General features: G+C 70.0%; 106 protein-coding genes, 3 tRNA genes and 1 pseudogene (1 of these 110 only partly in view). 57 read left to right on the top strand and 53 right to left on the bottom strand.

Going from position 1 to position 114,783, the window contains the following annotated elements:
* Together KK087_RS06585 and KK087_RS06580 are read left to right on the top strand one after the other, a co-directional pair.
* Positions 1–888, top strand: partial view of a hypothetical protein gene (locus tag KK087_RS06585; RefSeq protein ID WP_214564597.1) — the 3' portion only. The gene continues 822 nt to the left of window position 1, outside the view; only the last 888 of its 1,710 coding nucleotides appear in the window; its start codon lies beyond the left edge, outside the window; its stop codon occupies positions 886–888.
* An 837-nt stretch (positions 889–1,725) separates the two neighbouring features.
* Positions 1,726–2,523, top strand: a complete 798-nt coding sequence (locus tag KK087_RS06580) for a DUF5067 domain-containing protein (protein WP_214564596.1) — start codon at positions 1,726–1,728, stop codon at positions 2,521–2,523.
* 757 nt (positions 2,524–3,280) lie between these two features.
* Here the strand turns inward: KK087_RS06580 and KK087_RS06575 are convergent.
* Positions 3,281–4,408: a substrate-binding domain-containing protein gene (locus tag KK087_RS06575; protein ID WP_214564595.1), complete on the bottom strand. Its 1,128-nt coding sequence runs from the start codon at positions 4,406–4,408 to the stop codon at positions 3,281–3,283.
* 115 nt (positions 4,409–4,523) lie between these two features.
* Between KK087_RS06575 and KK087_RS06570 the strand changes: the two genes are divergently transcribed.
* Entirely contained in the window at positions 4,524–5,831 is a 1,308-nt protein-coding gene (locus tag KK087_RS06570) for an MFS transporter (RefSeq protein ID WP_214564594.1), read from the top strand.
* Positions 5,832–5,843: 12 nt separating this feature from the next.
* Here KK087_RS06570 and KK087_RS17860 read toward each other — a convergent pair whose 3' ends face one another.
* The 6 genes from KK087_RS17860 to KK087_RS06540 form a co-directional block, all read right to left on the bottom strand.
* Complete coding sequence (locus KK087_RS17860; RefSeq protein WP_214564593.1) at positions 5,844–7,367, bottom strand: helix-turn-helix domain-containing protein; 1,524 nt, start codon at positions 7,365–7,367, stop codon at positions 5,844–5,846.
* Positions 7,364–8,458 carry a DUF917 domain-containing protein gene (locus tag KK087_RS06560; protein ID WP_084740633.1) on the bottom strand — a complete coding sequence of 365 codons (1,095 nt, stop codon included), beginning with the start codon at positions 8,456–8,458 and terminating at the stop codon, positions 7,364–7,366. Before KK087_RS06560 ends, KK087_RS17860 begins: the two co-directional genes overlap by 4 nt.
* A gap of 91 nt (positions 8,459–8,549) precedes the next feature.
* Complete coding sequence (locus tag KK087_RS06555; RefSeq protein WP_214564592.1) at positions 8,550–9,674, bottom strand: S-methyl thiohydantoin desulfurase family protein; 1,125 nt, start codon at positions 9,672–9,674, stop codon at positions 8,550–8,552.
* Positions 9,671–10,870 (bottom strand): S-methyl thiohydantoin desulfurase family protein, encoded by a 1,200-nt coding sequence (locus KK087_RS06550; protein WP_250900885.1) that lies wholly within the window; start codon positions 10,868–10,870, stop codon positions 9,671–9,673. The genes KK087_RS06555 and KK087_RS06550 overlap by 4 nt, the downstream gene beginning before the upstream one ends.
* Positions 10,867–12,423, bottom strand: coding sequence for a hydantoinase/oxoprolinase N-terminal domain-containing protein (locus KK087_RS06545; protein ID WP_111028775.1), 1,557 nt, complete (start codon positions 12,421–12,423; stop codon positions 10,867–10,869). Before KK087_RS06545 ends, KK087_RS06550 begins: the two co-directional genes overlap by 4 nt.
* Before the next feature lie 163 nt (positions 12,424–12,586).
* Positions 12,587–13,975 (bottom strand): purine-cytosine permease family protein, encoded by a 1,389-nt coding sequence (locus KK087_RS06540; RefSeq protein WP_214564591.1) that lies wholly within the window; start codon positions 13,973–13,975, stop codon positions 12,587–12,589.
* A gap of 174 nt (positions 13,976–14,149) precedes the next feature.
* Here KK087_RS06540 and nucS point away from each other — a divergent pair, with 174 nt between their 5' ends.
* The 11 genes and pseudogenes from nucS to KK087_RS17325 form a co-directional block, all read left to right on the top strand.
* Positions 14,150–14,845 carry an endonuclease NucS gene (gene nucS, locus KK087_RS06535; protein ID WP_017887754.1) on the top strand — a complete coding sequence of 232 codons (696 nt, stop codon included), beginning with the start codon at positions 14,150–14,152 and terminating at the stop codon, positions 14,843–14,845.
* Between the two features lie 236 nt (positions 14,846–15,081).
* Complete coding sequence (locus KK087_RS06530; RefSeq protein WP_148053811.1) at positions 15,082–15,312, top strand: hypothetical protein; 231 nt, start codon at positions 15,082–15,084, stop codon at positions 15,310–15,312.
* A gap of 11 nt (positions 15,313–15,323) precedes the next feature.
* Positions 15,324–15,536, top strand: coding sequence for a hypothetical protein (locus KK087_RS06525; RefSeq protein WP_214529198.1), 213 nt, complete (start codon positions 15,324–15,326; stop codon positions 15,534–15,536).
* A gap of 159 nt (positions 15,537–15,695) precedes the next feature.
* The gene (locus tag KK087_RS17855) at positions 15,696–17,609 is read left to right on the top strand and encodes an alpha/beta fold hydrolase (RefSeq protein ID WP_214564590.1); all 1,914 of its coding nucleotides are present in this window, start codon (positions 15,696–15,698) and stop codon (positions 17,607–17,609) included.
* Complete coding sequence (locus tag KK087_RS06515; protein ID WP_214564589.1) at positions 17,609–18,205, top strand: DUF5819 family protein; 597 nt, start codon at positions 17,609–17,611, stop codon at positions 18,203–18,205. Before KK087_RS17855 ends, KK087_RS06515 begins: the two co-directional genes overlap by 1 nt.
* A complete protein-coding gene (locus tag KK087_RS06510) occupies positions 18,202–18,996 on the top strand; it encodes a class I SAM-dependent methyltransferase (protein WP_214543770.1) in 795 nt (264 codons plus the stop codon). Before KK087_RS06515 ends, KK087_RS06510 begins: the two co-directional genes overlap by 4 nt.
* On the top strand, positions 18,993–19,931 hold the full coding sequence (locus KK087_RS06505) for an ABC transporter ATP-binding protein (RefSeq protein WP_214529202.1): 939 nt from the start codon (positions 18,993–18,995) through the stop codon (positions 19,929–19,931). Before KK087_RS06510 ends, KK087_RS06505 begins: the two co-directional genes overlap by 4 nt.
* Positions 19,921–21,117 (top strand): ABC transporter permease, encoded by a 1,197-nt coding sequence (locus tag KK087_RS06500; RefSeq protein ID WP_214564588.1) that lies wholly within the window; start codon positions 19,921–19,923, stop codon positions 21,115–21,117. The genes KK087_RS06505 and KK087_RS06500 overlap by 11 nt, the downstream gene beginning before the upstream one ends.
* A 280-nt stretch (positions 21,118–21,397) precedes the next feature.
* Positions 21,398–22,072, top strand: a complete 675-nt coding sequence (locus KK087_RS06495; protein WP_111092074.1) for an HAD hydrolase-like protein — start codon at positions 21,398–21,400, stop codon at positions 22,070–22,072.
* Complete coding sequence (locus KK087_RS06490; protein ID WP_214564587.1) at positions 22,069–23,346, top strand: MFS transporter; 1,278 nt, start codon at positions 22,069–22,071, stop codon at positions 23,344–23,346. The genes KK087_RS06495 and KK087_RS06490 overlap by 4 nt, the downstream gene beginning before the upstream one ends.
* A 314-nt stretch (positions 23,347–23,660) precedes the next feature.
* Positions 23,661–24,206: pseudogene (locus KK087_RS17325) on the top strand (ArnT family glycosyltransferase); the annotation flags it as partial.
* Positions 24,207–25,559: 1,353 nt separating this feature from the next.
* Here the strand turns inward: KK087_RS17325 and KK087_RS06485 are convergent.
* Together KK087_RS06485 and KK087_RS06480 are read right to left on the bottom strand one after the other, a co-directional pair.
* Positions 25,560–26,393: an SDR family oxidoreductase gene (locus tag KK087_RS06485; RefSeq protein ID WP_214564586.1), complete on the bottom strand. Its 834-nt coding sequence runs from the start codon at positions 26,391–26,393 to the stop codon at positions 25,560–25,562.
* A gap of 103 nt (positions 26,394–26,496) precedes the next feature.
* Complete coding sequence (locus KK087_RS06480) at positions 26,497–27,138, bottom strand: nucleoside/nucleotide kinase family protein (protein WP_214564585.1); 642 nt, start codon at positions 27,136–27,138, stop codon at positions 26,497–26,499.
* 54 nt (positions 27,139–27,192) lie between these two features.
* Here KK087_RS06480 and KK087_RS06475 point away from each other — a divergent pair, with 54 nt between their 5' ends.
* Positions 27,193–27,561: a VOC family protein gene (locus tag KK087_RS06475; protein WP_214564584.1), complete on the top strand. Its 369-nt coding sequence runs from the start codon at positions 27,193–27,195 to the stop codon at positions 27,559–27,561.
* A gap of 201 nt (positions 27,562–27,762) precedes the next feature.
* Here the strand turns inward: KK087_RS06475 and KK087_RS06470 are convergent, their stop codons facing one another.
* The 4 genes from KK087_RS06470 to KK087_RS06455 all read right to left on the bottom strand — a co-directional run bounded on the left by KK087_RS06470 (position 27,763) and on the right by KK087_RS06455 (position 31,106).
* Positions 27,763–28,203 (bottom strand): NUDIX hydrolase, encoded by a 441-nt coding sequence (locus KK087_RS06470; protein ID WP_214564583.1) that lies wholly within the window; start codon positions 28,201–28,203, stop codon positions 27,763–27,765.
* A 475-nt stretch (positions 28,204–28,678) separates the two neighbouring features.
* Positions 28,679–29,269 (bottom strand): TetR/AcrR family transcriptional regulator, encoded by a 591-nt coding sequence (locus KK087_RS06465; protein ID WP_214564582.1) that lies wholly within the window; start codon positions 29,267–29,269, stop codon positions 28,679–28,681.
* Between the two features lie 87 nt (positions 29,270–29,356).
* Positions 29,357–30,679, bottom strand: a complete 1,323-nt coding sequence (locus tag KK087_RS06460; protein WP_250900884.1) for a carboxylesterase family protein — start codon at positions 30,677–30,679, stop codon at positions 29,357–29,359.
* A 115-nt stretch (positions 30,680–30,794) separates the two neighbouring features.
* On the bottom strand, positions 30,795–31,106 hold the full coding sequence (locus KK087_RS06455; RefSeq protein WP_071404437.1) for a hypothetical protein: 312 nt from the start codon (positions 31,104–31,106) through the stop codon (positions 30,795–30,797).
* A gap of 151 nt (positions 31,107–31,257) precedes the next feature.
* Between KK087_RS06455 and KK087_RS06450 the strand changes: the two genes are divergently transcribed.
* Positions 31,258–31,773, top strand: a complete 516-nt coding sequence (locus KK087_RS06450; protein ID WP_214564580.1) for a MarR family winged helix-turn-helix transcriptional regulator — start codon at positions 31,258–31,260, stop codon at positions 31,771–31,773.
* Positions 31,774–31,938: 165 nt separating this feature from the next.
* Here KK087_RS06450 and KK087_RS06445 read toward each other — a convergent pair whose 3' ends face one another.
* A complete protein-coding gene (locus tag KK087_RS06445; RefSeq protein WP_214564579.1) occupies positions 31,939–33,237 on the bottom strand; it encodes an MFS transporter in 1,299 nt (432 codons plus the stop codon).
* Between the two features lie 215 nt (positions 33,238–33,452).
* On the opposite strand from KK087_RS06445, the gene KK087_RS06440 reads away from it, so the two are divergent.
* The 3 genes from KK087_RS06440 (at position 33,453) to KK087_RS06430 (ending at position 36,775) form a co-directional block, all read left to right on the top strand.
* Positions 33,453–34,253 carry a sugar phosphate isomerase/epimerase family protein gene (locus KK087_RS06440; RefSeq protein ID WP_214564578.1) on the top strand — a complete coding sequence of 267 codons (801 nt, stop codon included), beginning with the start codon at positions 33,453–33,455 and terminating at the stop codon, positions 34,251–34,253.
* A complete protein-coding gene (locus KK087_RS06435; protein ID WP_214564577.1) occupies positions 34,250–35,365 on the top strand; it encodes a Gfo/Idh/MocA family protein in 1,116 nt (371 codons plus the stop codon). Before KK087_RS06440 ends, KK087_RS06435 begins: the two co-directional genes overlap by 4 nt.
* 201 nt (positions 35,366–35,566) lie before the next feature.
* On the top strand, positions 35,567–36,775 hold the full coding sequence (locus KK087_RS06430; RefSeq protein ID WP_214564576.1) for a carboxylate-amine ligase: 1,209 nt from the start codon (positions 35,567–35,569) through the stop codon (positions 36,773–36,775).
* Here the strand turns inward: KK087_RS06430 and KK087_RS06425 are convergent.
* Positions 36,756–37,031 (bottom strand): hypothetical protein, encoded by a 276-nt coding sequence (locus tag KK087_RS06425; protein ID WP_214564575.1) that lies wholly within the window; start codon positions 37,029–37,031, stop codon positions 36,756–36,758. The two genes, KK087_RS06430 and KK087_RS06425, sit on opposite strands and share 20 nt — an antisense overlap.
* Before the next feature lie 135 nt (positions 37,032–37,166).
* Here KK087_RS06425 and ctaD point away from each other — a divergent pair, with 135 nt between their 5' ends.
* Complete coding sequence (gene ctaD, locus KK087_RS06420; protein ID WP_214564574.1) at positions 37,167–38,930, top strand: aa3-type cytochrome oxidase subunit I; 1,764 nt, start codon at positions 37,167–37,169, stop codon at positions 38,928–38,930.
* Positions 38,931–39,048: 118 nt separating this feature from the next.
* On the opposite strand, the gene glgX is transcribed toward ctaD, so the two are convergent.
* From glgX to KK087_RS06400, 4 genes are all read right to left on the bottom strand, one after another.
* Positions 39,049–41,067, bottom strand: a complete 2,019-nt coding sequence (glgX, locus tag KK087_RS06415; RefSeq protein ID WP_214564573.1) for a glycogen debranching protein GlgX — start codon at positions 41,065–41,067, stop codon at positions 39,049–39,051.
* Positions 41,068–41,126: 59 nt separating this feature from the next.
* Positions 41,127–41,741: a TetR/AcrR family transcriptional regulator gene (locus KK087_RS06410; RefSeq protein WP_214543779.1), complete on the bottom strand. Its 615-nt coding sequence runs from the start codon at positions 41,739–41,741 to the stop codon at positions 41,127–41,129.
* Positions 41,742–41,861: 120 nt separating this feature from the next.
* Positions 41,862–42,398, bottom strand: a complete 537-nt coding sequence (locus KK087_RS06405; RefSeq protein WP_214529217.1) for a MarR family winged helix-turn-helix transcriptional regulator — start codon at positions 42,396–42,398, stop codon at positions 41,862–41,864.
* 18 nt (positions 42,399–42,416) lie between these two features.
* Positions 42,417–42,599, bottom strand: coding sequence for a hypothetical protein (locus tag KK087_RS06400; RefSeq protein WP_214564572.1), 183 nt, complete (start codon positions 42,597–42,599; stop codon positions 42,417–42,419).
* 226 nt (positions 42,600–42,825) lie between these two features.
* Between KK087_RS06400 and KK087_RS06395 the strand changes: the two genes are divergently transcribed.
* Together KK087_RS06395 and KK087_RS06390 are read left to right on the top strand one after the other, a co-directional pair.
* Complete coding sequence (locus KK087_RS06395) at positions 42,826–43,269, top strand: Hsp20/alpha crystallin family protein (RefSeq protein WP_214529219.1); 444 nt, start codon at positions 42,826–42,828, stop codon at positions 43,267–43,269.
* Positions 43,270–43,280: 11 nt separating this feature from the next.
* Positions 43,281–43,607, top strand: a complete 327-nt coding sequence (locus KK087_RS06390; protein WP_214529220.1) for a hypothetical protein — start codon at positions 43,281–43,283, stop codon at positions 43,605–43,607.
* 82 nt (positions 43,608–43,689) lie between these two features.
* Here the strand turns inward: KK087_RS06390 and KK087_RS06385 are convergent, their stop codons facing one another.
* Positions 43,690–44,571 carry a manganese catalase gene (locus tag KK087_RS06385; protein WP_214564571.1) on the bottom strand — a complete coding sequence of 294 codons (882 nt, stop codon included), beginning with the start codon at positions 44,569–44,571 and terminating at the stop codon, positions 43,690–43,692.
* A gap of 320 nt (positions 44,572–44,891) precedes the next feature.
* Here KK087_RS06385 and KK087_RS06380 point away from each other — a divergent pair, with 320 nt between their 5' ends.
* Both KK087_RS06380 and KK087_RS06375 read left to right on the top strand, forming a co-directional pair.
* Positions 44,892–46,103: a sensor histidine kinase gene (locus KK087_RS06380; protein ID WP_307858373.1), complete on the top strand. Its 1,212-nt coding sequence runs from the start codon at positions 44,892–44,894 to the stop codon at positions 46,101–46,103.
* Entirely contained in the window at positions 46,100–46,771 is a 672-nt protein-coding gene (locus KK087_RS06375; RefSeq protein WP_214564570.1) for a response regulator, read from the top strand. The genes KK087_RS06380 and KK087_RS06375 overlap by 4 nt, the downstream gene beginning before the upstream one ends.
* Positions 46,772–46,780: 9 nt before the next feature.
* Here KK087_RS06375 and KK087_RS06370 read toward each other — a convergent pair whose 3' ends face one another.
* From KK087_RS06370 to KK087_RS06315, 13 genes are all read right to left on the bottom strand, one after another.
* The gene (locus KK087_RS06370) at positions 46,781–47,557 is read right to left on the bottom strand and encodes a triose-phosphate isomerase family protein (RefSeq protein ID WP_214564569.1); all 777 of its coding nucleotides are present in this window, start codon (positions 47,555–47,557) and stop codon (positions 46,781–46,783) included.
* Positions 47,554–49,260, bottom strand: a complete 1,707-nt coding sequence (locus KK087_RS06365; RefSeq protein WP_214564568.1) for a dihydroxyacetone kinase family protein — start codon at positions 49,258–49,260, stop codon at positions 47,554–47,556. The genes KK087_RS06370 and KK087_RS06365 overlap by 4 nt, the downstream gene beginning before the upstream one ends.
* Positions 49,257–50,648: an MFS transporter gene (locus KK087_RS06360; RefSeq protein WP_214564567.1), complete on the bottom strand. Its 1,392-nt coding sequence runs from the start codon at positions 50,646–50,648 to the stop codon at positions 49,257–49,259. Before KK087_RS06360 ends, KK087_RS06365 begins: the two co-directional genes overlap by 4 nt.
* A gap of 120 nt (positions 50,649–50,768) precedes the next feature.
* Complete coding sequence (locus KK087_RS06355) at positions 50,769–51,554, bottom strand: SDR family NAD(P)-dependent oxidoreductase (RefSeq protein WP_214564566.1); 786 nt, start codon at positions 51,552–51,554, stop codon at positions 50,769–50,771.
* Positions 51,555–51,570: 16 nt separating this feature from the next.
* Positions 51,571–52,524, bottom strand: a complete 954-nt coding sequence (locus KK087_RS06350) for a 3-hydroxyacyl-CoA dehydrogenase family protein (protein WP_214564565.1) — start codon at positions 52,522–52,524, stop codon at positions 51,571–51,573.
* Positions 52,521–53,543 (bottom strand): sugar phosphate isomerase/epimerase family protein, encoded by a 1,023-nt coding sequence (locus KK087_RS06345; protein WP_214564564.1) that lies wholly within the window; start codon positions 53,541–53,543, stop codon positions 52,521–52,523. The genes KK087_RS06350 and KK087_RS06345 overlap by 4 nt, the downstream gene beginning before the upstream one ends.
* 93 nt (positions 53,544–53,636) lie before the next feature.
* Positions 53,637–54,353, bottom strand: a complete 717-nt coding sequence (locus KK087_RS06340) for a GntR family transcriptional regulator (protein ID WP_214564563.1) — start codon at positions 54,351–54,353, stop codon at positions 53,637–53,639.
* Between the two features lie 588 nt (positions 54,354–54,941).
* Positions 54,942–55,385, bottom strand: a complete 444-nt coding sequence (locus KK087_RS06335) for a hypothetical protein (RefSeq protein ID WP_214564562.1) — start codon at positions 55,383–55,385, stop codon at positions 54,942–54,944.
* Positions 55,386–55,513: 128 nt separating this feature from the next.
* Positions 55,514–55,642: a hypothetical protein gene (locus KK087_RS17620; protein WP_284732947.1), complete on the bottom strand. Its 129-nt coding sequence runs from the start codon at positions 55,640–55,642 to the stop codon at positions 55,514–55,516.
* Positions 55,643–56,132: 490 nt separating this feature from the next.
* Positions 56,133–57,041, bottom strand: a complete 909-nt coding sequence (locus KK087_RS06330) for a GNAT family N-acetyltransferase (protein WP_214564561.1) — start codon at positions 57,039–57,041, stop codon at positions 56,133–56,135.
* A 58-nt stretch (positions 57,042–57,099) separates the two neighbouring features.
* Positions 57,100–59,667, bottom strand: coding sequence for a carboxylate--amine ligase/circularly permuted type 2 ATP-grasp protein (locus tag KK087_RS06325; RefSeq protein ID WP_214564560.1), 2,568 nt, complete (start codon positions 59,665–59,667; stop codon positions 57,100–57,102).
* 151 nt (positions 59,668–59,818) lie between these two features.
* Positions 59,819–59,980, bottom strand: coding sequence for a hypothetical protein (locus KK087_RS06320; RefSeq protein WP_198657199.1), 162 nt, complete (start codon positions 59,978–59,980; stop codon positions 59,819–59,821).
* Between the two features lie 36 nt (positions 59,981–60,016).
* Positions 60,017–60,697 (bottom strand): NUDIX domain-containing protein, encoded by a 681-nt coding sequence (locus KK087_RS06315; protein ID WP_214543798.1) that lies wholly within the window; start codon positions 60,695–60,697, stop codon positions 60,017–60,019.
* Positions 60,698–60,789: 92 nt separating this feature from the next.
* Here KK087_RS06315 and KK087_RS06310 point away from each other — a divergent pair, with 92 nt between their 5' ends.
* The gene (locus KK087_RS06310) at positions 60,790–61,269 is read left to right on the top strand and encodes a hypothetical protein (RefSeq protein WP_214564559.1); all 480 of its coding nucleotides are present in this window, start codon (positions 60,790–60,792) and stop codon (positions 61,267–61,269) included.
* Between the two features lie 78 nt (positions 61,270–61,347).
* Here KK087_RS06310 and KK087_RS06305 read toward each other — a convergent pair.
* Positions 61,348–61,434, bottom strand: a tRNA-Leu gene (locus KK087_RS06305).
* Between the two features lie 86 nt (positions 61,435–61,520).
* On the opposite strand from KK087_RS06305, the gene KK087_RS06300 reads away from it, so the two are divergent.
* The 7 genes from KK087_RS06300 to pknB all read left to right on the top strand — a co-directional run bounded on the left by KK087_RS06300 (position 61,521) and on the right by pknB (position 70,717).
* A complete protein-coding gene (locus KK087_RS06300; RefSeq protein WP_214529238.1) occupies positions 61,521–62,201 on the top strand; it encodes an FHA domain-containing protein in 681 nt (226 codons plus the stop codon).
* Positions 62,198–62,749 carry an FHA domain-containing protein FhaB/FipA gene (locus KK087_RS06295; RefSeq protein WP_214529239.1) on the top strand — a complete coding sequence of 184 codons (552 nt, stop codon included), beginning with the start codon at positions 62,198–62,200 and terminating at the stop codon, positions 62,747–62,749. The genes KK087_RS06300 and KK087_RS06295 overlap by 4 nt, the downstream gene beginning before the upstream one ends.
* Positions 62,750–62,755: 6 nt before the next feature.
* Positions 62,756–64,114 carry a Stp1/IreP family PP2C-type Ser/Thr phosphatase gene (locus KK087_RS06290; RefSeq protein ID WP_214529240.1) on the top strand — a complete coding sequence of 453 codons (1,359 nt, stop codon included), beginning with the start codon at positions 62,756–62,758 and terminating at the stop codon, positions 64,112–64,114.
* Positions 64,111–65,556, top strand: a complete 1,446-nt coding sequence (locus KK087_RS06285; RefSeq protein WP_214529241.1) for an FtsW/RodA/SpoVE family cell cycle protein — start codon at positions 64,111–64,113, stop codon at positions 65,554–65,556. The genes KK087_RS06290 and KK087_RS06285 overlap by 4 nt, the downstream gene beginning before the upstream one ends.
* Positions 65,553–67,007 carry a peptidoglycan D,D-transpeptidase FtsI family protein gene (locus KK087_RS06280; protein ID WP_214529242.1) on the top strand — a complete coding sequence of 485 codons (1,455 nt, stop codon included), beginning with the start codon at positions 65,553–65,555 and terminating at the stop codon, positions 67,005–67,007. Before KK087_RS06285 ends, KK087_RS06280 begins: the two co-directional genes overlap by 4 nt.
* Positions 67,004–68,785, top strand: coding sequence for a protein kinase domain-containing protein (locus tag KK087_RS06275; protein WP_214564558.1), 1,782 nt, complete (start codon positions 67,004–67,006; stop codon positions 68,783–68,785). The genes KK087_RS06280 and KK087_RS06275 overlap by 4 nt, the downstream gene beginning before the upstream one ends.
* Before the next feature lie 114 nt (positions 68,786–68,899).
* Positions 68,900–70,717: a Stk1 family PASTA domain-containing Ser/Thr kinase gene (gene pknB / locus KK087_RS06270; protein ID WP_307860005.1), complete on the top strand. Its 1,818-nt coding sequence runs from the start codon at positions 68,900–68,902 to the stop codon at positions 70,715–70,717.
* A gap of 175 nt (positions 70,718–70,892) precedes the next feature.
* Here pknB and KK087_RS06265 read toward each other — a convergent pair whose 3' ends face one another.
* Entirely contained in the window at positions 70,893–71,537 is a 645-nt protein-coding gene (locus KK087_RS06265; protein ID WP_214529244.1) for an anthranilate synthase component II, read from the bottom strand.
* Positions 71,538–71,618: 81 nt separating this feature from the next.
* Between KK087_RS06265 and KK087_RS06260 the strand changes: the two genes are divergently transcribed.
* Positions 71,619–71,873 carry a cell division protein CrgA gene (locus KK087_RS06260; protein WP_214529245.1) on the top strand — a complete coding sequence of 85 codons (255 nt, stop codon included), beginning with the start codon at positions 71,619–71,621 and terminating at the stop codon, positions 71,871–71,873.
* Positions 71,874–72,212: 339 nt separating this feature from the next.
* Here the strand turns inward: KK087_RS06260 and KK087_RS06255 are convergent, their stop codons facing one another.
* Positions 72,213–73,085 (bottom strand): rhomboid family intramembrane serine protease, encoded by an 873-nt coding sequence (locus KK087_RS06255; protein WP_214529246.1) that lies wholly within the window; start codon positions 73,083–73,085, stop codon positions 72,213–72,215.
* Positions 73,086–73,092: 7 nt separating this feature from the next.
* A complete protein-coding gene (locus KK087_RS06250) occupies positions 73,093–73,632 on the bottom strand; it encodes a peptidylprolyl isomerase (RefSeq protein WP_194631454.1) in 540 nt (179 codons plus the stop codon).
* Positions 73,633–73,747: 115 nt separating this feature from the next.
* On the opposite strand from KK087_RS06250, the gene KK087_RS06245 reads away from it, so the two are divergent.
* Positions 73,748–74,323, top strand: coding sequence for a hypothetical protein (locus KK087_RS06245; RefSeq protein ID WP_051597033.1), 576 nt, complete (start codon positions 73,748–73,750; stop codon positions 74,321–74,323).
* A 450-nt stretch (positions 74,324–74,773) separates the two neighbouring features.
* Here KK087_RS06245 and KK087_RS06240 read toward each other — a convergent pair.
* The 10 genes from KK087_RS06240 to dnaA all read right to left on the bottom strand — a co-directional run bounded on the left by KK087_RS06240 (position 74,774) and on the right by dnaA (position 86,181).
* Positions 74,774–74,846 (bottom strand) — tRNA-Ala (locus tag KK087_RS06240).
* A 56-nt stretch (positions 74,847–74,902) separates the two neighbouring features.
* Positions 74,903–74,979 (bottom strand) — tRNA-Ile (locus KK087_RS06235).
* Positions 74,980–75,054: 75 nt separating this feature from the next.
* On the bottom strand, positions 75,055–75,462 hold the full coding sequence (locus tag KK087_RS06230; RefSeq protein WP_027466922.1) for a DUF3566 domain-containing protein: 408 nt from the start codon (positions 75,460–75,462) through the stop codon (positions 75,055–75,057).
* A complete protein-coding gene (gene gyrA, locus KK087_RS06225; protein WP_214529247.1) occupies positions 75,455–78,112 on the bottom strand; it encodes a DNA gyrase subunit A in 2,658 nt (885 codons plus the stop codon). The genes KK087_RS06230 and gyrA overlap by 8 nt, the downstream gene beginning before the upstream one ends.
* A 114-nt stretch (positions 78,113–78,226) precedes the next feature.
* The gene (gene gyrB, locus KK087_RS06220; protein ID WP_214529248.1) at positions 78,227–80,230 is read right to left on the bottom strand and encodes a DNA topoisomerase (ATP-hydrolyzing) subunit B; all 2,004 of its coding nucleotides are present in this window, start codon (positions 80,228–80,230) and stop codon (positions 78,227–78,229) included.
* A gap of 133 nt (positions 80,231–80,363) precedes the next feature.
* The gene (locus tag KK087_RS06215; RefSeq protein ID WP_214529249.1) at positions 80,364–80,864 is read right to left on the bottom strand and encodes a DciA family protein; all 501 of its coding nucleotides are present in this window, start codon (positions 80,862–80,864) and stop codon (positions 80,364–80,366) included.
* The gene (recF, locus tag KK087_RS06210; protein ID WP_214564557.1) at positions 80,864–82,183 is read right to left on the bottom strand and encodes a DNA replication/repair protein RecF; all 1,320 of its coding nucleotides are present in this window, start codon (positions 82,181–82,183) and stop codon (positions 80,864–80,866) included. The genes KK087_RS06215 and recF overlap by 1 nt, the downstream gene beginning before the upstream one ends.
* A 31-nt stretch (positions 82,184–82,214) precedes the next feature.
* The gene (gene gnd, locus KK087_RS06205) at positions 82,215–83,102 is read right to left on the bottom strand and encodes a phosphogluconate dehydrogenase (NAD(+)-dependent, decarboxylating) (protein WP_214529251.1); all 888 of its coding nucleotides are present in this window, start codon (positions 83,100–83,102) and stop codon (positions 82,215–82,217) included.
* Between the two features lie 71 nt (positions 83,103–83,173).
* On the bottom strand, positions 83,174–84,319 hold the full coding sequence (dnaN, locus tag KK087_RS06200; protein WP_214529252.1) for a DNA polymerase III subunit beta: 1,146 nt from the start codon (positions 84,317–84,319) through the stop codon (positions 83,174–83,176).
* A 407-nt stretch (positions 84,320–84,726) separates the two neighbouring features.
* Positions 84,727–86,181: a chromosomal replication initiator protein DnaA gene (gene dnaA / locus KK087_RS06195; protein ID WP_214529336.1), complete on the bottom strand. Its 1,455-nt coding sequence runs from the start codon at positions 86,179–86,181 to the stop codon at positions 84,727–84,729.
* Between the two features lie 514 nt (positions 86,182–86,695).
* Here dnaA and rpmH point away from each other — a divergent pair.
* From rpmH to KK087_RS17320, 9 genes are all read left to right on the top strand, one after another.
* Positions 86,696–86,833 (top strand): 50S ribosomal protein L34, encoded by a 138-nt coding sequence (gene rpmH, locus KK087_RS06190; RefSeq protein WP_022889115.1) that lies wholly within the window; start codon positions 86,696–86,698, stop codon positions 86,831–86,833.
* A 47-nt stretch (positions 86,834–86,880) separates the two neighbouring features.
* Entirely contained in the window at positions 86,881–87,231 is a 351-nt protein-coding gene (gene rnpA, locus KK087_RS06185; protein ID WP_214529253.1) for a ribonuclease P protein component, read from the top strand.
* Positions 87,228–87,608, top strand: a complete 381-nt coding sequence (gene yidD / locus KK087_RS06180) for a membrane protein insertion efficiency factor YidD (protein ID WP_214564556.1) — start codon at positions 87,228–87,230, stop codon at positions 87,606–87,608. Before rnpA ends, yidD begins: the two co-directional genes overlap by 4 nt.
* 8 nt (positions 87,609–87,616) lie before the next feature.
* A complete protein-coding gene (yidC, locus tag KK087_RS06175; RefSeq protein ID WP_214564555.1) occupies positions 87,617–88,585 on the top strand; it encodes a membrane protein insertase YidC in 969 nt (322 codons plus the stop codon).
* Complete coding sequence (locus KK087_RS06170; RefSeq protein WP_439647689.1) at positions 88,586–89,101, top strand: Jag family protein; 516 nt, start codon at positions 88,586–88,588, stop codon at positions 89,099–89,101.
* On the top strand, positions 89,098–89,757 hold the full coding sequence (rsmG, locus tag KK087_RS06165) for a 16S rRNA (guanine(527)-N(7))-methyltransferase RsmG (RefSeq protein WP_214564554.1): 660 nt from the start codon (positions 89,098–89,100) through the stop codon (positions 89,755–89,757). The genes KK087_RS06170 and rsmG overlap by 4 nt, the downstream gene beginning before the upstream one ends.
* Positions 89,758–89,838: 81 nt before the next feature.
* Positions 89,839–90,732: a ParA family protein gene (locus tag KK087_RS06160; RefSeq protein ID WP_284730976.1), complete on the top strand. Its 894-nt coding sequence runs from the start codon at positions 89,839–89,841 to the stop codon at positions 90,730–90,732.
* Positions 90,732–91,700, top strand: a complete 969-nt coding sequence (locus KK087_RS06155) for a ParB/RepB/Spo0J family partition protein (RefSeq protein WP_214529258.1) — start codon at positions 90,732–90,734, stop codon at positions 91,698–91,700. Before KK087_RS06160 ends, KK087_RS06155 begins: the two co-directional genes overlap by 1 nt.
* 442 nt (positions 91,701–92,142) lie before the next feature.
* Positions 92,143–92,382, top strand: coding sequence for an RES domain-containing protein (locus tag KK087_RS17320; protein WP_367575435.1), 240 nt, complete (start codon positions 92,143–92,145; stop codon positions 92,380–92,382).
* A 90-nt stretch (positions 92,383–92,472) separates the two neighbouring features.
* Here the strand turns inward: KK087_RS17320 and KK087_RS06145 are convergent, their stop codons facing one another.
* From KK087_RS06145 to KK087_RS17315, 5 genes are all read right to left on the bottom strand, one after another.
* Positions 92,473–93,435, bottom strand: coding sequence for a D-alanine--D-alanine ligase family protein (locus tag KK087_RS06145; RefSeq protein ID WP_214564553.1), 963 nt, complete (start codon positions 93,433–93,435; stop codon positions 92,473–92,475).
* A gap of 60 nt (positions 93,436–93,495) precedes the next feature.
* Complete coding sequence (locus tag KK087_RS06140) at positions 93,496–94,800, bottom strand: aminotransferase-like domain-containing protein (RefSeq protein WP_138802186.1); 1,305 nt, start codon at positions 94,798–94,800, stop codon at positions 93,496–93,498.
* Positions 94,801–94,951: 151 nt separating this feature from the next.
* On the bottom strand, positions 94,952–95,278 hold the full coding sequence (gene trxA / locus KK087_RS06135) for a thioredoxin (protein WP_017887828.1): 327 nt from the start codon (positions 95,276–95,278) through the stop codon (positions 94,952–94,954).
* A 75-nt stretch (positions 95,279–95,353) separates the two neighbouring features.
* On the bottom strand, positions 95,354–96,352 hold the full coding sequence (gene trxB / locus KK087_RS06130; protein ID WP_214564552.1) for a thioredoxin-disulfide reductase: 999 nt from the start codon (positions 96,350–96,352) through the stop codon (positions 95,354–95,356).
* 94 nt (positions 96,353–96,446) lie between these two features.
* Positions 96,447–100,559, bottom strand: a complete 4,113-nt coding sequence (locus KK087_RS17315; protein ID WP_250900882.1) for a DUF6049 family protein — start codon at positions 100,557–100,559, stop codon at positions 96,447–96,449.
* Positions 100,560–100,692: 133 nt separating this feature from the next.
* Between KK087_RS17315 and KK087_RS06120 the strand changes: the two genes are divergently transcribed.
* From KK087_RS06120 to KK087_RS06060, 13 genes are all read left to right on the top strand, one after another.
* On the top strand, positions 100,693–102,201 hold the full coding sequence (locus KK087_RS06120; protein ID WP_250900881.1) for a CCA tRNA nucleotidyltransferase: 1,509 nt from the start codon (positions 100,693–100,695) through the stop codon (positions 102,199–102,201).
* Positions 102,202–102,362: 161 nt separating this feature from the next.
* A complete protein-coding gene (gene rpsF, locus KK087_RS06115) occupies positions 102,363–102,746 on the top strand; it encodes a 30S ribosomal protein S6 (RefSeq protein WP_027466903.1) in 384 nt (127 codons plus the stop codon).
* A gap of 3 nt (positions 102,747–102,749) precedes the next feature.
* The gene (locus KK087_RS06110; protein ID WP_214564550.1) at positions 102,750–103,325 is read left to right on the top strand and encodes a single-stranded DNA-binding protein; all 576 of its coding nucleotides are present in this window, start codon (positions 102,750–102,752) and stop codon (positions 103,323–103,325) included.
* A 100-nt stretch (positions 103,326–103,425) separates the two neighbouring features.
* A complete protein-coding gene (rpsR, locus tag KK087_RS06105) occupies positions 103,426–103,683 on the top strand; it encodes a 30S ribosomal protein S18 (RefSeq protein ID WP_017887834.1) in 258 nt (85 codons plus the stop codon).
* Positions 103,684–103,697: 14 nt separating this feature from the next.
* Positions 103,698–104,150: a 50S ribosomal protein L9 gene (gene rplI, locus KK087_RS06100; protein ID WP_027466901.1), complete on the top strand. Its 453-nt coding sequence runs from the start codon at positions 103,698–103,700 to the stop codon at positions 104,148–104,150.
* Between the two features lie 568 nt (positions 104,151–104,718).
* Entirely contained in the window at positions 104,719–106,083 is a 1,365-nt protein-coding gene (gene dnaB / locus KK087_RS06095; RefSeq protein WP_031260130.1) for a replicative DNA helicase, read from the top strand.
* A 116-nt stretch (positions 106,084–106,199) separates the two neighbouring features.
* Complete coding sequence (locus KK087_RS06090; RefSeq protein ID WP_250900889.1) at positions 106,200–108,971, top strand: helix-turn-helix transcriptional regulator; 2,772 nt, start codon at positions 106,200–106,202, stop codon at positions 108,969–108,971.
* 138 nt (positions 108,972–109,109) lie between these two features.
* On the top strand, positions 109,110–109,826 hold the full coding sequence (locus KK087_RS06085; protein WP_214529324.1) for an alpha/beta fold hydrolase: 717 nt from the start codon (positions 109,110–109,112) through the stop codon (positions 109,824–109,826).
* A 47-nt stretch (positions 109,827–109,873) separates the two neighbouring features.
* The gene (locus KK087_RS06080; RefSeq protein ID WP_214543818.1) at positions 109,874–110,710 is read left to right on the top strand and encodes an alpha/beta fold hydrolase; all 837 of its coding nucleotides are present in this window, start codon (positions 109,874–109,876) and stop codon (positions 110,708–110,710) included.
* Positions 110,711–110,905: 195 nt separating this feature from the next.
* The gene (locus tag KK087_RS06075; protein WP_214564548.1) at positions 110,906–111,364 is read left to right on the top strand and encodes a hypothetical protein; all 459 of its coding nucleotides are present in this window, start codon (positions 110,906–110,908) and stop codon (positions 111,362–111,364) included.
* Between the two features lie 49 nt (positions 111,365–111,413).
* Entirely contained in the window at positions 111,414–111,833 is a 420-nt protein-coding gene (locus KK087_RS06070; protein WP_214543820.1) for a DoxX family protein, read from the top strand.
* 47 nt (positions 111,834–111,880) lie between these two features.
* Positions 111,881–112,441, top strand: coding sequence for an MOSC domain-containing protein (locus KK087_RS06065; RefSeq protein ID WP_250892929.1), 561 nt, complete (start codon positions 111,881–111,883; stop codon positions 112,439–112,441).
* A gap of 49 nt (positions 112,442–112,490) precedes the next feature.
* Positions 112,491–113,453, top strand: coding sequence for an NAD-dependent epimerase/dehydratase family protein (locus KK087_RS06060; RefSeq protein WP_214564547.1), 963 nt, complete (start codon positions 112,491–112,493; stop codon positions 113,451–113,453).
* 24 nt (positions 113,454–113,477) lie between these two features.
* On the opposite strand, the gene KK087_RS17615 is transcribed toward KK087_RS06060, so the two are convergent.
* Positions 113,478–113,936: a MarR family winged helix-turn-helix transcriptional regulator gene (locus tag KK087_RS17615; protein ID WP_307860004.1), complete on the bottom strand. Its 459-nt coding sequence runs from the start codon at positions 113,934–113,936 to the stop codon at positions 113,478–113,480.
* Between the two features lie 171 nt (positions 113,937–114,107).
* Here KK087_RS17615 and KK087_RS06050 point away from each other — a divergent pair, with 171 nt between their 5' ends.
* Positions 114,108–114,761, top strand: a complete 654-nt coding sequence (locus KK087_RS06050) for a COG1361 family protein (RefSeq protein ID WP_214564546.1) — start codon at positions 114,108–114,110, stop codon at positions 114,759–114,761.
* The last annotated feature ends 22 nt before the right edge of the window (positions 114,762–114,783 follow it).

Genomic DNA, 114,783 nt, shown 5'->3' with positions numbered 1-114,783 from the left:
CTCACCGTATTCGCGCTCGAGTTCCCAGACCTACTCGATCACGTGCAGAGCATCGCTGCGTCCGACAGTCCGGTCGCCGTCCGCGCTGAAGGATTCGTCCTCGCCATCCGTGACGGTGACCTGCCGACGCTGACATCCACCGTCACCTGGTGGGCAGACACACGGCTCTACGCATCGCCGACACCGATCGCGTCACCAACCAGCACCTGGTTGGACGATCCCGCACTCGAAGCCGAGATCCGGGCTCGCATCGACGGCGCCATCGACCGTCTCAGCACCGACGGTATCTCCGAAGAGACCGAGGTGACCGGCGCGCTCGTGCAGCAACTCGTGAACGCCTTCCACCCCACAGCGATGCTGCCGCAGTCCACCGCCACCGTCCCGTTCACACTGGAGGTGACGTCGACGAACTCGCAGACAAACGAGAAAGTCACCGGAGCGGACCTCGGAATCATCGTCGACAGCCGCGCCAACAACACGATGCACCTCGTCGTCGGCCATCTCGTGCAGATCAAGCAAGCAACAAACCGGGACTCCTCCGCCCCACCCCAGTGGCAGATCAAACGCGCGCAACTGCAACGCCTCCTGGACACCGACCCCACTGCGACGTACTGGCTTCTGCAACAGCACCACACCCCAAAAGCGCTTGCGGTTCCCGCGAAAGTACTCGCAGGCATCATCAGCGCACGCGGCGACCATGAGACGGCGACCGTCGGCTGGGCGGACATCCGCTCCGCCAGCATCCCCCTCAGCCAACTGCTGCTCGACCTGATCATCGGCCTGTGGATCGGCAGCATCGACGACACCACCATCAGAGCCGCGCAGGGAGAAGACAGCCGACACACCGGCGTCGCTGTCATCACCGCCCGCATCCGCACCGGCGGCTGACCACAGCGGGCACGGCCGCTGACATCCGTTACTGCCACTCTTCAGCCCAGCCGGTCGGGTCCTAGTGGCCAAGCCCGACGAGGAAAACGCCGACGATGACGAGGCCGATGCCGGCCGCAGCGAAGCAGGCCGCTGCCCGTCGCCTTTGAATCAGATCTCATCCGAGCGCGAACGCGGGAGGGGATGCAGATTGCAAAGTCTGAAGGCCACCTCCGTGGCCGGGCGCCCAAGCTCTGCACAGCACAGCAACGGCACCTCCGTGAGGTGCACAAAGCTGGTAGCCACTCGCTCGCCGAACTGGCCGACCTGTTCGGCGTCGGCTGAGCGACGGTCTACCGCTGCATCGACCGACAAACCCAACGCGGTCACTAACCGATCTCGCTCCGGTCGCGGGCGACGGCGTCCCGAGAACGGAGCTTCACGCCTCACAACACCCCCGAGCGATCTCCGTCTAGACGCTCGTTGCACGAACGGCTGCCGGACACCGCCGGGAACCGTCATCGTTAGCCCCATTGGGCCGCCACGGTCAGGTGTGACGAGTGCAGCGAAATTGTCCAGAAGTACCGGGAACTGTCTGTTCCACTGTCGTCTTGTCGGTCTTCGCTGGGCCGAGTGCCGCAGCGGCAAGGTCGTCGTCACCCAGCCCTGAACCTGCAGCTGCCTTCACATGCAACGGGGCGTGTTGCGTCTGAGGTGGGGCGAGCAAATGCCTTTCGCCACGGAGAACGGCACGACGTTCCCCTATCCGAGGGGCAGTGAGAAGGCTCTCAGTCGGATACGCTCCTTGTCGCGCTGCCACCCGAGCAACGCTCACAACGCAAGACATCAGGAGAACTCGTGTCCGATACCCCCTATTCGGCAGCAACCCAACAGCCCTCAGCCCCCGAGCCGCCGCGGCGCGCCGCGGGTAATGGCTTCGGCATCGCTTCCCTGATCCTCGGCATTCTCACGATGGTGGGCTTCGCAGTCCCGTTCCTCAACTACGTGACGATCGCCACCGGCGTTGTGGGCGTCATCCTCGGCATCGTCGGCCTCGTCATCAAGTTCCGCCCGCGCAAGGCAGCGGTGGCCGGCGTCATCCTGTCGGGCCTCGGATTGGTCCTGTCGATCGTCCTCGTCGTCGTGTACGCCGCTATCTTCACGGGCGCGGCGGAAGCGGTCAGCAAGGAGACGGTTCCTCCCGCCGGGACGCCTTCGGCATCGGCATCGGCAGAACGTGCAACGGCATCGTTCAAGGACGGCGTGCTCATCACTTCCAAAATGAAGATCGAAATCACGAGCCACCGAGTTATCCCGGTCGGTCAGCCCGGTAACGAGTACGGCGAAAAGCCGGTGATCGCCTTCGTCTACAACACCACCAACCTGACCAACGAATCGCTCGATCCCTCCCTGGCGTGGATCGGCACCTTCGAGGCCTTCCAGGACACCAACCCGAACGCGGTCAATAAGCTGAACGTCGGGTCGACCCCGGGCGACCAGTACCTCGACTCCCAGTCCGAAGCCATCAAGGAGGGCGGCACCGTCGAAAACGCAGTCGCGTACGAACTCGACGACGAGACGACCCCGGTCAAACTCACCGCCAAGGAGACCATCATCAGCGATGAACTGGGCTCCGAGATGTACGACCTAAACTAAGTCGGCTGCAGCTATCCCGCGGATGCCCTCCGCTCATGCTCCGCGAGCCGCTCCGTTGGAACTCCAGGCCGGACCGTCATGACGTTGACGGTCCGGCCGTTCCTGTCACAGGGCGTCACGCGGCTTTCTCAAGGCAGGTCGTGCAAGGCAAACGTTGATCACTTCCGAGTGACGCTCGTTCCGGCCTCGATCGCCTAACTGCGCGGCCTTGACGATCTCATCACTGACCAATCAGCGTCGGCGTCCGTGACTGACGCTTGTCGCGGAGACCTCCGCTCTTTGCTGAACGAACTGTGCTCGGAGATGCCGACCTGCGGGACATTGTCGATCGACTCGTGGGTGCTCTGACGGCGCTGTCCATCAACCTCTATGCGCGGGGCAGCCAAGCGCTGCAAGACGCGTCGGGGCGGTGCTCATCGGGATCGATTCGACAGCTCGCACCGTTGTCGCCTCTGCCAACGCCCTCATCACCTTTGCCTCTGCGGTAGCCGGAATGCTGAACCCGGGCGCCGCGCGGGAGGCGCCTCAGCAGATCGAGTCCTAACGCTCCGACCGACTCCAGTACCTTGTTTCGGCATACCGCCTGGTCTCTGCACGCCTGACGAGCAAGCGTCGTACGCGTAGACCTTCGCCTGATAGCAGAAGCCGAACGAGTACTCGCAGGCACCCTCGAAGGCTCAGCCGAGGAGACGAAGGCTTCAGCACAATTTCCAGCGTGCGCCAGGTTCTCGGTACGGCGAATTCGGACGACGTGGGATCAGCGAGAAGCGGCCGGCGGCCCCGTCGTGTCCCCCACCCGCAACTCCGACGTGAACGACGCTGGCTGCGGCTCCGCCCCCTCGAGCATGGCCAGGGCGGCACGGGCTGCGGCCTGGCCCTTCTGCACGAAGGGCTGCACCAGGGTGGTCAGGTGCCGGATCGGGGTGCGGTGGAGCAGGCTGTCGTCCACCGTGATGCCGTCGAAGCCGACGACACTGACGTCCTCGGGCACACGGAGTCCGGCGTCGAGCGCGGCCGAGATCACCCCGACGGCGATCAGGTCACTCTGCGCGATGACGGCGGTGGGGCGGGGGCCGTCCGGTGCGAAGAGCTCCGTGCCGGCGAGACGTCCCTCTTCCACCGAGCTGCCAGCGGTCTCGATCGCGACGGCGTCCGGGTAGACCTGGCGCACACCACGCAGTCGCTCGAGGGTGGTGAAGGCGATGCCCTCGTCCTGCCGGGCCGCGTCGATCGGGCCACGGCGACGTGCGGCATCGAGGGGCAGGGTCACGACGGTCACGTCCCGGTGGCCGAGCCCCTGCAGGTACTCGGCAGCACGGCGTGAGGCGTCGCGGTTGTCGAGCTGGACGGGGACGGCCCCCTCGATCTCGTCCGCCTCGATTGCGACGACGGGGATCTGCCGACGGCGCAGCACCGCGACGGCGGGGTCGATCCGGACGTTGCACCCGACGAGCACGACGGCGTCCATCGGCGCATCCACCAGCGGGCCGGCGCCCTGCTCGTCGTCGAGCGGACTCCGGACGAGCAGCAGCGAGGCACCGGCGGCACCGGCGACCTCGGCGATGCCGTCGAGCGTCAGGACGTTGACCGGGTCACGGAAGGCATCGCTCAGGCGTTCGTCCATCACGACGCCGATGACGCCGGAACGACCGCGGCGCAGGGAGCGAGCACGGGGATCGGGGCCGCCGTAACCGAGGTCGGCGGCGGCGGCGAGCACGCGGGCCTTGGCGTCCTCGGACACCGGGCCGAGACCGCTGAAGGCGAGCGAGGCCGTCGACGGCGCGACCCCGGCAGCACGGGCGACCGCGGCCAGTGTCGGGCGCGACGAACGGGTGACGCCGCCGCGGGAAGGCGACGCGCCGGGTCCTGTTGCCGGTTCGTCCATCGCCCGTTAGCGTAGCCGGAACGAGCAGTCGAATCGATTCGACAGCCGCAAGACCAGCACCGATACGCACCAGAACGCGCAGCACCACGCTCGCCGCAGCACGATGGGAACCACCATGACGACGCCGTCCACCCGCACCGTCCCGACCACCAAGGCCTGGATCATCGCGGTGTTCGTGGTGTTCACCCTGTCCGGGCTCGACATCGCGACGTGGTTGGGCCGGATCCCGAGCGTCCGCGACTCCCTCGGGGCGAGCACGTTCGAGATGGGCCTGCTCGTGCTCGGCATGGCCGTCGGCTCGATCGGCGGTCTGACCTTCGCCGGGCACATCGTCGCGAAGCTCGGTGCGAGACGGGGCGTGCAGGTGGCTGCGGCGTGCCTGGCGGTCGGGATGATCTTCGCGGGGGTCGCGGTCACGCTCGGGTGGGGCTTCGCCGCCATCTGGATCGCGCTCATCGCGTTCGGCTTCGGCAACGGTCTGTGCGACGTGTCGATGAACGTCTCCGGCGCCGCCGCCGAGAAGGCCGGCGGACGCACGATCATGCCGCTGTTCCACGCCGCGTTCAGTCTCGGCACGCTCGCCGGCGCAGGCCTCGGCGCCCTGGCCGAGAAGCTCGAGATCCCGGTGTCGTGGCACTTCATCGTGCTCGTCGTCATCACGAGCGCCGCCATGCTCGTCGCCGTCACGAAGTTCCAGGACGAGCACCGCTTCGAGCAGCCGGTGTCGACCGACACCAGCCCGGTCGCGACACCGCTCACCCGCTGGCAGGTCTGGGCACAGCCCTCCACCCTGCTCATCGGCGTGATCGCGCTCGGTATGGCGCTGGCCGAGGGGTCCGCGAACGACTGGCTGCCCCTCGCGATGATCGACGGCCACGGGCTCGACAACGCCGGCGGCGCTGCCGTGCTGACGGTGTTCCTGGCCGCGATGACCGCCGGTCGCGTCGCCGGCAGCCCGCTGATCGACAAGTTCGGCCGCGTGCCGATCCTGCGCATCAGCGCCGCCGTCGCGGTGGTCGGCCTCGGCATGCTCATCTTCATCGACAACGTGCCGCTCGCGATCGTGGGTGTCGTGCTCTGGGGCCTCGGTGCCAGCCTCGGCTTCCCGATGGGCATGTCCGCCGCGGCCGACGACCCCCGCACCGCAGCCGCCAAGGTCAGCGCCGTCGCGACGATCGGCTACGTGGCGTTCCTGGCCGGGCCGCCGCTGATCGGGTTCCTCGGCGAGGAGGTCGGCCTGCTCGGGGCGCTGCTGATCGTCTTCGTGTTCATCATCGCGGCCGGCCTGGCCTCGGGTGCAGCGCGCGAGACCGGCGCCGCCGCCCGGCCCGCCCGCGGGACAGCCAAGACGAGCGGGACAACGAAGCGCGAGACCGAGAAGGCCAGCGAGACCGACAAGACGAGCGAGACCAGCCGCAACTGACGCACCCCGCCCTCAGCCGCCGTCGCCCGCCCGCGCCCGCGTCGCCAGGTGCAGGGCGAGCCGGGTCTCGGGGTCGGACAGGTCGACCCCGAGCAGCCGCTCCACCCGCGCGATGCGGTCGGACACCGTGTTCCGGTGCACGCCGAGCACCGCGGCGGTCTCGGCGATCGACGACTCCGCGTCCAGGTAGGCGGCGAGCGTCGTCAGGAGCGCACCGCCGCCGCGCTCGAGCGGTGCGAGCAACTGCCGCGAGGCCGGCAGGAACGTGTCCGTCTGCGTCCACGCGAGCAGCAGCTGCGCGAGCCCGAGCCGGTCGACGTGCACGAAGTGCCCGGACTCCGGACGGCTCGCCGCCAGGCGGGCGGCGTCGCCGGCCTCGCCGAGCGTCCGGACCAGCCCGGCAGGGCCCGCCTGCATACTGCCGACGCCCACGTTGGTCTCCACGGTGGTGCGGAGCGTGTTCTGCGCGCGCCGCAGCCGACCCGCGATGTCGGCCACTGCCTCCCGGCCGGGTTCGTCGGGTTCCGACAGCCACAAGACCCAGCCATCCGCCTGTTCGACGACGACCGCGTCGAGTCCCTCGGCGCGCACCGCGGCGTCGACCTGCTGACGGAGCGCGACCAGGTCGACGCCCTGCCGCGCGACCACGCGCGCACCGACGTGCCAGGCGTCCAGCCGCCACCCCGCGGCGATGGTCCGCTGCACGAGCTGCGGGGCCGGTGCTCCGTCGGCCGCGCGGAGTTCGTCGAGCATCGCCATCCGGTAGCGGGCGTCACGCTCGTCGTCGAGCCGGGTGAGCAGCAGCCGGTGCCCGACCGCGACGGCGGCCACCTGCAGGGCGCTCGCGACAACCTGCTGTTCGGCGGCGATCGGGACGGGCAGGCCGACGGCCAGCCAGGCGCGCGGTCCGATGCCGGTGCCGACCGGGATCGCCACGAGCGTCTCGTCGACGCCCTCGGCGGTCAGCACGTCGCTCGTGCCGGCGCGACGGACGAGCGCGGCGCGGGCCGCGTCGTCGACCGGGGCTCCGCGGAGTGCCAGGCCCGAGGCGTCGAGGAACCGCACCGGGTGGCCGAGCGAGCGGTCGAGCCGGGCGAACAGGTCGTCGAGTTCGGGGCCGGCGTCGAGCGCGACGCGGGAGGCGTCGAGGGCGGCCCGGGCCGCGGGACCCATCCCGGTGCCGATGAGTTCGTGCAGGCGGACCGAGGTCGCCCACGGGTCCGGGGTCGCGAGCACGGCGACGCCGAGCCGGTCGGCGAGCGTCGTGGTGCCGGGGCCGAGCTCCAGCGCCCCGTCGACGACGAGCAGGGTGGTGCCGGCCGCGGACGCGCGGCGCAGCAGCACGTCGAAGCGCGCGTCCGCGCGGTCGACGGGGGTGAGCAGCACGACGACGTCGTCGCCCTGCGACAGGGACCGGCCGACCTGGTCGGGCGTCCCCACCACCCCGCGAACGCTCCGGACCGCGGTGCTGCCGGGGCCGACGAGCAAGCGTGTGCCGGGCGGCAGGAGCGGGAGCAGGTCGCCGACGGCGTTCACGCGAGCACCTGGCCCACGGCCTCGGGCACGACGTCCGCGTCGATGCCGAAGGCCCGCGGCCCCATGCGCGCGGTGCGGTCGGGGTCCGCCCACCACCACGGTGCAGACGGCAGCACGAGCACGGCGAGCTCGTTGCCGACCCGCGTCCGGTCGGTCGCCACCGGCGCGAGCGAGCGCGCGTCGACGACGGTGATGACGCTCGGGGTGCTGGCGACCGGCAGGCCGTCGACCAGGCAGTGCACGTACTCGCTGCCCGCCTCGACCCGGGCGACCGCACCGGTGCCGGCGTCGCGGATGGCCAGGCTGCTGCGCACGAACGCGAGCGCGTCCCCCTCGCGCTGCACGTCGATGACCCGGCCCTGCGCGACGACCCGGCCGCCGATGAGTGCGGCGAGTTCCGCCGCGTCGCGTGCGCCGCCCGCTGCGCGTCCGATCCGGAGGGCGCGCTGCACGCTGCCGACGACGGCCCGCTCGCGCAGCAGCGCCACCGGGACCGGGCCGATCGCGAAGGCCGCCCAGCCGCCGCTGTGCGAGACGGCCTCGCGCCAGACCGTCTCGACGTCATGGGGGTGCCGGGCGTCGACGACGATCCGCAGACCGCTCGTGGTGGCCGCGGCGGCCGTGACCGTCGTGGTCGGGCCGACGAAGACCGACAGCTGGTCGATGCGCGGGACCGCGCGGCCGACGAGGTCCGCGTCGACGAGCGGCAGTCCGGCAGCGTGGGCGGTGAGGGCAGCGGCCGGTCCGGTCACGCCGCCGATCTGCGCGGCGACGACGGCGTCGGCACGGACGCCCGTCCAGCGTTCGACCGCTGCCAGCGCGGCCGGCAGCTCCTCGCCGCTCGGCATCTTCTCCTCGAGCACGGTGGTCGACCCGATCAGCCCGACGGCCACCACCGAGCCGAGCGCGGGGTCGTCGAGGTCGACGACCGGCACGCTGCGGTCGCCGAGCGCGAAGCGGAGTGCGCTGACCATGTGGTCGACGCGGCCGCCACCGCCGCAGCCGAGCAGGGCGGTGCCGCGCCCGAAGACGGTCGCGTCGTCGGCCTGGAGGCCCGCCACACCGCCGCCCCGCCGCTCACCCTGGTCCATGGGTCCATTCTGCTGCCGTGGTCGCGTCTCGGGGGCAGAGCCCGGGGCCGGGGCCCGGGGCTGGGCCCCGGGGTCGGCGCGCGGCCGTTCGTCAGCCGACCGCCGGGGCGGCCGGGCGGACGTGCTCGTGCAGGTCCTCGACCGGGACGAACGGTTCGTCGAGCCCGAAGCACGACGGCCCGAACACGGCGAGCGCCTCCGGGGTCCGCATCAGGTCGGGGGTCGAGATGCCGATCACCCGGACGCGCTGCCCGAACCGCAGGCGTTCGGTGGTGATCGGCTCGGCGGTCTCGGCGTCGAGGACGCAGATCAGGTCGGGCACGACGGCGACGAGCTGACCGTCCCGCCGGGCGACGAGGTTCTCGTTCTGGAACCGGAGCTCAAGCTCGGAGCCGTCGGTCCCCTGCACGGTGGCACGACCGCGGGCGAACCCGTCGACCGTGCGGCGCTCGACGTCGACGACCTTGCCGTCGAACAGCTCGCGCAGGTGCGTGTAGATCGTCGTGCCGAGGGCCTCGGCGAGCGCGTCGATGGGGTCGCGGTGGGCTTCGCGGGCGAGCCGGATTGCCCGACCGACGGCGAGCGCGAGGGAGAGGGTGCGCGGGACCGCGGTCTCGCGCACCTGACGGCCGGACATGGCGTACTCGGCGATGTAGGCGACGCCGCCGAGCCGGATGGTGACCCCGCGGGCGAGCCACTCCATCTTCTTGTTGTCCGTGCCGGTCTCGATGATGACGCCGTGGCCGTTCTCGTCGCTGATCGCGAGCGGGCTGCCGGGGACCCCGTAGACCGAGAACGTCTCCATCTGCAGCTCGGGGAACGCGCGGCCCATGCCGTCCGCGTCGACCACGGGCAGGCCGCCGGTGGCGCCGACGAGCAGCGGGATCATCGAGTTGATGCCGCCGCACTCGATGGGCATCGTCGCGGTCGCCGTCCGGCCCAGGTGGGCTTCGAGCCGACGGAGGGCGCCGAGCGGTTCCGGTCCGGCGGGGATGCGTTCGAGCACCACGGTCGGTGCGCCCATCTGCGCGGTGGGGATGACGAGGGCGTCGTCGGGCACCTCGGACGGGTCGAGGATCGTGACGGGGCCGTGCTGTTCGATCGCGGCACGGACCAGCAGCATCCCGATGGTGGGGTCGCCTCCGCCGCCGGTGCCGAGCAGCGCGGCGCCGCGGGCCAGGTCGGGCAGGTCGTCGACGTCGAGGATCCAGCTCATCGGTGCGCTCCCGTGTTCGTCTCGCCCGCGCTCGTGGTGCCGTCGTGGCGGACCGCAGGGGTGTCGTAGCCGAAGTACCGCGGGCCGGCCAGGCGCAGACCGTCCGGGGAGTGCCAGCGCTCGTCGGCCGGTGCCGTGACGATCCGGATGCGGGCACCGAAGCGCAGGGCCTCGGTGGTGATCGGCTCGCCGGTCTCGGCGTCCAGGGTGATGATGAGGTCGGGAGTCGTGGTGCGGACCTGGCCGGCCACCTCGACCAGCAGGTGCTCGTTCTGGAACCGGAGCACCGCCTCCAGGCCGGTGTCGCTGCCGGAACCGGCGATGCGGGCCGTGCCCCGGGCGAACCCGGTGACGGTCTTGCGCTCGATGTCGGCGACCTTGCCCTCGAACACGACCGTGCCGCCGAGCACCTCGGTGACCGCCGTGACGGGGTCGGCGTTCTCGCTGCGTGCGCGGACCAGCGTCTCGCCCAGCCGGACGCTCAGCGACAGGCTGCCGCGGACGAACGACTCCTTCACCTGCGCGCCGGACATGGCGTACTGCGCCGTGATCGCGGAGCAGCCCATCTCGACCGTCGCCGTGCGGGCGAGCCGTTCCGCCCACCGGTTGTCCACCGTGTCGAAGACGACGGTGTTGCCCTTCTCGTCGGCCAGGGCCATCGGTGTCGCGCTGACCCCGGACAGGGTCGGCAGCACCATCTGCACCTCGGGGAAGGCGCGGCCCATGCCATCGCCGTCGACCAGGGGCAGTCCGAGCTCCGCGGCGGCGACGATCGGGGTCGTCGAGTTCACGCCGCCGACCTCGATGCAGGCCAGGTGGGTGGGGGTGACCCCGAGGAACGCCGACAGGCTGCGGATGGCCTCGGCGAACTGGCCGGCGGACGGCAGCTTCTCGACCATGACCGTGGGAGCGCCGATCATCGCGACCGAGAGCACCACGGCGTCGTCGGGCAGGTCCTCGACCTGGACGATCTCGACCGGGCCGTGGGCGCGGACGGCGGCCTCGGCGAGCAGGCGTCCGATGTAGGGGTCGCCGCCACCGCCGGTGCCGAGGATCGCGGCGCCGCGGGCGAGGGCGGAGCAGTCGGCGCCGATGGCGGTGAGGAGGGGTGCTGTGGGGGCGGCTTGCGTGGCTGAGGCTTGCGCTGCTGCGGCTTGCGCGGCTGCGGCGCGGGGCGCGGCGTGCGTGACGTTCATCGGACCAGCGCCCCGAGTGCCAGGTCGCCGACGGCCTTCGCGCGGATCCGCGTCGCGTTGCCCGGCAGGTACGGGATCGGGACCTCGTCGAAGTCGACGATGTCCACCGAGCCGGGGTCGGCGCCGGCCGCGATGGCGCGGTCGACGGCCTCTTGCCGGGCCTCGTCGACCACGGCGGACCGGCGACCGTCGCTGATCGCGTAGACCTTGTCGACCTCGCCGCTCACCTGCGCGATCGCCGCACCGATGGCGTTGGCGACCGAGTAGTGCTCCGGGCGGTGCACTGTGCCGAGTCCGGGCAGGGTGTCCGGCAGCAGCACCGAGCCGCCGCCGACCGCCACGACGGGCAGCGGGTCGGACGAGGTGCGCATCCGCTCGACGATGTCGGCGACGCGCTCCGCGATGACGTCGAGCGCGCGGGCGGCGACCTCGGCGGGCACCCCGGCGACGAGCGACGGGTCCCCGATCGCACCACGGCCACCGCGGACGGCGACGTCGGTGGCGGTCAGGGTGGTACCGCCGAAGACCAGGCCCTCCTCGGTCAGGCGGTACCCGACGGAGTCCGGCCCGACGACGCTGCCGTCCTCGCGGATGCGGGAGCCGCCGCCGATGCCGACGGACAGGACGTCGGGCATCCGGAAGTTCGTGCGGATGCCGGCGACGGCGACCTCACCAGTGGCCTCACGGGGGAAGCCCGCGGTCAGGACGCCGACGTCGCTCGTCGTGCCGCCGACGTCGACGACCGCGCAGGTGTCGAAGCCGGACAGCACCGCTGCGCCGCGCATCGAGTTCGTCGGGCCCGAGGCGAACGTCGCGACCGGGTAGCGACGGGCGTACTCGACGTCCATCAGGGTGCCGTCGTTCTGGCTCAGGAAGAGCGGTGCGTCGATGCCGCTGCCCGTGACCGACCCGGACAGGCCGTCGACGATGCGGTCGGCGAGCTCACGGAGCGCCGCGTTGATGATCGTCGCGTTCTCGCGCTCGAGCAGGCCGATGCGACCGATCTCGGACGACAGCGAGAACGCCACGTCCGGCCCGAGCTCGGCGGCCATGATCTCCTGCGCGCGCTGCTCGAACTCGTCGTTGATCGGGGAGAACACCGACGAGATCGCGACGGAACGGATGCCCGCGGCCGCGATGGCACCGGCGTGCCGCTTGAGTTCCTCGGGGTCGAGCTCCGAGATGACCCGACCGTCGAACTCGTGGCCGCCGTGGGCCAGGAACGGCTGCGCGTGCACGGCCGACACCAGGTGCCCGGGCCAGTCCGTGAACGGGGGCAGCGACGCCGTCGCCGGCAGGCCCAGGCGGACCGCGGCGGTGGGGGCGAGGCCGCGTGCCTCGACCAGGGCGTTGATGAAGTGGGTGGTGCCGATCATCACGCCGTCGATGTCCGTGGGGCCGAAGGCGTGCTGCTCGCGCAGACCGTCGAGCGCGGCGACGATGCCCGAGGTCACGTCGGGGGTGGTGGACCGCTTGACCGCCGCACGGACGGTGCTGCCGTCCATCAGGACGGCGTCCGTGTTGGTGCCGCCGACGTCGATGCCGATGCGCATGGGGGTTCCCTTCGGTGGTGCGGGTGCGGGGTGCGGTGGTGCGGGCATGGGGTGTTCGCGGGGTGGTGCGGGCGTTTGGTGGTGCTTCTTCGTGGGGACCGGCCGCGCCGTCGCGCGGATCAGGGGTGCGGCAACGCGACCGGCCGTTCGGGGAGCGCCCGGGTCAGGCGGTGGGGGTGGCCGGTGCTTCGGCGACCGGGGCCTCGGTGGCAGCCGGCGCGGCCTCGGTCCGACTGACCCCGACGCCGCGGATCAGCCCGACCTTGCCGGCGACCATGTAGAGCACGAAGGCGATGACCACGGAGTTGATCGACGGGATGCCGACGGCGACGAAGTACCCGATCAGCGAGGCGATCGCCCAGATCACCAGGGTGGCCGGCACCCAGGTGGGCGAGGTCGCCGGGATGTTCTCGGCGTCGCTCAGCTCGCGGCGCCAGCGCTTCACCACGAAGTACTCCGCCACCATGATCCCGGCGATGGGCGGGAAGACGACCCCGAGCACGGACAGGAACGGTGTGAGGGCCCCGAGGAACCCGACCGCGGCGAGCACCGAGCCGACGACGCCCATCACGAGCGTCACGAGCCCGCGGTTCACCTGCTTGCCGAACACCGCGTCGATGAAGTTCGTGACGCCGAGGCTCGAGCTGTAGATGTTCCAGTCGTTGATCTTGAACGTGCCGAGCAGGATCACGAGGATGCCGACCCAGCCGACGCTCGACGTGATCACACGGGTGATGTCCGCGGAGCCGACGGCGTGTGCGAGCAGGACACCGGCCAGGCCGATGACGTACTCGCCGAGCGTCACGCCAAGCAGCGTCTGCTTGACGACGTCGCCGACCGACCGGTTGAAGCGCGTCATGTCCGGCGTGATCACCGCACCGACGATGAACCCGCCGGCCACCAGGGTGGTCCCGGCCACGAAGCTCAGCTCCGGGCCGGCCGGGGCACGCGCGGCGAGCTCGGCGATCGAGTGCCGGCTCAGCTCGACGATGACCGCCCAGCCGACGAGCACCAGGAACAGCGGCACGGTCACGTTCGCCAGCCACTGCATCGAGTGGAACCCGCGCAGGACGATCGCGGTGACGAGCAGCCCGAACACGAGCGACCACGCCCAGGCGGGCAGGATCGGCAGGATCGAGACGAGGCCGGCCGCCGAGACGCCCGACTGGATGCCGAACCAGCCGATCAGGCTCAGCCCGATCGCCAGCCCGACCAGCGCCGAGCCGGCCTTGCCGAACCCGGTCCAGCGGGCGATGACCGAGGTGTTCAGGCCCTCCTTGACGCCGATGACGCCGACGAGGACCGAGACGATCTCCAGGATCACGGCGCCCAGGGTGATCGCCCAGAAGGCGTCCCAGAAGCTCATGCCGAAGCCGAGCGTCGCACCGAGCAGGAACTGGGACAGGGCCGAGATCTGCCCGAAGCGCTGCACGGCGACCTGGAACCAGCCGTAGCGCGCGGACATCGGGACTCGGCTGAGCGAGTAGTCGTCGACGGCGACCGACTCGGAACGGGGGGTTCGTGGTGCTGACACTGCGGTCTCGCTGGCCATCGTGGCTCCTCGGGGAGGGGTGTCGGCTGGGCCGATCGGGGTGTCAGCCACGGTAGGACGGCATCGGATTGCGGTACATGTGCAGAACGTCGTTACGGGCATGTGAATCCGTGCGGGCTGCACAGGCCGCGCGCCTCGTCCGGCCGACCACATCACGCCGGTTAGGCTTCCGGGGTGCGTCTCGTCATCGCCCGGTGCTCCGTCGACTACGCGGGCCGGCTCTCAGCCCACCTGCCGCTCGCGACCCGCCTGCTCATGCTCAAGGCGGACGGCTCCCTGCTCGTGCACTCCGACGGCGGCAGCTACAAGCCGCTGAACTGGATGAGCCCGCCCTGCTCGATCGAGATCACCGAGCCGGACGAGGAGCAGTCCGTCGCCGGCATCACCCAGGTGTGGACGGTGACGCAGAAGAAGACGCAGGACAAGCTCATCGTCTCCCTGTACGAGGTCGTTTCCGACGAGACCCACGACCTGGGCGTCGACCCGGGCCTGGTGAAGGACGGGGTCGAGGCGCACCTGCAGCAGCTCCTGGCCGAGCAGATCGAGCTGCTCGGTGACGGCCACACCCTGGTCCGCCGCGAGTACATGACGGCGATCGGGCCGGTCGACATCCTGGCGCGTGACGACGCGGGAGCGAGCGTCGCGGTCGAGATGAAGCGCAACGCCAACATCGACGCGGTCGAGCAGCTCACCCGGTACCTCGAGCTCATGAACCGCGACCCACACCTGCGTCCGGTGCAGGGCGTGCTGGCAGCGCAGACGGTGGCACCGCAGGCACGAACCCTCGCCGAGGACCGCGGCATCCGCGTCCTCGTGCTCGACTACGACGCGATGCGCGGCATCGAGGGCGGGCACACCCGTCTGTTCTGAAGCAGGCCGGACCCGGGTCCTCCTTCTGGGGTACGGAGACCTGAGGTTTCCGTGTCAATCGCATGTGACACCCCTCGAAAGAGGGGCGAACCCGCGACCCCTGTGACCAAACCTGTAAGAGTTGACAGGGGGGAGTCGCGGGGCGACCGGCGCAGCTGTCCTCCGTCATCTCGTCGCCCTCCGGGGCGGTGCCGGCCGTGATCGATGTCGATAACGGAAGAGGAATGGGGAAGACCATGACGTCACTCGCGTCACGTGTGAACAGCGATCGATCGATCGCGAACCTGCAGATGGACCGCACCAACTGGTCCGGAGCACCAGGGGAGCTGCCCGTGCTGGCCACCCCGGCCACCGTCACGGCCGCTGCCGCGTTCGTGGCAGCCAACAAGGGAGCGGTCGCCGGCGCGGCTGCCTTCGCCGGGCTGTTCGGTGCCGGCGTGTGGGTCGGCGTCGCGACGGCCGACTAGGGGTGGTGACGATGCTGCTCGAGAAAGTGAACGCGGACGCCGCGCTCGCGACGTTGCCCTTCGCCGACGTGTCCAGCCGAGGGTTCAGCGCCTCCGTCCCGGTCCTCGCGACGCCCGCCACGGCCGCGGCCTTCTGCCCCGGTTTCGTCGCTGCGTTCAAGGGCGCAGCGGCGGGTGCCGCCGCCTTCACCGCCGGGTTCACCATCGGTCAGGCCATCGGCTGACCACCTGTGCCGGCCGACGGTTCCTCGTCGGCCGGCACCCCGCTCGACCGCGCAGCGGTCGGCTCACGTACGTCCTCGTCCAGACGGGTCGCACAAGCGACTCCCTCGCCCAGGAGGCCACACACACATGCACCAGCGACCCGCGAGCGGGGACCGCGCGTGAACGCCCGGTCCGTCCTCGCGCACCTTCCTCCGCTCCGCGCACCCCGTCTCCGGGCGATCACAGCCGGCATCGGCGACGTGCTGACCGCCGTGTCGCGACCGCGCACGGCACTGCTCGCGGCCGAACGGATGAGCGCGGTCACGCAGGTGCTCAGCAGCGTCGAGTACCTCTTCAGCCGACGTGACCAACGTCCCGGCGGCCTGGGCGACTGGACGTACGGTCGCAGCGCGATGGCTACCCGGTTCCCTCGGCTGATGCCCTTCCTCGACCGCGTCTCGGACGAGAAGATCGACAACGTCGTCCACGTGCTCCGGATCGGCGCGGGGTTGTCGCTCTTCCTGCCGTTGCACGTGACGGCACACCGGGCCCCGGCGAACGCCTTCCTCGCTGCGAGCGCGCTCGTGCTGCACCCGAAGAACCACTACGGCTCGGACGGGTCCGACCAGCTCGCCTTCCTCGTGCAGACCTCGGCAGCCCTCGGCCATGTCGGTCGCGGCTCACCCCGAGCGGCCGAAGCGGCGGTGTGGTTCCTGGCGATGCAGGCCGCGTTGTCGTACAGCGTCTCCGGCCTGGTGAAGATCGTGAGTCGGACGTGGCGGACCGGCGAGGCGCTCCCGGGGATCCTGCGCACCCGCACGTACGGCGACGAGGGCCTCTACCGGTTCCTGACCGCGCACCCCCGCCTCTCCCGACTCGCCGCGCACGCCGTCCTCGTACTCGAGACCGCGTTCCCGCTGGTCTTCGTGCTGCCGACCCGCGCTGCCTACGGGGTCGTCGGCGCGATGGCCGCGTTCCACCTGGCGAACGCGCGGTACATGGGACTCGCCCGCTTCGTGTGGGCCTTCATGGCGACCTACCCGGCCATCCTCTCGGTGGTACAGGGGCGCGCGGCGCGGTCGCTGACGGCAGGCGCGCACCGCTCGCCCGCTCGGCTCCCGGCGATCGTCGCCTCGGTCACCGGCATCCTCGCCGTCGTCGGCGTCGGTTCCGCGCTGGTGCGCCGCGCCGGGATCGAGCGAGCGGACGGGCCGGAGGCCCGGAGGCACCGCACCCCGTCACGGAACGTGCTGTCCTACCGCCTCCGGCGCGCACCCGGTGCGGAGGCTCTGCCGCTCGTCGTGTTCGAGAGCGGCCACCAGTCCTCCGCCACCTACTGGCACTGGTACGGCGAGGAGCTCGCCGGACAGGTCGACACCCTGTTCTACAGCCGCGCCGGGTACGGCGCGAGCAGCTACTTCTCACGTGACAGCTACAGCCTGCAGGAGTCCGTCGACGACCTGGTCGACCTGGTCGACGCGGTCGCCGCCGATCGGGACGTCGTGCTGGTGGGGCACTCGCTCGGCGGGTACCTCGTCACCCGTGCGGCGGAGCGCCTGGGGTCACGGGTGACCGGGGTCGTGCTCATCGACCCGACGCACCCGGGCGAGGTCGCCGTGTCCGCGGTGCAGGCCGAGGGTGCCCGCATGCTCGACATGTCGATGCGACTCGTCGCACCCTCGCTCCGGCTCGGACTCGGTGTGATGCTCGACGTCCCGCCGTGGGTGTTCCTCTACCCGGACGAGGTCGCAGCGCGGCTGCGGGCCGAGCTGCGGGACCACGCCCTGTGGTCCACCGCCAAACGGGAGTGGACGAGCCTGTACCAGGTGTTCCGCGCACCGGTGGGGAGCCTGCCGCCGACCTCGGCTCGTGTCGACGTCGTCGCTGCCGACCGGACCCTGCGTGAACACCCGCACCAGCGGGCGCTCGACGAGGAGTTCGTGGCCGCCGGTGACGACGGTCGTCTCACCGTGGTCGACGACACCGATCACCTCGGTCTCCTCGCCGACCGCGCCGTCGTCACCCGTATCGCCGCCGTCGTCCTCGAGCACACGACACCGCGGGTACCCGTGGAAGCGGAGGGTGCGCGCTGATGGGCCGCCGACCCGCATCCTCCACCGTCATCACGACCGCCGTCGAGGCGGTGTTCGCTGGCTGGTTCGTCCTGACGCTCCTGACCCAGCACCCGCAGCGGAGCTTCGACCGGCTCCGGAGCCTGGACCCGGTCGGGCTGACGATCCCGAACTGGCGGTTCTTCGCTCCCGAGCCGGCCACCCAGGACTTCCACCTGATGTACCGCACACGCGGTGCGGACGGCCAGGTGTCCCCGTGGCACGAGGCCTCCAGCATCGTCCGCCGGCGACTCGTGCACGCGTTCTGGTTCCCCGGCCGACGCCGTGAGAAAGCGTTCTTCGACGTCGGCATCGACCTCATCGCGCTCAACTCGCTCGAGGTCGAGCAGATGCAGCAGGCGTCCTCGTACCGGCTCGTGGCCAACTACATCCGGCACGCCGTCGAACGCCGAGAGCGCTCCGGCGACCTCGAACCGGGCAGCGACGCCTTCCAGTTCATGGTGGTGCTCTACAGCGGCTACGACGAGTCCGGCGATCCCGAGTACCGCTTCGTCTCCGGGCTCGTCCCGCGGATCGAGGGTGCGGAACTGCCCGCGCCGACGGAGGACCGATCGTGATCGACAGCAACATCGACCGGGACCGCCAGGACATCGATCGCTCCGGCGGGTACGGCGGAGCGTGGGCGAGCGTCTACGACCGGGTGTTCGAGCACGGTGGCGCGCTCGAGGCCGAGGCGCTCGGGAGCCTCGTCGCTCCCGCGTCCCGGATCGTCGAACTGGGTGCCGGGACCGGCCGGGTGGCGATCCCGCTGGCGCGCGCGGGACACACCGTGCGCGCCGTGGAGGTGTCGTCCGCGATGGTGGACCGCCTGCGGGACAACCTCGGTGCCGAGGACGCCTCGACCCGAGCCCGGACGACGGTGGTCGACGCGGACATGCGGGACCACTCCGAAACGAGCGGATCGGCCGACCTCGTCGCCTGTGTCCTCGGCTCGATCTCCTGCCTGCCCGACCCGGCCGACCGGGAAGGCGTTGTGCGACGAGCCTCGTCCTGGCTCGCGCCGGGTGGCCACCTCGTGGTCGAGGCGTACGACCGAGCGACCGCGGTCGGCAGGTTCGGCATCGAGCCCCTGCCGGTCGTCACCGAACGCCCGGACGGTGCACGCTTGACGTCGACCTACCGCCTGGACACGGCGGCGGACACCTGGTCCGTCGCGCACCGGTGGGAGGAACCGCGGTCCGTGACGCAGTTCGACGAACGGGTCGCCTTCGTCGAGCCCGACGAACTCGCCGCGTGGGCGGAGGACGCCGGCCTCGAACGGGTCGCGCTGCTCGGCGACTGGTACGGCACACCCTACGAAGCGGGCGAGAACCCGCTCTGGGTCGCGGTCCTCCGGCGGCCGGCATGAACCCGGCCGGCACCATCGAGGTCCGCGACCTCGACAAGCGCTTCGGGTCCCGGCTCGTGCTCGACGGGGTCTCCTTCACCGTGCCGTCGGGGCAGGTCACCGGCTTCATCGGCAGCAACGGCGCCGGCAAGAGCACGACGATGCGGATCCTGTTGGGCCTGCTCGAGGCCGACCACGGGACGGTCTCGGTCGGTGGGCGCCCGATCGACTCCGCCTACCGCAGCGGCATCGGGTACATGCCGGAGGAACAGGGTCTCTACCCGGAGATGCGGGTCGGTGACCACCTCGTGTACCTGGCCCGGCTCCACGGCATGGGACGCCGACAGGCTCGTGCCGAGGTCGCGCGGTGGGGGGACGTGCTGGGGATCCGGCATCGTTTCGGCGACGTCGTCCGTGAACTCAGCCTGGGCAACCGGCAGCGTGTGCAGCTCGTCGCCGCCTTGCTCGGCGACCCCACGGCGCTCGTGCTCGACGAACCGTTCTCGGGCCTGGACCCGAGCGGCGTCGACGCGATGGGCGCGGTCCTCGCCGACACCGCACGTTCCGGCCGCCCGATCCTGTTCTCGAGTCACCAGCTCGACCTCATGGAACGCGTGTGCGACCGGGTGGTCATCATCCACGACGGGCGGATCGTCGCCGAGGACCGGGTCGACGACCTCCTCGAGGGGACGGAGAACCTCCACGTCGTGCGCACCGCCACCCCCGTCGCCCCGGGTGTGCTCGCCGAGCTCGGTGCGGACGTCGTGACGAGCGGCCGCCATGCGCTCAGCGGCACGACGACCGATCCGGATCGCCACGTGGTCCGGGTACCGTCCGGCACCGAGGCGGACGTCTTCCGACGCCTGGCCGTCGGCATCGACGTGATCGGCGTCGAGCGGGCCCGCGCGACCTTGTCCGACCTCTACCGAGACGCGGTGACGCAGGATGCTCTCTGATCGACCACGGCTCGACCTCCGACAGGTCGGCCACATCGCCGGCCGCGAGGTCCACGTCGGACTGCGCATGCGGTCGTTCTGGATCGGCATGGTGGTCAGCTGTCTCTTCATCGTGGCGCTCGCGCTCGCGCCCAGGCTGCTGGCCGGCAACACGAACTCGACCTCGCTCGAGTTCGCTGCGACTCCCGAGGCCGTCGCCGCGCTCTCAGCGCATGACCGGGGCGCGGTCCCCGGCGTGAGCATCCGTGCCGTCGACTCCGCGGGCGAGGCGGCCAGCGCCCTCGATGCCGGCGACGTCGCGGGCACGGCAGCGGTGGCCGACGGCCGGGTCACGGTCACGATGGCCGACAGCGCCGACGAGGCCGCCGGCCTGGCCGTCGCAGCCGCGATCAGGACCGGCACACTCGAGATGATGGTGGCCGACGCCACCGGGAGTCCGGTCTCGGTCCCCGAACCGGTGGTCCGTGCAGTCTCCGACTCGTCCGGCGACGCAGCACGTCTCGTGCTCGCGTACGTCGTGTCCATCGTGCTGTTCACGCAGATCGCTGGCCTCGGCGGGTCGGTCGCGCAGGGAACGATGGAGGAGAAGACGACGCGGGTCGTCGACATCCTGTTCTCGCGCGTGCGCCCCGTGTCCCTGCTCGTCGGCAAGGTCGTCGGCACCGGCCTCTTCGGTCTCATCCAGATGGCGATCCTCGCCCTCGTCGGGATCGGCGCCGTGCGGGTGTTCGGGACGGCTGGCCTGCAGGACCTCATCGCCCCGGCGGCGCTCGTCAGCATCATGTGGTTCGTCCTCGGGTTCGCCTTCTACGGCTTCATCTACGGGGCGGTCGCCGCCACCGCGAAGCGGCCGGAGGCACTGTCCTCGTCGTTGCTGCCCCTCCAGCTGCTGAACGCAGCAGTGTTCGTCGTCGCGATCCTCGCGCTCCAGGGCATCGGGGATCCGTGGGTCCGCATGATGAGCCTGATCCCGCCGTTCTCCGCGATCCTCATGCCGATGCGGCTCGCTGCCGGCGAGGTCGCCGGTGTCGACCTCGTGGCGTCCGTGGCGGTGATCGCCGCGGCCACGGTGATCGCCGCGGTCGGCGGCGCGAGGGTCTACCACCGGTCCATCACCGGCGGCCGCAGCCGTCTCCGCAGGTCGGTCCGCGCGACCCGGACCCGCCCGCAGCACCCGAACCCCTGACAAGCACCACACCCGCCGCACAACACCGACAGGAGCACAACGTGGAGACCACAACAATCATCTGGATCGTCGTCATCGCCGTGATCGCCGGCCTCTCGCTCACCGCCGGGGGTTGGTTCTCGCGGAAACGCCGCTGATCGGCGAGCGCCGTCGGTCGACGTCGCCCTCCGGGCGCTACGAAGACCGTCCGGTCCCCGGCCTGGAGGCGCGGCGCCCGCCCGCCCCGCCACCGACGGATCGCGGATGGTCACCGCCACGGCCCGGCTAGGGTGGGCAGGACATGACCAGCCCGTTCTCCGCCATCCTGTTCGACCTCGACGGCACCATCAGCGACTCCGCGCCGGGCATCCTCGAGAGCCTGACGCACACCTTCCGCACCGTCGGCGTCCCGGTGCCGGACCACGACACCCTGATGTCGTTCGTGGGTCCGCCGATCATGGACACGTTCCGGATCGCGATGGGCATGGACGACGAGCTCGCCGACCGCACCCTCGCCGTCTACCGCGAGCACTACTTCTCGCACGGGGCGCTCGACTCGGCGATGTTCCCGGACATCGACGTCGTGCTGCGCACCCTGCACCAGGCGGGGCTGCCGATCTCGACGGCGACGAGCAAGCCGGAGACCCCGGCGACCTACATCCTCGAGCACTACGGGCTCACCGGGGACATCGACATCATCACCGGCGCGAGCGACGACGAGGTGCGGTCGAGCAAGGCCGACGTCGTCGAAGAGGCACTGCGACGCCTCGAGGCCCACGGTTTCGACACCAGCCGCCCGGTGCTGATCGGCGACCGGAAGCACGACGTCGAGGGCGCGACCGTGCACGGCGTCCCGGTCGTCTTCGCCGAGTGGGGCTACGGCTCCCCCGACGAGGCGGAGGGCACCATCGCCCGCGCCGCCACCCCGCTCGACCTGCTGCCGATCCTGCTGCCGTCCGCGACGCCGTCCGCATGAACGACGTCGCACGTCGGGGCCTGCGCGGTGCCGCCTGGCTGCTGCCCGCGGCCATCGTCCTCATCGCCCTGAACTTCCGCGGCCCGATCGTCGCGACGGCCCCGGTCATCGGGGACGTCCGCGCCGACCTCGGCCTGACCGCGACGATCGCCGGGCTGCTGACGACGATCCCGGTGCTGTGCTTCGCGCTCGCGACGCCGTTCGCCAGCTGGGTGATCGCGAAGGCCGACCCGGAGCGCGCGGTGTCCCTGTCGCTCGTCATCGTGCTCGCCGGCACCGTCGTGCGCTCGATGCCCTCGTCGGCGGCGCTGCTGATCGGCACCGCGGTCATCGGCATCGGCATCACGATCGGCAACGTGGTGATCCCGGTGGTCATCCGGCGGGACACCTCGCCGGAGCGCGTCGGCCTGGTCACCGGCGTCTACACGTCCGCGCTCAACGTCGGGTCGATGATCACGTCGCTCGGCACCGCTCCCCTGGCTGCACTCTGGGGCTGGCCGGTCGCCATCGCGATCTGGGCGGTCTTCGCGCTCATCGCCGCCGCTGCCTGGACGTACGCGGTCGGAGCTCGTGCCGCGTGGCGCCGCCCGCTGCCGTCCGAGCAGGACGAGCCACTGCCCGTCACCGGTCCGATCGACCAGGTGCTCGACACCGGGGCGATCCGCACCGCCCGCGCCGCCGAGGCCGCACGGGTCGCCGCCGCCGAACCCATCCGACCGGCGCGACGGCTCATCACCTGGGGCCTGACGCTGGCGTTCGGCGGCCAGGCGTTCTCGTACTACGCCCTCACCGCCTGGATCCCGACGCTGCTGCACGACGAGATCGGCTTCTCGAAGGCGTCGTCGGGTGCGAGCTCGTCGGTGTTCCAGATCCTCGCCGTCGTCGGGGCGCTCGGCGTCCCGCTGCTCGCGACCCGCTGGCGTCCGGCACCGATCATCGCGCTCGTCGGCACGCTGTGGCTGGCGATGCCGCTCGGGCTGCTGTTCGCCCCGGAGCTCTGGTTGCTGTGGTCCGTGCTCGGCGGTGCGGCCCAGGGCGGTGGCATCACCGTGATCTTCATCGTCATCGTGCGGATCGTCTCGAGCGACGCCGACGCCCGCCGGATGTCCGCGTTCGTGCAGGGCGGCGGGTACCTGCTCGGGTCGGCCGGGCCGCTCGTCGCCGGTGCCCTGCACGGAGCGACGGGGACCTGGACGGCACCGCTGCTGGTCGTGCTCGTCGCGGTGCTCACCCTCGGCGTCGTCGGGACGTTCGCCGCACGACGGGTGTCCTGACCCCGAACCCGAACGCCGGCTGAGACGCCGCTCCGGCTCGCCCCCCGAGCCGCTGACCGACGGGGCGTGCACCCGCACGACCCCTCAGCGCGCGGACCGGCTTCGGGGCGAGCTGGCGGCACGGTCCCGGCCATCCGTCACCCCGGACCGCCAAGGTCCGGAGGGTGGACATCCGACGACCCGCCCGGTGGCGGGACCAGCCGCTCACAGCACGGCTCACCCTGCTCGTCATCGCGGCCGGCACGACCTTGCTGCTCGCCTGGAACCTGGGCCGTGGCGGGGACTTCAGCTACTACCAGGCGTCGGCGCGGTCGATGTCCGAGTCGTGGCGGGCGCTGCTCTCCGGTTCGTTCGACCCCTCGGCGACGGTGACGCTCGACAAGCTCAGCGGCTTCGCCGTCCCGCAGGCGCTGAGCCTCCGGCTGTTCGGGCACTCCACCGCCGCGCTCGCGTTCCCCCAGGTCGTCGAGGGCCTCGTCACCCTGTGGGCCTGCTCCCTGGTCGGGCTCCGCTGGGTCGGCGTGGGCACGGGCCTCGTCGCCGCAGCGGCCGCCGGGTCGACGCCGGTCTTCGTTTCGATGTTCGCGCACCCGATGGAGGACGGCATGGTCACCGCCGCGCTGGCCGTCGCCCTGTTGTGCTGGCAGCACGCGGCACTGACCGGACGCTGGTGGCCGCTCGTCGCCGCGGGCCTGGCCGTCGGCGTCGGGTTCCAGGCGAAGATGGTGCAGGCGTGGTTCGTTCTGCCGGCGCTGCTGCTCGGCACCCTGCTGGCCACGGCCCGGCACGACGGCCGCTCGTTCCGCCTCGGCGCACGGGTGGTCCGCGCCGGGGTGCTCGGGATCGTCGCGGTCGTGGCCTCCCTGTCGTGGGTCACGGCGCTCGCGCTCACCCCGTCGGGTTCACGGCCCTGGGCCGACGGCTCCACCGACGACAGTCCGCTCGCCATGGTGTTCGGGTACAACGGCATCGACCGATTCCTGCCCGGCGCGGTGCCCGGGTCGGTCCGGTCGTTCACGGTGCCGTTCGGTCCGCACACCTGGCGCGGTGGTCCGGCCGGGTTCGGCAAGCTGCTCGGACCACACCTGGCGTCGCAGGTCGCCTGGCTCCTGCCCGCGGCGGTGTTCGGCGTGGTGGTCGCGGCCGTGGTGCTCGTCCGCCGCCGTGCTGAGCGGCCCGGTGCCCTCGGCTCCCCGTTCGGGCACGCGTTCGACACCCGTGCCGGATCCGCCACCCTCGCCGTCCTGGTCACCTGGTTCGGCACCGCAGCCGCCGTGCTCTCGGTGGCCGCGGTGCCGCACACCGCCTACGTCGCCGCGATCGGCGTGCAGCTCGCCCTGCTCGCGGCCCTCGGGTGGCGGGGTGCGATCGGACTGGTCCGGGCGCAGTCGTCGCGGCTCCGGGCGCTCCCGGTCGTCCTCGCCGCGGCGCAGCTCGGCTGGGTGGTGTTCCTCGCCCGGGGCACCGCGATGCCGAGCGTGCTCGCCGACCCGGCGATCACCGTCGCGACGGTCGCCGTCCTCGCAGGCGTGGTGGCGGTGTGGCGGCGACCCCGCTGGGAGGCGACGCGCGGACCGGACCGGCACCGGGCCTCCCGGACGGTCATCGCGCTCGCAGCCGCGCTCGCGCTCGTCGCCGGACCCGCGGCGTTCTCACTGCAGGCCCTCGACGCGACCCGCGACGGCAGCGGCGTCGACGCGTCGGTCGGGCCGTGGCCCGCGCGCTGGCCGATCCCCGTCGGCAGCCCGGACGTCTTCCACGTGTCGCGCCCGGACCCGTGGGGCGGGTCGACGCCCTACCCGCGTGCGCTCCGCCGGCTCGTCGCGACCGCGCGACGCCTGGAGGGGTACCGGCACGACGGACCGCTCTTCATGACGGACACGTGGCACGTCTCCGCACCCGTGATCGACGCGACGGGACTCCCCGTGCTGACCGACGGCGGGTTCTCGGGCACCGTGCCCGTCTTCACGACGCACCAGATCCGCCGGAGGATCGCCGACGGCCTGCGCGTCCTCGTCGTCGAGGCCCACGCACCCCGCACCGACCCGGTCCTGCGCGCCGCACTGGCCGGGGGCTGTCGAGCACTCGGCAGCGGCGCCCGGCACGCACGCCTGCCGATGCAGCCGCACCGGGCGGACGGCATCGCGTGGACCGTGTGGCACTGCGGCCTGCCCGGTCCGTCGGTCGGGCCCGGTGCACGCCACCAGCGCGGGTCAACCCGCGGCGAGCACCTCGCGCAGGGACATCGGCGCGCGCCCGGTGATGCGTTCGACGTCGCCGGACACGTGCGCGAGCGCCCCCTCGGCGATGGCCGTGTAGGTGCTCACCCAGGCGTCGGCCTGCCACGGCTCCGGGTTCCACTGCGCACGTGATGCGTACGCCTCGTCGAGGGTCTCCGGGTGGTAGCTGACCGTGCGGCCGCGGACCTCGGACACGATCGCCGCCGCCTGGGCGAGGGTGATGGCCTCGGGGCCGGTCAGCTCGTACGTCTGGTCACGGTGGGCGTCCGGGTCGTGCAGCACCGCGGTCGCGACGCGGGCGACGTCGGCACGTGCCACCGCGGCCATGGCGCCGTCGCCGGCCGGCCCGCGGATCACGCCGTCCTCGCCGACCAGGTCCTCGACGAAGTCCAGGTAGAAGCTGTCGCGCAGGAACGTGAACGCCATCCCGCTCTCGCGGATCGCCTGCTCCGTCGCCCAGTGGTCGCGTCCGAGCGTGAAGGTCGCGTCGGGAGCCGCGCCGAGGAACGACGTGTAGACGACGTGCCGCACGCCCGCATCGGCTGCCGCGGTGACGAACGCGCGGTGCTGGTCGAGGCGGTCCTGGGCCTCGGCAGCCGAGATCATGAGCAGCACGTCGACGCCCTCGAGCGCCGTCCGGCTCGCGTCGACGTCGGCGAAGGTCGCGACCGCGACCTCGGTGCCGGGGAGCTCCGGCGCACGCGAGGCGTCGCGCACGAGCATCCGGAACGGCACCGAGTCCGCGGCGAGCGCGGCGCTCACGGCGCCCCCGATGTTGCCGGTCGCTCCGGTGATGGCGATGGTCATGGTCGCTCCTCGTGTCGGTGTCGCGTCGTGGTGGTCTGGGTCACGTCGTGGTGGCCGCCGGTCAGGTCGTGGTGGACGGCGGTCGCGTCGTGGTGGCCGGCGGTCACGTCCACACCGTCCTGGAGGCCCGGATCGCCGTGGGTGCGACCCTCGCGGCGTTCACGCCGTCCACCTCCACCGCCCACGCGCGTGCCGCGTCGTGGTCGCGGCCGTGGCGCATGTGCCGTCCGACCAGGCGGTCGAGCCGCACGTCGTCGGCGACGGCGCAGAACCAGGTCTCGGTGAAGAGGGCGGGCAGCGCCGACCACGGTGCGGTGTCGTCGAGCAGGTAGTTGCCCTCGGACACCACGAGCCGGGCTGCGCGGGGCACCGCGATGCTGCCGGCGACGGGTTCGTCCACGCGACGGTCGAAGTCCGGTGCCCACACCACGTCCTCGTCGGCGGCGACGAGTCGGCGGACGAGCGCGACGTAGCCGTCGGCGTCGAAGGTGTCCGCCGCGCCCTTGCGGTCGTGTCGGCCGAGGGCGTCGAGCGCCGCGTTCGACAGGTGGAAGCCGTCCATCGGGACCTGCACCGCCGTGCCCGCACCGAGGCGCTCGTCGACGGCGGTGACGATGCGGCGGGCGAGCGTGGACTTGCCGGCACCCGGTGCCCCGGCGATCCCGAGCACGGTGCGGCGGTTCGAGCCGGCCAGTTCGACGGCGCGCTCGACGGCCTGGTCGACGGACATGCCGGAGTCGCTCACGGATTCATCCTCGCAGAGCGCACCGACGCCGGACCGCGGTGGTTCACTTGCCGCATGGTCGATGCGACGAAGGCGTTCAGCGGGTTCTCGGTGCGCGACGTGCCCGAGGCGAAGGCGTTCTACGAGGACGTCCTGGGGGTCGAGGTCACCGAGGACCACGGCATGCTCTTCCTGCAGCTCGGCGGCGGACACCAGGTGCTCGTCTACCCGAAGGGCCCCGGGCACGAACCGGCGGCCTTCACGGTGCTGAACTTCCCGGTGGAGGACATCGACGCCGCGGTCGACGAGCTCACCGCGAAGGGTGTCGTGTTCCTGCAGTACGAGGGGATGACCGACGACCGGGGTGTGAACCGGAAGGGCGGGCCACTCATCGCCTGGTTCACCGACCCGTCGGGCAACGTCCTCAGCGTCATCGAGGAGTGAACACGTTGTATTCCGAAAGCTCGCGTCGGCGCTGCTGATCGTCCTACCGTCCTCTCACCGACGATAGGACGGCCATGACGAAGGTGCTGGGACGGCACTGGTTCCTGCTCGGTGAGCGATGAACGAGCGAGCCGCTTCGGCAGCACGACAGCAGGCAGAGCTCCCACCGCAGTTCGTAGTCCTGACCGCCGGGTGATGCGGTCAGCGGGACAGGGCACCCGCCCAGCCGAGGGCGATCGGCACGAGCAGGCCGTGGCGGTGGTGCGGGAGCTCGGCGACGGGGATCCATCGTGACTCGTCGGTCGAGCCGTCGAGCTCGTGCCGCAAGGCTCCCCCGGTGATCGTCGCCCGGAACACCACCTGCACGGCCTTCATCGGCCGGCCGTTGTCGTGGATGCGGCGCTCCGCGGGGACGATGTGGTGTCGGACCCCGAGCAGGGCACCGGCCTGGGCCTCGTAGCCGGTCTCCTCGCGGATCTCGCGCACGACGGCCTGCTCGACGGTCTCATCGAAGTCGACCCCGCCGCCCGGGAGCGTCCACGTGCCCGCGTCGGGGCGGCGCAGCTTCGCCAGGAGCACGCGGTCGCCGTCCGTGATCACGCCGTACGCGGCGAGCCGGGTGTCGTAGTCCGTGTACTCCATGGGGCCGACCATGCCAGGTGCGTGCTCCGGCCCGCGCAAGCCGCGCCGGGCCTCCAGGCCGTGGACCGGGGTGGTGCGGACGCTCCACCAGCCCGCCGACCGGTCATGACCCCCCGCGGCCCACACGCCGAACGGTCACGGACCGTCGGCCCCGCCGCCCGCAAACGACGGAACGTGACCACGCGACGCAGCCCGTGCGGTGTGTCGCGACCACCCCGCGGGCCGGGAGGCGCGAGTCGCCGCCGCCACGGCCTCCCCGGCCGTCCGGCGTGCCGTCGGGACGTCCACGCCGGCACGCGGTCAGGACACCCCGATGGTTGCCCGCCGAGCGGTCACGAACCGTTGCTTGCGGTACCGCCAGACGCCGCAACGCGACCGCGTGACGCTGCACGCACGGGGAGTCGTGACCGCTCGCCGCGCAAGGCCCCGGACCAAGGTGGTGCCAACCGGACCCGACGTGCGCGCCCGACCCGGATCAGGCGTCGACGCGAGCCGCTGCCCAGCCCGCACGCATCCGGGCGACCGCACGGTCGAACGCGCCGACCGGCTCGCCGTCGTCACGGATCACGGCCTGCAGCTGGAGCCCCTCGTACAGTGCCATGAGCTGCTCGGCAGCGTGCCGCGGGGACGCACCGCGGGGCTCCCGGCCGGCGACGACGTCGCGGACCAGGGCGAGGGTGACGTCCTCGAACGCTCGGGTGTACTGGGTGCGGAACCAGCCGGCGGCGGGGTGGTCGGGGTTCGATGCGGCGCTCAGCACCGCGACCCGCAGGCGCACGAGCCCCGGGTCCTCGATGCCCGCGACGAGCCGGGCGCGCAGGTACGCGACGGTGCCGTCGCGCTCGGCGATCGGCCAGAGCTGCCGTCGGCTGCCGTTGTTCCACTTGTCCATGACCGCGACCACCAGCAGTTCCCACATCGGGAACGCGCTGCGGAGTTCGTCCGCGGAGACCCCGGCGTGCTCGGCGACCTCGTCGGGTCCGACTCGGTGGAAGTCCCCGACGCGGTAGGCGCTGATCGCCCCCGCGACGATGCGTGCGCGGAGGTCGACGTCGGTCGTGGGCATGGTCACGATTGTGCGGGGGTGACCCGCGGCCCGCGACCGCCAGTTCAGGGGGCGCGGCAGCCGCAGTCGGCGCGGGGGCGGGGCGGGTCAGCCGCGGTCGAAGGTCAGGGTCTCGTCGTCGGACGCACGGACCTCGCCGGTGCGGGCGAAGTCGGCCCAGATTGCCCGGAACGCCCGGCCGCGGCGCTCGACCTCGGGCCAGTCGCGTTCGGGGACGAAGCGGGTGCCGGCCCAGGCCTCGCGGCCACCGAGCAGCAGCGGCAGGTCGCTCATGTGCACGGCTCCGGTCGGGGCGCTCGTGACCCCGCGGTGCAGTCGGTACGAGGTCGCCCGGCCACCCGCGCGCCGGTGTCGTTCGGTGAAGCGTCGGGCATCGCGCCCGTAGATGACGTCGGACAGTGGACGCACGACCCACCACCGCAGGGCCGACCGCAGCACCCGCGACCGGGTGACCCGACGCAGGCCGGGCACGAGCGGCACGTACATGCCGGCCTCGTCCGAGCCGGACCCGATCAGGACGTCGACGTCGGGCGCGACCCGGCTCCACGCGGCGTCGAGGTCACGCTCGGCGGGCAGTGGCGCGAACCCGTACTGGGTGCCGAAGGGCATGCCGGCGGCGAGCCCGTAGGGCGCGGCGGCGCGGGTGCCGAGCGCCTGGCGGTCGAGCAGGTCGTCGAGCGGGGTGTCGGCGTGCACCGTGCCGACGGCCCGGACCATCGCGCGGTTCATCCGAGCCCGGCGGCGCGACAGCCCGAGCGGGGCGCTCTGGATGATCGCGCGGCGGAAGAGCCCTTCGGCGCCGGCACTGATCATCAGGTGCGCAGCTGCGTCCCCGCCGGCCGACTGCCCGAAGACCGTCACCAGGTCGGGGTCACCGCCGAACGCGCCGATGTTCGCGCGCACCCAGCGCAGTGACTCGACCAGGTCGAGGAGCCCGAGGTTGGCTGGGATCGTCTCGCCGTCGCCGAGGAACCCGAGCACGCCGAGTCGGAACGTGACCGACACCACGACCACGCGCTGCTCGGCCACCAGGTCGCGGGCGTCGTAGATCGGCAGGTCGCCGCCGCCGATGACGTACGAGCCGCCGTGGATCCAGACCATCACCGGCAGGTGCTCGCCCGGACGGACGTCGGCGGGCAGCGTGATCGAGAGCCGCTGGCAGTGCTCGTCGACCTCGATGCCCTGGATCGGGTTGAGCAGCAGGTCGACGAACTCCTCGTGGGGCTGCGGTGCCACCGGTGACGGGGTCGACGCGTGCAGCTCGCCCTCGAACGGTGGCATCGGCTGCGGCGGGGCGAACCGTTCGGCCTGCGCGTACGGGATCCCGAGCACCCGCACCACGTCGCCGTCGACCGTCCCGACGATGCGGCCGGCGGGGGTGTCGAACGGGGCAGGCGTGGCGTCGAGCATGGGGTTCACGGTATCGGTGCGGCGACGACACGAGCGGACGTGACGGAGGCCGTCCCGATGCGATCGGGACGGCCTCGCTCCGGCTCGTGGAGCCGGCTGCACGTGGTGCTCGGCGTCAGTTCGAGCGGCCGTTCACGTCGCGTCGGTCGTCGTCGTTCCAGTCGGGCTTGCGCACGCCGGACTTCGCGATGCCGCGGCTGACGACGTAGGCGGCCGTCACGATCGCGACGTACAGCCAGGCCTGGTCGGCGCCGAAGCCGGTGTGGCCCTCGTCCGCGTTGTCCACGACGGCCGACGCGACGAGGATCGCGATGGACACGACCAGCCAGGCGTAGAACTCCGTGGTCTTGAGCGCGGACTTGGTCTCGTTCCAGGTGGCACGCACGACCGAGTCGTTCCGTGCGGGACGTCCTGCAGTGTTCGACATGGTCACTCCTTCTGATCTCCGCCACCGGGCTTCGGTGGCGCCGTGTGGAGACATTTGTCTCGCTGGGCTGATTACTCGCTCAGTTTGGGTTCTCAGGGAGGGGGTGGAACATGGCGTTTGTCCACAGAACGCCGGACCGAACGGGGCGACGATGAGCGACGAAGACCACCCGCAACGCGGATCCGACGTGTCCGACCGGCAGCCGCGCACCGCCGAGGGGGCCGCTGCGATCGCGAGCCTGCAGGCGCTCAGTGACAGCGTGCACGAGGCCGACGAGCAGGCGCTCCGCACCCTGGGGATGTTGCCCGTCGACGCGCTCGCTCTGCGACACCTCGTGCTCGCGCACCGTGACGGACAGCCGGTGAACGCGACACAGCTCGCGCGGGCGTTGCGACTGTCGACCGCCGGGATCACGAAGCTCATCGACCGGCTCGTGCGCGACGGGCGGGCGGAACGGCGGCCGAATCCGGAGGACCGGCGCAGCATCATCATCACGGCGACCGGCTCCGCTGAGCAGGACCTCGCACGTGCGTACGGGCACATCCACGCTCCGCTGATCGAGACCATCGATGCGCTGAGCGTCGACGAGGCGACGGCGGTCCGCCGGTTCGCCTCCCGCCTGGCCGAGGCGCTCCGGCAGGAGCTGCCCGCCCCCGGCGCCCCCTGACGCCGGCCCGGCCCGGTGGGTCTGTTGCTGCGACGGACTGGAGGCCCGTGGCGGCGTCGCCACCCCTCCCTCGCAGGCTCGGTCGGCGCGGCCCGCGTGTCGCTGGCGCGACACCGCTGAGCGTGCCGCGCCCGTCCCTCTTCTGGTCGCGTTGCGCGACGGGCGCTACCGCACCCGCTTGATGGGGATCACGACGAGTGCGCCGATGAGGGCGATCGCGCCGGCGGCCCAGCACATGAGCTCGTAGTTGTCGGCTGCTCCGTCGGAGCCGACCTTCAGGAAGAACAGGGCGATCGCCGGAGCGAGTGACTGCGGCAGGGCGTTCGCGATGTTGATGACGCCGAGGTCCTTGCCGGGCCGGTCGGCGTTCGGCAGCACGTCGACGACGAGCGCCGTGTCGATGGCCGAGTAGATGCCGTAGGCGAAGCCCATGATGACCTCGGCCACGTAGAAGCCGGTGACCGTGTCGGCGTGTGCGAGCGCGACGAGCCCCACCGCGAACATCGCCGTGGAGCCAGCGACGAACACCTTGCGGCGACCGAGCTTGTCCGAGGCCCAACCGGACAGCGCCGCGCTGACCAGCAGCGCGATCGTGTAGAGCAGGACGCCGAAGGCGACGGCGGCCGTGGCGTCCTTCGGCTTCTCGATGCCGATGTGCTCCTGCATGTAGAGCAGGCGGTACGTCGTGAACATGAACGTCGCGAGGATGATGAGGAAGCGCGACCACCACGCGAACGCGAAGTCCGGGTTCTTGACCGGGTTCGTCCAGAACGACGCGATGAGGTTCAGGAACGTGAACTTCTTGAGCGTGTAGGTCGGCAGGTCGTCACGGGCGACGACGGCGTACACGGCGACCAGGATGATCGCCAGGATGCCCGGTGCGATGAAGAGCACGGGCAGGTTCGCGACGAAGAAGACCGACAGGTAGGTGCCGGCGAGCACGGCGATGTTCTGCGCGAGCGCGATGATGCTCGAGGACCGGCCGCGCTGCAGCTGCGGCACGTTGTCGGCGAAGCTCGCGAGCAGGGTGGCGAGCGTGGCGTTCGCGGCGAGCTGGGCGAGCAGCCAGGCCAGCGTCAGGTTGAGGACGTCGGGCGAGTAGGCGATCCACGCGAGGGCGATCGCGAAGACCACGACACCGCTGAGCAGCCAGGGGCGACGACGGCCCCAGCGCGTGCGGGTGCGGTCGGACAGGGCGCCCGCGAGGGGGTTCATGATGAGCGCACCGAACGCGCCGATCGGCAGCACCGAGCCGATGACGTTCGCAGCGTCGTCGCCGACCAGGGCCTGCGCCTTGAGCTGCATGCTCACGTAGACGGGCGCCATGAGCGCGACGAAGAGGCCGAACTGCCCGAGGAACAGGGCGATCTGGTAGCCGATGCCCACCTTCACCGTGCTGACGGGCTGGGTGATGCCCTCTTCCGGGTTGAGCAGTGCCGGGCTGCCGGGTTCGGGTGTGCTCATGACGCCTCCTTGAGTCGATGAAAACCTTGCCTGACAAGGTTTTTCCGACGCGAGCATACATCGACAGGTGTCGTCGGCAACACCGGCCGCGTCACACGGGGCAGCAAAAACTACACACCGGGTGGTTTTTGGGGTAGCGTCGTCATCGATCTCGCCGCGGAGCATCGCTCCTCGACGGGCCGCGACACCCAGACAGGATCGAAGGAGCCTCTGCAATGCCCACCACTTCTGTGCAGCTGTACTCACTGCGCGACGCCATCGCCGAAGACCTCGACAAGGCCATCGCCCGTGTCGCCGAGATCGGGTACGAGAACGTCGAGCCCTACGCGTTCGTCGAGCGCGCCACCGACCTCGAGCGTGCGTTCGCGGCCACCGGCCTCAAGGCCCCGTCCGGCCACGTCGCCGTGATCGACGCCGAGGACACCGCGCCGATCTGGGACGCCGCCGAGCGCCTCGGCATCCGTACCGTCATCGACCCCTTCATCCCGACCGACCGCTGGCAGACCGCCGACGACGTCGCGAAGATCGCCGAGCGCGTCAACGAGCTGACCGCCGAGGCCGCCGGCCGTGGCCTGCAGTTCGGGTACCACAACCACCAGTGGGAGTTCACGAACAAGGTCGACGGCCGCACGGTCTACGACCTGTTCGTCTCGCAGCTCTCGCCGGAGACCGTCCTCGAGGTCGACACCTTCTGGGCGACCGTCGGTGGCGCCGACGCCCCGGCCGTCCTCAAGGGCCTGGGTGACCGCGTCGTCGCGATCCACGTCAAGGACGGCAAGGTCGACGGTGACATCCGCACCGCGCTGCCCTCGTCGGAGAGCGCCCTCATCGTGCCCGAGGCGCTGCAGCGCGCCTTCGAGAACCAGACGCCGGCCGGTCAGGGCGACGTCGACGTGACCGCGATCCTCGCCGCCGCACCGCAGGCCATCCGCGTGGTCGAGTTCGACGCGTACAAGGGCGACGTCTTCGAGGGCATCACCGAGTCCCTCACCTGGCTCGAGGACAACGACAAGTGAGCCGTGTCGGGATCGGCATCATCGGTGCCGGCAACATCTCCACGCAGTACCTCGAGAACCTGACCAAGTTCGCCGACGTCGAGGTCCGCTTCGTCGCCGACGTGCTGCTCGAGCGGGCCGCTGAGCAGGCGGCCACGTACGGGGTGGCATCGTCGGGATCGGTCGAGGAGCTCCTCGCCCGCGACGACATCTCGATCGTGATCAACCTGACGATCCCGGCCGCGCACGCCGAGGTCGACCAGCAGATCATCGACGCCGGCAAGCACGTCTGGAGCGAGAAGCCGATCGCGACCGACCACGCGTCGGCCGCCGCGGTGCTCGAGTCGGCGAAGGCCAAGGGCCTGCGCGTCGCGACCGCTCCGGACACCGTGCTCGGCGCGGGCATCCAGACGGCGCTCCGGGCCATCGCCCGCGGTGACATCGGCGAGCCGCTGTCCGCGACGACGCTGTTCCACGTCCCCGGACCCGAGGCGTGGCACCCGAACCCGGACTTCCTGTTCGCCACCGGTGCCGGCCCCCTGTTCGACATGGGCCCGTACTACGTGACGACCCTGGTGCACGCGTTCGGCACCGCCTCGCGCGTGCAGGCCGTCTCGTCGAAGTCACTCGACCGCCGCACGATCGCGTCCGGCCCCCGCGCCGGCGAGACGTTCCCCGTCGAGGTCCCGACGCACCACGCGGCCCTGATCGAGTTCGCCGGCGGGCAGTCCGCCCAGTCGACGTTCTCGTTCCAGCACGCGCTGCCGCGGATGGGCTTCGTCGAGATCAACGGCACGCTCGGCACGATCTCACTGCCCGACCCGAACACGTTCGAGGGCTCGTCGCAGCTCTGGCGCTACGGCCAGGAGGAGCCCGAGACGCTCGAGGCGGTCGGTTCCACCTGGGGCCGTGGCACCGGTGTCGTCGAGCTCGCCCGCGCCATCGCCGAGGACCGCCCCGAACGTGCCTCCGGCGCCGTCGCGCTGCACGTGCTCGACGTGCTGCTCGGCATCCGTGACGCGGCCGAGTCGGGTTCCGCCGTCGACATCACGTCGACCGTGGACGCGATCCCGCCGCTGCCCGAGGACTTCGACCCCGCGGCAGCCGTGCTGACCGCGGGCGCGAACGCCTAGGAGCGCCCGGGAGCGCCGCGCGCACCACTTCGTGAGCAGCAATGGTCGGGTCCCGAACGGGGACCCGACCATTGCTGCTCACCAGGGTGTGTGATCGCCCGACCCTGCGCTCGGTGGACCGTGCCGCGCGGTTCGGCCAGGACATCCGCGCTGGTCGGCCATCTGGAACGGCCCGAAGTCACGCCCTTCTTCACTCGGGTGATGAGAACCATGGGTGTGGAGGAGGAGCTGCTCCTCATCGACCGGTCGACGGGTGTGCCCGTGCCGGTCGCCGACGGTGTGCTGGCCGGTGCGAAGGCGACACGGGTGCCCGACCCCGGCGGGGTCGTCGGCGAGATGCAGCGCGAGATGATCGAGGTGATCACCCGACCGCACAGTTCCCTGGCGGCGCTCGGCGGGCAGGTGCTCGACAACCGAGCACTCGTCGAACAGGTCGCGAACGGCTTCGGTGCGCACGCCGCACCGCTCGCCGCCTCGCCCACGACGGTGACCCCGCACGTCAGCGACGGCGCGCGGTACCGCCGGATGGTGCAGCGGTACGGCACCATCCCGCGGCACAGCCTGACGTGCGGCCTGCACGTCCACGTGTCGATCGACTCCCCCGCCGAGGGCGTCGCCGTGCTCGACCGCATCCGGACGTGGACGCCGATCCTCATCGCCCTGAGCGCCAATTCACCCTTCCACGCGGGGAATGACACCGGTCATGCCAGTTTCCGCTCGATCGCCTGGAACCAGTGGCCGTCCGCCGGACCGATGGAGCGGTTCGGCTCCGAGGAGCGGTACCGAACCGTCACCGAGAGCATGCTCCGCACCGGAGCCCTGCTCGACGAGGGCATGCTCTACCTCGACGCACGACTGTCGCGGAACCACCCCACCGTCGAGGTTCGCGTGGCGGACGTCCCGCTCGACCCGGGCGTGACCGTGACGATCGCCGGGATCGTCCGTGCCCTCGTCGACACCGCGGCCGAGCAGTGGCGCTCGGGCTCACTGGAGCGCGACACCCCCGCGTGCACCGTCCGCCTGGCGAACTGGCGCGCCGCACTCGAGGGCCTCGAGGGCGAGCTGGTGGACCCCCTGACCGGCCACGCCGCCCCCGCCCGTGAGGTCGTCACCCTCCTGCTCGCGCACGTGCTGCCGGCACTGACGGCGAACGGTGACGACCAGCTCGTGGAACGGGGTCTGGCCGACCTCTTCGCCCGCGGCACCGGGGCGGCACGGCAGCGTGCGGCCTACGCGGCGACGGGCGACCTCGGCCAGGTCGCGTTGGCCGCGGCGATGACGAACATGCGCGCGCGGACGGGCCGGGTCGCCCCCGGGCAGCGTCCGGCGACCGCCTCGGAGCAGCGTGCCGCCGCCCCGGTCGTCGAGGCCGGGGCGGCGGGCTCCGATCTCACCGGAGCGGAGCGCTGATGGGCTCGAGACGGCACCCGCGGCCCCGGATCGATCGTCGGCAGCGGGGCGTCATCGCGCTCGTGAACTCGATCTCGAACGCCTCGGCCCACCCGGTGTTCGGCGACTCGACGTCGAGCAGGAACTCGACGGGGGTCCATGCAGGGTCGTCGCACCCGGCGGGCCGCACCGGCAGGACGCGGGTCGAGAAGCCCGCCAGCCATGCCCGACGCAGCACGCCGGGGAGTTTCTTCGCCTGGACCTCCCGAGGCAGCACCACACGTATCCACATCTCGCTGCCTCCGACTCTTTCCTTGGGACACTCTGCGCACCCGATGGACAGAATCAACCTGACCGGAGATGACGGCTCGATCAGCGTCGCGCTTTCCGAACGAACCGATGGGAGCACCCCATGACCGACCTCAGGAACCCACCCGTCCTCGGCGAGGAGCCGTCCGAGATCGGGCCGAAGCACCCCGTCCGCCTGGGCGCGCGCTTCGTGCACTGGCACACCTCCACCGACCACAAGACGATCGGGAACCTGTACCTGGTGACGTCGTTCGGGTACTTCTGCCTGGCCGGTGTCATGGCCGTGGTGATGCGGACCGAGCTGTTCACGCCCGGGCTCGATGTGCTCGAGACGCGCGAGGAGTACAACCAGCTGCTGACCATGCACGGCACGGTCATGCTGCTGCTGTTCGCGACGCCGTTGTTCGCCGGCTTCGCCAACGCGATCATGCCCCTGCAGCTCGGGGCGCCGGACGTCGCGTTCCCCCGGCTGAACGCGTTCTCGTACTGGCTGTACGCGGTCGGCAGCCTGGTGGCGATGGGCGGGTTCCTGACACCGGGCGGGGCGGCGGCGTTCGGGTGGACGGCCTACGCGCCGTTGTCCGACACGACCTTCGAGCCGGGCGTCGGCGGGCACCTCTGGGTAGCCGGCCTGAGCATGACGGGGTTCAGCACCATCCTCGGCTCCGTGAACTTCATCACCACCGTGGTGACGATGCGCGCGCCGGGCATGACCATGTTCCGGATGCCGATCTTCACCTGGAACGTGCTCATCACGTCGATCCTCGTGCTCATGGCGTTCCCGGTGCTGGCGGTGGCGCTGTTCGGTCTGCTGCTCGACCGGGTCTTCGACGCGCAGATCTTCAACCCGGCGAACGGTGGTCCGCTGCTGTGGCAGCACCTGTTCTGGTTCTTCGGGCACCCCGAGGTCTACGTGATCGCCCTGCCGTTCTTCGGCATCGTCTCCGAGGTCTTCCCCGCGTTCAGCCGGAAGCCGATCTTCGGGTACAAGACGCTCGTGTACGCGACCATCTCGATCGCCGCCCTGTCGATCACCGTCTGGGCGCACCACATGTTCGCGACCGGTGGGGTCCTGCTGCCGTGGTTCTCCCTGCTCACGATGCTCATCGCGGTGCCGACGGGCGTGAAGATCTTCAACTGGGTCGGCACGATGTGGCGCGGTTCGGTGACGTTCGAGACACCGATCCTGTGGGCGATCGGGTTCCTGGTGACCTTCACGTTCGGTGGGCTGACCGGCGTGATCCTGGCGTCGCCGCCGCTCGACTTCCACGTCCACGACACCTACTTCGTCGTGGCGCACTTCCACTACGTCGTCTTCGGGACCGTCGTCTTCGCGATGTTCTCGGGCTTCTACTTCTGGTGGCCGAAGTTCACCGGCAAGATGCTCGGCGAACGGCTCGGCAAGGTGCACTTCTGGATGCTCTTCATCGGGTTCCACATGACGTTCCTCATCCAGCACTGGCTCGGGGTGATCGGGATGCCCCGCCGGTACGCCAGCTACCTCGAGGAGGACGACTTCACCTGGCTGCACGAGGTCTCGACGGTGGGTGCGATCCTGACGGCCGCGTCGATGATCCCGTTCTTCCTGAACATCGTGCAGACGATGCGGAAGGGTCACAAGGTGCTCGTCAACGACCCGTGGGGCTACGGCCGGTCGCTCGAGTGGGCGACGAGCTGCCCGCCGCCCCGGCACAACTTCACATCGGTGCCGCGGATCCGGTCGGAGTCGCCGGCGTTCGACCTGAACCACCCCGAGGCCGGTGTCCCGGTCGGGGTGGGTCCGGCGATGGACGCCCCCGACGCGGCCACCCACGACCAGGCCACGGGCAAGACCCGCAACCCGAAGGACACCGACCAGAAGTTCTGACGGCGGCACTTGCTGAGCAGGAATGGTCGGGTCCCGAACGGGAACCCGACCATTTCTGCTCACCAAGCGAAGCAGCGCGACACGAACAGCGGGACGCGAACCGCAGCCCCCGAACCCGTCAGACCAACGCGGTGAAGGACGCGTCGCGCACGAGCAGCGTCGCCGCGTCGCCCACCACGGCCTGGTCGGGGTCGCTCGACAGCCCGAGGGACCAGCTGCCCCCACCCGGACGCTCCGGCAGCGTGAACTCCACCGTGGTGTCCGACGCGTTCAGCAGCACGGCCACGGTGTCGTCGCCCTGGTGCAGCACGAGCGTCACGGCCCGGTTGCCACCGTCGGCCCAGTCGCCGTCCTCGAACCCGGCGGCGTCGGCACGGAGCACGGTCACCGTCGACTCCGAGTCACCGGGCGCGGTGCGGAACCACTCCGGACGCAGCGCCTGGTGCTCTCGACGGAACGCGATCGCCGCCGTGGTGAAGGCGAGCAGGTCCTGGTCGGCCGCGGCCCAGTCGAACCACGAGATCTCGTCGTCCTGGCAGTACGCGTTGTTGTTGCCGCCCTGCGACCGCGCGAGCTCGTCGCCGCCCAGGATCATCGGCACACCGGCGGAGAGCAGCAGGGTGCCGAGGAAGTTGCGGCGCTGGCGGTCTCGGTAGTCGTTCACCGCGCCGTCGTCGGTCGGCCCCTCGATGCCGCCGTTGAACGAGGTGTTGTCGCTCTCACCGTCGTTGTTGTCCTCGCCGTTCGCCTCGTTGTGCTTGTCGGCGTACATCGTCAGGTCGGCCAGCGTGAAACCGTCGTGGGCGGTCACGAAGTCGATCGAGCAGAGCGGCGAGCGGCGCGAACCCTCGTAGACGTCCGGGCTGCCGAGGACCCGCTGGACGGCGTCGCCGAGCGCGCCCTCGTCGCCGCGCCAGAAGGCACGGAGGTCGTCGCGGTACTTGCCGTTCCACTCGGACCAGTCGGCCGGGAACCCGCCCACCTGGTAGCCGGCGGTGTCCCACGGCTCGGCGATCATCTTGACCTCGCGCAGCACGGGGTCCTGGTGGATGATGTCGAGGAACGCGGAGTGCTTCTCGGCCTCGCCGTCCTGGCGGGTGAGCGTCGTGGCCAGGTCGAACCGGAAGCCGTCGACGTGCATCTCCTCGACCCAGTAGCGGAGCGAGTCCATGATGAGCCCGAGGGCCGCCGGGTGCCCGACGTTCAGGCTGTTGCCGGTGCCGGTGGTGTCGAAGTAGTTGGCCTCGTCACCCTCGACCAGCCGGTAGTACGACCGGTTGTCGATCCCCTTGAACGACAGCGTCGGGCCCATGTGGTTGCCCTCGGCGGTGTGGTTGTAGACGACGTCCATGATGACCTCGAGCCCCGCGGCGTGCAGGGCCTTGACCATCGCCTTGAACTCGGCGACCTGCTGCCCGGCGCTGCCTGCGGACGAGTACTCGTCGTGCGGCGCGAAGAAGCCGATGCTGTTGTAGCCCCAGTAGTTGCGGAGCCCCTTGTCGAGGAGCGTCGAGTCCTGCACGAACTGGTGCGTCGGCAGCAGCTCGACGGCGGTGACGCCGAGGTCGGTGAGGTGCTTGATCGCGGCAGGGTGGGCCATGCCAGCGTAGGTGCCGCGGATCTCCTCGGGGACGTCCGGGTGCTGCTTCGTGAAGCCCTTGACGTGCACCTCGTACACGACGGTGTCGGCGAGCGGGGTCCGCAGCAGGGTGTCACCGTCCCAGTCGAAGGACCGGTCGGCGACGACGGACTTCGGCATCGCGCTGGCCGAGTCGGTGTCGTCCAGCTGCTCAGGATTGTCCATGTCGTGGCCGAACAGGGCCTGGCCCCACTCGTAGGTGCCGTCGACGGCCGTGGCGTAGGGGTCGAGCAGGAGCTTCGCGCCGTTGTGGCGCAGGCCGTTCGCGGGGTCCCACGCTCCGTGCACGCGGAAGCCGTAGCGGGTGCCGATGGTCACGCCGGGCACGACGTCGTGGAAGGTGTAGCCGGTGCGGTTGCGGAGCTCGGTGCGGTGCTCGGTGCCGTCGTCGTCGAAGGTGCAGAACTCGACCCGCTCGGCGGTGCTCGAGAACAGGGCGACGTTGGCGCCCCCGTCGACGAGCGTGACGCCGAGCGGGGTGCGCGTGGAAGTGGTCATGCTGCCCTTCTACCGGCCGGTCGCTGTGCCACCGGCGGTCTGGGCGTACCCCTGGCCGCTCAGCGCACCGGCGGGACGAGCTGCTCGAGCAGTCGCAGCACCCGCTCGCCGTCGACGGCGTCGGGGTCGAGCAACCACTGGACCTGCAGCCCGTCGGACGCCGCGATGCTCAGGCTCGCCAGGTCGACCGGGTCCAGGTCGGCACGGATCCGGCCGCTCGCCTGGTCCGCCTCGATCAACGCGGCGAGCTCCGCACGCAGCCGGGCGAACCGCTCGCGCATGAATTCCCGCGTGGCCGGGTGGCCCTCCTGCACGGCGTCGGCCGCGAGGGTCGTGTACAGCTGCACGAGCCCCGGCACGGCCCGGTTGCGCGACGCGCTCTCGCGCATGTCGCCGATCGCCGACTTCATCCGGTCGGGCGCGCCCTGCTCACGGACCTCGTGCTCGCGGTAGACCGCGAGCAGCAGTTCGTCGCGGCTCGGGAAGTAGTGGCGGAGTGCCGCGTGCGTGATCCCGAGGGCCTCGGCCACCGAGCGGAGCGACGATGCGTCGACGCCCTGCTCCGCCACCATGCGGATCATCTCGTCGAGGATCTGGGTGCGCCGCTCGGCGCCCTTGCGGTACCCGCCGCGGCGCGGCTGGGCCGCGTCGGCGTCGTCCGCGGGGTGGGTCATGCACCCAACTTACCGCTGGAAGGTTTTTCTCGGGAGGCCCGTGGCGGGCGCACCACGGGCCTCCCGTCCGCACCGGGTCGCGTCGCACCGGCCGGGCCGCGTCAGCCGGGTGCGCTCGCGTCAGTCCTCGTCGTCGACCGTGTACTCGTCGACCGGCGCGGGCGAGCCCGCGGCGAGCGCGTCGACGATCTTCGTGAGCGAGTCCGCCAGGATCGCGTTGTCCGCGTCGGGCAGTTGCTCGAGCACCTCGACGACGGCCGCGTGGAAGCGCGCGTACGAGGCGTCGATCTTCTCGGCGGCCTGGTCGGTCGGGGCGAGCACCTGCGCACGACGGTCGGTCGGGTGCGCCGTGCGCGACAGCAGCCCCTTCTGCACGAGCCCGTCAACGATCTTGGTGACCGAGGCGTTCGAGACGGCGAGCATGACGGCGAGGTCCTTCGGCCCCATCGTCCGGCCGTCCCGGTGCGCCTGGAGCATGTACCGGACCGCGAGGAACTCGTTCTTCGACAGGCCGCTCTCGATGCGGGCGGACTCGATCTGCTGGTCCTCGGCGTGCTGCAGGCGGAGCAGCGCCTCGACGGCGGTCTTCGCGGCCCGGGACTCTGGTTCGCGGGCGTAGAGGTGGACGTGCTCTCGACGGACGACGGTCAACGGCATGGGGTCATGCGCTCCTTGCTATGCGGCAGGGGTGGTGAAGAAGTCCGCGTAGGACGGCTCGGAACGACCGGCGAGCAGCGACGGGTCCTGGATGCGACGCGCGACGTACGCGTCGATGATCGCCGGGTCGGTGAGACCGACGCGCGTGTGGCTGCCACCGATCCGTGCCGTCCGAGGCATCCCGGAGTACGTGCTGTGCATGTCGTGTCCCGCCCTTCTCGCTTGCCGTGTGTCCCCTGCGGACGGCTGAACTCTTTCACAAAGTGAACGGTCAGTTCAACGAACCATTTGCACTGTGTACGTTTTGCGCGCCGAACGGTTCTCGGCGTCCTCTGAGCGTTCTTTTGGCACTCACAAGGGTCGAGTGCTAAAACGGTGGCAGTTGAGTCGAGGGGACTCAACGAGAACCACGAAGGAGTTGATTTCGATGACGATGAACTTCGACCCGTTCCGCGAGCTCGACCGACTCGCGGGTTCGCTCCTCGGCACCGCCGCCGGCCCGCGCTCGATGCCGATGGACCTGTACCGCACCGGGGACCACTACGTCCTCGACGTCGACCTGCCCGGCATCGACCCGGGCTCCGTCGACATCGACGTGGACGGCTCCGTCCTGACGATCCGCGCCGAGCGCACCCTCGGTGCCCCGGAGGGCTCGCAGTGGATCACGCGTGAGCGCCAGCCCGGCACGTTCGTCCGGCAGCTCACGCTCGGCGACGGCCTGGACGCCGAGCGCATCACCGCCGGGTACGACAACGGCGTGCTGAGCATCACGATCCCGGTCAAGGAGTCCGCGAAGCCCCGCAAGATCGCCGTCTCCGTCGGCGGCGGATCCGAGCAGCTCGCGGTCGGTTCCGGCACCACCGCCGAGTGAGGAGCTGAGCGATGACGTCCGTCCTGCTGAACGCGGTGGTCGCCGTCCTCGTCGTCACCGCGGCGCTCGCGCTCACGAGCCTGGACCGGCGCACCGCCGTGCTCCTCGGAGCCACCGGCAGCCTGACCGGCACCTTCCTGGCCTGGGTCGCCGCGCCCCGGCTCGTCGAGCAGTCGTTCCTGGCCCCCTGGGTCGCCGCGGTCCTCGGCACGGCCCTGCTGATCGCCGGGTGGAGCGCCGCCCGCGCCTACTCGGGCATCTTCGAGGCACCACGTGACGAAGAACCCGAGACGGGGGCGCTGATGACCGTGGGCGGGTCCGCCCCGCCGGTGCGGTGACCACCTGACGGACGGGAGGCCCGGCGCACGTCGTGCGCCGGGCCTCCCGTGGTTCCGTCGGTCGCGTGGGCGACCGTCGGGACTACTCCTTGTTCAGCTTGTCCTGCACCAGGCCGGCCGTCTTCTCGACGACGTTCGGGATCTCTGTGGTGCCGTAGAGCCGGACGTCGGGGTGCGTGGGCGGGGGGTACGCGGCCGAGGTGGTGGGGCCGTCGTGGTACGAGTACTCGCCCTTGCCGTCGAACGACGGGCCACTCGCCCACGGGCCGTTCTTCGCCTCGGCACCGTCGGAGAAGTTGAGGTACTGGTAGTTGACCTCCTGGTTCTCCTTCGCCTGCGGGAAGTTGTTCGGGACCGGGAAGTCCTCGATGCCCTTCTCGCGGAGCTCGGCAGCAGCCGTCGCCCACATGTTCTGGTGCATCGTGTCGCGTGCGATGAGGAACGACAGCAGGTCACGGACGCCGTGGTCGTCGGTCATGTGGTAGAGTCGCGCGGCCTGGATCCGGCCCTGCATCTCGGCGTTCTCGTTCGCCGTGAAGTCGGCGAGCAGGTTGCCGCTGGCGGTGATGTACGAGCCCTGCCAGGGGTTGCCGTTGCTGTCAGCCGCACGGGCACCCGCACCCGCGACGATGGCGTGCTGCAGGTCCTGCCCGCCGACCACCGCGGCGACCGTCGGGTCGTCCTGCAGGGCGTCCTCGGTGATGCCGAGCGGGGACTTCTCGAGCAGCTGGGCGATCATCGTCGCGAGCATCTCGACGTGCCCCATCTCCTCGGCACCGATGCCGAAGACCATGTCCCGGTACTTGCCGGGGATGTGCATGTTCCACCCCTGGAACTGGTACTGCAGCGCCACGGTGATCTCGCCGTACTGGCCACCGAGCACCTCCTGCAGCTTGCGGGCGTAGATCGCGTCGGGCTTGTCGGGCGTGGCCTTGAACTGGAGTTCCTGCTTGTGGAAGAACAAATCGTGCTCCTTCGTCGTCTCGATCGAGCGATTGCAGGCCCGATCGTTCGCCGGGGGCACTGAGCGGCCGTCCAAGGTGGCCGGATCGCGCAGACGACCGGCTGCACACGGCCGGCTTCACCCGGCAGGACGAGGCGCTTCGGTCCGCCGCCCGATGCCCTCGGCCGTCCGGTTCCGCAGGCTGGGAGCATGCAGACCTCCACCAAGCACACGATCGCCACGCTGCTGCTCTGCGCGGCGATCGTGGTCGCCACCGTCGTCGCACTCATGGCCATGACGCCGCCCGCGTGACGCCGGTGCGGCATGGGAGGATCGCTCTCGTGACCGAACGGGGCAGGTTCCTCCGGCCGCTCGCCACCCGGTCGATCGTCATCGACGTCACCTGGGCGGTCCTGGCGGCGTTCGTCTTCCTGCTGCCCATCGACCTCGAGCTCGAGCACGCGAGTCTCGCCGCCGTCCTGTCGGCGTCCGTCGCGATCGCCCTGCGCCGCGTCTCCCCGTCCGCCGCGATGGTGATGGTGGTCGTCCTCGGGGTCGTCCAGGTCGGCGGCGGCGAGCGCCCCTCGCTGGTCGACCTCGCACTGTTCGTCGTGATCGGCACCGCCGCGGTCGTGGGTACCCGCACCGAGGTCGTCGTCTCCGGCGTGCTCGCGGTCGTCGCCGGTGCGGGAGCGACCGTATACCTGGCGTCGACCGGCTTCCGGTTCCTGGTGCTCATCAACGGCCCGCGCGACCAGGCCTTCCTGGCGATGGCCGCCCCGGTGACCGCGCTGCTCGGGGTCTGGGCGGGCGGGGTCGCCGTCCGGGCCTTCCGCTCCCGCGACCGCGAGTCGGAGCGCCGAGCCGACGCCGAAGCCGCCGCTTCCCGCGCCGAAGCCGTCGCCACCGAGGCCGAGGCCACCGCCACCCGCGCCATCGACGTCGCCGAGTCCGAACGCATCCGCGCCGACATCGCCCGCGACGTGCACGACGTCGTCGGCCACTCGCTCGCGGTGATCATCGCGCAGGCCGACTCGGTGCCGTTCCTCGACGACGAGGCCCGCATCCGTGCCGTCAGCGCCACCATCGCGAGCACCGCACGGAGCTCCCTGGTCGAGGTCCGCCAGGTCCTCGGGCACATCGACGGCTCGTCCGAGGCGACCGGGCCCGGCTCGCTCGAGGAGATCGTGCAGGGCATCCGCGACGCCGGGGTCGAGGTCGACCGCACGGTCCGCGGGGTCCCGCTGGGCCTGCGCCCGGACGCCGGCACCGCCGCCCGCCGCGTGCTGCAGGAGATGCTGACGAACGCCCTGCGCCACGGCGCCCCCGGCAACCCGGTGGTCGTGCGGGAGACCTGGCGGAGCGCCGACCTGGTGCTCGAGGTCGAGAACGTCGTCGGGGACGGCACCACCGCGGGCTCGGGCCGCGGGATCGACGGCATGGACTCGCGCCTCGGCGCCCTCGGTGGGTCGTTCGACGCCGCCGTCCTCGACGACGTGTTCACCGCACGCGCCCGCATCCCGTTCGACGTCCAAGGGGGACCCGTCCGATGACCGAACCGATCAGGATCCTGCTCACCGACGACCAGGCGCTGTTCCGCGCCGGGCTCCGGGTGGTGCTCGACGCCCAGGACGACATGCGCGTGGTCGGTGAGGCCTCCGACGGAGCCGAAGCGCTCGCACTCATCCCCCAGGTGCGACCCGACGTGGTGCTGCTCGACATGCGGATGGCCGGCATGGACGGCGTCGAGACCGTCCGGCAGCTCTACTCCGGTGCCGTCCCGGGCCCGCTGCCCCGCGTCGTCGTGCTCACCACCTTCGGGCTCGACCCCGCGGCGGCGACCGCGATCCGGCTCGGCGCCAGCGGGTTCCTGCTCAAGGACACGACGCCGCCGTTCCTGTTCGCCGCGGTGCGGGCGGTGCACGAGGGCAGCTCGGTGATCGCGCCGAACGACCTCGCGCAGCTGTTCGGCACCGACGTGGCACGGGCCCCGGCCCCGCAGCCGCCCGAGTTCGCGAGCCTGACCGAGCGGGAGCGGGTCGTGTTCGGGTGGGCGTCGCGCGGGCTGTCGAACGCCGAGATCGCCACGAAGGAGTACGTCACCGAGTCGACGGTGAAGACCCAGATCTCGAGCATCCTCGGCAAGCTCTCGCTGCGCGACCGGGTGCAGCTCGTCGTCTACGCACACGACCACGGGCTGGCGGGCACCCGCGACGCTTGAAAGGTATGCCTATTCAAGGCTGCCGAGGTCGAGCGCCGCGACCTCGTCGAGGATCGTGGCGATCGCGGCGGGGTCGTGGGCGAACCGTCCGAGGAACAGCCCGCCGATCCGCCCCTGCCCCCGGGTGAGCAGGCCGGGTCCGGCACTGCCCCCGTAGAGCACGGTGCTGCCGTGCAGCTCGGGCCGGGTGGCGAGGTGCTGCTCGATCCCGTCGAGCACCGCGACGATGTGGTCGTCCGGTGCGGGTGCCGGTGCACCGATCGCCCACACCGGTTCGTAGGCGACGGTCAGGGGTCCGGCGAGCCCGTCCGCGACGGCGGTCGAGACGGCCCGGTCGAGCTGCGCCGTCACCGCCGCCACGGCCTCGGTCGGATCGGAGGCCCGGTCCGGCTCCCCGACGCAGACCAGCGGACGCAGGTGGTTGCGGAAGGCCGCGTGCACCTTCCCCGCGATCGTCGCGTCGTCCTCGTGGAACAGGGAACGCCGTTCGGCGTGCCCGATCTCGACCAGGTCGACACCGATCTCCCGCAGTTCGGCGCCGGAGACCTCGCCGGTGAACGCGCCTGCGTCTGCCCACGACAGGTCCTGCGCGGCGAGCTGCACACCGGTGCCGGCGAGCAGGTCACGCACCGGGACGAGGGCCGGGAACGTCGGCGCCACGAACAGCGACGCCGCACCCGAGCGCACCGCGGGGTGTCGCCGGGCGATGTCGGCGACCTCGGCCGCCCACGACAGCGTCCGGGCGTGCGAGAAGTACGTCTTCAGCGACACCCCGACGATGGTCACGGGGCGATCGTCTCCACGACGAGGGCGAAGGACAGCGCGCCGGGATCCGCGGTGCCGACGGCCTGGTCGGCGTGGGTCCGTGCCCGGCCCATCTTCGGCACGAGGGACTCCGTGGCGTCCGCTGCCTGTCGGGCGGCGCGGACGGCGTCGCCCCAGGCCTCGGCGAGCGCCGCCCCGGCGTCGAGCCGGGTGCGGAGCACCTCGTCGAACGGCACCAGGGCGTCCACCATCGTCTTGTCACCGACGGTGGCGCCGAACGCGAGCACGGCCTCGGTAGCCGCGCGGACCCCCTGCGCGACGGTGGCACCCGACGGACGCGAGTCGTCCCCGACCACGCGACCCAGTGCCTCCAGGGCGGCACCCCAGATCGCACCGGACGTGCCGCCGGCCTTGTCGGACCAGGCATCCGCGGCGACCAGCAGGACGGTGCCGGCGCCGGCACCGCGGCTGACCGCGTCGGCGGCTGCGACGTCGGCGGCGTGCGATCCGCGCTGCATCCCGATGCCGTGGTCACCGTCGCCGGCCACGGCGTCGATGCGGCCGAGTTCGTCGGCGTGCTCGTCGAGGACGGCTCGGACCGCGGCGAACCCGGCGGCGACCTGTTCGGCGACCGCGCGGGATTCGCCGGTCGCCGGGCCGATGCCCACGCCCTCGGCGTCCGCCGCCACGGTGGACGGGTCGACACGCTGCTCGGCGACCGCACCGCCCTTGCGGTAGGCGGGGGTGTCCGCGGGTGCTGCCCAGAGTTCCTCGAGCTCGTCGTCGAGCCAGAACAGCGTCAGGGAGACCCCGGCCATGTCGAAGCTCGTGACGAGTTCGCCGACCTCGGGTTCCACGATGACGACCCCGGCGTCCGCCAGGCGCCGCTGCACCGAGCGGTAGACGACGAAGAGCTCCTCGTACTTGACCGAGCCCAGGCCGTTCAGGATCGGGACCACCCGCTGGCCCTCGAGTGCCACGCCGTCGGGCAGTTCGTCGAGCAGCCGGGACACCAGCAGCTCGGCCAGCCCGTCCGCCGACGGCACGTCCGTCTCGTCGATGCCCCGCTCGCCGTGGATGCCCATGCCGACCGCCATCCGCCCCTCGGGCACCGTGAACAGGGGTTCCTCAGCACCCGGCAGCGAGCACCCGGAGAACGCGACGCCGAAGCTGCGCGTCCGGTCGTTCGCCCGTTCGGCGACGGCGGCGACCGTGTCGAGGTCGTCCCCGCGCTCGGCGGCGGCGCCGGCGACCTTGAAGACGCAGAGGTCACCCGCGATGCCGCGGCGCTTCGCGCGGTCGTCGGCGGGGGCGCTCGTCACGTCGTCGGTGACGCGGACGGTCCGGACCGGGATGCCGTCGGCCTCGAGCGTGCGCGCCGCGGCGTCGAAGTTCAGGACGTCGCCGGCGTAGTTGCCGTAGCTGAGCAGCACCCCGCCACCGTGCTCCGCGGCCTTCGCGACCCCGGTGACCTGCTGGGCGCTGGGGCTGGCGAACAGGTTGCCCATCGCGGCCCCCGCGGCCAGGCCGTGCCCGACCAGCCCGCCGAACGCGGGGTAGTGGCCCGAGCCGCCGCCGATCACGACCGCGACCGTGCCGTCGGGGCTCGTGGTGGAACGGGCGACCCCGCCGTGCACCCCGCGCACCCACCGCTCGTTCGCGGCGACGAAGCCGTCGGTCGCCTCGTCGGCGAAGTCCGCCGGGTCGTTGAACAGTCTGGTCATCGCGTGCTGCCCTTCGGGTCGGTGGTGCGGACGTGCGAGGTGTCGAGCAGTTCGTCGGCCTTGGCCCCGCGGAAGAACTTGGTGCAGAAGATCATCACCGCGGCGACGAACGCCAGGACGCCGAGCGAGACGATGCCGAACGCGCCGCTGTCGGTCGGCACCACCTCGTTGATGGCGGTGCGCATGATCGGGGCGACGAACCCGCCGAGGTTGCCGAGCGAGTTGATCAGGCCGATGCCCGCGGCCGCTGCGGCACCGGTCAGGAACGCCGTCGGGTAGGCCCAGGTGATCGGGCCGACGGCCAGGAAGCTCGCGACGGCCAGGGTGATGAACAGGATGCCGAGCACGGGCTGCCCGTTCGCACCCGCCCACGCCGACCCGAGGATCGACAGGCCGGTCGTGATGTAGAACAGGGTGCCCCAGCGACGACGGCGTCCGACGGAGTCCGCACGCGACCCGATCAGGTAGCAGGCGACGAGCCCGACGAGCCACGGGATCGCGGTCACGAGCCCGACCTGCCAGCCGACGTCCTGCCCGAGCAGCGAGGACACCTGCTGCGGCAGGTAGAACGTCGTGCCGTACACGGCGACCTGCAGGCAGAAGTAGATGATCGTGAAGTACCAGACGCGCCCGCTCGCCATCGCGCGCCAGATGCCCTTCGGGCCGTCCTCGCTGCGGGCCGTGTCCTCGCGCTCCATGGCCGCGGTGAGCGACGCCTTCTCGCCCGGTTCGAGCCACTTCGCCTGCTGCGGACTGTTCGTCAGGAACACCAGGGCCGCGATGCCCGCGAACACCGCCAGCAACCCCTCGCCGGCGAACATGACCTGCCAGCCGTGGAACGGCGTGACCTGATCGCCGATGCTGATCAGCCCACCGGACAGCGGGGCGCCGATCATCTGCGAGAACGGCTGCGCCAGGTAGAAGATCGCGAACATGCGCACGCGCACCTTGTTCGGGAACCACTCGGACAGGTACATGATCACGCCCGGGAACAGCCCGGCCTCGGTCACGCCCAGGATGAACCGCAGGATGATGAACATCGTGTCGTTCGTCGTGAAGGCGAACAGTGCGGCGACGATGCCCCACGTGACGGCGATCCGGGCGAGCCAGAAGCGCGCACCGAACCGCTTGAGCAGCAGGTTCGACGGGATCTCGAAGATCGCGTAGCCGATGAAGAAGATGCCGGCGCCCAGGGCGAACGCGGCGTCGGAGATGCCGCGGTCGACGCGCAGGGCCTCTTCGGCGAAACCGACGTTCGTGCGGTCGAGGAACGCGACGAAGTACAGGATGACGAGCATCGGCATGAGGTGCTTCGTCGCCTTGCCGATGGCGGACTTGAGGCCGGGGTCGTTCGTCGACCCGAGCGCGGGGGCAGGGGGTAGTGACACGGGTTCGCTCCTTTGCGAGCACGGTGCGGTCGTTCTGGCGTCTGGCGGTCGGTTCGGTCGTCCGGACGGGAGGCACGGATCGCGTCGCCCGGTCGGCGCGCGTTCCGTGGGCGGCTGGCCCTAGTGCATGTACAGGCCGCCGTCGACGTTGAGCGTCTGGCCCGTGACGAACCCGGCGTCCTCGCTGATCAGGTACGCGATGGCGGCAGCGATGTCCCGCGGGGTGCCGATGCGCGGCAGTACGCCGTCGGCGGCCATCTCGGCCTTCCGCTCCTCGGACAGGGTGCCGCCCATGATGTCGGTGTCGATCGGACCGGGCGCGATCGCGTTGACGGTGACGCCGCGCGGGCCGAGCTCGCGCGCCAGGCCACGGGTCAGGCCGATCACGCCGGCCTTCGCCACCGTGTACGGGGTCTTGCTGAAGGTGCCGCCGCCGCGCTGGGCGGAGACCGACGACAGGTTCACGATGCGCCCGTAGCCGGACCGCGCCATCGACTCCGCCGCCCGCAGGCTGGCGAAGTGCACGCCGTCGAGGTTGATCGACAGCACCCGGTGCCACTCCCCCTCGGGCAGGTCGAGGTAGGCGTGCGCGGACGAGACCCCGGCCAGGTTCACCAGTGCGGTGATCGGCCGGAGTTCGGCCTCGATCGTGTCGAAGGCCGCGCGGACGGCGGACTCGTCGGCGACGTTCGCCCCGACACCGACCGCCCGCACGCCGTGCTGTTCGCGGATCTCGGCGGCGACCTGCTCGCTCGCCGTCTGGTCGAGGTCGATGATCCCGACGTCCCACCCGGCCTCGGCCAGGTGGTGGGCGGTGGCGCGGCCGATGCCCCGCGGTGAGGCGGCCCCGGTGAGGACGACGGTGCGGTCCTGGTGCTGGCCGGCTGACTGGTTCTGCGTGCTCATGGTTCGTGCTCCGGGCTCAGTGGATCGGTGCCGGGCCGAGCTCGTCGAGGAGCTTCTGCATCGCCACGTACGCCTTGTTCCGGTAGGCCACGAGCTCGGGCGTGCGGTCGGCCGGCACCTCGAGGTACCCGGCGCCCGACTTCGTGCCGAGCTCACCGGCGTCGACGTGCTGCTGCAGCGACGGCGGGGTGGCGAAGCGCTCGGGCCAGCGGGTCTGCAGCGACTCGAAGCAGAACGCGTAGACGTCGAGCCCGGCCATGTCGGCGATCGCGAACGGACCGAAGAACGGCAGGCGGAACCCGAACGTGGTCCGCACGATGGTGTCGATGTCGTCGGGGCTCGCGATGCCCTCGTCGGCGATCTTCGTGGCCTCCTCGAACAGCGCGTACTGCAGGCGGTTCAGGACGAACCCGGTCGAGTCCTTCACCCGCGCCGACTGCTTGCCGGTCGCGGCGACGACGGCCTCGCCGACCTCGATCGCGTGCTCGTTCGTGGTCGGGTGCGGGATGAGCTCGACGCCGGGGATGAACGGTGCAGGGTTCGAGAAGTGCACGCCGAGGAACCGCTCCGGGCCCACGACCGCCTCGGCCAGCGACTCGATCAGGATCGTCGAGGTGTTCGAGCCGATCACGGCGTCGGGGCGGGCGGCCTCGCTGATGCGGCGGAGCGTGGCGTGCTTGATCTCGAGCTTCTCGGGCACGGCCTCCTCGATGAAGTCGGCGTCGGCGACGGCGGCCTCGATCGACTCGGCAGCGCTCAGGTGTGCGCGGACCCGTTCGACGGCGTCCTCGGGGAACAGCCCGTCGGCGACGAACTGTGCGGTCTCGCCGAGCAGCCGCTCCAGGTTCTGCTGGGCGATCTCGGCCGAGACGTCGGCGATCCGGACGGTGTGGCCAGCGAGGGCGAGGACCTGGGCGATCCCGCCGCCCATGTAGCCGGACCCGACGACGGCGATGTCGAGGGTGCTCATCGGATTGCTCCTTCGGTGCTGGTTGCTGCAGTCGGGGTCGCCGTCGCGTCGAGCTTCGTCGTCGCGAGGACGGATCGGATGTACTGCTGGTTGGTGGCGCAGACGCCGAGGCTGTCCCCGCCGTACTGCTCGGTCATGACGATCCCGCGGAACCCGTCGGCGACGGCCTCGCGCAGGACCTGGCGGTAGTTGATGAGGCCCGTCTCCATGGTGCTCGGCGCGCTCGTCGCCCAGCTGCCGTCGCCGGCCTCGTCACGCGTGTAGTTCTTCACGTGCAGGTAGTTCGTGTGCGGCATGGTCTTCGCGAACAGCTCCCGCCAGTCCTCGACCGGACGGTGCAGACGGATGAGGTTCGCGACGTCCGCGTTCAGCCCGACGTTGTCGAGCCCGATCTCCTCGACCAGGCGGACCGCACTGTCGGCGGTGCCGAGGTACGTGTCCTCGTACAGCTCGAGCGCCATCGGCAGCCCGACGCTCGCAGCGTGCTCGCCGAGCTCCCGCAGTCGCTTGACCGCGGCGTTCCAGACCTCGGGGTCGTCGGGGTCCTTCGGGCCCGGCGCCGTCCAGAACCAGAGCGCCCGCTTCTGGGCGTCGGTGAACGGCTGGTGCAGCCCCGTCGAGAAGACCTGCATGCCCCACTCGGCCGCCGCGTCGATGGTGCGGTGGGCGTAGGCCAGGTTCTCGTCCTCGTGCCCGGGCTGGATGACGCTCTTGCGCTGCAGGTGCACCGAGGGAATCCCGATGCCGTGCGACTTCGCGACGGCGAACAGCTCGTCGCGGCGCGAGGCTTCGAGGTCAGCGGGGCGGATGTGGCTGTCGGCGAGTTCGGCGAGCGAGAAACCGACGGCCTCGATCTGCCCGAACACCTCGTCCCACACCTCGGCGGGGGCGTCGTGGAAGGCCGTCCCGTCGCGGGTGACCTGCGCGAACCCGTGCAGGCAGGCCGCGATCGGCCAGGTCTCCGACGTCCAGGTGGTGGGGTCCCAATCCTGGTCGACCCAGTCCTGTGGAGTGGTCACGGAATGCTCCTTTGCATGTCGTGGTGGTTCAGCCTTGAACCTCTTTCCTATAGGAAAGATACTCGCACAACGCTGGAACGCAACCCCTCTGCCTCAGCTCGTGTGGGACGCGTCCGCGCGCGAACGCAACCGGACGGCGTCGATGTGGAGCCGCATAGCGGCGACGGCCGACGTCGGGTCCGCAGCCAGCGCCTCCAGGATGGCCCGGTGTTCTTGGACCGCACGATCCGTGTCGTCCCCGCCACCCTCGACGATCTGCCGCATGCGGTGCACGCGCGTCGTGATGATCTCGGACATCTCCTCGAGGAACGGGTTCCGTGTCGCGTCGAAGATCAGCTGGTGGAACTGCCAGTCGCTGCGGAAGAAGCGGGCCATCAGCTCCTCCGGCGCGTGCGCAGCACCGACGGACGCGACCTCGGCGGCCACCGCAGCCTGCTCGTCGAGCGCTGCTGCCAGTCGCTCGCGCAGGCCGTCGACGTCGCCGCGGGCCGCGAGCTCGACGGCGCCGCTCTCCACGATCAGCCGGGCGTCGAACAGGGCCTCGAGCTGGTCACCGGCCAGGGGCGGGGAGACCCGGTAGCCCTTGTTCGCCTCACGGGTGACGAGGCCGGTGCGTTCGAGTTGCACCAGGGCTTCGCGCACCGGGGTCGGCGAGACCCCGAGACTGCGGGCGAGGCCGTCGATCGACAGCCGCATGCCCGGTTCGACGTCGTGGCCCATCAGGACCTCGAGCACCCGGTCGTACACGCGGTCACGCAGGCCGAGCTGCGTGATGCGCTCCGTCTCGAAGCCGGGCATGGTCGTGGACATGGGTCGATCCTAGAGAATCCACGACTCGGGCTCGGTGGGAGGGCTCCGAGCCTGGTGGCGCCGCCGCCGGGCCCCGCTCCTGCGATCGACTCGCACGACCAGGCCCACGACCAACTTACTCGGGGCGACACAGCCCTTCAGTCCCTTGACCTGCTTGCTCGCGACCCCCGCCGCACTGTCGCGAGGCTCCCACTGCTAAGCACCCCGAGGAGGAGCGCGAAACCGTGGAACGTTCAGCGCCCGTTCACCGGGCTTTTTTGCGGGAGGGCAAGAACCGATCCCAGGCTCTGCGATGCAGCATGCGGCGCGAGCATTGGCTCCGCGGATCCCGCACGAGGGGACGATCGTCGGGTGGGTTGTCCGCATTCGGGTCGACTGAGGCCGATCGAGTTGCGTCCGGTTCAACCCGACTCAGCCGCGTCGACGCATCGGGGTTTGAGGACCACGGACATCGACGCCGCGAGTGGCAACGTCGCATCAGCTCCTGAGTGCCCGCTTGCCCATCGGTCACCAGTCGGCAAGCCCAGGGGTCCGCAGCCGCCGCGGCGATCTGGCTCGCGCCATGCTCGTGCTTCTCGTCTCTGACGATCAGAACTGTCGAACGGTCCGCACGACGTTGGGCAATGTGATCGGATCGAGCACACCGTGGTGCACTGCCCACACCACCCACACCATCTGGGCGGGCAAGGCGATGACGACCAACACCGTCAGCACGGACATCACGCGAACGGCCCACGCCAGGACGGCCTGCGGGTCGAACCTTCCGGACGGATCGATCCGTCGGGACAGCTGCCATCCGACCGCCGCGGCCGCGACGTTGATCGCGACGAGCCACCAGGTCGGATGCGACTGGAAGTCGAACTCGCGGTCTGCGACGCCGGGCTGTGTCGCCGAGACCTGCCACGCCGATGCGACGGCCTGCACGACCACGAACATCGTGGTCCATCCGGCCAGACGAGGCCCGTCGATCGACACCGGGCGGAGTCGGCGTGTGCCGCCATGCCGGGCATCGGTGGTCGGGGTCGTGGACATGGGGTGATCATGGCAGACACCAACCAGGGCGAACGCCACGTGGATCACCGTGCTGCGCAATTGAACAGGCAGAGCGGATGCACCCACACCGAGAAGACCGCCTCATACATCGCCCGGTAGCGGATCGGCTAGCGGACGCTCTTGACTCGTTGATCTTCAGCGAATTTTCCTGAGACGATTGCGCTCGCGATTCCGAGCACGACCGCCCCAAAGCGCGACCCGGTTCTGGGCTCGACGTCGAAGTCGGAGATGCTCACGCCAAAGAGGCTATAGGGCGAGCGCGGCGGTCGTTCCAACCGGGCACGCCGCCCGGTAGAGGATCGGTCAGCGGGCGCGGGTGAACTGCTGCGCGCTCCGCCGGAGCTCCGAACGCAAGGCGGTCGTCGAGACGCGGCCGAGACTCGCCATCCTGCGGAGTCACACGTCGAGCATGAAGGCCCAGCCGATAACGAGGAACCCCGCGATGATCAGAGTCGCGAGCCCCGTCCAGAACCAGGGCGCCCCCGGTCGCCTGGTCATTTGACCTCGTCCGAACCCGTACTCGCGGACCGTCACCACAACCGAACGGAAGAGCAGTCCCGCTCCGATGAGCCCGACGAGCACAAAGGCAGACCAGATCCACCAGGAGAACGTCATGAGTCGAGCATGCCCCACTCGTGACCGCTCCGCGTTGTGACCGGTGACCGATAGCTCAGTGAAACGGGGACTGCGGCCGTTCGATCCCGACTGCCGAGGCCCGGACGCCGCTCACGGCACCCGCACGAACTGCGGCGCCCCACGGTCCCGCAACCGGAACCCCAGGTGCTGGTACAGCCCGATCGCCCCGGTGTTCCCGGCGGCCGCGTGCATCAGCGGGGTCTCGCCCCGCTCTCGGATCCCGTGCGCGACGGCGAGCACCAGCCGACGTCCGAACCCCTGCCCCCGGTACGCCTCGTCCGTGCACACTGCGCTGATCTCGGTCCACCCCGGCGGGTGCAACCGCTCCCCCGCCATGGCGACGAGCCGCCCGTCCCGCCGGATGCCCAGGTACGTGCCGAGCTCGATCGTCCGCGGCAGGAACGGCCCCGGCTTCGTCCGCTCCACCAGGGCGGTCATCTCCGGCACGTCGTCGGGCGTCAGCACGATCGTCTCGGGATCCGGCACACCCTCGATCGCCTCACCGGTCAGCTGCACGCCGCCGGCACCCTCGACGAGTTCCCACCCCTCGGGCAGCACGGCGGCCGCACCGACGCCGAGCATCCCGCCCGACCCGAGCAGCGCCCGGACGTTCTCCCAGTCCTGCGGCGTGGGCTGCGCGGGGATCCCCGTCCACACCGACACGTCGGTCTGGTAGCGGACGACGTCGCCGCGCCGCTCGGCGAACCGCGCGTGGTGGCTGTTCAGCGCGGCCATCGCGGGCGCGTCGAGCACCCGCGTCGGGGTGCCGTCGTCGGCGATGGTCAGGTCGAGCGTCCGGAGCGCCTCGCCGCGGGAGTCACCGCCGCGGAACCCGAGGTCCTCGATCCGCCGTCGATCGCCGTCCGTCCACCCGGCGGTGTCCGCGACGACGCCCGAGGCGTACTGGTTCGTGGCACGGTGGACGACCTGCTCGACGTCCGCTGCCGCGGCCACGAGGACCTCTCCGGGTCGGGGCTGGGCGGTCGCAGTCGTCGTCATCCCACCATTCTCCGCCCGCGGCGAGCGCCGCCGGCGCGTGGTCGCTCCAGCAGGGCACTCACCGCCCCACGCCGTCGCCTCCGGCCCCAGCGGTCCCCACGATCCACGTGTCCTTCACGCCACCACCCTGCGACGAGTTGACGACCATGCTGCCCTCGGGCGCGACGCGCGTCAGCGCCACGTCGGCCAGGTGCACGTCGTCCGGCCCGGTCCCCGTCGCGTAGACGAAGGCCCGCAGGTCCACGTGCCGCGGGTCGAGACCTGCCGGTCCGATCGTCGGGTGCGAGGACAGCTGCACGACCTCCTGTCCCACCCACCCGGCGGGGTCCGCGGCGATCTCGCGCCGTCGTTCGGCCACCTCGGGGGCGCTCGCGCTCGGTCCGATCAGGACCCCGCGCCCGCCCTCGCCGTCGACCGGCTTCGTGACGAGTTCCCCGACGCGGTCGAGGACCGACAGCCGTTCGACCTCGATGCTCGTGCGGTAGGTCGGCACCGATGCCAGCAGGGGTTTCTCGTCCAGGTAGTACCAGATCAGGTCCGGCACGGTGACGTACATCGCCTTGTCGTCGACCAGCGCGTTGCCCGGCGCGTTCGCCAGGTAGATGCGGCCTGCCTCCGCCGCGTCGAGGATCCGGGCACCCAGGTCGGGAGCGTGCTCCGCCGTCAGCGCGCTGACGTCGCGGTCGATCCGCAGGTACAGCCCGTCGAGCACGTCACCCGTCGTCGCGTCGACCACGCGTCCGTCACGGACGTCCAGGTCCGACCCGGACAGGAGGCGCATCCCGGCCCCGTCGGCCAGCCTGCGGTGCTCGAACCACGCGCCGGCGGCGGGGCCGTCGCTGACCAGTGCGATCACGGGGTCGGCCGCGCCCGTCACCGCGGAGGTGTTCTCGCAGAGGGTCCGGCACAGCCGGTCGGTCACGCCGTGCGGGTCGCGCAGGTGCGCCGGCCGCGGGGCGTCCGGCACGACGTCGTCCATCAGCTCGCGCAGGGCGATGCCGTACGCGACGCCCGAGGGCGAGCGGACGTTGTCCTCGAGCACCCGCCAGCCGCCGAACTCGTTGCGCACCAGGTCGAACCCGAGCACCGGCGCACGGACCGCCGTCGCCGGCAGCCGGGTAGCGTCTGGGTCCCAGCCCTTCGCGCCGACGAAGTGGTCGGCGTCCAGCACGCCGTCGGCCACGATCCGCCGGTCGCCGTACGCGTCACGCAGGAACAGTTCGATCGCACGGGCACGCTGCCCCAGGCCACGCTCGAGCTGCGACCACTCGTACGCGCTGATCGTCCGGGGCACCAGGTCGCATCCGAACTCCTGCGCACCACCGTCCACCACGAAGCCGACGTGGTGCTCACGGGTCCAGACGTCGCGGGCGGCGCAGCGCTCGATCGCGGTCTGGGCGTCCCAGCCGCTGAAGAAGGTCGCGAGCGCACGGAACGCGGGGCGTGGGCGGGCTCCCGGTCCGACCGCCTCGTCACCGGCACGGACGCGGTACCCCGGGATCGGGGCCACCGGGTCCTCGTCGCGGCCGGACGGGAGCCCCGCGGTGTCCTCGACCACCAGGGCGACGACGTCGTCGAGCTCCCCGCGCTCGGCGTAGGCGGTGCGCTGCCGGTCGGTGGAGTTGCCGCGCGCCAGGGTGTCCTCCAGCAGCTCCGTCACCGTGCCCCAGTCGCCGAGCTCCTCGAGTTCCGGGCGCAGGCGGGAGACGAGCTGGCGCACCGCGACCTCGGCGGGCAGGCGCTCGGGGTGCTGCCCGAGGCCGACCAGCTCACCGCTGAGCCCCGAGCGCGCGGCCTGCCACATCGCCGCACGGTGCAGGGGTTCGCTGCGCGGGTGCCACTCGGCGCCGGATTCGACCGACTTCTCGGCCCTGCGCACCGCGGCGCGGAAGAGTCCGGCGATGAGCACGGCGTCGTCCACCACCGGTGTGGCGTCGCAGACCCGCAGTTCGAGCGTCGGCGCGTGCGACGACGGCCGCACGTCGAAGTAGGCCATCTTCTTGTCGGCGATCACCCCGGAGGCGATCAGGTCGTCGAGCACCCGGTCGTACTCGGCGGCGTCCGCGACCGGACCGAAGCTGCCGGCCGACGGCCACCGCTGCCAGATGATGCTGCGGAACGACGCGTAGCCGGTGTCCTGCCCGTTCCAGAACGGACTCGATGCACTCAGTGCGAGCAGCGACGGGAGCACGGGCGCCACCCGCTGGGCGATCAGCACCGCCAGGTCGCGGTCGCTCACCCCGACGTGCACCTGCAGACCGCAGATGAGCTGTTCGTCGACGAGCATCCGGTACTGCTCCTGCATGCGGCCGTACCGTCCGCCGGAGCTCAGCTCGAAGTCGGCGTACTCCGACCTCGGCGCGGTGCCGACGGCGGCGATGGTGACCCCGGCCGGGGCGATCGCGGCCCTGAGCTCACTGCGCAGGTCGACGATCACCCGCCGGAGGTCATCCAGGGTCCGCACCACGGGGGTGTTCGTCTCGATCGTCGTGCGCTGCAGTTCGGCGCCGAAGCGGTCGGTGGGCAGTTTGGGCAGAAGGCGCGGGGCCTTCGCGGAAAGTCGTCCGGACTCGAGGTCGATGAGGTGCAGCTCTTCCTCGGCGCCGAGCGTCAGCTCTGCACTCATGGCTGGAACCTACGCGTGCGACATGTCGTGCGTCCACCGCCGCTCCGCCCGACCCACGCTCGTAACGCGCTCGACATCCGGACCGGCGGAACGACCGACGGGAGGCGCGGTGCCAGCTGGCACCGCGCCTCCCGTCCGTCGTCAGTCGCCGCTACTGCGGGTCGGCGGGCTCGCCGCCCGAGTCGACGTCGCTGTCCTGCTGCGGGTCCTCCGTCGCGTCGCCCGTGGACGAGCCGTCGGGGAGGTCCTCGGTGTACTGCTGCTGGGTCTCGGTGGGATCGCTGGATCCGTCCGGTGTCGTCGAATCAGTCATGGTCCGGACGGTACGCGGACCGGTACCCAGCCCCGTTCAGCGAGCGGCTGCGCGCCGGAGCGCCACCCACTGCAGCAGCATGATCGTCTTGCCGTCGGCGATCCGGCCGTCCGCGACCATCGCGAGCGCGTCGTCGAGCGCGACCTCGAGCACCTCGATGTCCTCGCCCTCGTCCTCCACACCACCGCCGGCCTCGACCCGGTCCGCCGGCGTGTACGCGCCGACGTAGAAGTGGACCCGTTCGGTGACCGACCCCGGGCTCATGAAGACGTCGCCCAGGCGGTCCAGGGCGCCGAGCCGGATGCCGAGTTCCTCGACGGCCTCGCGGCGGACGGCGGTCTCGGGGTCGTCCTCGTCGAGCAGTCCCGCCGCCGCCTCGATCAACATGCCGTCCGGGTGCCCGTTCACGTACGCGGGCCACCGGAACTGCCGGGTCAGCAGCACCGTGCCGCGCTCGGCGTCGTACGGCAGCACGGTCGCACCGTTGCCCCGGTCGTAGGTCTCGCGCTGCTGCCGGTCCCACCGACCGTCGCGGCGCCGGACGTCGAGGGTCGTGCGCCGGAGCACGTGCCAGCCGTTCGACACCACCTCGACGTCCCGCACGACCACGTCCGGGTTGCGGTCGAGGTCGCGGCCGACGGCGTCGAGCCCGGTCCGCCCACGGTCATCGGGCACGTCGACACCGGGGCGGGGAACGGTCGTGGGTTCGTCGGTCACCCCGGTCACGCTAGCGGGGCACCACGGCCCCGCGCTGCCCCGGTCGGTACGCTCGAGGTGCCGCACCAGGGAGCGGCAGAGGACGGTGCAGCATGACCAGGACGTTCATCCCCCGACGACCGGACCGACCGCAGGTGGTCACCGTGTCCTTCGTGCTGTGGCTGGTGTGGGTGGCCGCCTGCGTCGCGTCCACGGTGCTCCAGTTCTCCGCGACGAACGCCATGACCGGACGGGCGCCGGTCCTCGCCGGGATCGTGGCCCTGGTGCTCTGGGCCCTGGTGGCCTGGGCGGTGTTCCGGATGGCCGCGGGTTCCCGGGTCGCGCGCATCGTGCTCGTGGTCGTCGCGGCCTTCCGCGCGGTCCTCAGCCTCACCGGGGGCGAGCTCGCGGTCCTGACGATCGCGCTGTCGGTCGTCGCCGCGGTCCTGCTCTTCCTGCCCACCGCGCGCCCGTTCTTCGCGGCGACGGACGCGGCACGAACCGGCCACGGGATCCGCGGAACCGGCGTGTCGGGGCCGAGCCGTGCCTCCAGGCCGGACGCCGACCACACGTCGGAGCCGGATCGGTCCTGATCGGGGACCGACCCCGGATCGACCCCCGGAAACAGGAAACGGCCCCGGATTGCTCCGGGGCCGTTCCTGTTCTTCGCCTGGTGCGCGAGGGGGGACTTGAACCCCCACGCCGTTTCCAGCACACGGACCTGAACCGTGCGCGTCTACCAATTCCGCCACTCGCGCCAGCCCCGAAACACTACCACGCACAGACGGGTGTCAACGCCAACCACTACCATGCAGTGGTTGACGACCGACGACACGGGAGACGCATGGGCCTGCTGGACAACTTCGAGCGAGGGTTGGAACGCGCCGTCAACGGTGCGTTCGCGAAGACCTTCCGCTCCGGGGTGCAGCCCGTCGAGATCTCGAGCGCCCTCCGGCGCGAGCTCGACACGAAGGCCGCAGTGGTCTCCCGCGAGCGCATCCTCGTGCCGAACGAGTTCACCGTGCACCTCGCGCCGCCGGACTTCACCCGCATGAACGACGTCGGCCGTCCGCTCATCGACGAACTGACCCAGATGGTGCACCAACACGCCGTGGCGCAGAACTACTCGTTCTCCGGCCCGGTCACCATCCGGCTCCAGCAGGACGGCACGCTCTCGACGGGCATCCTGCAGATCGACTCCACCACCGTGCAGCGCGACGTCGCGTGGATCCCGGTGCTCGACATCGGCTCCCAGCGCCACCGTCTGCACCGCGGACGCACGGTGATCGGGCGCGGCAGCGACGCGGACATCACCATCGCGGACACCGGGACGAGCCGGAAGCACGTCGAGGTCCTGTGGGACGGCAAGCACGCACAGGCCACCGATCTCGGCTCCACGAACGGCTCGAAGCTGAACGGTCAGCACTTCCAGCAGGCGATCGTTGAGCCGGACTCCACCATCGAGATCGGTCGTACCCGTATGGTGTTCCGGGTGATCCCGGAGAACGACGGAGGTGCTCGATGACAACAGGCCTGACCCTGCTCGTCCTGCGCTTCGCGTTCCTCGCGGTGCTCTGGCTGTTCGTCTTCGTGATCGTGTTCGCCCTGCGCAGCGATCTGTTCGGCCAGCGCGTGCGTACGATCCCGACCGATCCCAAGTCGGCCCCGTCCGGGCCGAGCACCCCCACCGCCCCTGCGGCGGCGGCCCCCGGCCCCGCCTCGAGCGGTGCGTTCACGGACCTGATCGAACGGCCGGGAGGCACGCAGCAGTCCGCCTCGCCGGTCGCCGCCCGCCTCGTCATCACCGAGGGCGCGCGCGAAGGCATGGAGATGCCGCTGGGCGGCGGCCCGATCACGATCGGGCGTTCGAGCGAATCGAACGTCGTGATCCGTGACGACTACACCTCGACCAACCACGCCCGCCTCGACCTCCGTGCCGACGGCTGGCTCCTCACCGACCTCGAGTCCACGAACGGCACCTTCGTCAACGGTCAGAAGGTGAGCGCTCCCGTCCTCGTGGCGGCAGGCACGCCGATCACGATCGGGACGACGACGTTCGAGCTGCGGCGGTAACCCGGCATGACCGCTCGCACGCTGAGCGCCGCTGTGTCCCACGTGGGGCGCATCCGCGCGAACAACCAGGACTCCGGCTACGCCGGGGCGCACCTGTTCGCGGTGGCGGACGGCATGGGCGGGCACGCCGGCGGCGACGTCGCCTCGGCGATCGCGATCCGGCGCATCCGCGAGGTCGACCGCGAGTTCCCCTCGGCGCACGACGCCGAGTTCGCGCTGCAGTCGGCGCTCATCGCGGCGAACCAGCTCATCACCGAGACCGTGTTCGAGCACCAGGAACTCACCGGCATGGGCACCACGGTGTCCGCCATGATCCGCGTGGGCGACCAGATCGCGATCGCGCACATCGGTGACTCCCGCATCTACCGGCACCGCGACGGCGAGCTGCAGCAGATCACGTCCGACCACACGTTCGTCCAGCGACTCGTCGACAGCGGCCGGATCACCCCGGAAGAAGCCGCTGTCCACCCGCGCCGCTCCGTGCTCATGCGGGTGCTCGGCGACGTCGACGCGGCACCCGAGGTCGACACCGCGATCATGGACATCCAGCCGGGCGACCGCTGGCTGCTGTGCTCCGACGGCCTGTCCTCGTACCTCGCCGAAGAGCGGATCCGGCACGCACTGGCGTCGACCATGGACGCCAACCAGGTCACGCAGCGCCTGGTGAAGGAGACGCTCGACCACGGCGCCCCCGACAACGTCACCGTCGTCGTGATGGACGTCACCGACGCCGAGGTCGACGACGACGACGACGCGGCCACCACCGTCGGGTCCGCCGCGGCACCCCTGACCTTCGAGGCGTCGACCGGCCGCAAGCCGATCCGCCTCCCCACGATCCTGCTGCACCCGCTCAAGGTCACCACCGCTCCGGAGGACTCGCACTTCGAGCCCGAGTCCGACCAGTTCTTCGCGGAGCTCATCGCCGAGGACCGCCGACGCCGCATCCGGCGCCGGGTGTCCTGGACCGTGGCGCTCGTCGCGGCCGTCGCCGTGCTCGTCGGCGCGGTGTTCGTCGGCTGGCGGATCACGCAGGACCACTACTACGTCGGCACCGACCGCGGCACCGTCGCGATCTACAAGGGCGTGCAGCAGTCGATCGGGCCGTTGGCGCTGTCCGACGTGTACGAGGACACCGACATCACGGTCTCGTCGTTGCCGGACTACACCCGCGAGAACGTCCGGTCGACGATCAACGCGCAGTCGCTCTCCGACGCCCGCGACATCGTCGATCGCCTCCGCAAGGCCGCAGCGACCGGCGAGGACCAGGCCGGCACCGGTGGGGACGGCGACGACGGCTCGTCACCGTCGCCCTCGCCGACCCGCTCGTCCACGCCGTCACCGAGCCCGACGCGGAGCTCGCGATGAGCACCGCCACGGCCGCCCAGTCCTTCACCCAGGCGATCACGATCAAGCTCCGTGAGCCCGCCCGCGCGCGGAACCTCGAGCTGTTCCTGCTCGTCATCGCGTGCGGCATCTGCGCCGGCGCGATGGTGCTCGTGCAGCTCGGCACGAAGGGCCGGCTGTTCGACCAGTCGGTGCTCTGGGTCGGCGGCGGCATCCTCGGCCTCGCGCTCGTCATGCACGTGGTGCTGCGGGTCGTCGCGAAGAACGCCGACCCGTTCGTCCTGCCGATCGCACTCGTGCTGAACGGCATCGGCATCGCCGAGATCTACCGGATCGACGTGCACAACGGACTGTCCGGCTGGGACGCCATCGGCGTGAAGCAGATCGTCTGGACGATGCTCGCGATGGTCCTGGCGATCATCACGCTCGTCGCCGTCCGGAACCACCGGTTCCTGCAGCGGTACCGCTACATCTTCATGGCGCTGACGATCGTCCTGCTGCTCCTGCCCATGCTGCCCGTCATCGGCAACAACATCGGCGGCGCCCGCGTGTGGATCAAGATCGGGCCGTTCTCGTTCCAGCCCGGTGAGCTCGCGAAGATCACCATGGCGTTGTTCTTCGCCGGGTACCTCGTCACCGCCCGCGACTCGCTGTCGATCGTCGGCAAGAAGTTCCTCGGCATGACGTTCCCACGTGCCCGCGACCTCGGCCCGATCCTCGTGATGTGGGGCGCGGCGATGGCCGTCCTCGTGTTCCAGCGCGACCTCGGCACGGCGCTGCTGTACTTCGGCCTGTTCCTCGTGATGATCTACGTCGCCACCGCGCGCATCAGCTGGGTCGCGATCGGCCTCGCGCTGTTCATCGGTGGTGCCCTCGTCGCGCAGAGCGTCCTCGAGTACGTGCACGGCCGGTTCGAGCAGTGGCTCGACCCGTTCAACCAAGAGGTCTTCAGCCGTGAGACGCAGGCGAGCTACCAGCTCGTCCAGGGCCTCTTCGGCTTCGCGAACGGCGGGATCACCGGCACCGGGCTCGGCCAGGGCCGCCCGTACATCACGCCCGTCGCCAACGCCGACTACATCATCGCCTCGCTGGGCGAAGAGCTCGGGTTGATCGGCGTCTTCGCGATCCTCGCGCTCTTCATCATGTTCGCGTCACGCGGCATCCGTGTGGGGTTCATGGCGCAGGACGACTTCGGCAAGCTGCTCGGCGTGGGCTTCGGCTTCATCATCGCCCTGCAGGTGTTCGTCGTCGTCGGTGGCATCACCCGGATCATCCCGGTGACCGGCCTGACGACGCCGTTCATGGCCGCAGGTGGTTCCTCGCTCATCGCCAACTGGATCATCGCCGCGATGCTGCTGCGCCTGACCGACTCGATCCCCGCCGAACAGCGCGTCCAGCAGGGTGCGCTCCCCGCCGCGAGCGGGCGGTCCGCGCGCGCGACCAGGAAGGAGCGTCGTCGATGAACCGACAGCTCCGCGGTGTCTCGACCGTCATCGTGCTCATGTTCGTCGCACTGTTCGTGTCGACGACCTCGATCCAGTTCTTCTCGGCGGACTCGTTGCGCGCCGACTCCCGGAACTCCCGAACCATTCTGGACAGTTACTCGACCAAGCGTGGCGCGATCCTCGTGGACGGCAGCCCGATCGCCGAGTCGACCCCCGTGGACGACCAGTACCAGTACCAGCGGAAGTACACCAACGGTGACCTGTACTCCGCCGTCACCGGGTACTTCACGATCGGACAGGGCAACACCGGCATCGAGAGCGCGGAGAACACCGTGCTGTCCGGCAACTCGGACGCCTCGTTCTTCCAGAACCTCAACTCGATCCTCACGGGCCAGGACGTCCAGGGCGACAACGTCAACCTGACCATCGACCCGGACGTGCAGCAGGCGGCGTACGACGCCCTCGGCACGAACAGCGGCGCCGTCGTCGCGATCCAGCCGAAGACCGGCAAGATCCTCGCGATGGTGTCGAAGCCGAGCTACGACCCGAACACGCTCACCTCGCACGACACGGCCGAGGTCAAGCGGCAGTACGACGCCCTGCTCGGCGCCGAGACCGCTCCGCTGCAGAACCGTGCGATCGGCGGCGACCTGTACACCCCCGGCTCGGTGTTCAAGCTCGTGGTGGCCTCGGCGGCACTCGAGGGCGGCAAGTACAACCTCGACTCCACGTTCCCGAACCCGTCGCGGCTGCAGCTGCCGGGCACGACCTCGTACATCAACAACGCCGAGGGCGGCACGTGCGGCGGCGGCGACAAGGTCAAGCTGCGCACGGCCATCCAGTACTCGTGCAACATCCCCTTCGCGGAACTCGGTCAGAAGCTCGGGTACGACGCGATCAAGAGCATGGCCGACAAGTACGGCTTCGGCGACGCCATCGAGGTCCCGATGGCCGCGACCGCCAGCCAGTACCCCGACGTCGACTCGACGGCCCAGCTCATGCTGAGCGCCTTCGGCCAGGCCAGCGTCCGGGTCTCCCCGCTGCAGATGGCCATGGTGTCCGCCGGCATCGCGAACGGCGGCAAGGTCATGCAGCCGTCGCTCGTCGACTCGATCACCACGAGCGACCTGAAGACCGTCGAGTCGTTCTCCCCGAGGCAGTACAGTGATCCGCTGTCGTCCTCCGAGTCCGCTGACCTCACCGAGGCCATGCAGAGCGTCGTGAGCGCGGGGACCGGCACCAATGCCAAGATCGACGGTGTGGACGTCGCCGGCAAGACCGGCACGGCCGAAGCAGGTACCGGCGATCCCTACACGCTCTGGTTCACGGGGTTCGCCCCGGCGAAGGACCCGGAGGTCGCCGTGGCGGTCGTCGTCGGGAACGGCGGCGGGCTCGGGCAGTCCGGAGTGGGCAACACGGTCGCGGCCCCGGTCGCGAAGAAAGTCATGGAGGCGGTGCTGAACAAATGAGACCCACCAGCGGACTCACCTTCGGTGGGCGGTACCAGCTCTCCTCCCGGGTCGCCATCGGCGGCATGGGAGAGGTGTGGCAGGCAACCGACCTCGTCATCGGCCGAACCGTCGCACTCAAGATCCTCAAGGACGAGTACCTCGGTGACCCCGGCTTCCTCGAGCGCTTCCGCGCCGAGGCCCGGCACGCTGCGCTCGTCAACCACGAGGGCATCGCCAACGTCTTCGACTACGGCGAGGAGGACGGCAGCGCCTACCTCGTGATGGAGCTCGTCCCCGGCGAGGCCCTGTCGACCATGATCGAACGCGAGCACACGCTCCCGGTCGACAAGGTGCTCGACATCGTCGCGCAGACCGCGAACGCCCTGCAGGCCGCACACGCGGTCGGCCTGGTGCACCGCGACATCAAGCCCGGCAACCTGCTCATCACGCCGGACGGCCGCGTCAAGATCACCGACTTCGGCATCGCCCGCATCGCCGACCAGGTCCCGCTCACCGCGACCGGTCAGGTGATGGGCACGGTGCAGTACCTGTCGCCCGAGCAGGCGAGCGGTCACCCCGCCTCGCCGTCGACCGACATCTACTCGCTCGGCATCGTCGCGTACGAGGCCCTCGCCGGCCGTCGTCCGTTCACCGGTGAGTCGCAGGTCGCGATCGCGATGGCGCACATCAACGAGCAGCCGCCGCCGCTGCCCGGGGACATCCCCGAGCCGGTCTCGGCCCTGGTGATCTCGTGCATCGCGAAGAAGCCCGCCGACCGTCCGGCCACCGCCGCCAACCTCGCGCGTGCCGCACAGGCACTCCGTCGTGGTGACGTCGCCGCAGCCACCGTGGCCGTCCCGGCGATCGCGCAGAACGGCACCGTCGCCTTCAACCCGCCGCAGGGTCAGGGGAACGACGCCGCGACCGCCCTCATCGGCACCCAGGCCGGCGCGATGGCCGGCGGACCGGGGACCCCCCGCTCGCCCGTCACCGACGAGCCCGAGGAACCGAAGAAGAAGCGCGCCTGGATCTGGTGGCTGGTCGGCATCGTCGTCCTGCTCGCCATCGCGGGTGGCATCGGTGCCTACGCCCTGAACGCCAACGACCCGGAGCCGGAGCCGACGAAGTCCTCGAGCACGCCGAAGCCGAGCCGGACGCCCACGCCGACACCGACCCCCGAGCCGACCGAGACCCGCGTCACGGTCTCGGCAGCCGACTACCAGGGGCAGAACGCCGAGCAGGTCGCGAACCAGCTCCGCGGTCAGGGGCTGCAGGCCGAGGTCGTCCCCGGGTCGAACGCGACGTCGTCCGACCAGGTGGGTACCGTCGAGTCGCTCAGCCCCGAGGGCAGCCTCGCGCCCGGGACGCTCGTCAGCATCAAGGCCTTCGGTGACGTCCTGACCGCACCGGCTCCCGAGCGTGCGACCGGCGGCACCGTCAGCGAGTCCGGTCGTGTGACCTTCAGCTGGCCCGCGTACACGAGCTGCCCCGCCGGCTACTCGGACGTGAGCTACACCTACACGATCGACAACGGCACGGTCCCCTCGAACGGCAGCAGCTCCGGCTCCACCTCGGGCACCGCCGTGACCGTCGCGGGTGCCCAGTACGGCAAGGTGACCCTGTCGTACAAGGTGACCTGCAAGTCGCCGCAGTCCGACGCGTCGGTCGTCTCCGCCTCTTCACCAGGCGCCCAGGTCGAGTGGACCGAGCCCACGGAGGAACAGCCGACGAACCCTGACGAGGGGATCGACCCCAGCGAGGGCACGAACCCGAGCCAGGGTGGCCCGATGGACTGACCCCCGGACGGGGACTCGACACTGTTCGGTAACGGTTCGGTCGACCCCTCCTCGACCAGCGTCTCACCAGGTGGTGCTGCCGTACACTAGCCGGACGAACAGACGGAGGAGTACGTGCCAGAAGGTGTGACCGCGGGGATCACGCTCCTCGCGAATCGCTACGAGATCGGTGACGTGATCGGTCGAGGCGGCATGGCGACCGTGCACCTCGGCAACGACACCCGCCTCGGCCGCAAGGTCGCGGTGAAGTTGCTCAAGCCGAGCCTCGCCAACGACCCGGCCTTCCGCACCCGCTTCCGGCAGGAAGCCCAGGCGGCCGCGCGCATGGCGCACCCGACCGTCGTGCGTGTGTACGACGCCGGCGAAGAGACGGTGTCCGAGCCCTCGGGCGCCGAGGTGCAGGTCCCCTTCATCGTGATGGAGTACGTCGAGGGCCGTCCGCTCTCCGACATCATCGCCGAGGGTGCAGTGGCACCTGATGAAGCCGTCCGCATCACCGAGGGCATCCTCACCGCGCTCGAGTACTCGCACCGGGCCGGCGTCGTCCACCGCGACATCAAGCCCGCCAACGTCATGGTCACGCACAGTGGCCAGGTCAAGGTCATGGACTTCGGCATCGCCCGGGCCATCACCGACACCTCTGCCACGGTTGCGCAGACCACGTCGATCCTCGGCACCGCGTCGTACTTCTCGCCGGAGCAGGCGCGCGGCGAGACCGTCGACGCCCGCACCGACCTCTACTCGACCGGCGTCGTGCTCTTCGAGCTCCTGACCGGCCGCGCACCGTTCCTCGGGGACACCCCGGTGGCGGTCGCCTACCAGCACGTCAGCGAGCAGCCCGTCGCGCCGTCGACGATCTCGCCCGACGTGTCACCGGCCCTCGATGCCGTGACACTCCACGCACTGGTCAAGGACCGCACGCGCCGGTTCCAGAACGCGGCCGAGTTCCGTACCGACCTGCAGCAGGCCGCGGCCGGACGAGTCCCCGCGTCGACCAAGAAGCAGCAGCAGAACGCCGCGAACGACGCCTCGACCGTGCTGTTCGGGGTCGACCCCCGCACGACGACCAACGCCGCCTCGGCCTTCCGCGAGCTCGACGACGACACCGCCGAGCACCGACCGCAGCGCACGCAGAACCGCCCGCCGGTCGCGTGGATCTGGGTCGGCATCCTGCTGACCGTCGCCGTCATCGTCGCCGTGGTGTTCTTCGTCGCGAACCTGCAGCCGGGCAAGCCGCCGGTGTCGTCCTCCGTCAGCGTCCCGAACGTCGCCGGATCGACCTACAGCGCCGCAGCCAGTGCCATCGAGAAGAAGTCCCTCAAGCCCGTCAAGGTCGAGGAGAACTCCGACAGCGTCGACAAGGGCACGGTCATCCGCACCGACCCCGGCTCCGGCGTGAACGTCGGGCGCAACCAGAGCGTCAACGTGGTCGTCTCCCTCGGCCCGGAGCGCGTCCCCGTCCCCGAACTCCAGGGGCAGACGCAGGCGGCGGCGCAACAGGCGCTCGACGACGCCGGCTTCCGGCTCGGCGCGATCTCGAGCGACTACTCGGCAGACGTCCCCGAGGGCACGGTGCTGAGCTCCGACCCCGCGGCGGCGTCCCTGCACACCAAGGGCATCGTGATCAACCTCACGATCTCCAACGGCAAGGTGCAGCTGCCCGACGTCACGCAGCAGCAGTACTCGGCGGCGAAGGCCACCGTGGAGCAGCTCGGCCTCACCGTGAACCCGGCGCCGTCGTACTCGTGCACCGGCGGGCTCGTCACCCAGCAGGACACCCCGGCAGGCGACGTCGCACAGGGCAGCGCCGTCACACTCACCTACTGCGCGCGCTCCGCGGCCCCGTCGAAGGCACCGACCTCGAACAACGACAGCGGTGGCGACAACGGCGGCAAGGACAGCGGCGACGACGAGGGTGACGACGGCCGCTGAGCCGACCACGTCCTGACGGTTCGGTCCTGACGGACGGGTGGCGAGCCTCCAGTCCAGCGCCCTGTCCGCACCGCGAGACGCCGTCGTGTCGGCGAGACGCCCCGGAACGCACGAGACGCCGCCGGATTCGGCGGCGTCTCGATGACACGACGGCGTCTGCCGCCGTGGGCGTTCGTCAGGCTCGGTGGGTGGCGATGAGCGGTCCGAGGCCGGCGGCACGCTCGGCGGCGCCGGACAGGCCCGTGGTCTCGAGCCAGTTGCCGACCATGCGGTAGCCGCCCTCGGTCAGGACCGACTCCGGGTGGAACTGCACACCGAACACGGGGTGCTCGCGGTGCTGCACGCCCATGATGACCCCGCCACCGGTGCGCGCGGTCACGGTGAGCTCGTCAGGGACGGTGCCGTCGACGATCGCGAGCGAGTGGTAGCGCGTGGCCGTGAAGGGGTGCGGGACGCCGGCGAAGAGCGGGCTGTCGTCGTGGTCGACCTCGGAGGTCTTGCCGTGCATGAGTTCGTCGGCGTGCGTGACCGTGGCGCCCAGTGCCTCCGCGATGGCCTGGTGCCCGAGGCAGACGCCGAGCAACGGGGTCTCGGCCGCGATGGCCGCGTGCACCGTGGGGATCGAGACACCTGCGGCTGCCGGAGTCCCCGGACCCGGGGAGAGCAGCACCCCGTCGTACTCGGCGATGCGGTCGGCGATCTCGGACTCGGGGAAGGCATCGTTGCGGACGACGTCGGTCTCGGCACCGAGCTGCTGCACGTACCCGTTCAGCGTGTAGACGAAGCTGTCGTAGTTGTCGACGACGAGGATCCTGGTCATGGCGGTTCACCGTACTCGTGGGGGATGTGTGCGGCGGTCCGCGGGCCGATCCACACACGTGGTCACGGTAGGATACCGGCCATGGCCAAGGACAAGGACCGCACCAAGCCCGCCCGGAGGACCCGAGCCGACTCGGTCGACACCGCTGGGGACGCCCCCAACCCGGTGTGGTTCAAGCCGGTCATGTTCGGCTTCATGCTCATCGGACTGGTGTGGGTGATCGTCTTCTACATCTCGAACGCCACGCTGCCGGTGCCGAGCCTCGGCTCGTGGAACATCTTGATCGGCTTCGGCATCATGTTCGTCGGCTTCCTCATGACCACCCGGTGGCGCTGACCTCCGGCCAGCCGCTTTCCTGACGCCCGTCGCACCGCAAGGTGCGGCGGGCGTTCTCGTTCTCCACAAGCCTCGTCAGCGGCAGAACGCAGATCCTCCACGATCCGGTCGTTCTCCACACTTTTCCTCACTCTCCACACGACCATCCACACCCCCACCCCGGAGTTATCCACAGCTGAGTCCACAGTGGGGATAATCACACCGGTGTAACTCACCGCTTTCTCCACACCTGTGGATAACTTCCTGCAGCGCTGTGGATCACTGTGGACGACCTTGACGAACAGCGCCGGGAACGACGAACGCCCCGCCGCAGTGCGACGGGGCGTTCGAGGGGATGGATCAGGCGCCCCACACGCTGAGGCCACCGATACTGATGAAGGCGGCGTAGATCGCCAGGATCAGCACGACGGCCTCAACAATCAGGAGTCCGGTCTGCAGCCGTTGCTTCCGCACGTTCCGCGTCTTGGAGAACACGTACCCGGTGACGAAACCGATCACGATCCCGCCGACGTGCGCCTGCCACGAGATCTGCGTGCCCGGGAGGAAACCGATGACGAGGTTGAGACCCATCACCACCAGCAGCTGGACCGCGTTGTAGCCGAGGCTTCGCTGGATGATGAAGAACGCGGCGAACAAGCCGAAGATCGCTCCGGAGGCTCCGACCACCGGGGTCCCGGGGCTCAACCACGCCACGGCGAGATCACCGCCCAGCCCTGCCAAGAAGTACAGCGCAAGGAACCGCCACGTGCCGAGCATGTTCTCGAGGATCCGTCCGAAGATGAAGACAGCGAACATGTTGAAGGCGATGTGGAGGAACGACGAGTGCACGAACAGCCCCGTCACGAGCCGCCAGGGCTGCGTGCCGATGGCCGGCGTGTAGAAGGCGAGCCAACTCGTGAGGGCTCGGCCGCTGACTTGGTCGAGCAGCCAGATCAGGGCCGAGATCGCGATGATGACGACCGTGCCCTTCTGGTCGAGCATCGCGAAGCGCCGCCGAGCGACGGTGAACCCGCTGGGGGCCCCGGACGCTCGACGGTTCGCTGCGAACTGTGCGCGCTGTTCACGCACGCACTCCGGGCAGTGCACCCCGACCGCCGCCGGCGTCTGGCACTCCGGGCAGATCGTCCGCCCACAGCGCTGGCAGAGGACGAAGCTCTGCCGGTCCGGATGCCGGTAGCAGGTGTTGTTCGGGTTGTACGCCTGGTCGGTCACGTGAGGGTCAGACGCCTTCGACGTCGATGCTCTGGATGACGACGTCCTCGACGGGCTTGTCGCGACCGTCGGTCGGCACGCCCTCGATCGCGTCGACGACCGCGCGGGACTCGTCGTCGGCGACCTCACCGAAGATGGTGTGCTTGCCCTGCAGCCACGGCGTCGCCACCGTGGTGATGAAGAACTGCGAGCCGTTCGTGCCGCGGCCGCCCTGGATGCCGGCGTTCGCCATGGCGAAGATGTAGGGGTTCTGGAACGTGAGCTCCGGGGAGATCTCGTCGTCGAAGCGGTAGCCCGGGCCGCCGATGCCCTGGCCGAGCGGGTCGCCGCCCTGGATCATGAAGTCCTTGATGATGCGGTGGAAGACGACGCCGTCGTACAGCTTGTCGGTCGAGACCTTGCCCGTGCCCGGGTGGGTCCATTCCTGCTGGCCGGTGGCGAGGTCGACGAAGTTCTTGACGGTCTTCGGTGCGTGGTTGCCGAACAGGTTGACGCGGATGTCGCCCTTGTTGGTGTGGATCGTTGCGACAGCGGTGTGCAGAGACATGTTCCGATTCTCGCATGTACTCCTGACCGTGGACGGATCCCACAGCTGCGGTTCCGTGACCTGTCAGGCAGTGTGGTGGCAGGATGGGGGCACGCCGTTCCGATGGAGGTACCAGATGACGACGATCGAGATTCCGCGAAAGCGCCGGAAGCAGATCAAGAAGCTCAAGGGCCAGACCGCCTCGCTCCTCGGCGAGCAGCGCAAGGTCCTCGAGCACGCGAACGCGATCCTGGCTGAGGCCCGGTCGAACGCCGCCGACGCAGCTCGCAAGGACATCGCACCCCGTGTGCAGAACGCGATCGACAACGGGATCCGTCCCGCGTTCGCAACCGGTGTGCACGCTGCCACCTCGGCAGCGCAGAGCGCTTCGCACAAGTTCCAGTCCGAGGTGGTCCCCGGACTCGTCTCGACCGCTGGTTCGGTGCTGAGCGTGACCGACCTCGCGAAGGACCCCCGGGTCAAGAAGATCGTGAAGAACGCGCAGAAGAAGAGCAAGAGCGCGAAGAAGGCCGCGGCGAAGTACGTCCCGTCGCAGCAGAAGAAGGGTCTCGGCTTCGGCGGAGTCGCACTCATCATCGTCGGCGTCGTCGCCGTCGCGGGTGCTGCGTACGCCGCGTACCAGACGCTCCGCGCCGACGACGACCTGTGGGTCGCCGACGACGCCGACACGGCGGAGAAGCCCGCCGCCTGACCTCCCGGTTCGTACGAAGGGCCCCGGCTGCTGCCGGGGCCCTTCGTCGTTCCCAGGGCAGGTGGTGCACCCGGGCATCGCGTGCCCTGAACCCGCCCACCCACCTGTCTGGAGGCGCGCACCGGCCCGCCACCGCGCCTCCCGTCCGCCATGTGCTCACGCAACGCGCCGCGGCAATGCCGAGCGGTCGCAACCTGTCGCCCAAACGGCGCGCAGACGACACTTCGTGCCACCGCCCCACCACGCACGCGGCACGTCGTGACCACTCGACAAGAACGACGCGGAGTGGCGGCCCAAGCCATCGCGGAGCGGCGCGTCGCCGAAGGCGCGCAGACAAACACGACGACCGAACCGCTCGCGACGATCGCGCCGCAGGGGCGGCGGCGCGCATGAGCACAGAACGAAGCCCCTGGGCAGACGACGAAGTCGTCAACCAGGGGCTGATGCGAGTGGAGCCTGGGAGAATCGAACTCCCGACATCCTGCTTGCAAAGCAGGCGCTCTACCAACTGAGCTAAGGCCCCGAGTGCCACCGAGGTGCTCGGTGACGGGATGGAATTGTCGTGGTGTTCCGAAGAACTGGTGGGGCTACAAGGACTTGAACCTTGGACCTCTTCGTTATCAGCGAAGCGCTCTAACCGCCTGAGCTATAGCCCCTCAGACCGGATGAAAGCTTACCGTACGATCCCGTCGGAACGAAATCGGGCGGTGGACCCATCCGGCCCGGGTGTGTCAGTTGTTCGTGAAGCCCACGAGCAGACCGCCCGTGATCCGAACACTGAGGTTGTAGAGGACGCTCACGATGGCGCCGAGCACGGTGCCGACGACCACGTTGAGGATGCCCACGACGATGGAGAACCCGAGGACCTGGCCCAGTGAGAACTGGTCCATGATCGAGTAACTGTTCTGCCCGGTGACGTCCTTCAACAGGGCGTCGACCTGGGTGAACACACCCGTCTGGTTCAGGATGACCCACACCAGCGCCGTGGCGACCACGATCACGATGCTGCCGGCCAGGGCGATGAGGAAGCTCAGCTTCACCATCGACCAGAAGTCGACGTAGACCAGACGCAGTCGCACCTGGCGGGTGCCGACGGGACGCTTCGCCTTCTTCTGGAGCTTCTCGGCGACACTACTCATTGCTTGACTGGTCCTCTCCGGCCTCGTCTGCGACGGGCTCGGTGTCGATGGGATCAGTGGAATCCGGGGCCGCTTCGGCTGGGCTGACCGTCTCCACCGGGCCCGCGGGCTCGATCTCGGCGTCGTCCTGGTCGTCCAGGTTCCGCTCGGTGTTCCGGGCCACCGCGATGATCCGGTCGTTCTCCGCGAACCTCGCGAAGACGACGCCCATCGTGTCACGGCCCTTGGCAGGGACCTCGGCCACGGCAGACCTTACCACCTTGCCCGATTGCAGCACGACGAGCACCTCGTCGTCCTCGCCGACGATGAGAGCGCCCACAAGATCGCCTCGGTCGAGCGCCAGCTTGGCCACCTTGATGCCCAGACCACCACGGCCCTGCACCCGGTACTGGTCGACCGAGGTGCGCTTGGCGTAGCCGCCCTCGGTCATCACCCAGACGAACCCGTCGTCCGAGACGACCCGGGCTGCGAGGAGCGAGTCGCCGTCGCGGAAGGACATGCCCTTCACACCCGAGGTCGACCGACCCATCGGGCGCAGGGTGTCGTTGGTCGCGGTGAAGCGGAGCGACATGCCCTGGCGGGACACGAGGAGCAGGTCGTCGTGCTCATCGACCAGCAGCGCCTGGCGGAGCTTGTCGCCGTCGCGCAGGTTGATCGCGATGATGCCGCCGGTGCGGTTCGTGTCGTACTCGGTCAGTGCGGTCTTCTTCACCAGGCCGTGCTCGGTCGCGAGGACGAGGTACTGCGCGACCTCGTAGTCGCGGATGTCGAGCACCTGCTGGATCTGCTCGTCGGGCTGCATCGCGAGCAGGTTCGCGACGTGCTGGCCCTTCGCGTCGCGGCCGGCCTCCTGCAGCTCGTACGCCTTGGCGCGGTAGACCCGGCCCTGGTCCGTGAGGAACAGGAGCCAGTGGTGCGTCGTGGTGACGAAGAAGTGCTCGACGATGTCGTCGGCGCGGAGCTGGGCGCCCCGGACACCTCGGCCGCCGCGGTGCTGCGACCGGTACTGGTCGCTCCGCGTGCGCTTGACGTACCCACCGCGGGTGATGGTGACGACCATCTCCTCTTCGGGGATGAGGTCTTCCATCGACATGTCGCCGTCGTAGCCGAACATGATCTCGGTGCGGCGGTCGTCGCCGAAGCGGTCGACGATCTCGCTGAGCTCGTCGCGGATGATCGAGCGCTGACGGCTCTCCGATCCGAGGATGTCCTGGAAGTCGGCGATCTTGCGCTCGAGCTCTTCGGCCTCGTCGTGGATCTTCTGACGCTCGAGTGCGGCGAGACGACGGAGCTGCAGCTCGAGGATCGCGCGCGCCTGGATCTCGTCGACCGACAGCAGGTCCATCAGGCCGGTGCGGGCCTCTTCGACGTCGGGCGAGCGACGGATGAGCGCGATGACCTCGTCGAGGGCATCGAGCGCTGCCAGGTAGCCGCGCAGGATGTGGGCGCGCTTCTCGGCTTCACGCAGACGGAACTGGGTGCGGCGGACGATGACGTCGACCTGGTGGGCGACCCACGCCGAGATGAAGCCGTCGAGCGGCAGGGTGCGGGGCACCCCGTCGACGATCGCGAGCATGTTCGCGCCGAAGTTCTCCTGCAGCTGCGTGTGCTTGTACAGGTTGTTCAGCACGACCTTGGCCACGGCGTCGCGCTTGAGCACGATCACCAGGCGCTGTCCGGTGCGGCCGGAGGTCTCGTCGCGGATGTCGGCGACGCCCGCGAGCTTGCCGTCCTTGACGAGCTCGGCGATCTTGATCGCCAGGTTGTCCGGGTTGACCTGGTACGGCAGCTCGGTGACGACGAGGCAGGTGCGACCCTGGATCTCCTCCACCGAGACGACGGCACGCATCGTGATCGAGCCACGACCGGTGCGGTAGGCGTCCTGGATGCCCTTGGTGCCGAGCACCTGCGCACCCGTCGGGAAGTCCGGGCCCTTGATGCGCTGCATGAGCGCCGCGAGCAGCTCCTCACGCGTGGCGTCGGGGTTGTCGAGCGCCCACTTGGCGCCCTCGGCGACCTCGCGCAGGTTGTGTGGCGGGATGTTCGTGGCCATGCCGACCGCGATGCCGACCGAGCCGTTCACGAGCAGGTTCGGGAACCGAGCCGGCAGGATCGCCGGCTCCTGCGTGCGGCCGTCGTAGTTGTCCTGGAAGTCGACGGTGTCCTCGTCGATGTCGCGGACCATCTCGAGCGCGAGCGGCGCCATCTTCGTCTCGGTGTACCGCGGGGCGGCCGCACCGTCGTTGCCGGGCGAACCGAAGTTGCCCTGGCCGAGCGCGAGCGGGTACCGGAGCGACCACGGCTGCACCAGGCGCACGAGGGCGTCGTAGATCGCCGAGTCACCGTGCGGGTGGAACTGACCCATCACGTCACCGACGACACGGGAGCACTTCGAGAACGCGCGGTCCGGGCGGTAGCCGCCGTCGAACATCGCGTAGATCACACGGCGGTGCACCGGCTTGAGGCCGTCGCGGACCTCCGGCAGGGCACGACCGACGATGACCGACATCGCGTAGTCGAGGTACGAGCGCTGCATCTCGAGTTGCAGGTCGACCTGCGAGATGCGGTCACCGGAGACGACGATGTCCCCGCTGTCGCCGTGGACGATCTCGGGCTGCTCGTCGGCGCCGTTCTCGTTGTCGTCAGCCATGTGGCTTCGTTCCCTTTCTGGACAGCCTGGAGGCTGTGGTTCCGTCGGTCGCGCCGGGCGCGACCACAGGTGGTCAGGACTGGTCGACGCGGCTCACGCCGCGCCTCCTGGCCGTTAGATGTCGAGGAAGCGGACGTCCTTGGCGTTCTGCTGGATGAACTGGCGACGTGCGTCGACGTCCTCACCCATCAGCGTCGAGAAGGTGCTGTCGACCGCTGCCGCGTCTTCGAGCGTGACCTGGAGGAGCGTGCGGGTGTCCGGGTTCATCGTGGTGTCCCAGAGCTCCTTGTAGTCCATCTCGCCGAGGCCCTTGTAGCGCTGGATCCCGTTGTCCTTCGGGATGCGCTTGCCAGCAGCGAGACCGGCCTGCATCAGGGCGTCGCGCTCCCGGTCGCTGAACACGTACTCGTGCGCCGAGTTCGACCACTTCAGGCGGTACAGCGGCGGCTGCGCGAGGTACACGTAGCCGCGCTCGATGAGCGGACGCATGTAGCGGAACAGGAGGGTGAGCAGCAGCGTGGTGATGTGCTGGCCGTCGACGTCGGCATCGGCCATCAGCACGATCTTGTGGTACCGGGCCTTGTCCGGGTCGAAGTCCTCACCGATGCCGGCGCCGAACGCCGTGATCATCGACTGGATCTCCTGGTTGGCGAGGGCACGGTCGAGCCGGGCCTTCTCGACGTTCAGGATCTTGCCGCGCAGGGGCAGGATCGCCTGGGTCATCGGGTTGCGGCCCTGCACGGCGGAACCACCGGCGGAGTCACCCTCGACCATGAAGATCTCCGACAGGGTCGGGTCCTTCGACTGGCAGTCCTTGAGCTTGCCGGGCATGCCACCCGACTCGAGCAGCCCCTTGCGGCGGGTGGTCTCGCGCGCCTTGCGGGCGGCCAGACGCGCCTGCGACGCCTGGATCGCCTTGCGGACGACGTCGCGCGCCTGCGTCGGGTTGCTCTCGAACCAGTGGGTCAGCTCGGTGCCGACGACCCGCTGCACGAACGACTTCGCCTCGGTGTTGCCGAGCTTGGTCTTCGTCTGCCCCTCGAACTGCGGCTCGCCGAGCTTCACGGAGATGACGGCGGTGAGCCCTTCACGGATGTCGTCACCCGTGAGGTTGTCGTCCTTCTCCTTGATGATCTTCGCTTCGCGCGCGTAGCGGTTGACGAGGGTCGTGAGCGCGGCGCGGAAGCCCTCTTCGTGGGTCCCGCCCTCGTGCGTGTTGATCGTGTTCGCGAAGGTGTGGACGCTCTCCTGGTAGGAGGTGTTCCACTGCATCGCGACCTCGAGCGCGATCTTGCGCTCCGGGTCCTCGGACTCGAAGCCGATGACGTCGGGGTGGACGAGGTCGGCCTTCTTCTGCGCGTTGATGAACTCGACGTAGTCGGCGAGTCCACGCTCGTACATGAAGGTGTCGTTGCGGGCTTCTTCGCCTTCTTCCGGAGCGCGCTCGTCGCGGAGGTTGATCCGCAGGCCCTTGTTCAGGAAGGCCATCTGCTGGAAGCGCGTGCGCAGGGTCTCGTAGTCGAAGACGACGGACTCGAAGATCTCGGCGTTCGGCCAGAACGTGATCGTCGTGCCGGTCTCGTCGGTCGCTTCGTCCTTCGAGACGGGCGCGACGGGGACGCCGTCGGTGTAGCTCTGGCGCCAGACGTGGCCCTGACGACGGACCTCGACGTCGAGCTCGGAACTCAGCGCGTTGACCACCGACGAACCGACGCCGTGCAGACCACCGGAGACGGCGTACCCACCACCGCCGAACTTGCCGCCGGCGTGCAGGACGGTGAGGACGACCTGGAGGGTGGAGACCCCCTCGGCCGCGTGGACGTCGACCGGGATGCCACGGCCGTTGTCGACGACGCGGACGCCACCGTCTTCACGGATGCTCACGTCGATGGTGTCGCAGTACCCGGCGAGGGCTTCGTCGACGGAGTTGTCGACGATCTCCTGGACCAGGTGGTGCAGCCCCCGGGGACCGGTCGAACCGATGTACATACCCGGGCGCTTGCGGACGGCCTCGAGCCCCTCGAGCACCTGAATCTGGTCTGCGCCGTAGGACGGTTCGCTCTGCGGGGTCTCCTCGCCGAGCGGGTTCTGTCGGTCGTCGTCAGATTCTGATGCCATGTCGAGCGTGCTCCTGCCTGCGCGCGGAACGCCCGCGCACTGCACCTCCCAGTCTACCGCAGAGCCCCCTCTTTCGAGGGCTCATCTGCCCCGCAGACGGGCTTTTCTGGCACTCCAGGATGATTTCGTCGCCTCAACCGTAGGTGTCGCGAGGACCGCGCCCCTGGACCGTCTTGAGACCGTGTTTCCAGGAGGGGGCGTAGGGGCCATCGACTCGGATGCTCTCGACGCCCGCCATCGGATATCGCTCCGAGATAGTGGTAGTGATGCTCACTTTCAGGTTGCGCAGCTGCGTCGCCCAGCTCGTGGTGTCGCACTTGATGAAGAGCAGACCGTCCTTGATCTCGACCGGCCGTGAGTGCCGCGCGTTCTCCTCCCCGACGACCTCGGCCCAGTCCGTGAAGATCTCCGACTGGGCGAGGGGCTCGGTCCAGCCGAGCTCGGCAGCGAGCGATCCGACCACGTCGCCGAGGCCCCTCGGCTCGCGACCGCGGCCGTAGGGGACGGTGTCGGCGTCGAACTCGCGGGAGCGCCGGCGGCGGGCGTCGACCCCGCGCTTCGACGGGTCGCCGAAGACGGCCCGGAGGTGGCGGTACACCTGCGAGGGTTCGGTGGGCTTGCGGGGCTTCGGCATCAGGCGTCCGCTTCCGCGGGGGTCGCGTGGGTCGCGTCCGTCGGGTCCGTCGCGTCCGTCGGGTCCGTCGCGTCCGTCGCGTCCGTCGGGTCCGTCGCGTCCGTCGGGTCCGTCGGGTCCGTCGTCGGACTGGAGGCCCGGGTCGTCTCCGCCTCGTCGGTCACGATCGTGCCGGCCTCGATCCGCACGGTGTGCGCCGCCAGCTGCGGGGGCACGTCGCCGAACACCGCGGCGGTGATGAGCACCTGCTCGTAGTCGGCGACCGCGTTCGCCAGGCGTTCACGACGGGATTCGTCGAGCTCGGCGAAGACGTCGTCGAGGATGATGATGGGGTCGCCCAGGTTCGACTCCGCGCGCAGGATCGAGGCGCTCGCGAGCTGGATGGCGAGCGCGAACGACCAGGACTCGCCATGACTGGCGTATCCGCGGGCAGGTAACCCGTTGAGCTGGAACAGTACGTCGTCGCGGTGCGGTCCGACGAGGGTCAGGCCGCGGTCGAGTTCGTCCCGGCGCCGTCGCTCGAGCGCCGCGGAGAACGCCTCGGCCGCCGATGTCACCGTGACCGGCTCGTCCGGAGTCCCGAGCACGGGGTCGGTGGCCGCCGCGGACTCGGGATCGGCCCCTCGGATCGAGAGGACTCCGGTGATCGAGGCGTCGTGGTGCTCGCCGGCGACCGTCGCGTAGGCCTCGGCGACGAAGGGTGCGAGCCGACGGGTCAGGTGGTCACGCGCGGCGACGATCTCCGCACCGAGTCCGACGAGGCGGTCGTCCCAGACGTCGAGCGTCGACAGGGCGTTCGCCTTCGCGCCGGTCGCTCGTGCCGACTTCAGCAGGGTGTTCCGCTGCCGGAGCGTCCGGTCGTAGTCGGCGAGCACACCCTGCATCCGAGGAGCGATCTGGCCGAGCAGCTCGTCGAGCATCCGGCGCCGACCGGCCGGTTCACCGCGCACCAGAGCGAGGTCCTCCGGAGCGAAGAGCACCGACGTGCAGTACCGCGGCAGCTCACGGGGCTTGATCGCGGACCGGTTCACCTGCGCACGGTTCGCACCGGTGCGGTTGATCTGCACCTCGGCGAGGATGCTGCGTTCCTCGTGGGCGAGCCGTGCCCGGACGATCGCGGCGTCACACCCCTGACGGACGAGGGCTGCGTCGGTGGGGACGCGGTGCGAGCCGAGGGTGGAGAGGTACCCGATCGCCTCGACCAGGTTGGTCTTGCCCTGTCCGTTGCGCCCGACGAACAGGTTCGGCCCGCGTGCGAGGTCGACGTCCGCCTCCCGGTAGTTCCGGAAGTCGGTCAGTTGGAGATGGTCGACGTGCACGCGGGCCGAGTCCGGGTTTCCCCGGGAGGTCCTAGGACTTCTTGACGGCGTGACCGCCGAACTGGTTGCGGAGCGCCGCGACGGCCTTCATCGTCGGCGAGGCGCTGCCCTGCCGCGAGACGAAGCGCGCGAAGATCGACGCCGAGATCGTCGGCATCGGGACGGCGTGCTCGATGGCTTCCTCGACGGTCCAACGACCTTCGCCGGAGTCCTCGACGTAGCCCTCGATCGCGTCGAGCTTCGGGTCCTCGTTCAGTGCGAGCACCATCAGGTCGAGCAGCCAGGAGCGGACGACGGTGCCGCGCTGCCATCCGGCGAACACGGCGGGGACGTCGGTGATGATGTCCTTGGCCTCGAGGAGCTCGTAGCCCTCGCCGTACGCCTGCATGATGGCGTACTCGATGCCGTTGTGGACCATCTTCGCGTAGTGGCCGGCGCCGATCGGACCCGCGTGCGAGAAGCCCTCTTCACGGGGACCCTCGGGACGGAGTGCGTCGAAGACGGGCATGGCGTACTCGACGTCCTTGGCGTCACCGCCGACCATGAGGCCGTAGCCGTTGTCCTTGCCCCAGACACCACCGGAGACGCCGACGTCCATGTAGCGGATGCCACGCGCGCCGAGCTGCTCGGCGTGCTTGGTGTCGTCCAGCCACTTCGAGTTGCCGCCGTCGATGACCAGGTCACCCTCGCCGAGCACGCCGGCGAGGTCGGTGATCACGTCGTCCGTGATCTTGCCGTGCGGGACCATGACCCACACGAGTCGCTGGCCCTCCGGGAGGGCAGCGGCGAGGGCACCGAGGTCGGCGACGTCGGAGACGGCGGGGTTCGCGTCGTACCCGGTGACCTCGATACCTGCGTTGCGGAGACGGGCACGCATGTTGTTGCCCATGCGACCAAGGCCGACAAGACCGATGTGCATGATTTCCTCTTCTGTTCGTCGTCGCGCTGAAGCTGCCGGTGGTGTGCGCCAGCGCAGGTTGCCTGTTGCGCCTATCGCAGCAGCAGGTTCGGCTGCAGCAGGTACCGGTATCCATCGGTCGCTGCGGCCTCTTGCGAAGTCTGGCCGGTGATCAGCACCGGGCCCGGCTTGTTGGGGTTCTCCGTCTTGGTGAAGGAGATGCGGACGAACTCGGAGTGCACCGCGTTCAGCCCGTCCAGGAGGAAGGCGGGCTTCAAGGAGACCACCGTGTCCTCGCCGGTCAACAACGCACTGATCGACTCTGACGCCTGCGCTTGTTCGGATCCGATCGCCTCGAGCGTGAGCCCGTCGACCGTGAAGGAGAACCGGAGCGCGGCTTCGCGCTCCAGGACGAGGGAGACCCGTCGGACCGCTTCGACGAGTTCCGCGGTGTTGATCACCGCGTGGTCGTTGACGGTCTCGGGGAACAGCCGGCGGACCGGCGGGTAGTTGCCCTTGATGAGCAACGACGTCACGGTCTTGTCGTCGGCGTGGAACGCGATGAGCTCGCGGTCCGAGTTGCCGCTGATCGACACCGAAACCGTGGATGCCGACCCGAACGTGCGGCCGACCTCCTGCAGGGTCCGTGCGGGGACGAGCGCGTGCAGCGGGTCCGAGCCGACGCGGCCGGAGTCCCACGCGATCGTGCGGACGGCGACGCGGTAGCGGTCCGTCGCGATGAGGGAGAGGTCGTTGTCACCGACCTCGAGCTGGACGCCGGTGATGACGGGGGTGACGTCGTCACGGCTGGCGGCGACGGCGACCTGGGACACCGCTTCGGAGAACGCGTCGCCGGGGATGACACCGGTCTGCGGGCCGATCTCGGGCAGGGTCGGGTACTCCTCGACCGGCATGGACAGCAGCGTGAAGTGCGCGGAGCCGCAGCTGACCGAGATCTTGGCGTCTTCGGTGGTGAACGACACGGGGGCGTTCGGCAGCCGGCTCGCGATGTCGTTGAGCAGGCGGCCAGAGACCAGGACCGTACCCGGTTCGTCGATCTGCGCCGAGATGGAGGTCTGCGCCGAGACCTCGTAGTCGAACGACGAGAGCGTCAGACGATCTCCGTCGGCGTGGATCAGGACGCCCGACAGGATCGGGAGGGTCGTGCGCTGCGGGAGGAGCTTCACTGCGAAGGAGACGGCTTCGGAGAAGACGTCCCGGTTGACCTCGAACTTCACAGCTGGAACCCCTGTCGATCGGCTTGGACTGTCCGGCCGCCCCATTCTGGCACAGGCGGAGGAGGGCCGGATTTCTTGTCATCCCGCCGTCCACAAGGTTGTCCCGCGGAGATGAATCGTTAACCAGGAGTAATGGTGTTAACGCCTGTGCACACTGTGGATAACCCTGTGCATCCCGCTCCGCAGTAGGGAACTACACGCATGTGACTTGTGAGCGGTGTGTGAGCGTTAACGGGATGAATGAAACTCATCTATCCACTTCCATCCCCAGTCTCCACAGGTGACCCCTCAGCTGTGTACAACTGGGCGGCGTGTCCTCCACCGTTATCCACAGGCTATCCACACTGTGAGAACTCCGGCCCATGGAACCGTCTCAGATGGTGGATGACCCCGGGAACGGGCCGATCTCAGCGGTAGCGGCGGTCCTGCTTGATGCGGCTGGTGAGCTCGGTCACCTGGTTGTAGATCGACCGTCGCTCCTTCATGAGCTCGGTGATCTTCTTGTTCGCGTACATGACCGTGGTGTGGTCGCGGTTGCCGAACAGCTGCCCGATCTTGGGCAGGGACAGGCTCGTCAGCTCGCGGCAGAGGTACATCGCGATCTGTCGCGCCGTGGCGATCGCCTGGGAGCGGGACGACCCGTACAGGTCGTCGACGGAGAGCTTGAAGTACTCCGCGGTGTGGTTGATGATGTCCGTCGGCGCGACGACGTTGTCCTCGTCGAGGGTGATCAGGTCCTTCAAGACCGTCTGCACCAGGGCCATGTCGACGGCCGTCCGGTTGAGGCTCGCGAACGCGGTGACGCGGATCAGCGTGCCCTCGAGCTCCCGGATGTTGCTCGACACCTTCGACGCCATGAACTCGAGGATGTCGTCGGGCACCTGCAGGTGGTCCGACTGCGCCTTCTTGCGGAGGATCGCGATGCGCGTCTCGAGCTCCGGTGCCTGCACGTCGGTGATGAGGCCCCACTCGAAGCGGGAGCGCATCCGGTCCTCGAAGCCCGTCAGGTGCTTCGGCGCGACGTCCGACGTGATGACCACCTGCTTGTTGTGGTCGTGCAGCGTGTTGAACGTGTGGAAGAAGGCCTCCTGCGTGGAGTCCTTCCCCTGCAGGAACTGGATGTCGTCGATCAGCAGGATGTCGATGTCGCGGTAGCGCTGCTGGAACTGGTTCGAGCGGTTGTTCGCGATCGAGTTGATGAAGTCGTTGGTGAACTCCTCACTCGACACGTACCGGACGCGGATCCCCGGGTAGAGGCTCTCGGCGTAGTGCCCGATGGCGTGGAGCAAGTGGGTCTTGCCCAGTCCGGAGTCCCCGTAGATGAAGAGCGGGTTGTAGGCCTTGGCCGGCGCCTCGGCGACCGCGACGGCTGCGGCGTGGGCGAACCGGTTCGACGACCCGATGACGAAGTTGTCGAAGTTGTACTTCGGGTTGAGCCGCGACTCCGGGCGCCCGCTGGTGCCGGGAGAGTCGATCTGACTCGGCACGAACGGCGCCTCGATGTACTGGCGTGGAGCGGCACTCTGCTCGACGGCTTCCTGCACGGGCTCGGCGTACTCGGGGACGTTCGGGTCCACCCGCGGCTCCGAGGCCATGTCCGGGTTGACGGTGATCGCGAAGTTGGCGACCGCGTCGTCACCGATGCGGCCGACCGCCTCCGTGATGGGGATGCGGATGCGCTGCTCGAGCATGCCCCGGGTCAGGTCGTTCGGCACCTCGAGGTAGAGGGTGCCGGCGAGCACGCCCTTCGGCTCGACCAGGTTCAGGAACCCGTGGAGCTGCGGCGTGATGCGGGGGTCCTCGGCGAGGAGTCCGAGTACGGATGACCAGAGGTCCTCGACGGGGTCGGCCGGCATCGTCATGTCGCGCTCGTCTCCAGGGGTCGTGTCGTGCTGTCGCTGCTGGACGAGGGTGCGTCCTGCGGGGTCGGACATGCCGTGGCGTCCTCGGCGACCGCACTCGGGACCAGGTCGTCGCCGGCGGATCGTCGGTGGCTCCGGGGGCTTCGTCGACGCCTCGTTGCCGCGGAGGTTCCCACAGGGTTGTCCACAGTGTTGTCCACGACCGCTCCGAGCCGTGCAACAGGAGTGCTTCCCTGTCGTACCGGGCCTGGAGGCGATCGATCACCCCACTGTAAAGGACCGGAGCGGGTCGCACCGAACGGAAGTTGTCCCCAATGTGGAGAATGGGCTCGAGCGACCGGAACCGTGGGCGCGAAGACGTGACCGGTCCGAGCGGGGTTTGACCTGCCCGCCGCTGTCACGTACCGTTAACCAGTTGACTGCGGCCCTTTGGTCGCGCCCATCTGCGTCGTTCGACACCCGGACGGCTACACATACGTGACGGCTCGCCGCGAGCAGCCGTGTGGAGAACATCATGAGCAAGCGCACCTTCCAGCCGAACAACCGTCGCCGCGCCAAGAAGCACGGTTTCCGCCTCCGCATGCGGACGCGTGCCGGCCGTGCCATCCTGTCGGCGCGTCGCGCCAAGGGCCGCACCGAGCTCTCGGCCTGATCAGGCTCATCGCCTGATCCGGTCCTCGGTCTGACCCCGGCGTCGCAGTGTTGGCCAGCGCCAACCGCATCGTGCGCGGGGACGACTACCGGAACGTCGTGCGTCGTGGTCGCAAGAGCGCCACGGCGCACGTCGTCGTGTCCGTGGTCCGTCAGCCGGCCGACCGGATCGGACCGACACGGTTCGGGTTCATCGTCGCGAAGACCGTGGGCAACGCCGTGACCCGGAACCTGATCAGGCGGCGGCTCAAGGCGATCGCGCACGACCTGCTCGTCGAGTGCCCCGAGGGGTTCGACGTGGTGGTCCGTGTACTGCCAGCCGCATCGCAGGCCGGATGGCCTACCCTGCTCGAAGACGTCACGCGCTCCTTCGCGCGCGGGGTGGAGAAGGCAGCATGAACCGCACTCTGTGGACCCGGCTTGCCTGGGTCGTCGCGTTGCTCCCACGCAACGCGTGCGTCGTCGTGCTCCGGGCCTACCGTGCGGTGATCTCCCCGCTGTACGGCAACGTCTGCCGCTACCACCCGTCGTGCTCCCGGTACGCCCTCGAGGCGATCCAGCAGTACGGCGTCGTGCGCGGATCCGCCATGGGCGCCTGGCGCATCGCCCGTTGCAACCCCTGGGCTGCTGGCGGCATCGACGACGTCAAGGAACGCCGTCACCCGTTCATCGTCAACCGGTTCGGGTTCGTCCTCGCGCCGATCCTGCAGCAGCCGCACCCCGCGGTCGGAACGGTTCGGCCGGTCCTGCTCCCCCAGCGCACTCGAAAGGCGTAGCCGTCCCCATGGACATCATCGGAACGATCCTCTGGCCGCTCAAATGGGTGGTCTCGGCCATCCTCGTCGGCTTCCACTGGATCTTCGAGAGCATCGGCATGGACCCGAACGAGGGCATCACATGGGTGCTCTCGATCATCTTCCTGACGTTCGTCGTCCGCGCAGCGTTGATCCCGATCTTCGTCCGGCAGATCAAGTCGCAGCGCCGCATGCTCGAGGTCGCGCCGCAGCTGAAGAAGATCCAGGACAAGTACAAGGGCAAGAAGGACCAGTTCTCGCGTGAGGCCATGAGCCGCGAGACTATGGCGCTCTACAAGGAGACCGGGACCAACCCGCTCAGCTCCTGCCTGCCGCTGCTGTTGCAGATGCCGATCTTCTTCTCGCTGTACTCGGTGCTGCACGAGGCTCAGATCAACAAGACGGGCATCGGCCTCCTGACGACCGACCTCGCGGGGTCGTTCGGCAACGCGGCCCTGTTCGGTGCTCCCCTGCACGAGACGTTCACGAACGCCTCCGGCTGGGAGGTCCGTGCGATCGCGGGCTTCATGATCGTCGTGATGACGGCGTCGCAGTTCATCACGCAGCTGCAGCTCGTCGCCAAGAACATGTCCCCGGAGACCAAGGAGTCTCCGATGTACCGCCAGCAGAAGATGATGCTGTACATCCTCCCGCTGGTCTTCGTGATCTCGGGCCTGAGCTTCCCCCTCGGCGTCATGTTCTACTGGCTGGCCTCGAACGTCTGGACGATGGCGCAGCAGTACTTCGTCATCCGCAGCATGCCGACGCCCGGCTCCGAAGCAGCGTTGGCCCGTGAAGCCCGCCTGGCCAAGAAGGCACAGCGTCGTGGGACGGCCACCCCGGTCCTCGCCGAGGCCGGTGCCGGCGCCGGTGCGACAGAGATCGAACCCGTGCGCGTCACCACCCAGCGTCAGCAGCCGGTCGGCAAGCAGCGCCAGAAGAAGAACGGGAAGAAGTAAGTGACCGAGCAGGAATCCGCAGCCGCCATCGAGACGACGGACACCGAGACGACGGACACCGAGATCGAGGACGCCCGCGACGAAGCGGACATCGCGGCGGACTACATCGAGGAGCTCCTCGACATCTGCGACCTCGACGGTGACATCGAGATCGAGGAACGCGCTGGTCGTGTGTACCTGTCGGTCACCGATGACGGAGAAGCACTCCGCGTGCTGTCGAAGCCCGAGACCGTGACGGCGCTGCAGGAGCTCACCCGGATCGCCGTGCAGGCCGAGACCGGTGAGTTCAGCCGGCTCATCCTCGATGTCGGTGGATCGCGGGATGCCCGTGCTGACGAGCTGCAGCGGCTCGTGGACACCGCTGTCGAGCGCATCGAAGCCGGTTCGTCGTCGGCTGCACTCCCCCCGATGTCGTCCTACGAGCGCAAGCTCGTGCACGACCTGGTCGCTGAGAAGGGCTTCCACTCGGAGTCCGAGGGTGAGGGTCGGGACCGCCACACGGTCGTCACCCGATGACGGACGCACCCGTCCCGACCGAGGCAGCACCGGTGCTCGAGGCTGAGCCTGCGGCGGCCGCAACACTCTTCGGTGACCAGATCGAGGCAGCGCGCTCGTTCACGAACGAGCTCGCCCGGCGGGGCGAGGAGCTCGGCCTGATCGGCCCGCTCGAACTTCCCCGCCTCTGGACGCGACACATCCTCAATTCCGCGTTGCTCGCACCCCTCCTGGAGGCCCGTGGTCGCGTCGCCGACGTCGGCTCCGGAGCGGGATTGCCGGGTCTCGTGCTGGCGATCGCCCGTCCGGACGTCGAGTTCGTGCTCATCGAGCCGATGGAGCGCCGGACCGATTGGCTCCGCAGTGAGTCCGACCGGCTCGGTCTGCAGAACGTTACGGTGCTCCGCGGTCGTGCTGAGGACGTGGCGGACGACGTCGTCGTTGACCAGGTCACCGCACGCGCGGTCAGCGCCCTGTCGAAGCTCATCCCCCTCACCGTGCCCCTGGTCCGCTCGGGTGGACAGCTCATCCTGATGAAGGGTGCGCGGGTCGACGAAGAGATCGAGAAGGCACGAAAGGTCATCCTCCGGAAGCGCCTCTCCGATGTCGAGGTGCTCGAGCTCGGAGAAGGTGTGGTCGACGAGACGACCCGCGTCTTCCGGGCTACAGTTGACTGACGCTGCGGCTCGGGCCGGGTCATCCGGCCGCCAGTGGCTCCGCGTTCCACGTGAAACATCGAACCGGGGAAGAGGCACTCGTTGAGTTCATCGACCGACTACGACGCGTCGACGCCGCTCGCTCGCGAGATCGCCGACCTGAACCGTCGCCGGCGCGCGATCGCCACGCAACAGTTCCCACTCCCTTCAGAGACGCGGATCATCACCGTCTCGAACCAGAAGGGCGGCGTCGGCAAGACAACGACGACGGTCAACCTGGCCGCGGGTCTCGCCCACGGTGGCGCTCGTGTGCTGGTCATCGATCTGGACCCGCAGGGCAACGCTTCGACCGCGCTCGGTGTCGACCACCAGGCGGAGGTCGCGAGCATCTACGACGTGATCGTCGATGAGGCACCGATGGCCGACACCGTGCAGGCCTCCCCCGAGTCGGACACGCTCTGGTGCGTGCCAGCAACGATTCACCTTGCCGGCGCCGAGATCGAACTCGTGTCACTGGTGGCCCGTGAACAGCGCCTCCGGACCGCGCTCGACATGTACCTGCAGTCCCTCGATGAGCCGTACCACTACGTCTTCATCGACTGCCCGCCCTCCCTAGGGCTGCTGACCATCAACGCCTTCGTCGCTGCGCAAGAGGTACTCATCCCGATTCAGTGTGAGTACTACGCACTGGAGGGCCTGAGCCAGCTGCTGCGGAACATCGAACTGATCGAGCGACACCTCAACCCGAACCTCCGGGTGTCCACGATCCTGCTGACCATGTACGACAGCCGCACGAACCTGTCGAACCAGGTGGCGAACGATGTCCGAGAGCACTTCGGCGACCAGGTGCTCAAGGCGATGATCCCCCGCTCCGTCCGCGTGAGCGAAGCACCGAGCTACGGCCAGAGCGTCGTCGCCTACGACGTGAACTCCACCGGGTCGCTGTCCTACCTGGAAGCGGCCTCCGAGATCGCAGCACGAGGAGCGAAGCACTGATGGCACCGAAGCGAACCGGACTCGGCCGAGGCATCGGCGCCCTGATCCCGACGGCGACCGACCAGCAGGATCGTCCCGTCGACGTGTTCTTCCCGACCGGTGGCTCGCCGGCATCCGCTCCGACGGCAGACGAGTTGGTGGCCGTGCCGGGAGCACGACTGGCGAACCTCAATCCGCTCGATGTGATCCCCAACGCGCAGCAGCCGCGGAAGGAGTTCCGCGAAGAGGAGCTCCAGGAGCTCGTTCACTCGATCCGCGAGATCGGCGTTCTACAGCCCATCGTCGTGCGTCCCATCCCCGGTGCGACGGGCACCGACCCGCAGTACGAGCTCATCATGGGTGAGCGTCGTCTCCGCGCCACGAAGGAACTCGGGCTGAGCACGATCCCCGCGATCGTGAAGGACACCCCGGACGACGCGATGCTCCGGGATGCGTTGCTGGAAAACCTCCACCGCGCGCAGCTCAACCCCCTCGAGGAGGCCTCGGCGTACCAGCAGCTCCTCGCCGACTTCGGCATCACCCAGGAGCAGCTCGGCCAGCGGATCGGTCGGTCGCGTCCGCAGATCACGAACACCATCCGCCTCCTGCGGCTCCCCTCCCCCGTGCAGCGTCGTGTTGCCGCGGGCGTGCTCTCCGCCGGACACGCGCGGGCGATCCTCGCTGCTCCGGATGCGGAGGCGATGGAGTACCTCGCCGAGAAGATCGTCAACGAGGACCTCTCCGTTCGTGCTGCGGAGGCGATTGCGCAGCAGTTGTCCGCGAAGACCCCCGCGACGAAGCCGAAGCCCGAGCCGTCGAAGCGTCAGGCGCACTTCAACGACCTCGCTGAACGCCTCGGTGATCGGCTCAACACCCGCGTCAAGATCGCCGTCGGTGCTCGGAAGAGTTCGGTGACGATCGACTTTGCGAACGGCGATGACCTCAACCGCATCCTCGGTGAGCTCGGCGTGCAGGACCTCGAGGGCTGAACCCATCACTGAGCGGCCCTGTGCGGCTGTTTGAGCCCCGGGAACGGCCAAAGCGGGCGCGGACATAGGTAGGTCGTCTCGGTCGCTCCAGCGGCTCCACAGCTCGCTCGGACGCGGATGCAACAGCGGTGACCGCGGTCTGCCTCTGGGGAGATGGTGAAGTCGTGACGAACAGCGGCTCCGCCTTCATGCCAGTTGTCCGAGGGACGTTCTCACGGGCTGTGATCCGTGGTTCCGCGAGGTCGCTGTAGCGGGATCACGGTCGTCGGGCCGGTACTCGAGAGCGCGCACCAGCCCACGTTGTTCCTCAGCTCCCCAGCTCCTCAGTTGTCGGAGTCCGTGCCGCGATGATCGCCCACAACGACGTTCGGCCTGAGGCGGTGGAGATCGTCGTGATCGACGTCGAGGCGTTCGGCAATGTCGACTTGCGCGGTGTGAACTCTTGGAAGCAGTCGGCATCGACCCCGAGGACGCCTGGGCTCCTTGGCGGGCCATCGCCAGGGCCGGGGCGCCGACGCGGTCGTGGATGGTGCGTGACCGCCACATCGAAGCCAGTTCCGACGGTTTGATCGACCCATCGCGGAAGAGCCCGGGCCTCTGGCACCTGGCGCTGTTCCGGTGGAGTGTGGCGGACGATACGCCGACCGTCCGACTGCTCGGAGCCCCCCGCTTCAGCGAGTGACACGACGTTCCACGTGGAACATCCAAGCTCGCGCTACAGAGCCGACGGGATACGAGAGCCGGTGTTCCACGTGGAACATCTGCAGCAGGGTCAGGCGCGGTGGTCCCGAATGGCCTGCTCGGCGAGCTCGGCGTAGGTCCAACCGAGGTCGAAACCGGACGCGGACAGCGCCTGCGGCAGCAGTGACGTCTCCGTGAGGCCGGGGAGGACGTTCGCCTCGAGGAACCAGGGCGTTCCGGCCCCGTCGATGATCAGGTCGACGCGGGACAGGTGCCGGAGTCCCAGAGCTGCGTGCGCGGCGACTGCTGCGTCCGCGGCTGCTCCGGCGAACTCATCCGAGAGCCGCGCGGGCGTGTAGAAGGTCGTCTCCCCCGCGTTGTAGCGCGCCTCGAACCCGTAGATGCCGTTCCGCGGAACGATCTCCACGGCGGAGAGTGCCACGGGGCCGTCTCCGGTGTCGATGATCCCCACGGCGACCTCGGTGCCGCGGATCAGCTGCTCGACCACGACGTCGTCGCAGTACGTGTACGCCGTCACCATGGCCCGAGGCAGGTCCTTGACGTCGTCGACCAGCGTGACGCCCTGTGCACTCCCGCCTCGCGCCGGCTTCACGGCGAGCGGAACAGGGTGCTCGGTCGCGATGGCCTCGAGGACACCGACGGCACCGAGCTCGCGGAAGACGTCGTGGGAGAGCGTCACCGAACGAGGGGTGCGGACGCCGGCGCGGGCGACCAGCGCTGACGCCGTGGGCTTGTCCCATGCCAACCGAGCCGACGTGGAACGCGAGCCGACGAACGGGATGTCCACAGCCTCCAAGATGCCCCGCAGGGCCCCGTCCTCACCGGAGGCGCCGTGCAGGGCCGGCCACACGACGTCCGGGCGGGATTCGGCGAGAGCCGGCAGGAGCAGCGCGTCAGCGTCGCGTAGGTCGACCCGCCAGCCGTAGCCGGTCAGTGAGTCGGCGACCCGACGGCCGGAGCGGAGGGAGACGTCGCGTTCGTGCGAGATGCCTCCGGCTACGACGACGACGTGACGACGGGTGAGCTCGGCCATGCGGGGTCCTCCGGTGTGGAACTGCGGTGCTGCGCGAGGAGCACTGCGGAAAAGCGCTGATCAGGAGATGTTCGGCGGCGGTGCGCTGACCGACGACGTCTGGCGGACCACGGTGTTCGGTCGGGTCGTCGGGCCGAACGTCTCGATCAGTTCGAGTTCGTCGTTGACGACGTTGGCCAGACGCTTGACCCCCACCCGGATCTGCTCCGGCGTGGGGTAGCAGAACGAGAGACGGATGTGTCCGCCACCGCGTCCGTCCGCGTAGAAGGCGGTCCCGGGCGTGTACGCCACGAGCTCCTTGACCGCGCGCGGGAGCATGCCCTTGGAGTCGAGCGACTCGGGCAGCGTGAGCCACACGAAGAAGCCACCGTTCGGCTTGGTCCAGGACAGGTCGGGCAGGAACTCCCCCAGCGCGGACAGCATGGCGTCGCGGCGCTCGGCGTAGATGCCCCGGAAGGTGTCGACCTGGCCCTTCCAGTCCGCCGCGTCGAGGTACGCGTTCACGACGTACTGGCCGAACGAGTTGGGCGCGAGCACGGCCGATTCGTTGGCGAGCACGAGCTTCTCGCGGATGGCGTGCGGCGCGAGTGCCCAGCCGACGCGGAAGCCCGGTGCGAGGGTCTTCGAGAAGGAACCGAGGTACACGACGCCCTCTTCGTCGATCGATCGGATCGCCTGCGGCGCCGGCTCGTCGAACCAGAGGAGGCCGTACGGGTTGTCCTCGAGCACGAGGATGTTGTTCGACCGGCAGATGTCGAGCACCTCGATGCGGCGCTCACGGCTCATCGTGACGCCGGCGGGGTTGTGGAAGTTCGGGATCGTGTAGAGGAACTTGATCCGCTTGCCCTGGGTGCGGAGGTTCGCGATCGCCTCGCGCAGCGCCTCGGGGACGAGGCCGAGCTCGTCGGTCGTCACGTGGACCGTCTCGGCCTGGTACGACCGGAAGACGCCGATCGCGCCGACGTAGGACGGCGACTCTGCGAGCACGACATCACCCGGATCGATGAACAGCCGGGTGACGAGGTCCAGCGCGTGCTGCGAACCGGTGGTGACGACGACGTCCTCGGCGCTGGCACGGATGCCCTCGAGGCTCATCACGTCGACGATGTGTTCACGGAGCGAGCGCAGGCCCTGTCCCCCGCCGTACTGGAGCGCCATGGCGGAGTGCTCGTTCATGACACGGTCCAGGGAGCCCGTGACGAGCTCTCTGGGGAGCGCGGAGACGAACGGCATGCCGCCGGCCAGCGAGACCACTTCGGGGCGCGAGGCGACGGCGAACAGGGCTCGGACCTCGGAGGCGCTCAGCCCGGCGGTGCGCTGGGCGTAGGAGTCGTACCAGGGGTCGAGGCTGTTGCCGTTCGTCATCGAGTGCTCCGTTCAGTGGGACATTCCCGCCACACTACGACATCGGCCCCGGGAACCAGGGTTCCGCGACGGGGCCGATCGTCATCCGGTGGCTCCGGACGAGAACGGCCCCGCTCTCCGGGGAGAGCGGGGCCGTTTCCTGTGGGGCGACCTACGCGAGGAACTCGGCGAGGTCGGCCTCGAGCGCGGGCTTCGGCTTGGCGCCGATGACGGTCTTGACGACCTCGCCGCCCTTGAAGACCTTCATCGCCGGGATCGACGTGATCTGGTAGTTCATGGCCGACTGGGGGTTGTCGTCCACGTTGAGCTTCACGATCTCGATCTTGCCGGCGTGCTCTTCGGCGATCTGGTCGAGGATCGGCGAGACCGCGCGACACGGGCCACACCACTCGGCCCAGAAGTCGACGAGGATCGTCTTGTCGGACTTGAGGACCTCGTCCGAGAAGGTGGCGTCGGTGACAGCCTTGGCGTTGGACATGTGTGCTCCTTCGAGAAGTCGTTCAGGGGGTACAACGGCGATGCCGTCGTGGTATTCCGAGGCGGGCTGGTCCGCTCAGGCGCGTGCTGCGATGACGTCGACCATGGCGGGCTCGGTCGGGGTGACACCCTCGGCCTCGTCCGTCAGTGCGTCGTCGAGATCGGCGAGGTACTTCTCGGCGTCGAGCGCGGCGACCGTGCCCGAACCGGCAGCAGTGATGGCCTGGCGGTAGGTCGGGTCGATGACGTCACCCGCGGCGAAGACACCCGGGAGGTTGGTCTTCGACGAGCGACCCTGGACGGCGATCGTGCCCTCGGGTGCGATGTCGATCTGACCGTGGATCAGGTGCGTGCGCGGGTCGTTGCCGATCGCGATGAACAGGCCGTCCAGCGCGAGCTCGGACTCCTCGCCCGTCACGGTGTCCTTGAGCGTGACGCCCTCGACCGCGGAGTCACCCGTGATCCCGGTGACCTCCTTGTTCCACGCGAACTCGATCTTCGGGTCGTTCATCGCACGGTCCTGCATGATCTTCGACGCACGCAGGGAGTCCTTGCGGTGGATGACCGTCACCTTGTCGGCGAAGCGGGTGAGGAACGTCGCCTCTTCCATCGCGGAGTCGCCACCGCCGACGACGGCGATGTTCTTCTGACGGAAGAAGAAGCCGTCGCAGGTCGCGCACCACGAGACACCGTGACCGGACAGGCGCTCTTCGTCGGCGAGACCGAGGTGGCGGTACGCCGAACCGGTCGCGTAGATGACCGCGAGGGCCTCGTACGTCTCGCCGGAGCCGACGGTGACCTTCTTGGTCTTGCCGGTGAGGTCGACGGAGACGGCGTCGTCGTACAGGACCTCGGCACCGAACTTCTCGGCCTGTTCCTGCATCTTGATCATGAGGTCGGGGCCCTGGATGCCCTCGGGGAAGCCCGGGAAGTTCTCGACCTCGGTCGTCTTGGTGAGTTCACCGCCCGTCTCGACACTGGAGGCGACGATGAGCGGCTTGAGCTCTGCGCGCGCGGCGTAGATGCCGGCGGTGAACCCGGCCGGGCCGGAACCGATGATGATGAGCTGGCGCATGCCTGGTTGCCCTTCCGTTGTGTCTGACCGGGTCAACCCATCGTACCGGCGTGGCATTCCGCACGGCCCGTGAGGATCCGGGCCGGCGGTCGGCTCAGCGGCCGAGCTTGCTGCGGAGCATCCGGACGGCGTTCCCGATCTCACCGTTCTTCGCGACGACGAGCGCCCCGAAGTACACGGCCACCATGGCGGCGCCGGTCAGGATGATCGTGATGAGGGCACCGGTCCGGTCGGACATCGCGAATCCGGCCTCCGAGAACGCACCGAAGAAGTTCACGACGAGGAGCCCGACGACTCCGGAGATCAGCGCGGCGATCACGAACTGGACGTGCGACCGGGTGATGACCGGCCCCTCGATGCTCCCGAGTCGCCTGCGGACGAGCACGAGCGCGACGATCGCCTGTGCCGATCCCGCGATCGTGGTGCAGGCGGCGACCCCGATGCCGATCACCGAGGTCGGGAAGGTCGACACCGCGAGGGCACCGATCACGAACAGCACCGACTGGATGCACTGCATGAGGAACGGCGTCCGGTGGTCGTGCATCGCCCAGAAGACGCGCTGGATCACGAACAGCATGCTGAACAGGACCAGTCCGGGCATGTAGGCCACGAGGACGGCACCGACCTGCAGAGCGCTCTCGAACGTGCCCTCGTACAGGCGGCCGAACGGCACGGCGACGACGATCAGTGCCACCGACGCGAAGACGGTGAAGAGCCCGACGATGCGGAGGGACAGCGACAGGTTCCGTCGGACCGCGTCGAGGTCACCGCGCTCGGCGTCGTGGCTCATGCGGGTGAAGTACGCCGTCGCGATGGAGACCGTGATGATCGAGTGCGGGAGCATGAAGATGAGCCACGCGTTGCCGAGCACGGCGTTGCCGGGCCCGTCGTCCTGCCCCTTCCAGGCGACCGTCGACTGCACGATGCCGGCGATCTGGGTCACGAGGATCATCGCGAAGAGCCAACCGGCCGCGGTCCCCGTGGACTTGAGACCGACCCCGCGCCAGCGGAAGTCCGGTCGGAACGACAGTCCGGCGCGCTTCCAGAAGAACGGCAGGAACGCTGCCTGGGCGAAGACGCCCAGCGACGCGCTGCCGGCGAGCACCGCGATCTTCGTCGGCGTCCACTCGCCGACGTCGCTGCGTCCGCTGCCGAACAGTGCGATGAAGACGATGAGGCCGGCGATCGCGATGACGTTGTTCAGCAGCGGTGCCCACGTGAAGGGGCCGAAGACCTGCTTGGCGTTCAGCACCTCACCGAGCAGCGAGTACATCGCGTAGAAGAGGATCTGCGGCAGGCACCAGAAGGCGAAGGCGATGGCGAGGTCGGTCGCGGCCGGACCCCTGGCGTCGGACGACGTGGTGTACAGCCGCACGAGCAGCGGCGCGAGTGCTGTCGCCACGATGGTGATGACGATGAACGCCGAGCCACCGAGCGTCACGATCTTGTTGACGTACGCCTGCCCGCCGTCCGCGCCGGTCTTCATCGCGCGGACGATCTGCGGGATGAGCACCGCGGACAGCAGGCCACCGGCGATGAGCGCGTAGATGTTGTTCGGCAGCTGGTTCGCGACCGCGAAGGCGTTGGCCGAGGGGCTCGCGTTCTGCCCGATCGCGTACGCCAGCACGAACGTCTTGGCGAAGCCCAGGATGCGGCTGACCATCGTGCCGGCCGCGAGCATCGCGCTCGCCCGCCCGAGACTGCGCTCGGCGACCGGCTCGGCGTCGACGTCGGGCTGGGGCTGGCTGGCGCTGATGGTCGGCTCCTCGGCGTCGCGGCCGTCCGCGACGGTGTTGCGTGCGGCGTCGGACGGGAGGCCCGTCTCGGCTCCGGCGCGCGCGATGGCGCCCTGCAGGGGGTCGCGGTCCGTCGCCGCGGCGGACCCGCCGGCAGGGGCGACGGCGGTGGACGCGGCCATCGCGGAGGCGGTGGCCGCGTCGGGGTGGTGATCCGTGCCTCCAGACCGGGTCGTGGCCGCCTGCGCGCCCCCGACCGTCGGCTGGACCGCCAGGGGGCGGTTCGGGTCGTCGTCGTCCTCGTCGTCGAGCTCGCCGTTGCGGCGCCGCGCGCGCTTGCGGATGCTGCGGAAGATGCCGAAGCCGAAGATGCCGATCAGGGCGATCGCGGCGACGGCCGTGATGACCGTCTCCCACTGCGCCTGGACGTTCAGCTCGACCGTCGCGGGCTGGGCGACGGCGACACCGGTCGGGCTCGAGAGCGACATCGTCAGCTCGACCTTGCCGTTCGCGACCGACTGCACGGGGACGGTGGCACGGGTGGATGAGTCCGGCTGGATCTCGACGACGATGTCGTTGCGGACGACCCGGAGCGCCGAGTTGGACGGTTGTACGGAGAGGTGCACCGTGACGGGGTACCGCGAACTGTTGCGGATCGAGACCGGCAGGGACGACCGGTCGCCGAGCAGGGTGAGACTGCTCGAGTCGACGATCCCGACCTCGGTGGTGCTCTTCGCCCAGGCCGCCGTGCGTGCCTCGACGGCGGCTGCGAGCCCCTGGTCGTCGTCGCGCCAGGCGTTCGAGGCGAGGGCGAGCAGCCGGAGGCGGGCCGGAGCGGTGAGTTCGTTCGGCTCCGTGAGGATCGTGGCGAAGGCGGAGAGCCCCTGCTCGCCCTGCACGAGCCGTTCGAGTTGATCGATGCGGGCGTCACCGGTGGAGGCGCTGGCGAGCGTGAGGGACCCCGCCACGGCGTTCGAGGCGGTGGAGAGGTCGGACGGGGCGACCCAGGCCGTGCTCTCGAGGGCGTCCAGTGCCTGGCTGAGCCGTGCGGAGTCGGACGGCCACTCGCGGCCGAGCGTCAGCAGGATCGGCCCGGTGGCGGTGGCCGCACGGGCCGAGGTGGCCAGCGTCGCGGTGAGCTCGGACATCGTCGACGACCAGGTCTGCCGGTCGGTGGCGGTCGCGGCTCGGCGGAGCATCGACGACATCGACTGGTCGGAGACGAGCACGTGGTCGTCGCCGATCTTCTCGGACGCGGCGATCGTGGTGTCGGCGCCGGCCGAGGTGTTGCCACTCGAGACGATCGTGGTCGTCGTGCCGGCGCGCTGCAGCGCCGGAAGGTCGGCGGAGGACACCGTGCCCTCGGTCGGCCAGGCGATGGAGTCCATCGAGTACGGGAAGTCGAGCAGGGACTCGGTGGTCGGGAGGGTCTCCTGCGCTTCGTCCTCGCCGGTGCCGGCGTCGGTCGTGGCGTCGTCGCTCGGGGCCTCGGTGCTGCCGGGGGACGACGTCTGCCCCGGCGTGGCAGTCGGTGTGGGCGCGGGGGTCTCGGCGCCGGGGAAGTTCTCGGCCTTCACGGACTGGTCGAGGGAGATCGGCGACAGGATGCCGTCCGACCCGGCCTGGCGGAGGCCCGTGACGTCGGCGTCGGCATAGGGCAGCGCGAAGGTCTCGTTGCGCAGGGACTCGAGGCGCTGCAGCCAGGTGACCGCGCTCGACGGTGCGTTCTCGCCGAGGATCCGGATCGACGCGATGATGCGGGGGTCGACGGCGACGGCGACGTTGTGGTCCTCTGCCGCGTCGAGCTGCTGCGTGAGCGTGCCGTCCACCGAGGTCGCGGCGGCGAGCACGGGGGCGGTGAGGATGCCGTCGGTGGACTTCGGCACGGTCACCGGCATCGCGACGGAGACGCTGACCGGGGCCTGTTCGAAGTCCGGGTACCAGGTGATCGCGGACCGGTCGACGGCGAAGGCGTCACCCGCCGTGTACTCGGCCGCGATGCGTCGGGCGCCGAAGGAGGGGTACCCGCCGAGGGCGACGTTGCCGGAGACGATGTCGACCGAGTCGATGGTGACCGAACGGTGCGCCGGGATGGCCGGGATGTCCACGGAGTCCATCGGTGCGCCAAGGTAACCGGTTGTGGTGGTGTCGTTGAGCCAGCTCGCGAGGACATCGCGCGTGCTCACAGAGCGGAAGATGTCGAACTCCGCCGTGCCGGCCGGCAGAGCAGCGTCGGTGTCGTTCGTGACGGTCACCGAGAGGGTGAGGTCCTGGTCGCGCTGGACGATGCCGCGGTTGGCGGGGGCGATCGAGATGGTCGCCTTCCCCGCGTCGGCCGCGGCCGGGTCGGCGACGTGGCTCTTCGCCGCGGACACCGTCGCGGCGGAGGCGTGGTCGGTGGTGACGGGCGCGACGACCAGGCCGAGCGCGACGAGGGTCGACGCGGCTGCGGCGAGCGTGGTGCGGAGCATCTGCATACGGGGAGCGGGCCACGGGGTCGGTTCGGGCCGAGCACGAGTGTATGAGGCGCGACCATGAACAGGACCCGTGCGCGCGCGGCTTGTGGAGAACTCGGGGCCTCGATCTGGGAGGATGAACACCGTCATGCAGTCCGTTGCCCAGGCCGTCGAACGACTCGACGCACTCGCCGCCACCGAGCCCGTCGACCTCCTCGCTCGGGCCTTCGCCGACGCCGGACACGAACTCGCCCTCGTCGGCGGGCCCGTCCGTGACGCGTTCCTCGGCCGGCCGGTGACCGATCTCGACTTCACCACCGACGCGCGACCCGACGACGTCCTGCGCATCGTCGAACCGATCGCGAGCGCCACGTGGGACGTCGGCCGCCAGTTCGGCACCATCGCCGCGCGGGTCGCCGGCGAGCAGGTCGAGATCACCACGTACCGCAGCGACGTCTACGACGGCGAGACCCGCAAGCCCGAGGTCGCGTTCGGCGACACCATCGAGGACGACCTGCTCCGTCGCGACTTCACCGTCAACGCGATGGCGCTGCGACTGCCGGCCCGTGAGCTCGTCGACGTGCACGGCGGCGTCGAGGACCTGCTGGCCGCGCGGCTCCGAACGCCCCAGACGGCGATCGTCTCGTTCCGGGACGACCCCCTGCGGATGATGCGTGCGGCACGGTTCACGTCCCAGCTCGGGTTCACCGTCGACGACGACGTGCGGGCCGCGATGCAGGAACTCGTCGCGTCGATCGACATCGTCTCCGCCGAGCGTGTGCGCGACGAGCTGGTCAAGCTGCTCAACACCGACGACCCGGTCCCCGGCATCCGGCTGCTCGTCGACACCGGGCTCGCCGAGCGGTTCCTGCCGGAGCTGCCCGAGATGCGCCTGGAGATCGACGAGCACCACCACCACAAGGACGTCTACGAGCACTCGCTCACCGTCCTGCAGCAGGCAATCGGCTACGAGGCCGAGCGGCACGCAGGCGATCCCCCGGACACCGTGCTGCGCCTCGCGGCCCTGCTGCACGACATCGGCAAGCCGGCGACCCGGAAGCTCGAGCCCGGCGGCGCCGTGAGCTTCCACCACCACGACCTCGTCGGGTCGAAGATGGCGAAGAAGCGGCTCCGTGCGCTGCGCTTCGACAACGACACCATCGCAGCGGTCTCCCGGCTGATCGAGCTGCACCTGCGCTTCTTCGGGTACACCGAGGGCGCCTGGACCGACTCCGCCGTCCGCCGGTACGTCCGCGACGCCGGGGACCAGCTCGAGCGACTCCACGAGCTCACCCGCTCCGACGTCACGACGCGGAACCGGCGGAAGGCCGACCGGCTGGCGTTCGCGTACGACGACCTCGAGGACCGCATCAGGGTGCTGTCGGCGCAGGAGGAACTCGAGTCGATCCGTCCCGACCTGACGGGCGACGACATCATGCGGATCCTCGAGATCCCGCCGGGGCGTGCCGTGGGCGAGGCCTACCGGTTCCTGCTCGAGGCGCGGATGGACGAAGGACCCCTCGGACCGGAGACGGCCGAGGAGCGCCTGCGCGAGTGGTGGGCCGCCAGAGGCGACACCAGCGCCGGTGGCGCGACCAGCGCGAGAAGCGACACCAGCGCCGGCGGCGCGGCCAGCGCCCGAGACGCGACCGACTGACGGGCGCGACCGTTCTCCACAGGCCGGTGGCGCGCCTCCAGGCAGTCCGGTAGGCTACCCAGGTTGCCCCTCGCGCACCTGCGTGGTCTGGGGCACATGCATCAACCCTCCTGCCCCGGGAACCGCCCGGGGCCGCTGAGACCAGAGGAGGTGGGTTCCGCATGCACCAGTACGAACTGATGGCGATCCTCGACCCCGAGATCGATGAGCGCACCGTCGCTCCCAGCCTGGACAAGTTCCTGGCCGTGATCCGCAACGCGGGTGGCACCGTCGACAACGTGGACGTCTGGGGCCGTCGCCGGCTCGCTTACGAGATCGCGAAGAAGTCCGAGGGCATCTACGCCGTCGTCGACTTCACGTCGTCGCCCGAGGCCGCCAAGGAGCTCGACCGTCAGCTCGGTCTCTCCGAGGCCGTGCTCCGCACGAAGGTCCTCCGCGCTGAAGAGGGCATCGCGCAGGTCGCCGCCCAGAAGCAGCGTGACGAGGCGCGTGCGGCCCGCAAGGCCGCCAACGCCTCCGCAACCGCGACCGCGAGCGCCGAGTAACCCGTGGCCGGCGAAACCGTCATCACGGTGGTGGGCAACCTCACCGCGGACCCCGAGCTGCGCTACACGCAGAACGGGCTCGCCGTGGCGAACTTCACCATCGCGTCGACCCCTCGCACGTTCGACCGTCAGGCGAACGAGTGGAAGGACGGCGACGCGCTGTTCCTCCGCGCGAGTGTGTGGCGCGAGTTCGCCGAGCACGTGGCGGGGTCGCTGACCAAGGGCTCGCGCGTCATCGCGCAGGGTCGTCTGCGTCAGCGTTCCTACCAGGACCGTGAGGGCCAGCAGCGCACGAGCATCGAGCTCGAGGTCGACGAGATCGGCCCGTCGCTCCGCTACGCGACCGCACAGATCACCCGTGCCGCGGGTGGCAGTGGCGGCGGTCGTGGCCAGGTCGGCGGTGGCGGCAACGCCCCCGCTGGCAACGGCAACGGCGGCGGCAACTGGAACAACAACGGCGGCGGTCAGTCGGACGCGCCCTGGTCCCCCCAGGGTGGCCAGCAGGGTGGCGGCAACGCACAGTCGAACGACGTGTGGAGCACCCCCGGTGGCAACTTCGACGACGAGACCCCGTTCTGATCGGAGCACGCAGCGCCGCCTGACAGCGGCAACTGCGAGTTCCGGACTGATCCTCCGCGTTCCGACGGACACACAACTTTTCTTCTAAGGACAAATCACTATGGCTGGAAAGAGCACCGGCGACCGCCGGAAGCCTCGCGGCAAGGGCGGCAAGAACGCTGCTCCCGCGAAGTCGATCAAGGTCGGCGTCATCGACTACAAGGACGTTGCGACCCTTCGCAAGTTCATCTCGGAGCGTGGAAAGATCCGCGCCCGTCGCATCACCGGCGTCTCCGTCCAGGAGCAGCGCCTCATCGCCCGTGCCGTGAAGAACGCCCGTGAGATGGCGCTCCTCCCCTACGCCGGCTCCGGCCGCTGATCGGAGGTCGACCCATGTCGAAGCTCATCCTCACCCACGAGGTCTCCGGCCTCGGTTCCGCTGGTGACGTCGTCGACGTCAAGAACGGCTACGCCCGCAACTACCTCATCCCCCAGGGCTTCGCTGTCGCGTGGTCCAAGGGCGGCGAGAAGCAGGTCGAGTCGATCCGTGCCGCGCGTACCGCGCGCGAGCTCGCCACCATCGAAGAGGCACAGGACCTCAAGATGAAGCTCGAGAACGCGACCATCACCCTGTCGGTCAAGGCCGGCAAGGACGGTCGTCTGTTCGGCTCCGTCCGTCCGGGCGACGTCGCTGACGCCGTCCAGGCGCAGGGCGTCGGCTCGCTCGACAAGCGCAAGGTCGAGGTCCCCGCGACCATCAAGACCGTCGGTGACCACGAGGCCACCGTGCGCCTGCGCGAGGACATCACTGCCGTGATCTCGCTCAAGGTCGTCGCTGCCAAGTAGCACTGACGTTCCGCTCCACGACGGGCGGGTCTCCTCCGGGAGGCCCGCCCGTCGTTGCGTTCCAGGGGCGGTCGCGCGGCTTGTCCTACGGCTGTCGCCGAGACGATCACAGGCCGGGAGGCACGGCTCGACTCGGGCTGGCTGGTTACGGTGCAGACGGGGTCGCGCTGGCTGGGAACAGGCCGAGAACTCTTCCCACAGGAGGGGTGCTTGTCAAGTCGTTTTACACAGTGGAAACGTGTCAAATCAGAACCTTCAAGGGGTACTTGAACCCCACTTTTCCACACACGGTGTGTAACGGAAAACCCCAGGTCAATCGGTCGAAAGTGTGTTCGTACCGGCCTTTTTCCACAGGCTCCTCCACAGTTGTCCACACAGCTGTCCGGCGTGTTCCGCAACCTCTCCACAGAGTTATCCACAGGGGCGTTTGTTGGGGATAACTCTGGGGTCGTACCTTGGGCCAGCGACTCGGGGATGTCGGTCGCCGGGGGTAGGAACAGGGTGCGGGTTCCGGCCGGTGGGTGTCGTCCCGCCGGTCCCGGTCCGTGTCGTCAACAGAGGAGAGCGTGTGTCGATCGCACATCTTGAGCCCGCACCGCAGGACTACGCGGAGCGCGGCATGGAACGCACCCCGCCGCACGACATGCTCGCGGAGCAGTCGACCATCGGCGGCATGCTCCTGTCGAAGGACGCCGTCGCCGACGTCATCGAGACCGCCCGTGGCGTGGACTTCTACGTCCCCAAGCACGAGGTCATCTTCGACGCGATCCTCTCGCTCTACTCGCACGGTGAGCCCACCGACGTCATCGCCGTCACCGACGAGCTGACCAAGACCGGCCTGCTGTCCCGCGCCGGCGGCGCCGAGTACCTGCACAGCGTCACGAGCATGGTGCCGACCGCCGCGAACGCCGGGTACTACGCCGGCATCGTCGCCGAGAAGGCTGTCCTCCGTCGCCTCGTCGACGCCGGCACCCGCATCGTGCAGATGGGCTACGCGTCGGAAGGTGAAGTCACCGACCTCGTCAACAGCGCGCAGGCCGAGGTCTACAACGTCGCCGGTGGTGTGCAGACCGAGGACTACGTCCCGCTGACCGACGCCATCTCCGCCGCGCTCGACGAGATCGAGGCTGCCAAGGGGCGTGACGGACAGATGACCGGTGTGCCGACCGGGTTCGCGCAGCTCGACGGCCTGACCAACGGCTTCCACCCCGGACAGCTCATCATCGTCGCCGCCCGACCCGCCCTCGGCAAGTCCACGCTGGCGCTCGACCTGTGCCGCGCCGCCGCGATCAAGCACGACCAGACGGCCGCGTTCTTCTCGCTCGAGATGGGTCGCGCCGAGATCGCGATGCGTCTGCTCTCCGCCGAGACCAGCGTCCCGCTGCAGAACATGCGCAAGGGCACCGTGGACTCCCGCGACTGGACCACCATCGCGCAGACCCGTGGTCGCATCAACGACGCCCCCTTCTTCATCGACGACTCCCCCAACATGACGCTCGTCGAGATCCGCGCCAAGTGCCGTCGACTCAAGCAGCAGCACAACCTGAAGCTCGTGGTCATCGACTACCTGCAGCTGATGACCTCGGGCAAGAAGGTCGAGAGCCGCCAGCAGGAGGTCTCCGAGTTCTCGCGTGCCCTCAAACTGATGGCGAAGGAACTCCAGGTCCCCGTCATCGCCCTGTCGCAGCTGAACCGTGGACCCGAGCAGCGTGCCGACAAGAAGCCGGCGATCTCCGACCTGCGTGAGTCCGGCTCCATCGAGCAGGACGCCGACATGGTCATCCTGCTGCACCGTGAGTCGGCGTACGAGAAGGACAACCCGCGCCAGGGTGAGGCGGACCTGATCGTGGCGAAGCACCGTAACGGACCGACCGACACCATCACCGTGGCGTTCCACGGGATGTTCTCGCGGTTCGTCGACATGCCGCAGTAGGCGTCTGTCGGCGTCCGCCAGGCCCCGGTCGACGACCGGCAGGCACCAACGTCGGCGGACCGGACAACGCGCGGGCCCTGCGGTTGCATCGCCGCTGCCATACTGACGGCGTGACGATGGTGCAGCCCGTCATCGGGCGTGAGCGGGAGCGCGCGGCCCTCCGGGATGCCGTCGGCGACGTCGCCAACGGTGGCTCCGCGTTCGTGGTCGACGGCGAAGCGGGAATCGGCAAGTCATCGCTCGTCACGGACCTGCTCGAGTACGCGGACACCCGTGGCGTGCGAGCGATCACGACCACCGGCACCCTGGCGGAGTCCGCGGAGCCGTACGCCGCGCTCCACATGCTCCTGTACCCGTTGCGCGCCGGCATCGCGAACCTGCCGGCACCGCAGCGACGGGCGCTCGACGTCGCGTTCGGTGTGGCGACGGGAGTGCAGCCGTCGCCGCTGCTCGCCGGCCTCGCCGCGCTGACGTTGCTCTCCGACGCCGCGGCCGAACGTCCGCTCCTGGTCGTCGCCGAGGACCTGCACTGGATGGATGCGTCGTCCGAGTGGGCGCTCCGCATGATGGCCCGTCGTGTCGGTGAGGACCCGGTCGTCATCGTCATGACGACGCGGAACACCGGCATGGTTGAGACGCCGGGCATCCGGCGCCTGCACCTCGGCCCCCTCGACGAACCGGCTGCCGACGAACTGCTCGACGGGATCTCCGGAGCACCCACGGGGCAGGCTCGACGCGACCTCGTGCTGCGCGCCGAGGGCAACCCGCTCGCACTGCACGAGCTCGGTCGGTCGGCCGCGGCGGTGGACCGCACGCGGGAACGCCCGGTCGTGGGCCGGGTCGAGCAGGAGTTCGCCGCTCGGTACACGGAGCTGGACCAGTCCGTCCGGTTGGCCATCCTCGCCGTGGCGCTGTCCGGCGGCACCAGCCCCGAGGAGGCCGCCCGCGTCGCTGCCCGTGCCATCGGCCGGTTCCCGACGCCGACCTGGACGGAGCAGGCCTCGGCGTCGTCGCTCCTCGAGTGGGTCCCACCGCGTGCGATCCGGTTCCGGCACCCACTCGTGCAGTCGGCCGTCCTCCTGGCGGCGTCGCCGTCGGAACGCACCGCGGTGCTGCGGTCGCTCGTGCTCGAACACCAGGACGACCCGGCGCGGACGATCTGGTGGCGCGCCGAGCTCGCCACCGGACACGACGATCCCCTCGCCGACGAGATCGCCGCGCTCGGTGCGGGACGGACCGCGATGTCCGACACCTTCGTCGCGAGCCGGGCCTACGAGCGTGCCGCCGAACTGACCTCGGACGTGGTCGGCCGTGTCGAGCGGCGCATCGTCGCTGCGGAACTCGCCGGACTGTCAGGCCGGACGTCCGAGGCGTCGCTGCTGGTGCAGCGAGCCCGCGACGAGGCACCCGACCGGCTGCGTGCTGCGCGCGCGGCGTGGATCGCCGAGACCCTCCCCACCGGGCGGACTGGCCTGGCTGTCGGCGACCTCGGTCCGGCGCTCCACGCCGTCTCCGAGATGCAGGCGGCCGGTGCCGTCGAGCACGCCACCGACGCACTGCTGCACCTCGCCGCGCTCGCGTGGGACCACACCTCCGAAGCGGACCCGGGCGACCCGATGCTCGTCGTCGTCGAAGCCCTCGCGCTGCCCGAGGACGACCCGCGGTCGCTCCTGCTCGCGGCCCGGACCGAACCGGTGGCGCGTGGCGATCGTGTCCGGGAACTCGCGCTGGCAGCGGCGCCGACTGCCCAGGACGAAGCGTCGGCGTGGCTCCTCGGCTACGCACTCAACCTGGTGGGCGAGATCGACACGGCCCGTGTCCTGCTCGATCGTGCCCTCGCGAGCATGCGGGCGCGCGGCGAGCTGCGGACGTTCCCGCAGGCGCTCATGGGGACCTCCATGACCACCTACCTGGCCGGCGACGTCGCCAGGGCCCGGGTCCTCGCGGAACAGGCCGCATCCCTCGGCCGTGACCTCGGCGACGCGGGCTTCTCCACAGCGGCACGGTGCGCGCTCGCCTGGTTCGATGCGCTCGAGGGCGAGTACCCCGACGCCGAGCGGATCGCCGGCGGGACCGCCGCCGGCGCGCAGGTGCTCCGTTCGAGTGCGATGCGCGCCACCCTCCTCGGTGCGACGGGGTTGGCGCACCTGCTCTCCGGCCGGGCAGCGGACGCGCTCGGACCCCTGCGACGCCTGTTCGAGCCCGACGACGACGCCTTCAACCCGTCCTTCGCCGTGCTGACCTCCCACGACTACGTCGACGCCGCACTGGAGACCGGCAACCGGGCGGACGCCGAGCAGCGGCTGCGGGAACTCGAGCGGCTCCACGCACGCTGGCACGCCCCCATGGTGCGGGCCGCCGTGGACTACGCCCGGACCGCGCTCCTCCCCGACGACGACCTCGAGGCGACCTGGGCGACCCTGCAGCACGAGCGTTGGCCGATCCCGTACGTGCAGGCCCGAGCGCTCCTCCGACTCGGTCGCCGTCTGCGTCGTCTGAACCGCAACACCACCGCGCGCGCCGTCCTGCACGCCGCCCTGGACCTGTTCGAGGAGATGCCTGCTCCGACCTGGGAAGAGCGGACGCGGGAGGCCATCCGTGCCACGGGCGAGCGCCTGCCGACGACCGGGCAGCGCAGCATCGAGCTGCTCACCCCGCAGGAACTCCGCGTCTGCACGCTCGCAGCCCAGGGCCTGAGCAACCGCGCCATCGGCGAACACCTCTTCGTCTCGCCCCGGACGGTGGGCGCCCACCTGTACGCGGCGTTCCAGAAGCTCGGCGTCTCGACCCGGCAGCAGTTGCCGTCTGTCCTGGCGCCCGAGGCGACAGCGGCGACCAAAGCGACAGCAGCGACAGCAGCGACCGAAGCGACAGCGGCCGCCGACTAGGTCACACGACGGCACATCTCGGTCACCACGACCGATGTGCACCGTTGGTCCCCGCCCCTAGCGTCTCGGACGGGAGCACACGCTCCCACGACCGACGCAGGTCCGTGGCGCCGGCTGCGGCCCAGGAAGGACCGCACCGTGACCGGATCCCCCACCATCGTCCTCGTCCACGGAGCCTTCGCCGACGCCGCCAGCTGGGCGCCCGTCACGAAGCTCCTCCTCGAACAGGGCCACAGGGTCCTCGTCCCGCCGGTGTTCAACCGCAGCCTGTCCGGCGACGCGGCCTACATCAAGTCCTTCGTCGAGCAGATCGACGGACCGGTCCTGCTGGCCGGGCACTCCTACGGCGGCGCGGTCCTCACCGTCGCCGGCGTCGCCGAGAACGTCGTCGGCCTCGTCTTCGTCGCGGCGTACGCACTCGAGGAAGGCGAGAGCCTCGGCGCCCTCCAGGGCGGGTTCCCCGACAGCGACCTCGCCGCGAACCTCGTCTACGCGCCCTACCCCGTCGACGGCGCCGAGCCCGGCACCGACGTCTCCGTCGCCGTCGATGCCTTCCCCGCCGTCTTCGCGGGCGGCCTCGACGACGAGGAGGCCGCGGTGCTCGCGGTCTCGCAGCGTCCGCTGTCCGCCGTCGCGTTCGGTGAGCCCGCATCCGTCGCGGCGTGGAAGACCAAGCCGTCCTGGGGCATCGTCTCCAGCGCCGACCACACCATCAACCCGGACGTCGAGCGCTTCGGCTACCAGCGCGCCGGTGTCCGCAAGGTGATCGAGATCGACGGTCCGCACCTGGTGATGCAGACGCACCCCACCGAGGTCGCGGCGTTCATCACCGACGCCATCGCCGAACTCGACTGACCACCCACCGACCACCACAACCGCACAACAGCCACAGGAGAGCAACCATGGGTTACGTGACCACCGACGACGGTGCAGAGATCTACTTCAAGGACTGGGGCAACGCCGACGCGCAGCCGATCGTCTTCCACCACGGCTGGCCGCTGTCCTCGGACGACTGGGACGCGCAGATGCTGTACTTCCTGGCCGAGGGCTTCCGGGTCATCGCGACCGACCGACGCGGCCACGGTCGTTCGTCGCAGATCGGCACCGGCCACGACATGGACCACTACGCCAGCGACGTGTCCGCAGTGGTCGAGCACCTCGACCTGCACGACGCCGTCCACATCGGCCACTCCACCGGCGGTGGCCAGGTCGCCCGCTACGTCGCCCGGTACGGGCAGCCCCAGGGCCGCGTCGCCAAGGCGGTCCTCGTGTCCGCCGTGCCGCCGCTGATGGTGAAGACCGACGCGAACCCCGAGGGCACCGACATCTCGGTCTTCGACGGCTTCCGCCAGGCACTCGCCGCCAACCGTGCTGAGTTCTTCCAGGCCGTCGCGTCTGGTCCGTTCTACGGCTTCAACCGTGACGGTGTGACGCCGTCGGAGCCGGTCATCGCGAACTGGTGGCGTCAGGGCATGACGGGCAGCGCCGTCGCGCACTACGAGGGCATCAAGGCGTTCTCCGAGACGGACCAGACCGACGACCTGCGCGCGATCACGGTGCCCGTCCTCGTCCTGCAGGGCGACGACGACCAGGTCGTGCCGTACCAGGACGCCGCGCTGAAGCAGGCCGAGCTCCTGGCCGACTCGACCCTGAAGATCTACGAGGGGTACCCGCACGGCATGCTGACGACCCACGCGGACGTCATCAACCCGGACATCCTCGCGTTCATCCGCGGCTGACGCTGCAGACGCGGCTGACGTCGCGCACGTTGCGGACGCAACGATCCTGACTGGAGGCGCGGTGCAGGTGAGTCGACGGACTCACCTGCACCGCGCCTCCAGTCCGTCACTCCGGTGTGAAGTGCGCACCGTTCGATGCTGGCGGACGAGACGACGTGTTAGGTTGTGCACAACCTAATGGAGTGCAACGTGAAAATGACCGGCTGGATCGACCTCGTGACCGGTGTCCTGCTCATCGCACACGGCACCGGCACGACTCGTCGGGCTCCCCTGCGCGCACGAGCCGAGCGGATGCGCCGCCGCGGGTTCGAGCCGGGCGTCCCGCACGCACTCGGCGTCCCGGCCCTGCAGGTCGTGTCCGGACTCGGCCTCGCCGCCGCTGCGGTCCGCCGTGCACCCGGAAGCGACCTGATCGGGACCGGCTCCGCCATCGCGGCGACCGCGCTCGGCGGGACGCGGTTCGCGGTCGATCTCGACGACGACTCGGTGTCGACCTCGACCGGCGCCGCTGCGGCACTCGCGCTCGCCGGTGGGCTGCATCTGGTCTCGTCGACGCGCGGCCGTCCGGTCGCCCGGCTCCTCACCATCGGCGCCGCTGCTGCCGCGGTGACGTTCGAGGTCGCTCGACGCCGCGGGATCCTCCGCAGCCGCTGACGCCGGACCACCCACTCCACCCGACCCGACCGAGAAAGGCACCATCCCGATGGCATCCCGCACCCCCGCAGTCCGCTCCACCCGCCCCCGGACCATCGTCCGCATCCTGTTCGGAGCCATGCTGACCTGGGCCGGCATCAGTCACCTCACGGTGGCGCGCGAGGAGTTCCAGGCGCAGGTGCCGAAGTTCGTGCCGCTACCGACCGACGTCACGGTGATCGCGTCCGGCGTGGTCGAGATCTCACTCGGCGCTGCGCTGATGCTCCTGGCGCGTCGACAGGTGACCGTCGGGTGGGTCGTGGCGGTGTTCTTCCTCGCGGTCTTCCCCGGCAACATCGCGCAGTGGATGCACCACCGCGACGGGTTCGGCCTGGACACCGACACCAAGCGCTTCGTCCGCCTGCTGTTCCAGCCCGTGCTCATCGCCGTCTCGCTCTGGGCGACGAACGCCCTGCGCAAGCGCCGCTGAACCACAGGACATACGCGCCGCCGCGACCATGGGGCAGAATCGGCCCCATGAGCGGGGACGACATGGACCAGCCGCGTGTGGTCGCGGTCAGCAAGGACGGCGAGCACCGGTTCAGCAAGCCGTTGGTCGACGCGGTGACGCTCGTGGCGGGGTGGGGCATCGAGGGTGATGCCCACGCCGGCACGACCGTGCAGCACCGCTCCCGGGTCGCCCGTGACCCGTCGCAGCCGAACCTGCGGCAGGTCCACCTGCTCCACGCCGAGCTCTTCGCCGAGGTCGCCGAGGCCGGGTTCAGCGTCGAGCCGGGCCAGATGGGCGAGAACGTCACGACCAGCGGGATCGACCTGCTCGGGCTGCCCGAGGGTGCGGTCCTGCACCTCGGTGACGACGCCTCCGTCCGGGTCACCGGGCTGCGCAACCCGTGCCAGCAGATCAACGGCTTCGAGCCGGGGCTGCTCCGCGCGGTGCTCGGCCGCGCCGAGGACGGCACCGTCGAGCGCAAGGGCGGGGTGATGAGCGTCGTGCTCACCGGCGGCACGGTCCGGCCCGGCGACCGCATCCGGGTCGAGCTCCCCGACGGCGAACAGCGACCGCTCCAGCCCGTGTGAACGACGCCAGGACCGCGCACGACCGGCACCGACCCGGTTGACTGATCCCATGCGACGCGTCCTGGTGCTCGGCGGAACCGGTTGGCTCGGACGAGCGATCGTCGGCGAGCTGTTGGCCGAGGGCGCCGACGTCAGCTGCGTCGCCAGGGGCACCACCGGCAGCGTCCCCGAGGGGGCGCGCTTCATCCAGGCGGATCGCAGTCTGCCAGGTGCCTACGAACCGGCCACCGGCGACTGGGACGAGGTCATCGAGCTCGCCCACGCCCCCGGACTCGTCGCCCCGGCGCTCGACGCCCTCGCCGACCGCGCCGCGCACTGGACGCTGGTGTCCACGGTCTCCGTCTACGCGGACAACGACGAACCGGGCGCCGACGAGTCCGCCCGGCTGGTGGAGCCGACGGACCCGTCCGCCTTCGCCGACGCGAAGGTCCTCGCCGAACGGGCCACCCGGCTCCGCCTCGGTTCACGGCTGTGCATCGCGCGCCCCGGGTTGATCGCCGGGCCGGGCGACCCCAGTGACCGGTTCGGGTACTGGCCGGCACGATTCGACCGCGGTGGGCCGGTGCTCGTGCCGACGACGGCGGAGCGGTTCGTCCAGGTGATCGACGTCGCGGACCTCGCAGCCTGGCTCGTCCGGGCCGGGCGCGACGGGTTCGTCGGCACGGTCAACGCCGTGGGTGCGCCGATTCGGATGCAGGAGTTCTTCCGGTGCGTGGCCGAGGTCACCGGGTTCGACGACGAGCTCGTCGCGGCGGAAGACGACGTCCTGCTCGCGCACGACGTGGCCTACTGGGCCGGACCCACGTCGCTCCCCCTGTGGATCCCGGTGTCCGAGGGCGGATTCGCACAGCGCTCCACGCTGGCGTTCGCCGATGCCGGCGGCGTGACCCGACCCCTCCGGGACACGGTCGTGCGGATGCTCGAGGACGAGCGTGCGCGCGGGACGGATCGGGAACGCCGTGCCGGCCTCACCGCGGCAGCGGAACGCGCGGTCCTCGCCACCGTCCGGTAGCGAACGAGCAGCAGAACCGGCGGGTCAGGACGCGGCGTCGACCGCTGCGGCAGCCTGCTCGTACAGACTCGTCGCCAGGTCGTTGAGCACTTCGTGCAGTTCCCCGCTGTGGGCACCGTCGACGGACCGGAGCATCGCGGCGTACCGCTCCCGGTAGTCCGACACGACGACATCGCCCGGGGGCAGCAGCCGCAGCAGTGAGCCCCGGCGATCTGCCGGGTTCGGCGCGCGCTCGAGCAGACCGGCCGTGCTCATCCGATCGATCATGTTCGTCACCGCGCCCGAGGTCAGCCCCAGGTACCCGGCGACCTCGGTCGGGGTGGAGTACCCGGTGTCACTGATGAGCACGAGGGCCCGCAGCGCGTTCTCGTGCACACCGGCACGGGCGCTCAGCTGACTCACCAGGCTCGCGTTCGCGCGCACGACGGCGGTGAACGCGGCCATCAGATCGGCTGCGTCGTCGCCGCTTCCTGCTGCTGCCACGAGGGCCTGCTTCCGTGTCGGGTGATGGGGGGACAAGGGCGTCCCCCGTACTGGGGCAAGTATACGAGTGGCCAACTTGGTCAACCGATGACTATCTTAATCATTGAAGCAAAACAGCCCAAGGTCTTGCTTCCCAGACTTCCAGAACACCACCGAACGAAGAGGTACCCCGTGTCCACCAAGCCCCGCACCTCCGCACTGAAGCGGATCCGCTTCGCCCCCGTGGCACTCCTCGCCGGCATCTTCGCCGCCGTCCTGCTCTCCCTCTCGCTCACGGGCACCCTCTCCGGGTTCGCCGCGAGCATCACCAACAGCAGCAACACCGCCGGCAGCGGCACGCTGATCATGCAGGAGCAGAACGCCGGCGCGACCGTCACCTGCCTCAGCACCGACGGCGGTTCGGTCTCGACGAACTCGGCGACCTGCTCGACGATCAACAAGTTCGGCGGCAGCACGACGATGACCCCGGGCAACACGGTCAACACCGCGATCTCGATCAAGAACACCGGGACCGCGAACGCCAGCACCTTCACGCTCAACCCGGGCGCCACCTGCACCCAGTCGGCGAACGGTTCGGCCAACGGCACCGCGACCGACCTCTGCGCCAAGATGAACCTCGTCATCACCTCCGGCTCGACCACCGTGTTCAGCGGCACCCTCGCCAGCTTCAAGGGCGCTGCTGCATCGGCCTTCACGATGCCGCAGGCCCCGACCGCCGGCGCGAGCGTCCCCTTCAACTTCGCGGTGACCCTCGACTCCGCGGCCGGCAACACCTACCAGGGCCTCGCCGCCTCGGTCCCGATGACCTGGACGTTCACGGCCTGATCCACCCCCACCCCCATCACCC

The organism is Curtobacterium aurantiacum, from assembly GCF_018598555.1.
Lineage (GTDB): Bacteria > Actinomycetota > Actinomycetes > Actinomycetales > Microbacteriaceae > Curtobacterium > Curtobacterium aurantiacum.
The sequence above is the reverse complement of the archived record's forward strand: the minus strand, read 5'-3'. Positions and strand labels throughout refer to the sequence as shown.

Excerpts from the sequence above, each read along its gene's own strand:
- KK087_RS06275 (WP_214564558.1), top strand. The coding sequence starts at position 67,004 with ATGAGACCCACCAGCGGACTCACCTTCGGTGGGCGGTACCAGCTCTCC.
- KK087_RS06080 (WP_214543818.1), top strand. The coding sequence starts at position 109,874 with ATGGGTTACGTGACCACCGACGACGGTGCAGAGATCTACTTCAAGGAC.
- KK087_RS06495 (WP_111092074.1), top strand. The coding sequence starts at position 21,398 with ATGACCAGCCCGTTCTCCGCCATCCTGTTCGACCTCGACGGCACCATC.
- KK087_RS06405 (WP_214529217.1), bottom strand. The coding sequence starts at position 42,398 with ATGCCGTTGACCGTCGTCCGTCGAGAGCACGTCCACCTCTACGCCCGC.
- KK087_RS06500 (WP_214564588.1), top strand. The coding sequence starts at position 19,921 with ATGCTCTCTGATCGACCACGGCTCGACCTCCGACAGGTCGGCCACATC.
- KK087_RS06460 (WP_250900884.1), bottom strand. The coding sequence starts at position 30,679 with ATGCTCGACGCCACGCCTGCCCCGTTCGACACCCCCGCCGGCCGCATC.
- KK087_RS06310 (WP_214564559.1), top strand. The coding sequence starts at position 60,790 with ATGACCAGGACGTTCATCCCCCGACGACCGGACCGACCGCAGGTGGTC.
- KK087_RS06155 (WP_214529258.1), top strand. The coding sequence starts at position 90,732 with ATGGCACCGAAGCGAACCGGACTCGGCCGAGGCATCGGCGCCCTGATC.
- dnaA (WP_214529336.1), bottom strand. The coding sequence starts at position 86,181 with ATGACGATGCCGGCCGACCCCGTCGAGGACCTCTGGTCATCCGTACTC.
- gyrA (WP_214529247.1), bottom strand. The coding sequence starts at position 78,112 with ATGGCTGACGACAACGAGAACGGCGCCGACGAGCAGCCCGAGATCGTC.
- KK087_RS06285 (WP_214529241.1), top strand. The coding sequence starts at position 64,111 with ATGAGCACCGCCACGGCCGCCCAGTCCTTCACCCAGGCGATCACGATC.
- KK087_RS06060 (WP_214564547.1), top strand. The coding sequence starts at position 112,491 with ATGCGACGCGTCCTGGTGCTCGGCGGAACCGGTTGGCTCGGACGAGCG.
- KK087_RS06300 (WP_214529238.1), top strand. The coding sequence starts at position 61,521 with ATGGGCCTGCTGGACAACTTCGAGCGAGGGTTGGAACGCGCCGTCAAC.
- KK087_RS06475 (WP_214564584.1), top strand. The coding sequence starts at position 27,193 with ATGGTCGATGCGACGAAGGCGTTCAGCGGGTTCTCGGTGCGCGACGTG.
- KK087_RS06295 (WP_214529239.1), top strand. The coding sequence starts at position 62,198 with ATGACAACAGGCCTGACCCTGCTCGTCCTGCGCTTCGCGTTCCTCGCG.
- KK087_RS06470 (WP_214564583.1), bottom strand. The coding sequence starts at position 28,203 with ATGGAGTACACGGACTACGACACCCGGCTCGCCGCGTACGGCGTGATC.
- KK087_RS06440 (WP_214564578.1), top strand. The coding sequence starts at position 33,453 with ATGCCCACCACTTCTGTGCAGCTGTACTCACTGCGCGACGCCATCGCC.
- KK087_RS06090 (WP_250900889.1), top strand. The coding sequence starts at position 106,200 with ATGGTGCAGCCCGTCATCGGGCGTGAGCGGGAGCGCGCGGCCCTCCGG.
- gnd (WP_214529251.1), bottom strand. The coding sequence starts at position 83,102 with ATGCACATCGGTCTTGTCGGCCTTGGTCGCATGGGCAACAACATGCGT.
- KK087_RS06290 (WP_214529240.1), top strand. The coding sequence starts at position 62,756 with ATGACCGCTCGCACGCTGAGCGCCGCTGTGTCCCACGTGGGGCGCATC.
- rpmH (WP_022889115.1), top strand. The coding sequence starts at position 86,696 with ATGAGCAAGCGCACCTTCCAGCCGAACAACCGTCGCCGCGCCAAGAAG.
- rplI (WP_027466901.1), top strand. The coding sequence starts at position 103,698 with ATGTCGAAGCTCATCCTCACCCACGAGGTCTCCGGCCTCGGTTCCGCT.
- KK087_RS06450 (WP_214564580.1), top strand. The coding sequence starts at position 31,258 with ATGAGCGACGAAGACCACCCGCAACGCGGATCCGACGTGTCCGACCGG.
- KK087_RS06215 (WP_214529249.1), bottom strand. The coding sequence starts at position 80,864 with ATGCCGAAGCCCCGCAAGCCCACCGAACCCTCGCAGGTGTACCGCCAC.
- KK087_RS06250 (WP_194631454.1), bottom strand. The coding sequence starts at position 73,632 with ATGTCTCTGCACACCGCTGTCGCAACGATCCACACCAACAAGGGCGAC.
- KK087_RS06075 (WP_214564548.1), top strand. The coding sequence starts at position 110,906 with ATGACCGGCTGGATCGACCTCGTGACCGGTGTCCTGCTCATCGCACAC.
- KK087_RS06545 (WP_111028775.1), bottom strand. The coding sequence starts at position 12,423 with ATGCGCATCGGCATCGACGTCGGCGGCACCAACACGGACGCCGTCCTG.
- trxB (WP_214564552.1), bottom strand. The coding sequence starts at position 96,352 with ATGCGCCAGCTCATCATCATCGGTTCCGGCCCGGCCGGGTTCACCGCC.
- KK087_RS06390 (WP_214529220.1), top strand. The coding sequence starts at position 43,281 with ATGACGTCCGTCCTGCTGAACGCGGTGGTCGCCGTCCTCGTCGTCACC.
- KK087_RS06465 (WP_214564582.1), bottom strand. The coding sequence starts at position 29,269 with ATGCCCACGACCGACGTCGACCTCCGCGCACGCATCGTCGCGGGGGCG.
- KK087_RS06395 (WP_214529219.1), top strand. The coding sequence starts at position 42,826 with ATGACGATGAACTTCGACCCGTTCCGCGAGCTCGACCGACTCGCGGGT.
- KK087_RS06490 (WP_214564587.1), top strand. The coding sequence starts at position 22,069 with ATGAACGACGTCGCACGTCGGGGCCTGCGCGGTGCCGCCTGGCTGCTG.
- KK087_RS06260 (WP_214529245.1), top strand. The coding sequence starts at position 71,619 with ATGGCCAAGGACAAGGACCGCACCAAGCCCGCCCGGAGGACCCGAGCC.
- yidD (WP_214564556.1), top strand. The coding sequence starts at position 87,228 with ATGAACCGCACTCTGTGGACCCGGCTTGCCTGGGTCGTCGCGTTGCTC.
- KK087_RS06355 (WP_214564566.1), bottom strand. The coding sequence starts at position 51,554 with ATGAGCACGCAGAACCAGTCAGCCGGCCAGCACCAGGACCGCACCGTC.
- KK087_RS06455 (WP_071404437.1), bottom strand. The coding sequence starts at position 31,106 with ATGTCGAACACTGCAGGACGTCCCGCACGGAACGACTCGGTCGTGCGT.
- KK087_RS06230 (WP_027466922.1), bottom strand. The coding sequence starts at position 75,462 with ATGAGTAGTGTCGCCGAGAAGCTCCAGAAGAAGGCGAAGCGTCCCGTC.
- rpsR (WP_017887834.1), top strand. The coding sequence starts at position 103,426 with ATGGCTGGAAAGAGCACCGGCGACCGCCGGAAGCCTCGCGGCAAGGGC.
- KK087_RS06485 (WP_214564586.1), bottom strand. The coding sequence starts at position 26,393 with ATGACCATCGCCATCACCGGAGCGACCGGCAACATCGGGGGCGCCGTG.
- KK087_RS06525 (WP_214529198.1), top strand. The coding sequence starts at position 15,324 with ATGCTGCTCGAGAAAGTGAACGCGGACGCCGCGCTCGCGACGTTGCCC.
- KK087_RS06065 (WP_250892929.1), top strand. The coding sequence starts at position 111,881 with ATGAGCGGGGACGACATGGACCAGCCGCGTGTGGTCGCGGTCAGCAAG.
- KK087_RS06245 (WP_051597033.1), top strand. The coding sequence starts at position 73,748 with ATGACGACGATCGAGATTCCGCGAAAGCGCCGGAAGCAGATCAAGAAG.
- KK087_RS06340 (WP_214564563.1), bottom strand. The coding sequence starts at position 54,353 with ATGTCCACGACCATGCCCGGCTTCGAGACGGAGCGCATCACGCAGCTC.
- KK087_RS06145 (WP_214564553.1), bottom strand. The coding sequence starts at position 93,435 with ATGGCCGAGCTCACCCGTCGTCACGTCGTCGTCGTAGCCGGAGGCATC.
- KK087_RS06445 (WP_214564579.1), bottom strand. The coding sequence starts at position 33,237 with ATGAGCACACCCGAACCCGGCAGCCCGGCACTGCTCAACCCGGAAGAG.
- KK087_RS06330 (WP_214564561.1), bottom strand. The coding sequence starts at position 57,041 with ATGACGACGACTGCGACCGCCCAGCCCCGACCCGGAGAGGTCCTCGTG.
- KK087_RS06375 (WP_214564570.1), top strand. The coding sequence starts at position 46,100 with ATGACCGAACCGATCAGGATCCTGCTCACCGACGACCAGGCGCTGTTC.
- KK087_RS06320 (WP_198657199.1), bottom strand. The coding sequence starts at position 59,980 with ATGACTGATTCGACGACACCGGACGGATCCAGCGATCCCACCGAGACC.
- KK087_RS06410 (WP_214543779.1), bottom strand. The coding sequence starts at position 41,741 with ATGACCCACCCCGCGGACGACGCCGACGCGGCCCAGCCGCGCCGCGGC.
- KK087_RS06120 (WP_250900881.1), top strand. The coding sequence starts at position 100,693 with ATGCAGTCCGTTGCCCAGGCCGTCGAACGACTCGACGCACTCGCCGCC.
- KK087_RS06335 (WP_214564562.1), bottom strand. The coding sequence starts at position 55,385 with ATGTCCACGACCCCGACCACCGATGCCCGGCATGGCGGCACACGCCGA.
- KK087_RS06550 (WP_250900885.1), bottom strand. The coding sequence starts at position 10,870 with ATGAACGTCACGCACGCCGCGCCCCGCGCCGCAGCCGCGCAAGCCGCA.
- yidC (WP_214564555.1), top strand. The coding sequence starts at position 87,617 with ATGGACATCATCGGAACGATCCTCTGGCCGCTCAAATGGGTGGTCTCG.
- KK087_RS06560 (WP_084740633.1), bottom strand. The coding sequence starts at position 8,458 with ATGGACCAGGGTGAGCGGCGGGGCGGCGGTGTGGCGGGCCTCCAGGCC.
- KK087_RS06140 (WP_138802186.1), bottom strand. The coding sequence starts at position 94,800 with ATGACGAACGGCAACAGCCTCGACCCCTGGTACGACTCCTACGCCCAG.
- KK087_RS06575 (WP_214564595.1), bottom strand. The coding sequence starts at position 4,408 with ATGGACGAACCGGCAACAGGACCCGGCGCGTCGCCTTCCCGCGGCGGC.
- KK087_RS06430 (WP_214564576.1), top strand. The coding sequence starts at position 35,567 with ATGAGAACCATGGGTGTGGAGGAGGAGCTGCTCCTCATCGACCGGTCG.
- KK087_RS06540 (WP_214564591.1), bottom strand. The coding sequence starts at position 13,975 with ATGGCCAGCGAGACCGCAGTGTCAGCACCACGAACCCCCCGTTCCGAG.
- rpsF (WP_027466903.1), top strand. The coding sequence starts at position 102,363 with ATGCACCAGTACGAACTGATGGCGATCCTCGACCCCGAGATCGATGAG.
- KK087_RS06265 (WP_214529244.1), bottom strand. The coding sequence starts at position 71,537 with ATGACCAGGATCCTCGTCGTCGACAACTACGACAGCTTCGTCTACACG.
- KK087_RS06505 (WP_214529202.1), top strand. The coding sequence starts at position 18,993 with ATGAACCCGGCCGGCACCATCGAGGTCCGCGACCTCGACAAGCGCTTC.
- KK087_RS06515 (WP_214564589.1), top strand. The coding sequence starts at position 17,609 with ATGGGCCGCCGACCCGCATCCTCCACCGTCATCACGACCGCCGTCGAG.
- KK087_RS06070 (WP_214543820.1), top strand. The coding sequence starts at position 111,414 with ATGGCATCCCGCACCCCCGCAGTCCGCTCCACCCGCCCCCGGACCATC.
- KK087_RS06350 (WP_214564565.1), bottom strand. The coding sequence starts at position 52,524 with ATGAGCACCCTCGACATCGCCGTCGTCGGGTCCGGCTACATGGGCGGC.
- glgX (WP_214564573.1), bottom strand. The coding sequence starts at position 41,067 with ATGACCACTTCCACGCGCACCCCGCTCGGCGTCACGCTCGTCGACGGG.
- trxA (WP_017887828.1), bottom strand. The coding sequence starts at position 95,278 with ATGTCCAACGCCAAGGCTGTCACCGACGCCACCTTCTCGGACGAGGTC.
- KK087_RS06325 (WP_214564560.1), bottom strand. The coding sequence starts at position 59,667 with ATGAGTGCAGAGCTGACGCTCGGCGCCGAGGAAGAGCTGCACCTCATC.
- KK087_RS17315 (WP_250900882.1), bottom strand. The coding sequence starts at position 100,559 with ATGCTCCGCACCACGCTCGCCGCAGCCGCGTCGACCCTCGTCGCGCTC.
- KK087_RS06570 (WP_214564594.1), top strand. The coding sequence starts at position 4,524 with ATGACGACGCCGTCCACCCGCACCGTCCCGACCACCAAGGCCTGGATC.
- KK087_RS06280 (WP_214529242.1), top strand. The coding sequence starts at position 65,553 with ATGAACCGACAGCTCCGCGGTGTCTCGACCGTCATCGTGCTCATGTTC.
- rsmG (WP_214564554.1), top strand. The coding sequence starts at position 89,098 with ATGACGGACGCACCCGTCCCGACCGAGGCAGCACCGGTGCTCGAGGCT.
- KK087_RS06365 (WP_214564568.1), bottom strand. The coding sequence starts at position 49,260 with ATGACCAGACTGTTCAACGACCCGGCGGACTTCGCCGACGAGGCGACC.
- KK087_RS06530 (WP_148053811.1), top strand. The coding sequence starts at position 15,082 with ATGACGTCACTCGCGTCACGTGTGAACAGCGATCGATCGATCGCGAAC.
- gyrB (WP_214529248.1), bottom strand. The coding sequence starts at position 80,230 with ATGGCATCAGAATCTGACGACGACCGACAGAACCCGCTCGGCGAGGAG.
- KK087_RS06555 (WP_214564592.1), bottom strand. The coding sequence starts at position 9,674 with ATGAGCTGGATCCTCGACGTCGACGACCTGCCCGACCTGGCCCGCGGC.
- ctaD (WP_214564574.1), top strand. The coding sequence starts at position 37,167 with ATGACCGACCTCAGGAACCCACCCGTCCTCGGCGAGGAGCCGTCCGAG.
- KK087_RS06400 (WP_214564572.1), bottom strand. The coding sequence starts at position 42,599 with ATGCACAGCACGTACTCCGGGATGCCTCGGACGGCACGGATCGGTGGC.